Below are 115,343 nucleotides of genomic sequence, written 5' to 3'. Positions count from 1 at the left end.
CTCGACGTGCGCGGCGCAGCGGCCTTGGAGGTCGCTGAACGGATGGGTATCTTGGCTGCGATCCGTGAAAGAAGCACGAAGCTCACCGGTGTGTCGCTCGTTGACCCCACGGGCAAGGAGTTTTTCCGCAGCACTGAGCGAACTCTGACCGGCAGTCGATTCGACAGCCCAGATGTCGAGATACTTCGCGATGACCTCTGCCAAGTGCTTTACGGGGCCGTAGGTGATCCGGTGGAGTATCTCTTTGACGACTCGATCGCGTCATTGAACCAGGATGAAACCGGCGTCGATGTTACTTTTGTCGCCTCGGTGCCTCGCCGCTTCGATCTGATCATCGGCGCCGATGGTCTACGCTCTAAGGTACGGCGGCTCGTCTTCGGCCCCGACGAGCGGTTCATCCACTATCTCGGTTCCTATATCGCCGTCTTCGCAATCCCCAATTTCCTCGGTCTCGACCATTGGCAGATCTTCTGCATGAATGGCAACGTCGGGGGCGGCCTCCTGGTGATGGCGAAGGACGACCCTGCAAGGGTTTATCTTGGCTTTCAATCCGCTGAGCCGCTTGATTACGATTACCGCGATGTCTCCGCTCAGAAACAACTCTTGGCGGACCGGCTCGCCGGAGCCGGTTGGGAGTTCCCACGGCTATTGGCGTATATGCAGGAGTCGCCCGACTTCTACTTTGATTCCATCAACCAGATTCGAATGGATCACTGGTCGGACGGGCGGGTCGTGCTGCTTGGGGATGCAGGCTACAGCGTCTCGCTGGGGACCGGTCAGGGTACGTCCGTCGCGATGATCGCTGCCTATGTTTTGGCAGGGGCGCTAGCAACTCATAGAAATGACCCATTGCTGGCAATGCGAAGTTACGAGTTAGAACTGCGAGATTACGTCCTCCGCAATCAAGAGCTTGCCGGTCAAACAAACCTGCCGGGACCAGAATCGGCCGGCGATACAGGTACCGACGCGGTCATCGATCCGGACAGCGTTCCGGACTTTGGCTTGATGGCCATTCCCTTCGATCTCAAAGACTACGGGCAGGTCGCCAAGTCGTAGTCGAAAGACTCGACCGACACAACACGATGAACGCTTCTTACACAACCCGAGTTTCACGTGTGATCGAACTCCTGCAAGGGAAATGGACGATTCTGATTCTTTGTGCGATGCGCTCCCGTCCAGTACGTCTCAGCGAACTCCGACGGCTGATTCCGACCGCATCCAAGAAAGCGCTAACTGCAAGCCTTCGTTCCCTTACGGCTCAGGGATTCATCTTGCGACGAGACCTAAGCAGTTCCGTGCTCCACGTAGAGTACGAACTCGCAGATGCAATGCAACAACCGCTGGTGGAGCTGTTGGAATACCTTGAGCAGTGGGCGACGCTTTATGTTTCAGAGGAGCCAACCAAACCCTCAACTGCCCAGAAGCACACGCGAGCATCGTAACGAGTCTTCTGATGAGTCGGCTCATAGCCGCTTACGCCGGTATTGCCGAATACTAACCGTCTAACCGTCAATGACTTCATGGCATGGAGCCGTCAAGCCCATAAACAAGACATAGGAGCGGCGAATAGGCGGTCCCCAAAAGGGATCACCTTCGTTCCGTCGTGCATCACGATACCAAGTTTCAGATCATCGCCGCCGGATTCTTCTGGAAGACCTCGTGCAGGCGCGGAGTGCGATCCTTCATGTTCCGTCCGACGTGGACATGGCCGAGCAGGTAGAACATGTTTCTTGTGTCTGGAAGAAGGCTCGCATCCTCCGAGGACTGATCTCGCCGAATCCGCGCCCAAACTGTTCGGTCAAATCCACCACCGTCCGTTCCGAGATCAGCATTGATGGCTTCGGCGGAACAGATTTTGATGTGGAATCGGTTCAAGATAATGCCGCTTCAAGTTGTTGAAGTATGGTTTGGTACTTTTCTGGATTCTCGATTTGCAATCGTTCCAGATTCATGAGTTTCCATCGAATCGCCGGAAGATGACGAAGAGTCGGTGACCTGATGAGGTTCCAGTCTGGCGTGAGTGTATGAAAAGACCTAAGAAAGACCTTAGATTTTTCATCCAGGTGGGAGCGAATCTCCGCAACCAATTGCTCTCGGGTTGCGAGGAGCATCTCGAAGGAGGTTTCTCTTACCGTCATTCCGACAAATTCTGTCTCGAAGGTTCGGCGTATGTCCTTCAAGCGGGGTTGCAGGAGCTCGTGCGTAGGACGATTGTGGCTCAGGATATATGCGAGAAATGCTTGGTAGAGAGCGTCATCAATCCCTTCATTGGCAAGCAGGTGCTGGACATCGAACAGATCTCGAGGATGCTGTCGGTCCAGTGCTGCAACCAGTTTCCCTGCATAGAGGTCGGCAAACGAAACGACTTGGATTTCAGCGAAGCCGAATTGCTCCTCTACGATGGGCCGGACTGTTTTCAACTCCGTGGGATAGACAGTGCCCCGAAGGACGGGAGTGACTTCGATCTTGATTTGAGCGTTTCTTTGACGAACAAGGACGAGGGTTCCGCCCGCGTTGGCGCTGTCGGTGACGACGCCATCAGGAATCGCTTTACGAATCCTCTCGGCAATACGACTCAGCGCAGATCGTATCCCGATAAGCGATGTCTCTCGTTCCTCAATCGGCAGATAAACCAGATCGATGTCCACCGAAAGACGAGGCAGGTCTCGAACGAAAAGATTGATTGCTGTTCCGCCCTTGAGAGCAAAGCAAGTCTCGGTCGCCACATAGGGCAATACCCCGACGAGTAGGGCTACCTGTCCTTCGAAAACTTCACTGGCCATCGTTGCTACCTCCGGTATTGAATAGTTCAATTGGAAGCGTGATCTGATAGCGCGAGTCGAAATGGCCTTGAGGAACCAGTTGACGCTTTCCTTTTCCGAGATCGACGGCAGACAGATCCAGATGTTTGAACCAGGCATGTCCATGTCTGTCCGCGTACCAGAGGAAGAGCCGCTTTACCTTCACACTCTTGCATTCCCGCAGGAGCTTCCCCACCAGTTGAGGCCGGAGGTTGGCCAAACCTTCCATGACAACATCGACTTGATGAAAGCTCTCGTGATGCGGGAGTTCATCGATCATCTCCAGGATTGCTCGTTCGGGAGCTGACATGGTCAGCGACCATTCCCAGGGGCTCGTGGATTCCGCATCCTTTAGCGATACTGATGCCTTACCGGAACGCAGATCGTAACGCCTCGCTTCAACGCCGCTATTGGAGTTTGCAAACAGTCCCGAAGAGCGGGTTTCAAACTGAGCGGATATCGGCAGCTTGGCAAGCCAGGATGGGAGGCCCGACCCGTACAAGTAGACTCGCGAAGTGTCGCCAGCTTCGACGTAATGAGCATAGCCAGACAGTTCGACCGCCGTTCGTCCGCCGACGTGAAGCGGCTTGTGCATGACCTGCTGGAGCGAGAGCACAACAACATCCCATCGCAGCGAGGCCTTGGTGAGTTGGCTTGGCCGCCGGTAAACGCGTGGACCTATTCTTTCGAGCCAACCCCGGTCCACATAGTCTCGTATCGATGAACGGGAGATCCCCTGGGCTTGGAACCAGGCGCTATCCGCCAAGAACCCCTCCGGCAGGCTTAGGAGCAGGCGGTTTAGTCGAGATGATCTTTGTGCGTCCATGACGCACATATTCATGCATACATAAACTCGATGTCAAGTTCACAAAATCCCATCCTTGTGCGCCATGAACGCACACAAGCGCCATACTGCAAACTAAACCCGCAAAGCCATCCAGCCGGGAATGGCGATCTACAGCCCTAAGCCAACTGCTTCGGCAAGACGGTCCACACAATCAATCGGGCTGTCCGCCCACGGATCAGCCCGATTACCCGTAGTAGAATTTGGCAGCATTTTGGCAGCAAATGCTGCCAACTATGCCGGTTTTGCCGGTTTCTCCGACTCATAACCACTGTATCGTCAATAACTTAGCCTTCGACCCACATCATGGCATGGAAGAGGTCATCGGTTCGATCCCGATCAGGTCCACCAAATACCCCCTTACAACAAGCTTCTTTCGATCACAACTTCCGCGTTCGATCCTTCCTTGGAACGTTCTCGGTCTGCGATGGCTTCCTTCCCGTCCTTGCCTGCTCGCCGCCTGGTGTCCATGTCGGGTTGATGCTGGAACGACGCATCGATTGCTGTGCGATCTTTGTTTCAGTCGGCGCTGTCGGATCTGGGCATCGCAAGAAGATCTTCGATACGAACCGGCAGATCGCGAACACGGATTCCAGTCGCGTGATACACCGCGCTGGTGATCGCCGCCGCGATTCCCGCCAGCCCGATCTCACCGACACCACGGACTCCCAGGGCGTTCAGCTTGTAATCCGGATAGTCGAGGAAGGCGACGTCGATCTGTGGTGTATCCGCGTTGACCGCCATCACGTAGTCGGCGAGGTTGTTATTGACAGGAGCTCCGGAGCGACGGTCGTACATCGTCTCTTCGAACAGGGCCATACCGATGCCCATTACCACTGCGCCTTCAATCTGATTTCGCGCCGGTCGAGGATTCATGATGCGCCCCGCATCGATGACGGTCACCACGCGATTCACGCGGAGACGGGCGATCTCCGGTTGCCAGGTGACCTCCGCGAACTGCGCGCCGTAGGAGTGAAACGAGAACTCAGGCTTGGCCGCGCCGAGCGTCCCAGCCGATTTTCCAGTTCCCGCCACGGAATTGATCTTCGCGATGCGAAGAACCTCCGCCATCGGGACGGCGCTCTGGGCCTGTCCTTTCAATCGCACCATCCCGCCCACGAACTCCAGTTCGCCCGGTTTCCTGCCTTTGAAAGGAGAGTTCTCCGATTTGACGGCAGTCAGCAGGAGTCTCTGTCCTGCATTCCGCGCTGCTTCCAGAACGGCGGGCGTCACGGACGCGGTCACCCAGGAACCGCCGGAGATGGGGCCTGAGGGAAGGGCGGAGTCGCCCAGGACGACATCGATTTTACCGACTGGAATGCCTGTCTCGTGACTCACGATCTGCGCCAGAACGGTGTACGTTCCGCCGCCAATATCCTGTGTTCCACAAGCGACGCGCGCCGTACCGTCCTGCTTCAGTTCGACGCTGGCCTCTGTTTCGGTGCGCGCCGCGAGCCACGCACATGCAGCGACTCCCCATCCCAGGGTCAACCCATCGCGCTTCATGGAGCCCACTTCCGCGGTCCTGTTTGCCCAGCCAAACCTCTCGGCGCCGGTCGTCAGGCACTCCTTCATGTGCCGGGACGAGAAAGGGATTTTGAGGCTTTCATCGATCTCAGGTTCATTCTTCAGCCTCAGTTGGACAGGATCCATCTTGAGACTGACCGCCAGCTCATCCATCGCCGATTCGAGAGCGAACAATCCGGGCACGGCTCCCGGGCCACGCATCGCCGTCGGGTTGCCAACGTTGCGGCGTGCAAGCCCGCCCGTGACGAGCAGGTTCGGCGTGCTATAGATGAAGGGCGTAATCTCGCCGCACCCTTCGTCGTAATCGTCCAGCATCGAGGTGTGATTGACGTACTCCTGCTCGATCGCGGTCAACCGGCCATCGAGATCGGCGGCCAACTGGATGCGTTGTTCGATGGCGGGCCGGTGTCCGACGCTCTGAAACATCATCTGCCGGCTCACGACGAGCTTGACGGGACGTCTTAGATTGCGCGCGCATGCAGCGGCCAAAGCGCTCTGCGGCCAGGGCCAGAGTTTGCCGCCAAACCCCGAACCGAGAAACCGGGTGATGACCTGTACCTGTTCGGGCGGAACGCCAAGCATCTGCGCGAGCACGTCGCGATGGTTCACGACAGCCTGCGATGTCTCATAGAGGGTGAACTTCTGACCGTCATAGACGGCGACGGAAGCATGAAGCTCGATGGGATTGTGCGTTTCGGCAGGGATTGTGTAGATCGAATCGACCTTGACCTTTGCACTCCGCAACGCCGCGGCCGTGTCGCCGCGTTTGCTCTTTTCTTCGGGCTTTTCCGTCGTGAGCGGTGAACCCCGGAGCTTGCTGTCCGCGTCGGGCTTCTCCCGGTTGTAGGTGACTTTGACGCTTTCGGCGGCGGCGCGCGCTTGCTCGACGGTGTTTGCCACCACAACAGCCACATACTGACCGTAGTAGCGAATCTCGTCGTCTTCGAGCGGAGGACGTTTCTCGTCGAGGATGAGCGAAAAACCCGAGGCGGGTGGTACGCGGTACAAAGGCCCGATGTTCGTGCGATGGTAGACCGCGACCACACCCGTCATCTTTTCGGCTTCGGCCGTATCCAGGCTTGAGATGGAGCCCTTCGCAATCGTGGCGCAGACCGGCCAGGCAAAGAGCAGGCCGGGGAAGTGATGGTCGGAGGCATACATCGCCGCGCCGCTCACCTTCAACGGACCGTCTACGCGGCGAGTTGCAACCCCGATAATCTTCGACTCGCTGATCTGATCCATCCTTCTGCCTCCTATGCGATCTGGCTGACTTGTCTCATGGCGTGTGTCAGGCAGCGTTTGGCGAGCTCCACCTTGAATCCGTTTTGACTCTGCGGCCTGGCGCCGTGCAGAGCCGCATCAGCGGCCGCGCGGAAGTTCTCCGCTGTAGCCGCTTTGCCCAGCAGCATCTTTTCCGCTTCCACGGCCCGCCATGGCCTGGTTCCAACGCCACCCATGGCCACGCGCACATAGCGGATGCGTTCTCCATCCTGCTTCATCACGATCGCCGCGGAGGCGAGTGCGAACTCGTAGGACGCGCGGTCGCGCAACTTCAAATAGGCGCTCTTTGCGCCGGCAACGGGCGCGGGCAGCGTAATGTGGGTGATCAGATCCCCTGGCTGCAAGACCGTCTCGCGCTCCGGCGTGGAGCCCGGAAGAAGATAAAACTCCGAGATCGGTACGGACCGTTGTCCGTTCCTGCCTTCGATGTGGATGACCGCTTCGAGGGCCGTGAGCGCAACGTTCTGATCGGAAGGATTTGTAGCGATGCAGTGGTCGCTTGTGCCAAGAATCGCCAACATGCGGTTGTATCCGCCGATCGCGGAACAACCTGAACCCGCCTGACGTTTGTTGCACGCGGATGCTGTGTCCCGGTAGTACACGCAACGCGTCTTCTGCAGAAGATTGCCGGCGGTAGTCGCCATATTCCGCAACTGCGGCGACGCCCCCGAGAGGAGAGCCTCTGAGAGGACGGCGTACGACTCCTTTACGATCGCGTCCTGCGCCACATCGGCGTTCCGTGCAAGAGCCCCAATCCTCAGGCCGCCCTCTGCAGTTTTTTCTACTTTGTCGAGCGGAAGACCGTTGATGTCGACTAACTGACGCGGGCGTTCGACATTCAACTTCATATAGTCGACAAGATTGGTTCCACCCGCGATGAAGCGGACGTCGGCGCCATTCTGGGCGGTGGCCGATCGTGCCTGTGCCTGAATGGCGTCGGAGATCGTCTGGGCGGTGACAAGCTGAAAAAGTTCCATGGCCGATAGCCCTCCTCTAAGACATGCGCCGAACTGCCTGCACTGCCGCAACGATATTGGGATAGGCGCCGCAACGGCAGATATTCCCGCTCATCGCCTCGCGCACGTCTCCATCGGTCTTCCCCCAGGGTTCTTTGACCATCGCGACCGCGGACATGATCTGACCCGAGGTGCAGTAGCCGCACTGGAAACCGTCGTGCTCTACAAAAGCATCCTGCATGGGGTGCAGCTTTCCTGGTCCGCCAAGACCTTCGATCGTCGTAATCTCGGCGTTTTGCTGCATCGCCGCCAAGGCAAGACAGCTATTGATCCGGCGTCCGTTTACATGGACGGTGCAGGCGCCGCACTGTCCATGGTCGCAACCCTTCTTGGTTCCGGTCAGATGGATCGTCTCGCGCAGGGTGTCGAGCAGCGTGGCGCGTGGATCGATCTGTATCGCGTGCGACTCTCCATTGACCCGCAGCGTGACCGAGACCGTTCCCGGAAAGGCGGGAGTGGCGTCAGCCTTCGCAGTCTGGGCGGGCGATGGAGAGGAGGCCAGTGGAGCGACCGCCGCTGCCGCCGTCATGGCTCCGGCCTGCGATAGAAAAGACCGGCGGGACAGCCGACCCAGAGATGTCTTCGGCTTATTTTCTTTCTCGTCGAATGCCATGGTCCGCCCTCCCGGATTCTTCCGATCGATGCAACGGTATGTCACGCCGGTTTGAGAGATGAGATTGCCCGTCTTTCCACCGAACGCGTACCTTTTGCCATGTTAGCCCCAGGCGATCTGGATATCCAATCCGCCGTCTTTCGGAAAAGGAGGGGCAAGTGCTCCCTCAGCGTTCCATTTGCGTCCAAAGAGACATCGGCGGCGTAATGTAAGTAGAGCGGTCTCCGCGCGTATAAATTCGTAGGAGAGAGGAAAAACATGCTGCTGCGTACCGAGAAGCCGATTCCGTCGTCCGAGATTACCCCCCAGGAGGTGTATGAATCGTTCACGATGACACGCCGCAGGATGCTCTCCGGACTTGGGGCTGTTGGAGCTGCCGCGGCCGCCGCGGGCCTGCCGCAACTCGCGCTGGGCGAGACGCCGCTCAAATTCGCCACGAGCAACTATACCGTGAACGACCGCGCCACGACACCGGAGTCGAAAGCCAAGAGCTATAACAACTTTTATGAGTTCGGCGAGCAAAAGGACGATCCGGCTCGCAACGCGCACAAGCTGAAGACGTCGCCCTGGTCGGTACAGATCGAAGGTCTGGTGAAGACGCCGCAGACGCTCGATTTAGGGAAGTTGATGGCGCTTCGCCCGATCGAGCAGCGCGTCTACCGCTTCCGCTGCGTGGAGGCCTGGTCGATGGTCATTCCGTGGGACGGCTTTCCTCTGGCGGAGTTGATCAAGTTCGTCAACCCGCTTTCGAGCGCCAAGTTCGTGCAGTTCATCTCGCTCGCCGACCGCAAGACGGAAGATCTGCCCAGCGGCATTAGTTGGCCTTACAGCGAGGGTCTTCGCATGGATGAGGCGATGAATCCGCTCACGCTGCTCACCTTCGGCAGCTACGGGCAGACCCTTGCGAATCAACAGGGCGCGCCGGTGCGCGTCATCATTCCCTGGAAGTACGGTTTCAAGTCGGCGAAGTCGATCGTGAAGATCCGCTTCGTCGACAAGATGCCGCCTACGACCTGGAACGACCTGAACCCCGGCGAGTACGGCTTCTACTCCAACGTCAACCCGACGGTCGATCACCCGCGCTGGTCGCAGGCGCATGAGCGTCTGCTGAACTCCTCCGGCAACAGCCTGTTCGTCAAATCCGTGCCGACGCTTCCGTTCAATGGCTACGCCAACGAGGTCGCCTCGATGTATGCCGGCATGGACCTGAAGCGCAACTACTAGCGCGGAAACGAAGACGACGATGCCTACGCGCGCGATTCCATATCTGAAGGCTGTTCTGCACCTGCTTTGCCTGCTGCCGATGCTTTACCTCGCGCAGCAGTATCGCAATGGCGCGCTGGCAAACCTGGCCGACCCGACGAACTACCTCACGCACTTTACTGGCGACTGGGCTCTCTGGCTATTGCTCGTCGACCTTGCCATCACGCCAGTGAGACGCCTGAATCCGTCGTTGGCGTGGCTCATCCGCCTGCGTCGCATGCTGGGTCTGTGGGCTTTTTTTTACGCGACCCTGCACCTTGCGATCTACGTGCTTCTCTTTAGCGGATACGATCTGCCCACGGCCTGGGCGGGGCTCCAGGCGGGACATCTGGGAGAGCCGTGGAATCAACTCAAGCTCATCTGGCCGCGTATGCTGGACGACGTGGAGAAACGCCCCTTCATCCAGGTTGGGCTATTCGCCTGGGTTCTTCTGTTCGCACTTGCGGCCACATCGCCCCAGCGTGTGCTGAGGGCGATGGGCGGCAAGAACTGGCAGCGGCTGCACCGCACGATCTATCTCGCGGGGATCGCTGCCGTCGTGCATTACTGGTGGCTCGTGAAGGCAGGCGTCCGCACTCCGTGGAAGGTTACGGCCGTCCTCGCGGTATTGCTGCTGGCGCGTGTGGTGTATGCGGCGATGAAGCGGTCCCAGAAGACGCGCACAGCCGCATCGACGGCTATCTAGAGTGGATGACGCCCGACGATCGAGACTCAGCTCATGAGTAGCTTGTCGGGCGTGATGGGATATTGGCGGATTCTTTTGCCCGTGGCATTGTAGATCGCATTGGCGATCGCAGCGGCTGTTCCCGTGATGCCGATTTCGCCGATGCCGCGAGAACCGATCGGGTTGAACTTGAGATCGGGTATGCCAATCACGCTGGCGTCGAGGACGCCAACATCGGCGTTGACCGGCACATGATATTCGGCGAGATTTCCATTGACGATTCTGCCGGTTGCCGCGTCGACGATCCCGTGTTCATGGGTTGCGAAGCTGATGCCCCACGTCATGCCGCCCATGAGCTGGTTCAGGCCGGTCTTCTCGTTCAACAGCACGCCGACGTCGTAGACGCCGACAACGCGACGCACTTTGACCATCCCGGTGTAGCGGTCGACACCGACCTCGGCAAAGACCGCACCCCAGGACTGTGTGCTCATGGAATCCTTCGCCTCGCTTGGCTCCGCTTGACCCTGCGCCTCGACAGGCTGGTTCTTATTCCGGGCGATCAGCTCCACAAGTCCATCCGACTTGCCGGGCTGGGACTTCGAGATCAGACGACCGGATTTCACGTCGCAATCCGCTGCCTGCAGACCGTGTAGCGGCGATGCCGCATCGTTGATCGCCAGGTCGATCAGCTTCAGCTTGAGCTGAGTCGTGGCGTCCTGAATGGCCGGCAGCACGGAAGCCGACGACTGCGAACCGCCTGAGACCGGGGCCTTCGGCAGCGTTGAGTCTCCGAGCTTGACCTCGACCATCTTTGGATCGAGTCCCAGGCCCGCGGCTGCCTGCTGCGCCATGATCGTGTAGGTTCCTGTCCCAAGATCCTGCGTTCCGCTGGCGACGAACATACGACCGCCGGGTAGCAGTCGCACGATTGCCTGGGCCGCGCTTCGATTGGCCGGATAGGTGGCTGTCGCCATGCCATGCCCGACCAGCCATTTGCCATCGCTCCGCTGACCGGGAACGGTGTTCCGCGCGGACCACCCGAACTTCTCCGCGCCCTGGCTATAACACTCTCGCAGATGCTTGCTCGACCACGGCCTCCCCTCGTGGCTGGGGTCGGTCTCGGCGTAGTTTTTCAACCGAAGTTCGATGGGGTCCATCTTCAACTTCTCGGCGAGTTCATCGAGAGCGATCTCAAGTACGGCAGTGCCTGGCGCCTCGCCCGGAGCGCGCATGAAGGTTGAGATTCCGAGGTTGGCCTCCACGACCTTCGCCGTCACCGAGCTCGCGCCGCTCTGGTAGAGGCTCTTCGCAGGGCCTTCCGCATGTTCGACGAAGTCTTCGAGCACGGAGACGTTCATCACGTTGTCATGCTGGATGCCGAGGAGTGTTCCGTCCTGCGCGGCGGCAAGACGAATATGACTGATGGTGGACGGGCGGGCGCCGACGAGCCCAAACATCTGCTCCCGATCGAGCACCAGCTTCACGGGCCGATTTGCGACTTTAGCCGCCATCGCGCAGAGCGGAACATGCGACCACATCGAACCCTTGGAGCCAAATCCTCCGCCGACCAGAGGATCGATGACCCTCACGTTGTCGACTGGAATGTTGAGAGATTTGGCGAGCGACATCTTGACTCCGGAGATATATTGCGTCGCGTCGTAAACGGTCAGCTTGTCTCCCTGCCACCATGCGATCGTGGCGTGCGTCTCCATCGGATTGTGAAACTGGATGGGAGTGATGTAGGTGTTGTCGATCGTGACGGCGGCCTGGGCGAATGCCGCGTGGATGTCTCCGCGATGATTGCCGGCGGGTTCTTTGCCGGGGTTCTTCGGCCAGCGAGCCTCGTCGAGGCGCTTCTCCCACTTCAGCTTGGCCGGCTGTGGGGTGTAGACGATCTTCAGCATCGCCGCCGCTGCCTTCGCTTCATTCAAGCTCTTCGCGACGACGACTGCGATGGGCTGACCGTTGTAGGAGATGCTGGCATCCTGCAACAACGAAAGGTTGCGCCGAGCAGGTGGTTGAGGTGGACCCTGCGCGAGCTTCGGCGCGTTGAACGGGGTGATCACCGAGATGACTCCCGGCGCGCGGGTCGCCACGGTGGCGTCGATGGACTTCACGCTGCCGCTCGGAATCGTGGACTGCACAAGAAACGCATAGACCAGATCCGCCTTCGAGAAAGGGTCGGAGAACTCCGCGGCATAACGCGCCTTACCAGTGACCTTGGCGATCCCTTCATAGCGGTGATCGAGCTGCTTCACGGTATCCGGCTTCTGTTCCTGATCCTGGGCGAGTGACATTATGCGACCTCCGAGGTGCCGTGCGCGGCAACGGTGAGAGCGCGAACCACGCTTTGTTTCGCAAGCTCAATCTTGAAGCGATTATGTTCGTAGCCATGCGCGCCGTGGAGCAGGAGGTCCGCGGCGTGAGCGAAGTTCTCGGCAGTCGCGCTCTTGCCGGCGAGCGACTGTTCCGCCTCCGCGACGCGCCACGGCTTGTGAGCGACGCCGCCCACTGCCAGACCGGCCGAGCGAATCGTCGAACCATCCAAGTCGAGTCCAGCGGCGACCGAGATCAGGGCGAAGGCGTAGCTGTTGCGGTCGCGAGCCTTCAGGTAGAAAGCGTTCTTCGCAAAACGGGCAGGGGGAAGAGTCACCGAGGTGATCAACTCGCCTTCACGCAGCGTCGTGTCGCGGCTCGGATCGCTGCCCGGAAGCCGGTGGAACTCCGCGAAGGGAATCGTGCGCTTTCCGCCGCGCCCTTCCACTCCCACCTTTGCCTGCAGAGCCGCCATGGCAACGCACATATCGGAAGGATGAACCGCGATGCAGGTTTCACCGTTTGCCGCACCCTTGTCGGTTTGCCCCAGGATTGCGTGAATCCGGTTGTAGCCCTCGAGCGCAGCGCATCCAGAGCCCGGATTGCGCTTGTTGCAGGCGGAGAAGGAGACATCCGTGAAGTAATAACAGCGCGTACGCTGCATCAGGTTGCCGCCCGTACTGGCCATATTGCGTAACTGCGGAGAAGCGCCACTCAGCAACGCTTGAGACAGCAAGGGGTAATTCGCTCGAACGAGAGGATGATTGGCCAGGTCGCTGTTGCGCGCCATCGCGCCGATCGATAGACCACCGTCTTCGGTGCGCTTGATCTCAGCGAGGGCAAGATGGTTGATATCGACGAGCGCGGCGGGCTGCTCGACCCGATACTTCATGAGGTCGATGAGATTCGTTCCGCCAGCGAGAAAGCTGGCGCCGCGCGTCCGGACGGCCTGGAGCGCCTCGGAGTTCGAGCTGGCCCGGCTATATGCGAAGCTCTTCATGCGGAGGCTCCTTTCGATGCTGCGCGCACAGCGGCAACGATGTTGGGGTATGCGCCGCAACGACAGATGTTGCCGCTCATGCGCTCGCGAATCTCATCGTCGGTCAGTTCGGGACGGTCGCTCTGTCCATTGTGCCAACTGACGATCGATAGATCGCCCTTGCGCTGCTCGTCGATGGCAGCGGTTGCCGAGATGATCTGGCCGGGTGTGCAATAGCCGCACTGATACCCGTCATGGACGAGGAACGCGGCCTGTACGGCGCTTAGATCTTCGATCGCCTTTGGATCCGGTGTCCTGGCGAGGCCCTCGATCGTTGTGATTCGAGCACCCTCGGCTGCGAAGGCCAGCGTGAGACAACTGTTCACGCGATGCCCATCGATCAGGACGGTGCACGCGCCGCACTGACCGTGATCGCACCCTTTCTTGGCGCCGGTCAGGTCCATGTATTCGCGCAGAGCATCGAGAAGGGAGGTGCGCGTATCGAGCGAAAGCGTTTGAGGTTGGCCGTTCACCTGGAGCGTAATCGTCTGCGTATGGGGCGCCTCTTGCGCCTCAACCGGCGATGGCATTCCGAATGCGAGCGAGGCGGCGAGCGCCGAGGAAGCCTGCACGAATCGACGACGGCTCAACTCAGACAAGAGCCCGTGACGTTCGAGTTCTTTGAACTCTTCAAGTTGCTCGGCGTCCGGCTCTGTTCTTGCAGAGGCGCAGAGATGTTCTCCGCTTCGCGACGCGTGGTCATCTTGTCCCACATTGTCGGGCAACCCCTCCCGCGCGTTCTCGGAGGATGCGTTCAGCGAGGGCTTGTCGATATGCGTGCTCATGCAAATACCTCTTCTGGATGCTGTGTATGACGTACAGTCGAGCGTTCCGAAGACTTGGATGCCGATTTTGCCGCGCGTGTTGTGGACCTGTTCCCTGCGGGAGGCGAGGGGCTTTGAGCCAGGCGTTTATTCCGATAGACGCAGGGTTTGGATCAGCGCGGCGAGCGCGGCCGGTTGATTTCGCCTGCTGGGGTAGTAGAGGAAGTATCCGGGAAACGGCGGACACCAGTCCCTGAGCACCTGGACGAGACGCTTTTGGGCGATCATCTTCTTCAGGGTCTCCTCCATCGCTGTGCCGATCCCAACACCGTCCAGTACTGCCCGTATGACTAAATCCGGGTCGTCGAACGATACAGGCCCCTGGGGACTCACCGTGAGCGTCCTGCGCCCCTTTTCGAACTCCCAACGGTAGAGTTCGTTGCTAAAACGAAAGCCGATGCAGGCGTGGTCCTTCAGATTCTGTGGCTGGCGTGGGATCGGATTGGACTCGAAGTAGGCCGGCGACCCGACAACGGCGAGGCGCATCTCCCCCGTCACCGGAACCGCGATCATGTCTCTCTGAATGAACTCGCCCAGTTGGATGCCGGCGTCGTATTCACCCGCGATGAGGTCGACGGGATCGTTCGACGACGTCACCTCGAGGACGATCTCCGGGTAGTTGCGTGCGAATCTCGCGAGCTTCGGAAGAAGGACCATCTCCGTCGCCGTGCGCGGAATGATGAGGCGAATTCGACCCGCGAGCCGTTTACGCTGCTTCATGGTCTCCGCGACGGCCTCTCCGATCCGCTCCAGGGCTGGACCGAGCTCCTGAAGCAGCGCTGTGCCGGCCGCGGTGGCGGAGACGCTGCGCGTTGTGCGGGCGAGCAGTTGAACCCCAAGTCTGCCCTCCAGACCCCGCATGGAGTGGCTCAACGACGATTGAGATACGCCCAGCTTCACCGCGGCTCGCGTGAAGCTGCGTTCCTCCGCGATCGTGACAAACGCCGCAAGCTCCGCTAAATCGTTTCTCGCCATTCATGAATATTACTCATAACGCTTTGCAATAGAAATGCCTTCTTTCGATAAAAGCACGTATCTAATCGAACTGTATGGGCACGGGATGTCAGTGCAGGATCGAGCGATCGAGAAGGATCCGGAAAGAAGGTACATCATGATGATTTCGTTTGAGAATAAGGTTGCACTCGTCACGGGAGCGGCATCGGGCCTTGGGTTTGCGACCGCGAAGGCTTTTGCTGAAGCCGGCGCGGCCGTGGCGCTGGCCGATTGGCATGAAAAGGAAGTTCAGGCGTCGGCGAAGGAACTCGCGGACAAGGGATACAGGACGCTTGCGATCGCCTGCGATGTCTCCGACGATGCTCAGGTGGAAGCGATGGTGAAGAAGACGGTGGCGGAGTTCGGCCGGCTCGACTTTGCCTATAACAATGCCGGCATTCAGAATGTGCTGGCTGAGACTGCGGATGTGTCTCGCGACGACTACGATCGCGTGATGGCGGTCAACCTGCGCGGGGTGTGGAGCTGCATGAAGTTTGAGTTGCAGGTGATGCGCGAGCAAGGCAGCGGCGCCATCGTCAACTGCTCCTCGCTTGGCGGTCTGGTGGGCGGCAATCGGCGCGGCACTTATCACGCGGCGAAGCACGGCGTTATCGGGTTCACCAAGAGCGCAGCTTTGGAGTATGCGACACGTGGCATCCGTGTGAACGATGTCTGTCCCGGCCTCATCCGTACTCCGATGAGCGACAGGATGGAGGCCGAGGGACAGGGGGAAGCGTTGAAGACGATGTGCGAGCAATTTGTGCCGATGCAGCGCGAGGGCCGCCCCGAGGAGGTCGCCAACACGGTGCTCTTTCTTTGCAGCGATCTTGCAAGCTACATCACCGGCCAGTCGATCTCGGTCGATGGCGGCTTTGTGATGCGCTGAGCCGAAAGGCGCGTGCGATGAGACGTCGAGAACTGATGAAAACAAGTATGGCTCTCCTCCTTGCTTCGGCGTGGGGAGAAGGCCTTGCTCTTGCCAGGGAGATGAACGTGTCCGATTTGGAAAAGATGATTCCGCCCGCGGGTTCTATAACCTATGACGTTGTCCGTTCCGTTTCTCCGGTGCTGGAGCACTATTCACGGGAGTCGTTGCTGGGCGGTCTTTGGAAGCGTCCAGAGCTTTCTCCGCGCGATCGCAGCGTCGTCACGATTGCCGCCATCATCGCTCGGCTTCAGACGTATGAGATGCCGATGCACTTTGCCCTGGCGCTCGACAACGGCGTGAAGCCGGCGGAGCTCTCCGAGATCATCGCGCACCTTGCCTTTTACGCCGGCTGGGGCAACGCGATGGCCGCCGTCGCTGCTGCGAAGGACGTCTTCCAGCGGCGAAACATCGCAATCGATCAGCTTCCCCCGGTGAAGGATAAGCCCCTTCCACTCGACGAAGCAGCCGAGAGACAACGGGCCACACAGGTTGCCGGAAACTTTGGCGCCGTCTCGCCGGGACTTGTGCGGAACACGACGGAGCTGCTGTTCCTCGATCTTTGGCTGCGTCCCGCGCTTGCTCCACGCGACCGAAGCCTTGTTACCGTGAGCGCGTTGATCGCCAATGGACAGACCGCGCAGATGCCGTTTCACCTGAATCGCGCGATGGACAACGGTCTTACACAGGAACAGGCTGCCGAAGTTCTGACGCACATCGCATTTTATGCCGGCTGGCCGTGCGCCATGTCCGCTCTGCCGGTTGCAAAAGATGTTTTTGAAAAGCGGCAAAAGTAAGTTCTGCAATATCACGCAAGGCCAGAGAAATCGTCTTACACATAAACAGGAACGGAAAGGAAAAGTATGAAGATCACACGAGTTGGCGCTACCCCTTCCATGGCCGGACCGGCTGATTGGTTCACCGGCAACGTCCGCGTCGATTCACTTTTTCCACCGGATGGTGGTCGGCATTCGAACGGAGGCATGGTCACCTTCGAGCCGGGAGCGCGCACGCGCTGGCACACGCACCCCTCGGGGCAAACGATCGTTATCGTCCAGGGCGTAGGCCTGGTCCAGCGCGAGGGCGAACCGATTGAGGAGGTCAAGCCAGGGGATGTCGTCTTCTTTGAAGTCGGCGAGAAGCACTGGCACGGCGCCTCGGCACAGACAGGCATGTCTCACATCGCGATCACGGAGGTGCTGGATGGTAAGGCCGTGGATTGGCTTGAGCCGGTCACCGACGAAGAGTACGCAAAGCCGCGATAACAAGACAGGCCGATGATGCGAAGCCGCGTCGCGAGGAGGGATCCCAGACGTTCCTCCGAGCCTTCGCGCCGGCGTTGCCAGATGTCCGTGTCAGGATTTCATCTTGAGTGTGAGAAGGATGCAGGCGCCGGCCCCGGGGGTGCTGGTGATCTCGAGGTTGGCGCCGATCATCGCAGCTCGCTCATGCATTCCGAGGATGCCATAGTGATCGTCCCCCATGGCTGAAGCTGCATCGACGCCAAAGCCGACGCCATCGTCGCATACCCTGAAGGAGAGGTAATCCTCGCTGTGTTGTGCATCGATCCGTATGGCGCGCGGATGTCCGTGACTACCGGCATTGGTGACGGCCTCGCGAACGATCATGAGGATCTCATGGGCCGCATCTGCTGGAAGTTTGGGTAGCTTTGCGGCATGATGCACGGTGACCGGAATGCCAAACGATTCGGACGCCTGGGTGGAGATGTTCTTGAGCGCGGCGATGATAAGATCCGACTCCAACTCCGTCTGGCGCAGGTTCCATACAGCTTCGCGAGCATCCGCGACCGTCGCCTGGAGTTGCTCCCGCGCGATATCCAGGTAGCTGCTTCCGGGCAGGCCGCGGCTGCTGGCCTCTGCTTCGAGCAGCATCGCGACTCCGTTGCAACCCTGAATCAGGGTGTCATGCATCTCGCGCGCGAGCCTCGTCCGTTCTTCCAGGATCAGCTTGAAACGACCTTTGATCTGCTGAAGATGAAGCATGTACAGCAGTAAGGAAGCGGCAGCTACGCATGGCAGAATCAAGAGGTAGAACCAGATGCTGCGATACCAGACGACTGGCACGACGAAGGAGACATGGGCGTCTTTCCATGTGTCGGGTTGCGCGCGGCTATAAGCTCTCAGTTCGAAGGTGTATGTTCCCGGAGGCAGCGCCCTGTACTCGACCTGGTGGGCGCCGGCGGATGACGCCCACTTATCGTCCGCCCCGCGCAGCCGATAGGCGAGCAACATATCCTGCTCCGATCCAAGATAGGTCGCGCCAAAGGTGAAGGTCAGGAGCTTGGAGCGCGGAGGAACTCTTACGGAAGAGACGCGTTGCAGATACGCTTCGTCGGCAAGGACCGAGGTGATGACTGGAACCGGTCCATCCCATGCGTGCGTCAGCGTGGGTTGGGATGGATCGACGTAGACCGGTCCGCTGGACGTTGCGAACCAGACGATGCCGCGATCGTCGACCACAGCGTTCGGAAAGCGGCCCGCATTGAATTTCAGATTTTCGGCGCCGCGTGGAAGCGGGTGCGGACGTGCAAAGACGAGATCGGTATTCTTCGACTCACTCAGCGACTGATCGATGGAGATCGACGAAAGTCCCTCTGGGCTGGAGATCCAGAGCGTTCCATTTCTGTCTGCGACCAGACCGCAGGTGAAGTTACTCAGCAATCCATCCGAGATAGAAAAATGGTGTAACTCCGGCTCGCGATAAGCGTAGATACCGTGGTTACGCGTTCCCAGCCACATGGTTCCGTTGGCATCCTCCGTCATCGCCCATATCTCTTCGCCGCGCAGCGACTGAGTCGCTCGATTTTCTACGAAGTGTCCACCGCAGTAGACCGCGGGACCGCCATCCGTACCGACCCACATGCAGCCGTTACGATCGCGATGCAGCGTGCGGACGTTGCGATTGGGAAGGCCATTCAGCGAGTCGAACTGGTTGATGCCCGCCGCCGTAATCCGGTTCAGTCCAAAGCCGCTGGCGACCCATATGTCGCCGTTCACTCCCTCTGCGATTCCTCTGGGGAAGTTCCCGGCGATCTTGAGCCGAGCCCATGAGGCATATTGCGTCGTGTGGCCTTCGCTATCCAACCGAAACACTCCATTGCCGGCTGTTCCGACCCATACGGATCGGTCGCTGGCATAAAGTAAGTTGAGTATTTTTGGATTTCCCGGCAATGGAAGAGGCACGACCTTCGGCATCGCGGAGTCGAGCCGGTATACCTGGCTATTTACGAGTAAGACAGTTCCTCTTGGAGAGATGCTGAGCGTCTCGCGATCGACCGATGCGACCGGGGATGGAATGACGTGTACATCCGTCGGTTCAATTCTGCTGAGGCCGCTTTCGGTGCCGATCCAAAGTCTCCCATTGGCGTCGGCCGACATGGCGAGGATGGAGTGTCCGGGTTGGTCGTCGCCGATGAGAACCTGCAAGGCCTTGCCTCGCTGCAAACGCCAAAGGCCGTTCGCGATGGTGCCGGCCCAGATCGCGCCGTCCGCGGATTCGCAAAGCGCTTCGACGTCGCCATGCGGGATGGGGAGCCTGTTGAAGGTTTCGCCGGAGCGTTCAAACAATCCGCCGAGCGTTCCGAGTAAGAGGCGGCCATCCTTCGTGGAGAGCAGGCTGCGAAGGGGAAAGGGCACACGCGCTTCGGTCGAGACAGGCGTTGCACTCTCCGACTCGTCGAGATAGACGAGTTCGTTGCCGCCGACGACTAATCTCTTTTGCGCGTCTTCGGCGAGCGCATAGACCTCCTGACGTCCCAGGTCCTGGGGCAGCTCGATCTTTTGAAAGGCGGCGCCGGAGCGGCGAAAGAGCCCATCCTCCGTGCCGACCCAGAGATGTCCTCTGGAGTCTTCAAAGATGGCCCTGACATAGGGGTCTTCCAGGCCGCTTCGACGATCGAAGACCTCAACGCGGTCCGAGGTGATATGAAGGAGCCCACCTCCAACGGTGCCGACCCAGACGGACTGATCCCGCGCACGGAAGAGAGCGGTGAGATTGCTTGCGGGAAACTTGCTCATCTCGCGGTTCTGAAGAGGTTTGCAATAGGTCCCGTCGAAGAGGCAAAGGCCGCCCGATGTCCCGACGTAGAGGCCTCCTCGCGGTTCGATGGCGAGGCCCTGCACGGACATCTCGGGCAGGCCGTCGTGCGTTCCCCAGGTGCTGATGCTGAAGGACTCGCCCTGTCCCAGGCAGAGGCAGGGGAACATGAGCACGAGCGCCAGCATCAGCTGTCTGGCAGGCCCTCGTGCGACGCTGCAACCCGTCGAGTTGGAGTTGGTCCGAGCTTTCATGATTGCGAAGTAGACGCGCGCTGCTACAGGTGTACGAGGCCCCGTTTGATCGCTGCGACGGCGGCCTGTGTCCGGTCGGTTACCTGCAGGCGCGACAGAATCAGAGTCACATGCGCCTTGACGCTGACCTCTTTAATGTTGAGTAAGTCGCCAATCTCGCGATTGCTTTTTCCCGCGACGATGAGAGAGAGAACCTGCCTTTCGCGCGGTGTGAGATTCTCCGAGCTGCGATTTCTCAGGGTGCTGTTTACCGGCTGCGGCAGAAAGATGGCGCCTTCCTCAACCCTGCGCAGAGCGCGAAAGATCGTCTCGTGCGAGGCTCCCTTGACCAGGTATCCCCGCGCTCCCTCGCGCAGCGCCTGGTGGATATCTTCATCGCCCTCGTAGGTGGTAATGACCAGTATCTTTGCGCTCGGATCAAGCTGTCTGATCTTCCGGATCGCGTCGACTCCGTGCCCGTCCGGCAGCTTTAGATCGAGCAGCGTGATGTCGGGGCGAAGCCGGTCGAACAGGGCCAGAGCCTCCTGAACCGTTCCACCTTCTCCGCAGACGTGGTAGGAAGATTGTGTCTGCAGGATCGCGCCCAGGCCGGTGCGGGTGATGGGGTGATCGTCGACGATTAGAACATTGGTCATGCGTTCCCGGGCGTCTCTTCGAGAAGACGGCTTCTACGCTTGCCGACGCGAAACACAGGGCCGACGGCGTGAAGTGATTCTGCCCTCTCTCATGCGAACTCCGCAAGTGCCTATTTCCAGAGACCTATACTTTGGTCGGTTGTGAAGGGCTGTGAGCGGTCGCTAATCTTAGCCCGCAATTGACAACACCTTCTTCGTGCGCTGAAACTCCTGCCCGGCGAGTCGAGCGGATTCCGGAATGCTACGAGAGGTAATTCAGTGCAGAGGAAGTTGCAGGATTACATGACAACGTCTCCGCGGAGCGGCCAGCCAGGATGCGGACACAGGGATCCCGGACAACAGAGTTGCATGAGACCGGGCTGGGTCGCCTCAGCTTGCGAAAGATGCGCGGGCGAAGACGTTTTCAATAGGGATATCCGAGCTTATGCGGACGGTACGAACCTCTCTTCAGACGCGAATCGAAGATTGGTCCAAAGGCAACACGAGCGAGCCGGATGAGATATGCGGCGCGCAGGAATCAGGAAGATTTCGGGAGGTTGTTCGATGACACACGACAATAGACGCCACAGACAGGATGGATACAAATTGCGCTTCTTCGGGACGAAGATATCTTCCAATGTGCATGCGATGACGCGGACCACGCTGCTTCTCGCGGCGACCGTTCTTTGCGCTTCTTCTAGCGCCTTTGCCCAGAGCAGCGCCAACGTGGACGGCGTGATTCACGATCAATCGGGAGCCTTGATTCCCAAGGCGCAGATCGAGTTGAAGAACACAGCCACAGGGAAGACGTTGTCGACAACCAGCAACGGCTCCGGCGTATTTTCCTTCTCCGGCCTCGACACCGGAGACTACACGCTTGAGGTTGAGGCGCGCGGCTTCCAGGGGCAGGAGCTTGCTGGCATTCATCTGAATCCGGGCGACCAGCGCACCTTCCGCGATATCAAGATGCTGGTTGGAGAGGCGGCGTCGATCACCGTGACCGACGTGCATGGGCAGGTGAGCACGGACTCGGCCGAGACGAGCACGCTGATCTCGGCGGACGATATCGACCACCTCGCCGTTGAGGGTCGCGACGTGACCGAGCTGCTCAAGATCCTGCCCGGTATGGCGATCGTGCAGAACACGACGAACTTCGCCAATGCAGCCTACGATCCGGGGCTTGTCTCGTTTGGGGGCGCCATCGGGGCTTACTCCGGCAATGGCACGCAGACCAATTCGACCGCTCTGCTCTCCGATGGAATGGATATCACGGACCCGGGTTCTTATGGTCTCGCGATTCAAAACGTGAACTACGATCAGGTTGCTGAAGTGAAGGTGCAGACAGGCAGCTTCACCTCCGATACGGCGCACGGACCGGTCGTTGTGAATGCGATCGGTAAGTCGGGAGGAGATATCTACCACGGTTCGCTCTATACCTATGCGCGCACCTATCAACTGAACTCGCTGGACTGGCAGGCAAAGTACGTTGGGTCGCAGCCGCCGCACGATCGGCAGATCTATCCGGGCTTCACCATTGGCGGTCCCGTGCGGATTCCAGGCCTTGGGTTCAACAGCGCAAAGAAGCTGACCTTCTTCCTTGGAACGGAGGAGTACGCACAGCGCAGCGTATACGCCTATAACAGCCCATATGCCGCAACAGTCACCGCGATGGTGCCCACGGCGAACATGCACAAGGGCATTTTCAGCGACGCGGAATTGAACTCGATGCTGGGGCCAAACCGGGTGCTGAATCCCAAGTATGTTCCGGGTTCAACCTCCGCGACCACAGCCCAGTACTATTGCCCGAACGCCATCTATACGACGATCTGCGCTACTCCCATACAGGGTCCGCTTGGGGTGAACGCGGAACCGATCACGAATGGAGACATCAGCCTCTACGGCGATCCGCTTGGCAAGGCGCTGATTAATACGCTGCCGCTGCCCAATGTGGCGAGCAACGGCCAATACAACTATTTGCAGACGGACTTCGTCAACAGCAATCTTTACCAGTTGAAGAGCCGGCTTGATTACGCGCTCTCGGATAAGACCCATGCCTTCCTTTCCTATGGTCTTGAGAGCGGCAAGCAGTATCAGCCGTCCGGCGCCTATGGACGCTCCGGCGCTAACGGCATGGGCGGCGCGATGGACACGCCCGGCGGCGGCTACGTCGGCACCGCGACCTCGCACGTCGCAAGCTTCGAAGTGACGACGGTTTTCGGCGGGTCTTTGACCAATCAGTTTTATGCTGGCGGCGCTTACTTCTCGCAGACCTTCAATCTGAAGACCCCCTCCGCTCTGACCGGTGATCCCTACTCGCTTCTCTTTGCGAACGGTTCGGTGGGCATACCCAGCGACCAGACCTACGGCAGCTCGACCTATGCCGCGTTGCCGTTCATGAGTTATGAAGATCCAACCTATGGCGGCGATTTCACGAAGAAGCAACTACGCGTGGCCGGCGATAACATCACCAAGCTCCTTGGCAGACACACCTTCCGCGCGGGTATTTATTACCAGTGGGATTCCAACCCGCAGCTTGCCGCGCAGAATACCAACGGATCGCTCAGCGATTACTATCATCCCACTTCCTTCTCCGATGCCGATGGATCGACTGTGTACGGAACGGCCAATAACACCGCGGACCTTTATGAAGGAATCATCGGAAATATCAGTCAGGTGAATAAGAAGGTCGAGACGAACGTCTTCTTCTACTCCTTCAGCGGGTATGTTCAGGACCACTGGTTGGTTGGCCGTCACATGTCGGTCGACGCGGGCGTCCGGCTCGAGCACCTGACGCCGTGGAGCGATCCGCATGGCCAGGGCGTAGCCATCTTCGACCCCGTCTCCTATCGCAGTGGCGCGCCGCTGGCCTCACCAGGGGTGCTGTATCACGCGATCGACGCATCGATCCCGCTGACCGGCGTTCCGACACGTCCGGTCTTTGTAGAGCCGCGCTTCGGCTTTGTGTACGACTTCCGCGGCGACTCGAAGACCATCTTTCGCGCGGGTTACGGCATCTATCGCCAGCACGATTCTTACAACGACGGTCTACTTGCCGACCAGACCGCCGAGGGACAAAGAACGTATACCCTGCCGAACAGCGGACACACCTTCAAGAATCTCAACCTGCTGCAAAGCGGCATCACGAACGTGACCACGTCCTTCGTCAAGGATGCGAGTATCAACGTCCATATCGCGAATGACGACGAGACGTCGCGCGTGCAGACTTACAACGCCGTGATCGATCAGCGCTTCCCGAAGAACGTGTTCTTCGAGATCGCGTACGTCGGCAACTATGGCGATCACCTGATGGAATCCAACAACCTGCGTAACATCAACGCCCTGCCCATTGGGTCGTTGTATGGTCCCGAGCCAAATGCGGGGCGCGCCGACACAGCCGCCAATATCGGCAGGTTGTGGTCGATCTTCACCAATGGAAATATTCCGACTCTGGCGAACCTGCAGATATCCGATACCGACTCGTACCGGCCTTATCCCCTTTACAGCGCCATCAATGCGATTCGTCACCGCGGCTATTCGAACTACAACGCGCTGCAGACGCAGTTGCACTGGTCTCGCAAGAATGTTCGCTTGAGCGGGAACTACACATGGAGCAAGGCGCTGGGCGCGATCAACGGCAGCGACCCGACCAATCTTGCCAACGACTATCTGCCCTTGAGCATCGATCGCACGAATATTCTCAACTTCACGTATTCGTATAACCTTGGTCAACTTGTAAGCGAGCGCTATGTGGGCTGGGTGACAAATGGCTGGGAGATCTCCGGCATTGTGAATTACCAGAGCGGCACGCTGTTGCAAAGCCTCATCGGCGGCAACTTTCAGTTGACCGGCACGATTACCGTGCCGCCCGGCACCACTGGCACGATCCCAGGCACAAGCAACACCAGCACATGCACCGCAAGCGGAACTCCAGCAACATGCTCTCTGCCTATCAATAACTCCTATCTGCTGGGTACGCCGGATATTCAGATTCAGCCAATCCTGACAGGGAATCCCAGAGGCAAACATCCTCACCAGTACATCGACGGAACAGCCTTCCATCTGGCCCCGCTCGGCACGCAGGGGCAATACAACTACGGCAATCTGCGCGGACCGGCCTTCTTCAACGCGGACCTTGCCGTACGCAAGGAGTACAAGGTCGCCGATAAGCAGAGTCTGCAACTCCGAGTTGCCGCCTTCAACTTTATCAATCGCGCGAACTACACCTTCTCAAATCTCTTTCCGGGAGGCTACTCGATGAACTTTACGCAGACGCAGGGCCTTACGGATATCAACCAGGACTTGGCCGCAACGACGAACCAGAATGCTAACTTCGGATTCGCTCCTATCCGCACAGGACGCAGGGTGATGGAAGTGTCGGTGAAATATGCCTTCTAACTGGTTGCGTCAACGTATCGGCGGCGCGTCGGATCGGTTTAAGAATATTGGAGATTGTGTCATGAAAAAAGAGTTCTCGAAGCATGCATGGTCGGAGATCAAGCCACGGGTGATGCGCTGGATGAAGACAGCGACAATGGCGCTTATTGCCGTGTCAGCACGATCCTCCATGGCTCAGACCAACCCTTACTCGTTTTACATTCCCACCGCTGTGACGACCGCGACCACCACGCTTTACAGCGCCGGGTCGACGAGCATCGCGCCGGGAAGAGTTGGCGTCGATAAGTTGGGCAACGTCTTTTACGTCAACCATACCAGCGGCACGAGCAGCACGCTGTACGAGATTCCGGCGGCCAGCCCCGCGGCGACGATTACATCGCCGACGCCGCTCGTCAGTGGCCTGGGCGCGCTCAATTCAAACAGCGTATTCGTCGACGCTTCCGGTGCGTTATGGGTCTCAAACGGCAATGGCGCTGGCGCCGCGTTGGTCGAGATCCCTGCGGCGAGCGGTGTCCCTAACATCGCCGCCATCAAAGCGAACAGTGGCTATGTGGCGACAGGGCTGCCGATAGGAAGCCTTACGACGGCATGTACCGCGTCCGCGACCGCGCCATGTGTCTGGTCCGCGAGCAGTATCAATTCAAGCTTCACCAGCCTGCAGGTTGGCGATGTGTATTCCGATGGCGCCGGTAACGTGTATCTCGTCGACATCGCCGACAACGTATCGAGCGGATCGTACAACCGTATGATTCAGTTCAAGACATCCGCGGCTGGAACGGTCAGCGTGCTGGCCGATAAACTCGCGACGAACGCCTACGCCCAGGTTACGGTCGCCGGCGACGGCAATGTGTATTACTGCGATAGCGCAACAGGCAATGCCAGCGGCGGTCTTGTCTCTGTCGTGAGCAATGGAGCGCTGACCACGGTTGGCAATACGGGCGCTTCGAATCTCACTCTCTTGAACGCTATCGTGAAGGTCTCGGCCGCGACGGGAATCACCACCGACCCGTGGGGAGACCTGGTCATCTCCGGCCCAAAGCAACTCTCCGAAGTGCCGCTGGAAGTGGGCGCGCTAAACTTCCTCGATCAGTTCAATCTTCTTATCGCGGTCTCCGGATCCAACTCGCCGGTGGCGACCAATAATGTAACGTACGGAGGCACAATCGACGTGCATGGCAACTACTACTTTGCCAGCGCGACGAATGTCATGCTGGTCGAAGTAGGCGGTCATAACTTTGGGCAGGTCAACGTAGGCACGGAAATCACGACAGCGGCGCCGTATTTCGCGGTGACCTGGGATATTCCCACGCAACTCGTGGCCTCGGGTTCATTTCCCACTGCATCGCCCAGCACGCTCAGCGCCGCCAATGCGGGGTTCCTTCAGAGCTTTCCAAATGGAAATTCAAAAAACTTTTATGGCGGCACGCCTTACTCCGCATCGACGACTGGAAGCTACCTGCTGATGTACTTCCAGCCCGTGCATGCTGGTTTGCTCAGAGGCTCGGATGCCCCGCAGGGATATCCCAATGCACTGGCTGCAGCAGACCCCGGAGGCGCTACCGTTGGCGCCACCGACTATGCAGCGAACCCCGCATACACGGTGAACCTGCAGGGTGTGGGCGTTGGACCGCAGCCTATGTTCCTGCCGGGTATCGCGTCGAAGGCTGTGTCCTTGTCACAGTTGTATACAAGCCAGAGCCACACCACGAAGGCGGTTGGCTTCACCCCGCAGGCTGTTGCTGTGGACACGTATGGAGATATCTTCGTCACCGACACGACGAACAGCTCGCTTGATGTGAGTTGTCTCGCTGCAACGGCAAACACCGCTGCTGCCCTGAGTAGCTTCTGCCAGGCAAACGGCCCGGGTTACACCTATAAGGTCAACTACACTCTCAATAAGACGTTGACCCCGACAAGCTTCGTCACGCCGGTGGAGTTGGCGCTGGATGGAGCGAACTCCGCCTATGTGCTCGATGGCGGTTCCAGCACGCCCATCCTGACCAAGCTGCCCTATGCGACGATGATTCCAAGCATTGTGATTCCCAGCGGAGCGTCCGTTGGAGGGCTTGCAATCCAGAGTCCGCACGGTCTTACGATCGATGGGTATAACAACTTCTACATCGCGGATACAGGGAACAATCGCATTATTCAAGGTCGTCAAAACAACGCTCAATATTCGCAGAATACGGTCTACATCTCTTCTCTCATTACGTTCGGCGGTACGACGTTGAACGGTCCGACCGGACTAGGGCTCGATGCCGCGGGCGACCTCTTCATCGCGGACACCGGCAATCGCCGTATCGTCGAATACAGCGTCTCGGGCGTGCCCAGCATCGTCTCCACGACCGGCGTCACACTCACCAACCCAACGGGAGTCAAGGTTCTGCCTTCAGGCGCGCTGGTCGTTGCCGACTCGACACTCGGGCTCGTGCTGGTCAGTGGCGGCGCCGGCTCGGTGATGTCGACTGGATCCATCAAACTCTCAAGTACTGGCGGTCTGGCCCTGGACGTAGCCAGCAACATCTATGTCGCGGATCCCACGGGCGGGCAGGTCGTCGAACTCAATCTCAATTCTCCCGGAGCCACATCTTTTCCAGACACCTTGAAGCCCGACTCCACGGGCACGCACACCAGCAAAGAGACTTCATCGATCTACAACATCGGGAACAGCACGCTCATCCTGAGTGCGACGCCAACCGTCACGGACAGCACCGCATCTGCTACCAACGAGTTCAGCGTCGATCCCAACAATGCGTGTGTTGCCGGCACATCGCTTGCCCCGAACGCAACTTGCGGTCTTACTCTGGATTTTACGCCTTCCGCCACAGCGATCGTGTATACGCCCACAACCGGCGCGGCCACGATCGCGGATAACATGCAGGCTTACTCGCTCGTCGCGAGCCCGGCCTTTAGCTCCGAAGATATCGCCAGCTTCGGAACCGCTGGAAGCTCGCAAACTGTCAATCTGAGCGGCAACGCAATCGTCCCATTCACCGCGCAAAGCATCACCTTTACGGCGCCTGCAGCGGTCACTTACAGTGCATCCATTCCGCCGATTCAACTCGTCGCAACGGGAGGGGGAACGGGTAATCCTGTGATCTTCAGCATCGTCAGCGGTACCGGCGTGCTGAGCGGAACGAACAACAGCATCCTGACGTTGAAGGATATCGGCACGACCGTTGTTGCGGCGAATCAGGCTGGTGGTCTGGCAAACGGCGTCTACTACTCGGCTGCTCCCCAGGTCACGCAGTCCGCGGTTGTGAACCCAATCGGAGTCGTGGCTACGCCGGTCTTCTCGGTGGCCGGCGGCACCTATACGGCCGTGCAGTCGGTAACGATCAGCGACGCCACCGCCGGAGCGACAGTCTATTACACGACCAATGGAAATACCCCTACGACTAGTTCGCCTGTCTACACGGGTCAGACGATCCCCGTGACTGTCACGACCACGATCAAGGCGATAGCCGTCGGCGCTCCGGGATACGCCACGAGCGCGGTTGCGACGGCCACTTATACGCTGAATCCGGACTTTATCCTCACTCCTTATGTCTCTAACTTCACGATTCCCAACGGGCTCGGAGGTTCGGCCACATTGACGATCACGCCGGAGTTCGGGTTTACCGGCACCGTTGCTCTCAGTTGCTCCGGCCTGTCTGGCAAGGATGCCTGCACCTTCCTCGATAGCAATGGCAATCTCACGACGAACCTCGTCGTCAAGAGCACCAGCGTTGTCTATGGCAGTCTGATCATCCAGGCGAACGAGACTGCTTCCGCCAGCTACCGTGATCCGCGCGGGATGAGGATACCAGGCGCGGTTCTGGCGATGCTGTTGTTCTTCGGCGGTCTGCGCAAACGCAAACGTCTGGCGACACTCATGCTGTTGATGCTGGGGATCGCCGGAACAGCCATGATGAGCGGGTGTGGTGGCGCGTCGACGACGGGCAAGGTGCATACAAGCACATTTACCTTGACCGCGACTTCGGGCGGCGTGGTGCATACGCAGACGATCACGCTCAACGTAGACAATCTGGGCAACTAACTCCCTTTGCGTCCGTGCTCAGCTTCGAACCACCGAGGCTGAGCACGCATGCTTAATGAATGCATCCTCAAGAAGCATTCCGTCGCATGCACGAAAACATTCACTACTACCTTGGTCGGTTGTCCGGCGAGACAAACGGCCCTAAGATCGTGCAATGTCGGCCTTCTATAGTCTGGGCTCCCGACTATCGATTGAAGTGGTTATGCTTCGCAGAGGTTGTGAATGAACGAGACGGATGGAATGAACAGGCGCAAGACGAGGAGACGGACGGCTGCGCATGTTCTATCGTGGGCCGGTCGCTTATGCGCCGTGTTGTTGCTCGCGGTCACTGTAAGTGCGTGGGCGATGCCGAGACGAGGTATGGTCGCGTTTCAGGCGTCGCCGCATTCATTCTGCATCGCTGGAGAGCGCCAGCCGTCGCCGCTCTACGTCGCCTCGGAAGACTTTCCGGGGGTGGCGCGCGCGGTTCATGATCTCGCCCAGGATATTGGCCGAGTGACTGGTAAAGAGGCGGCCGTCACCCACTCGACGGATCAACTCCAACTGCCGCCTATCCTGGTTGGGACGCTCGGAAAGAGCGCGGTCATCGACGCGCTTGCAGCCAATGGGAAGCTGGACGTGTCCGCCATTCGCGGTCAGTGGGAATCCTATGTTTTGCAAACAGTCTCCGATCCGATTCCCGGAGTTAAGCAGGCGTTTATTATCGCCGGAAGCGACAAACGCGGGACCATCTACGGCGTCTACGATGTGTCGGAGAATATCGGGGTTTCGCCCTGGTACTGGTGGGCGGATGTTCCGGTCCAGCATCATGACACGATATGTATGCATGCCGATCGACTCGTCCAGGGACCACCGGCGGTGAAGTATCGGGGAATCTTCATCAACGATGAAGCCCCTGCCATGAGCGCCTGGACGAAGGAGAAGTTTGGCGGCTTCAACAGTAAGATGTACACCCACATGTTCGAGCTCCTGCTGCGTCTGCGGGCCAATTACCTATGGCCCGCGATGTGGGGAAGCGCCTTCAACGAAGACGACGCACTCAACCCCAGGCTGGCGGATGAGTATGGCATCGTGATGGGAACAAGCCACCACGAGCCCATGGATCGCGCTCAGAATGAGTTCGATCGCCGTTATAAGGGGGATCAATGGGACTACATCCATCACCCGGATGTGATGGAGAATTTCTGGCGCGAGGGCGTTCGACGGAACAAGGCGGATGAGAATATCTACACGCTGGGCATGCGCGGCCGGAACGATTCGAGCATGTTGCCGAACGCATCGGAGGCGGAAAACGCTGCGGTGCTCGACAAGATCATCGACAGGCAGCGTCGCATCCTCGCCGAAGAGGTCAACCCGGACATCACGAAAGTGCCCCAGATTCTCGCTATTTACAAAGAAGTCGAGGAATTTTACGCACACGGGATGAAGGTGCCCGACGATGTCACATTGTTGTGGTCGGATAACAACTTTGGCGACCTGCGTCGGGTGCCAACTGCCGAAGAGCGAAAGCGTCCGGGCGGAGCCGGAATGTATTATCACTTCGACTATGTTGGAGCGCCACGATCTTACAAATGGATCAATACGAATCCTCTGCCTAAGATTCAGGAGCAGATGAATCTTGCCTATCGATATGGCGCGGATCGAATCTGGATTGTGAATGTCGGCGACCTCAAACCGATGGAGTTGCCGATAGAGTTCTTCCTGACGATGGCCCTGGACCCCAAAGCCATGACGAAGGATAAGGTCGCGGACTTTACGCTCCAATGGGCTTCACGAGAGTTTGGAGCTGCAAATGCCGCAGGCATTGCCGATATCGTAGGTAAATATGCAAAGTACAACGGATGGCGTAAGCCTGAGCTTCTCTCGCCGAAGACCTATAGTCTGGTCAACTACGAAGAGGCGGAGCGTGTAGAGGCGGCATGGGTGAATCTGACCAAAGACGCCGAAGCGATCGATAAGAAGCTGTCGCCCGATCAGCGGCCCGCCTACTTCGAGTTGGTGCTTTATCCGGTAATGGCTTCCGCCAATCTTACGCGGCTCTATATCGCCGCTGGTCGCAACGCGTTGTATGCAGCGCAGGGGCGAGTAAGCGCCAATGCGCAAGCGAAAAACGCGCGCGCGTTATTCGCCGAAGACAAGGCTCTCGCCAATAGATATAACCAGCTTCTCGGCGGGAAGTGGAATCACATGATGGATCAGACACACATTGGATACATCGGTTGGAGCGATCCGAAGACCAATGTGATGCCGGAGGTCAGAGAGATCGTTCCTAAGGAAGGCGCCCGGCTTGGAGTCGCGGTTGAGGGCTCGGAGAAGGCATGGCCGGGTAGTTCGCCGACTGCCGCTTTGCCGGCGATCGATACGCTTGGAGATCAGCACCGCTGGATCGATGTATTCGGTCGCGGTGCGGGCGTGGTCAAGTTCACCGCCAGGCCCTCCGAGAGCTGGATCAGAATCGATCAGACGGATGGAGACACCGGCAGCGATCGCCGGCTGCGGGTCAGCATCGATTGGAATGCTGCCCCTGCGGGAAGGGTAAGCGGATCCATCGTCATCATTGGCGATAGTGGAGAGACGGTGTCAGTCGCGGTGCCGATTGTGCATGTGCCGACCGTATCGCAGGCGGTGCGCGGAGCCCTTGGCAACCTCACCGAGGCCTTCACCATTCCTGCCGGTGCCGCGCAGAAGAACATCGGCGCGAGCGAAGGGCAATGGCAACCAATTCCCGATTACGGCCGAGTCGCGTCGGCGATGGAGGTATTCCCGATACCTGGAGGCGCGGCGGCCACCTCCGAATCCGCTCCTCATCTCGAGTACGCCATCTATCTGCCTCGCGCCGGCGTGATTGAGATCAGCGCCCTGATCGCGCCCACGCAGAAACTTCATCCCGATCGCGGTCTGCGCCTCGCGTTATCGATCGACGATAACGAGCCGCAGATCGTCGATGGAGGAGCGGCTTCTTCAAGCGCCAAAGTGCCGAGTTACAGCAAGCTGGCGGCGGACAACATTCAGGCGCTCGACTTCAAGCAGACAATCGGCAAGCCGGGTAGACACACATTGAAGGTGTGGATGGTCGATCCGGACGTGGTGCTGGAGTACCTCATCGTAGGCGCGGCCAAGCCAAGTTACTTCGGCCCTCCTGCATCGGCGGTTGGGCCGGGCTACTGAAAAGGGGATTCGAGAGGTTCGTTCGCATCTTTAGGATTAGTTCCGGATCCTCGGGCTGGAGTGAGAACGAAGAGGTAAACATCATTGGTGCGGATCGGCAGGTCGCGTGTGAAGACGCCATCGTGTATCTGTATCTCGGCTGTACTTTCGGGTTCGCCTTTGCTCGCCGCGTGGAGTTCCGAGGTCTGCGCTCGCGTGAGTTGATCCGGTCTTCCCATATGCAGATACGCGGTATATACATCGTTCCGGCCGTAGCCGACCGCGTAGATCGCAAGGTGGTAGTTGCCATTGCGAAGATGATCGAGCCGAAGCCGCAGCGTGCCTTTGGCCGTCGGGGGCTGCTCTTCCTTGTAGAAGGTCTGGTCGGTCTGATGTGCAGGCGGGACGGTGGGCGTGTAGTCCCATACGAGCGCTTGCACCGAGCCGTCCGCGGAGCGAGTAATCCAGGACTGCGGGTCATCACTCGCAACGTCCTCTGTCCCAAGCAGATGTAGAAAGCGATACGCGAAATAAGAAGGCTTTCGTATGCCCTCAAGATTCATAAGACCGAAGCCGCCATGAAACGGCGTGAAGCGAGGACCATTTTCTTCGAAGATGTCGGTAAAGGTCCAGTAGGACATCGAGTCGACATAGGGCGATGCGCGCTTGATCTTATCGAGGATGAAGCTTGCCTGGTGATATTGATCGTGAAGGTAGTCGGTTGGCGTGTAGGAAGAACTCCACTCAGTAAAGTGCAGCTCCATGCTGGGCCGGCCGGAATGCTCGATCAGCTCGCGCGAGTGCTTCATGCGTCCGCTCACGGAATCGAGCGAGGGATCGAGGATCGTGCCGGCCTTGCCATCGGCATCGAGGAAGCCTTTTGTCACTCCGTAGGCATGCGAGGCGACAAAGTCGGCAGGAATATTCTTCGCGGTGACGTACTGTTCGAAGGCCTCTTCAAACTTCCAGGGCATGGCCGAGGCCGGACCACCTACACGGCAGGCCGGGCACTCTGCCTTGACGGCCTCCGCGGTGTTTTTGTATAGCGCAAGATAGTCGTCGACCGAGCCGGCGAAGAAGAGATTCTGCAGGTCGGGTTCGTTCCACACCTCAAAGTACCATTGGTTGATCTCGTCTTCGCCATAGCGTGCTTTCATGTGCGCGGTGAAGGCGCGGATCAGTGCAGACCACTTCGCGGGATCCTTCGGCGGAGTAATGTTTCCCTTCCACCAGAAGACCGTCTGCGGCCCGCTCGCGAGCTTCGAGGGCATGAAGGTCAGCTCCACAAACGGACGAATGTGCATCTGAAGCAAGGCGTCGTAAAGGGCGTCGACATACTGGAAGTTGAACTGCGGATTACCGTGTAAATCTTCCGTGTACACGCCCATGTCGTCGTTCAGAATGCCATGCATCCGAATGTATTGGAAGCCGATCTCTCGTTGCACGGTGGCAAGCTGCGCCTGCCAGTCCGCACGCAGACCTTCATTGGCTCGTCCCGCGCCGATGACGCGCAGAGGCACGGAGGTGTGCGGCCCGGTGACATGCGAGATATCGCCCCGTATGTTGCGCGTCTGCGCTGAGGCGGTGACAAAGGACGCCGCGAAACAGGCGGCGAGCGTCAAACGATGGACGGTGATCTTCATGTGGCGCCTGGACTCCAGAGGTGGCCGTGTCGCTGCCGAGTAACGAGTACAGCGCATTTCACGGACCAGCGAGCGCGTGTCGAATCGAGAGCCAATACTACATATCGACTTGCATGTCCGACAACCGACCAAAGTATATGGTCCACGCCGCTCTTTTGCTATATACGAAGGAAGATGATCTTTCCGTGCGAACGGCGCGCTTGAGCCTCACGGTCTTCATCGGAACACACGGGAAGACTTCGAAAGGCGGCATGGAATGGTCCACGGGCTCACCATCGGCAACTGGAGGTCGCGGGCTTTCACGATACGCGCACTGATTCTGGCTGGACTTCTCAATGCTTCAGGGCATGCACAGGGGACGCAGCCCGAGTCCCCGGTGCAGGCATTGCATGCCACTCAGGCGCCAGAGGCCGAGGGGCAGCAACCGAACTATACGTTGAGCGTGCATACGCAGTTAGTAACGCTCGATGTCGTCGTGAACGATAAGAACGGCCAACCCGTCCGAGGATTGACGCGCGACGATTTTACGATCTACGAAGATAAGGCTCCGCAACCGATCGTGTCGTTCTACGCTACAGAGTCCATGCCCGTCACGGGGCGCGAGCCGATTCAGATTCGATCCACAGCGGAGCTCGATCGTCTGGAGCCGGATGCGCCTGTAAGCATCGTCGTGCTCGATGAGTTGACGACCAGGTTTGAAGATCAGTACTTCGCCCGGTACTCGCTCGAAAAATATCTCGCTAAGCAGGGCGAGACTTTGGATCAGCCGCTGACGTTGATCGCGAGGAACTATCACGGCTCCCAGGTGCTGCGCGATTACACCACTTCGAAGAAGGACGTACTCGATGCTCTTAACCACCATCTTGTGAGCAATGACGCTAGGGCGGTCGACCCCACTTCGCCCGGCGATCAGATCGTTGCTGAGTTTACATCCTTGTTTGAAATTGCGAAGGCGACGCAGGGACATCCCGGCCACAAGAGTCTCGTGTGGATCGGCAGAGGTTTCCCAAGCGTTCAGCGAGATGGATCGGTGCTGGACAAAGATGAGTCGCTGGACGCGCTGGTTGCGCAGTGTACGAACCTGCTGCGCGACGCGCGTGTGACGCTGTACACCATCGATCCCGCAGGCGTCTCCGCGCCCGAGCAGACATTGGATCCGCAGGGCAACCTGATGTTCGACGATCCCTTCAGCACGCAGGTCGACTTTTTGAAGATGGCGGCCGCGACCGGCGGCCAATCGCTGCATGGACGCAACGACGTCGACCGGTTGATCGAGACGACCGTAAAGGACGGCCAGATCTTCTATAGCCTCGCGTACCGGCCTGCGTCTTCCGGCACGAACGCTAATCCCAGGGACTTTCGCAGCATTCGAGTGGAGGTCAAGGGCGGCGCATTGCTGGCGACCACGCGGGAAGGATACTATCGCGCGGCTCCGGCGCCCGATGCGCCTGCCGCGAGGGAAGAGGTCGGAAAACTGTCTCAGGAAGATCGCTTCAACCTCTCAGCCGCAAGTCAGGGCCTGATGGTCTTCGATGGCATTCCACTTACGGTGACCCGTGACGAAGCGAGTCCAGACCGCTTCAACATAGCTTTGCCGGCGACATCCCTCGGACTCGCGGAGGAAGACGGCAAGATGGTGGGAAAGGTCAGCTTGGTTGTTCTCAGCTTCGATAAGACGGGGAAGCTGATTGGCCGCAAGGGACAGGTTACGGTCTTACATCTTTCCCCGCTGCAGCCAGGCGAGGTGGAGTCGCGGAAGGTGCAGTTGGCGACCTCGCTCGATACGCGTGCTCCCGCTGCTCGCGTGCGATTCATTGTTCTGGGAAATTCGAATGGCAAGATCGGCGCGGATAATTTTTTTCTTGTCGATCGTAAGACGCTCAAAGACTCCGCGACGGGCATGAAGCCCTCGGGGGGATCGAAATAGTCGAATGCTTTAGAAGTTGAACTTCGCCGCTAACTGCATCAGCCGCGGATCCGCTGCGTGGCCGATCGCTCCGAAGGCTGGGTCTTCGATCTGGCCGTCGACCGAGGCTGGCCCATAGAACTGCGCGTGGTTGAAGACGTTGAATGCTTCCATGCGGAGGTCGATCGACGCGCCTTCGGTCAGGCGCAAGCCCTTCTTGAAGGTGATGTCGTAGTTGTCGATGCCGGGTCCATAAAACATGCGGCGTTTGGCGTTGCCGAGTTGTCCCCTGGTCTCATAGGCAAACTGAGCGGTGTCGAAGGCGTGGCGGCCAGTCCGGCCGTTGGTGTTGATCTTCAGCGGGCCGCCGAGGTACCGGGGCGTGTCGAGCAGATAGTTGTTTGCGCCGTTACCAAGCGTGCCCAGCAAAGAGTCATCCGAGTTGTCGTAGAGCGTCACCGGGAAGCCACTGGCGAAGCGCGCCGTGCCGGAGAGGCTCCAGTCGGCCGTCAGGCGATTGCTCCTGTGGAACAGCGTCGTCACCGGTAGCGCGACTTGATAGCTGCCGATGAAGGCATGCTTCATGTCCCATGCCGAGATCGCGCGTGTATGGCGCGCATCGAGTGGGTCGAACTGTTCGCCCAGGTTGGATCCTTGGTCGATCGACTTGGCATAGGTGTAGCTGAGCGATACCTCGGAGCCGTGGGCGTGGTAGCGCAACGTGGTTTGCATGGCGTTGTAGTTGGAGTTGGCGATGGACTTGTCGGCGGTGTTCTCGCCGTAGAGCGGCCCTTGCCCGGCCCGCGTGCCTTGATAAGTCTTGCCGGAGCCGTCGGTGTAGGGCGAGTCCTCTCCGAAAGGACCGCACCCCGGCAGGCTGAGGCAGAGCCCTTGGTTGCCGGGATTGGCCGAGGCCAGCGTGAAGATGTGATGGCCTTGATTGCCGACGTAGCTCACCGTAAGCAGCGTCTGGCTCGTAATCTGCCGCTGAATCGAAAGCATGTAGTTATCGGTATACGGCGCCCGTGCGGCATGGTCGAAGAATGGGTCTGCGGCAATCGGCGTGAAGTTATCCCAGTTCACGTTGCTATCCGGGTTCGATATCGAGATGTGGTGCGAAGGGAAGGGAAAAGGGAAGCGCTGGCCATTGTTCAGACCGGTCGCGGCGGTGATGAACGGCTGCGCCAGAAGCGGCGGCCCAGGACTGAGATAGTTATATCCGAACGGCGGCACGGCATACATGATGCCCGTCGTCAGACCCGGAATGGCGGTGTAGAAGATGCCGTAGCTGGCGCGGATGCTGCTCTGTCCGCTTGCGCCGAAGATCCTGCTCCAGAGGCCGTTCTGAAACTTCGGGGAATAAGCCAGACCGATGCGCGGCGCGAAGTTCTTATTCGTCGTTGGCGCAAGGGTGCGTGGTACGCCGGGGTCTCCCGCAACGACGAAGCCCGGCGGCGCGCCGGGATAAAGCACCGACTGCTGGCCGGCGATGTAGGTCTGCAGTTGGTTGTACTTCTCCCACCAGGGCATGATGCGGTCCCAGCGCAGGCCGATGTTGACGACCAGATCGTTGCGCGCCCGCCAGCTATCCTGCGCGTAAAGACCGACGTAGCGATTGCGTAGATAAAAGGGCTGACCGGAGGACTGCGTGAAGTTGCTGGGCGTGCCGAGCAGCAGGTCCGCATAGGGATCGCCGGTCTCGGTGCCATTGATATTGAACGTGCCGTTGAAGGTCGCGTTGGGATGCTCGTTCACCTGGTCGATATGAAACTGGCCGCCGACCTTGAAGGTATGTGAACCGATCGCACGCGACAGTCCGTCACTCACGTAGTACGTGTTGTTGATCTGAGTTTCATTGGTGATGGGCACGCCCATCACGAAGGATGGAAAGGTCACGTTCTCGACGCCTTCAAACTGCGGCGCCTGCACATAGATGCCGCCGTTCGCGCTCGGTGCGAAGCCCTGCGATGCGAGGCTGACGCCGATGCCGCCCTTCGGCTGCCCGATGATGTTGTTGTTGCGCAACAGGCCGACATGAAGCTCGTTGACGGTATTGGAGCGGATGATATTGGTGAGGCCGAGCGACAGAAGCTGCGCGCGTCCGATATACAGCGCATCGAAGCCGGGGATGCTGGCGCCGGCGACCGAGCCCGGATATGGATTGTCAAGACGATAGTCGTCCACGAAGTAATATCCATTCAACTGGCCGAGCCGGCTGTTGCCATCGAGACGCGCAGACCCTTTATCGTCGCGCACCGTCTGCGAGTTTGCGGAGCTTGAGAACTCGCCATCGCGGATGTTCGAAACAGGGATGTAACCGAGAAGCGTCTTGCCCGGCGCAGACCACGTGCTTTGTGGGATATTGCCGTGCGGGAAGACCTGCGTGTAGGCCTCTCCCGAACTGACGCCGTAGCCTAACTCCTGCGTCAGCAGGGAAGCAAGGTAAGGCCCGCTGACGAAGCCTGTGAGATCGTCGAACGTGCCTCCGCGTTGCGCATTGGTCGGCACGGAGACCTGGCCGGTCGAGATGCCTTGCGTGGTGCGCGTGCCCTGATAGTCGGTGAAGAAAAAAATCTTATCCTTGAAGACAGGACCGCCGATGGCGCCGCCGAACTGGTTCTGGTTATACGCCGAACGTGTGGGATCGAAGTAGCCGCGGGCATCGAGCGCGGTATTGCGGAAGAACTCGAACGCGCTGCCGTGCAGGTGGTTGTTTCCCGTCTTGCTGACAACCGTCACGATGCCGCCGTCATAGTTGCCGTACTCGGGATCGAAGTTGTTGGTTAACACCCGGAACTCTTCGATGGAGTCCAGATTTGGAATGATGCTGGCGCCGCCGTTCATGTGTTCCTGCACGTCGATACCATTGACCATGAAGCCGTTCGCGGACTCGCGCTGGCCATTGATGGAAAGATTGCCGGGGTTCGCATCGCCCGAAGGGTCGATGCCGCCTGTCACTCCGGCCATGATCACGGAGCTGGGCAGCAGGGTGGAGATCGGCGCAACACCCGGTTGAATGGCCAGCAAGTCCGTATAGCTGCGGCCGTTCAACGGCAACGCCGTCATCTCGGCCGCCGAGACGACCTCGCCGAGATGCGTGGACGATGTCTCGACATGGATGCTGCCCGTCTCCGCTTCAACATCGACTGTCTGCGCGTCCGAACCCATCGTAAGTTTGATGTCGAGCTGAAGGGCGGAGTCGGTATCCACAGACAGCTCGCGATTGCGCTGCGTCGAAAAGCCTGGCGCCGCCGTCGTCAGGTCGTAATGGCCCACAGGAAGATTCGGAAATGAAAAGAGTCCCTGGCCATTGGTGGCAGCATGGTAGGTAGTCTTCTGGCCGTTGTTTACCAAGGTAAGGGTCGCGCCGGTTATGCCGGCGCCGGACTGATCCACCACGGCGCCGGAGATGCTGCCGCCAGTCGCCGCCCATAGATGCACGACCATGCAAAGCACCACGCAGAGCAGAAGAGATATGCGCTGTGCTTTGCGAGCGATGGATACGACAAGACCCGTAAGAGAGAACAAATCCAGCACAAGTAACCTAACTCGCGGCACGGAGACATAGAGGCTCAGACGAACTCGAGCGAATCGTTCCCGTTTCCACGCGGTGAAGAAATAGATGAATCCTGGGAAGGCCTACTGACTTGCAGGCTAAACCGGACTGGCGCCGGCTTCCCTGTGACGCCCTCGCAGGCGCCCAGGATAGTTGCGTCAACGAGTAGACAACGCGATCTCTCCTATCACTTTGCTTCGAGCGCATCGAGTCCTGCCTTGGCGAAACGCTCGTCTTCGGATGAGGCTGAACCACCCACTCCGATGCCGCCAATCACCTTGCCATCTTTGATGATCGGAAACCCACCCTGATGGATCGTGATCTCGTGCGCGCCGGCTGCGATCAAGGTGACGTTTGCCGAGACAGGCTTGCCGGAAGCGACGATATCTTCTACCTGCTTCGTGGGCAGACCGAATAGGATGGCGGCGCGCGCCTTACCTTCGGCGCTGATGACTCCTCGTCCCGTCGAACCATCGAGACGCTCCAGCAGAACGAGATCTCCGTTCGCATCGACGACTGCGATGCCGACCTTGGCGTTGGCTGCCTTGGCTGTCTGCTCCGCGGCGGCGATCAGTCTGCGAGCCGTCGCAAGATCGATCGATGCCGGACGAGGAGTCTGCGGGTTGAGCGCGGATTGAGCGGATGCGATGCCCGTCATAAGAGCGAGCGATAGAACAGCCATGATTTTCTTCATTGGATTTCTCCGGAGTAAGAAGCTGGTTGTGAAGACATTGTGCCAGGCAGGAAAAAGCCCACCTGCCATGTACTTCTGACGGTGGGTCGCTTGATCTATCGAGTTGGAACGAAGCTAGATCCTGCGCAGCTTCATCCCTGCCTCATGCCAGAACACGCACGCACCGCCTACGCAGGCGGGACAACATGCGCTCGTCTGGACAAGAGATTTCATGGAGCAAGAGTAGCACATGCCTGCCGGCGCGCAGGGAGCAGGCAAACGTAAGTCCGCCGGAATGGCCGCACCGCAGACGAGCAACCGCAACGTGATCCGTTAGGCGTGCAGCGTCGATTCTTCATAGCACTTGACAAAGCGCGGCAGTCTCGCTAAGTTAGCTTCATGCATATCCAGCCACACACCAATTGTTGTTGCCATCTGAACGTCTCACGTTCATGGCTTCCGATGGTGTGTGCGATTGACTAGCTTCTGCTGCGATCTCTGATCCGCAACAAAAGACAGGCCCGCCACTCGATCTTGAGAAGGCGGGCCTTTTTCCAGCGCTGAGCTGAAAATCTCTCGAACTTACATCGGAACCTGAGCACTCGACTCTAAGTCGCATGCCCTTGCCTGCCTGCGTTCATCTTCGCGGAGAGGCTACGGCTTACGACTAGCTTCGTTCTCGTGCGTCCATGGAGATTGCCCGTCCAACATGTTTCAACTTAGAGAGGAATAAAAGAAATGTTTAAGAACCTTGTTATCATCGCGATGCTGTCCACCGCAGCCTTTGCACAAGATGCAGCAAAGCCAGCGAACGGGGCCAATGCCCGCAAGCCAGCACGCACGAAAACACTGACGAATGCCGAGTTTGACGCCTATCTTGCACATCCCGAGAAGGTGCTTCTGGTGGACGTGCGGCGGCCGGATGAAGTGTCAACCATCGGCGGATTTCCCGTCTATCTCAGCATTCAGATCAAGGATCTCAAGGATCATCTCAAGGAGATTCCGAAGGACCGTGGGATTATTACCGTCTCGAATCATGCGGCTCGCGCGGGCGCGGCAGGAGATGTACTCGACGACGCCGGCTTCAAGGTGCTCGGCGCGGTCGGAGCCGATACCTATCAGTTGGATGGAGGCAAACTCGCGGTGAAGATCCCCGTTCCACCTCCGCCTCCGGCCGGCGGCGGCGTGCGTGCAGCGGGTGCCGCGGCCCACTAGGACGATGAAGAATATCTATCTCACTTACATAGCTGCTACATGTGCGGTTGTGATCGCTGGTGGCGCCGCAACCTGCAAAGCTCAGACGCTGGTTACTCAGAAGTCATTGTCGACAGAAGCTGCGTTGATAGTCGCACAAGGGGCGCTCGACAAGTGCCATGCTGATGGCTACCGGGTGAGCCTGACTATTCTGGATAACAGCGGTCTGGTCAAACTTCAGGTGCGTGGGGATGGAACCGGTCCCCACACACTGGAACATAGCCGTCGCAAGGCCTATACGGCGCTCACCTTCAAGCGCGCCTCGGGCGAGACCGCGAAGGCCTGGGCTGCGGCTACAACGCCTCCTCCGGTCATTGAAGGAACGGTCGGCGCCCAAGGTGGCGTGCCGATCAAGGCCGGGAGCGAGTTCATCGGCGCCGTCGGAGTCAGTGGCGCGCCGGGCGGAGAAAAAGATGAAGCGTGTGCTGTCGCGGGTATTGCGAAGATAGCTGACTTATTGAAGTAATACGAGCTTATTGTAGCTCGCTCACTCGTATAGCGTATTCAGCGCGGTGATCGATGTGCCTACGCAGCAGGATGTTGTGCCGCTGCGTAAGCGTTGCATCGCCGCGCGAGGAGAGCCGCGCTCAATTTCATGGGGTTGATCGATGATCCGCCGCCGTTCGCAAGCAAGACCCCATCGACGATGGGTGTAGGGAGAGGTTCGATGTCTAAGAAGCATATGCTTTCCGCATCCGCGCTGGCGCTGTTTGCCGTAAGCGCATCCGCGCAGGTCGCGACGGATGCCGTGATTACCGGCACGGTGACGGACTCGACGCAACGCGCCATGGACGGAGCGACGATCACCGTTCGCGACGTCTCCACCGGCGTAACCGTAACCTCAAAGACCAATAGCCAGGGACAGTACCGCACGCCGCCTCTCAAGATCGGCGAATATACAGTTGAAATTCAAAGCGCAGGCTTTCGTCATTCGATTGAGAACGGAGTGCATCTCGACATCGGTGCTATCCGGCAGATCAACGCTGTGCTCACGCCTGGAGACGTCAGCGAGGTTGTCGAGGTAAAGGCGACGACCGAAGAGTTGCTCCAGCGGTCCGATTCCACCGTGGGCACTGTGATCACGACCCAGCAGATTGAAGAGCTTCCACTCAACGGCGGCAGCAACGGTCGCGACTATCTGCAACTCGGAACGCTCTCCGCTGGAACGACTCCGGGTAACTCCAGCGGCGGCATCAGCATCGGCGGACAGGCAAGCGCGCAGGCTGCATTTCTGCTCGACGGCATCGACAATAACAACCAGCAGATCCTTACCAGCCACGATGGACAAAAAGAGGTCATCAAGCCTTCGGTCGACGCTATCAGCGAGTTCAAGGTTGTTACAACGAGTTACTCGGCGGAGTATGGACGCTCATCCTCGGGCGTGGTCAGCGTGAATACAAAGTCCGGTACGAATGCGATTCACGGCAGCGCGTATGAGTTCATCCGCAACGATGCTGTGGACGCTCTGCCCGACTTCACCCAGGGCAAGCCCCCGTTCAAGTACAACGACTTCGGAGGCACCGTCGGAGGGCCGATCAGGAAGGACCGGACCTTCGTCTTTGGCGACGTGGAGTTCTTCCGTCTGCGCTCCGCGGTAACGACCTACGCCCTTGTGCCGACCGATGCACAGAAGAGCGGTCAATTCTCCTCCGCCATCTACGATCCTGCGGGCGGGTATACGATCTCCGGCACGACAGTCACTCGGTCGACGCAGTTTAGCGGCAACCAGATTCCCAGCGGCCGCATCGATCCCATTGCCAGCAACGTGCTTAAGTATTATCCCGAGCCGAACGGTTCCTTCGGCGCCAACAACTACTATTACAACAAGAACACCGGCACGAATAACTACCGCTGGGACGCGCGCATCGACGAGATTCTGACCGGCAAGCAGAGTATCTTCGGTCGATATAGCTCCGAGCAGAACGCAGGAGCTATCTCCGCCCTGCCCGCCTTGAACGGTCAATACTTCTCCGGCTCTGGCGCGCAGACCGTCGATGCGCAGGCATTCGTCGTCGGCTACAACGTGCAGTTTTCGCCGAATATTCTCGGCAATATTCGCGCTGGCTGGAACAGCATCAAGTGGGTGAACAATTTCCCGAACCAGAGCTTGACCGGCGTCGGTGTTCCAGGCGTAGCCGCGACGGCGCCTGGCTTCACCGAGATCACGGTCACCAACTTTCAGACCATTGGCACAAGCAATGTTCCCAATGCCGACGATAGCGAGAACCGCGAAGTCGCGGCCGCCATCCTATGGACAAAAGGCGCCCATACCCTGCAGTTCGGGTGGCAGGAGTACTGGCTCCAGACCAACTTCAATAGCTCCCAGTTGACCAGCGGCATCTTCGACTTCAATGGGCAGTACACAGCCAAGTCGCCGACCGCCACGCCCAGCAACGATCAGCACTTCGCGGACCTTCTTCTTGGGCTGACCGATAAGAAGCAGCTATCGAGCCCATCCATCATCAACTTCCGGTCGCCTTATAGCCATTTCTATGTGCAGGACGACTGGAAGGCCAGCCATAGCCTGACGCTCAACTTAGGCGTTCGTTATGAACTGAGCCCGCCGGCGGTGAGTAAGTTCAACTCGATCGCCAACTTCGATGAAGACTCCGATCCATCCAACCCGCAACTGATCTACGCGGGCGAGTATGGCAATAGCCGCGCACAGCGCGCTCTGCAGAACGTGAACTACACCAACGTCGCGCCGCGTGTGGGCTTTGCCTTCAGCCGGCCGAACAGCAAGACCGTATTGCGCGGCGGATATGGCATCTTCTATTCGAACGCCATTACGATCGGCGGCATGCAGTCGATGGAAAACAACCCACCCGTCAATCAACTGCGTCTGGCGACATCCCCGAGTTCCTATATCCCGACGCAGTTTCAATACCTCCAGAATGGCTTCGCTGCCGGCGCTCTTTCATTGACCAACGCCAATGGAGCTACGGGGGTATCGCTGGTCTCCTTCGATCGGCATGCAGCCATACCTATCGACCAATCGTGGAACCTCAACGTGCAGCGCGCTCTGCCTTATGGCATTGTGGCGGAGGTTGGATACTACGGCAATAAGTTCGACCATAACTGGTGGCAGGTCGATGGCAACCCCGCGCCGGCAACACCGACGACGCTCTTACCCGCTGCCGGCATCAACGCCAACCGCTTGTATAAGACGACCACGATCCCGAATGTCCCGGGCAACCCGACCATTGGACTCGGCACGGTCAGCCGTGTCTGGAAAGAGGGCTGGAGCCAGTACAACGCCTTGCAGGCAAAGGCGGAGAAGCGCTACGCACGCGGTGTAACCTTCATCGCCTCGTATGCCTATTCGAAGACGCTGGGCGTAGGCGACGTGGCCGACTTTCAGGACCCGACCAACATCCGGGCCGAGCGCGCTGTGATGAACACCGATATGCGCCACCACTTTGTTGGCAGCGCGGTTTATCCTCTACCCTTCGGACACGGTCAGTTAGTCGGCGATAGCTGGAACCGCTGGCTGGATGGCGCGTTCGGCGGATGGAGCATCAGCCCGATCCTCACCGCAAGCTCTGGGCAGCCACTCAACCTGACCGAGTCGAAGAATCCCTCGAACAGCGGCGGCACCGCAGATCGCCCCAATATTGTTGGCGATCCCCGCGCCAAGGTCAACGCAAGCGGAACCCCGACGGCGACTCCGAACCAGTGGTTCAACACGAGCGCCTTCGCGGTTCAGGCCTCGGGCACTTACGGCAACGCACCGCGCAACGCAATCGTCGGACCGGGAATCCTGAATCTGGACGCCGGCATTCACAAGACGCTGGCCATCCGTGAGCGGTTCCAGGCGCAGCTTCGCCTTGAGTCCTTCAATGTGACCAACAGCCCTCACTACGGCACCCCGGGTCTGAATGTCCAATCGCCGACGACGCTGGGTGTAATCACCACGGTGACCGGTAACCCGCGTCAGAACCAACTCGCCATCAAGCTCTTGTTCTAGCGGTCGGTCGACGGTCGCCGCCTGGGGCCGTCGCCGCAAACACTTTGAGGATAACTCGATGCCAGTCTTACAACATTTTTGCGAGTGGGTTTACACCACGCACCTCTCTACTTCGATACGGCAATCGCCTTATTCATTTCCACTGATCGAGACGATTCATACCGTCGGCATCGGAGGCGTCGTGGGCACGGTTGCGATCCTCGATCTAAGGCTGCTGGGTTGGATCATGAAAAAGGAGCCTGTATCTCGCATCGCGCGGCAGGTCTTGCCATGGACATGGGCTGGCTTCGCTGTCATGTTCGTCACCGGATTGCTGCTTTCGATCGCGGAATCCCAGACGAATTACTACAATCTTGCGTTTCGGATTAAATTGCTGCTCCTGCTCTTGGTTGGCATCAACCCATTGATCTTCCATCTGACGATCTATCGCAAGGTCAATACCTGGGACGTCGCCAATGTCACGCCGCTGCGTGCCCGACTTGCCGCGATCAGCTCTCTTGTTCTGTGGGCTGGCATCATCGTTGCCGGTCGCCTCATCGCCTACGTGAACACCTAGACCACTTACTCGATGCCGCGATCGCCGCGGCGAAAGGCGCCCTCTTCATGTTGTTACTTCAACTAAGTCGCTGGCTGGGCCACACTCACTTAGGCGTGTACATCCGCGACTCGTCCTATGCATTTCCGGCTATTGAGATTGTTCATCTTCTTTTTCTTGCGATCTTCGGCGGCGCTATTCTGCTGGTCGATCTGCGCTTCCTCAACCTTGGGTTCAAGACGCAGTCGACGTCGGAGGTCGCGCGCGAGCTGCTGCCCGTCACCGTCGTCGGCGTGATCGGTATGTTCCTCTCGGGTCTGTTGATGTATGCCGGTGGAACGATGCGTTACTACCACAACCCCGCATTTCAGGCGAAGATGGCGTTCTTTATCCTCGCCTTGCTGGTTCACTTCACGCTGCAGGTCGGCGCTGCTCGCAATATTGCCAACGAGGGTGGAGGCGGCCGTCTGTTGAAGATCGGCGCGGTGGCTTCCTTGCTGCTCTGGGTTTCGGTGGGCTTCGCCGGACGCGTGATCGGCTACGTATAAGAGCAGGCGCGGATATTCCAAGGCGGATAGGCGCCAAAGTTTTGTTTTATAACTCAACCTCAACCATGCAACAAGGAGACAACATATGAAGAAGCTACTTATGGGCGCGGCTCTCGCTCTGGGCATCGTCACTGTATCGGCCGTGCCGGCCTTTGCTCATCACTCGTTCGCCGCGGAGTACGATGCGAGCAAGCCCATCACCCTGCACGGCAAGCTGACCAAGCTGTCGTGGGTCAATCCGCATGGCTGGATCTATGTCGAGGTGAAGAACCCCGATAACACCTCGACGAACTGGGCTGTGGAGTTCGGCGGTCCGAACGCATTGCTGCGCCGCGGCCTGCGCGAGACCGACTTCCCCCTGGGCATCGAGCTGACCGTGAACGGCTATCTCGCGAAGAACGGCGCGAAGATCATCAACGGCACCTCTGTAAAACTGCCCGATGGCCGCAGCCTCTTCACCGGCTCGCTCGGCACCGGCGCGCCCGGCGATCCCGGCGCACAGTAACGCTTCACGGACGAATTGCGAAAGGGAAGTCATGATCTTCAGCAGGACCCACTGCCTCACTCTGCTTGCCGGCGCTTTGCTGGTTGTCTCCGCCTCGGGGCAATCGGCAAAGCCCGCGGTCTCGCCACGCGCGCCGGCGATTCCGCGACTTTCCGACGGCAAGCCCAACCTCAACGGTATCTGGCAATCGATCGGAGGCGCCGATGCGGACCTTCAGGATCACGCCGCCGACCGCTATAACCCGGGCGCGCAGAGCGTCGTCGACGAGCATACGATCCCCTATCTGCCCGACGCTCTCAAGACGCGCGACGACAACCGCGCCCAGCGCAGAACCCTCGACCCTGTAACGGCCAAGTGCAACTTGCCCGGCGTGCCACGCCTTACCTACGCGCGCAACCTGCCCTTCCAGATCTTTCAGTTGCCCAAGGGCGACAAGATCACCGTGCTCTATGAGTATGCGGAGGCGCATCGCTTCTTCTACACCAATGGAACGCCGCATCCGCCCGGCCACATCAACTGGTATCTGGGCGATTCGCGCGCGAAGTGGGAAGGCGACACGCTGGTGGTCGACTCCATCGATTTCCTCGATGGCCTTTGGCTCGATCACGCAGGGGACTATACCAGCGACCAGCTCCACGTGGTCGAACGCTACAAGCTCATCGATGCCGATCATATCGACTACAAGGTCGAGATCGACGATCCCAAGGTCTATTCCAAGCCCTGGCACATCGACATCACGCTCTACCGGCGCACGGAGAAGGACTTCCAGCTTCTGGACTACGTCTGCTATGCCTTCCCCTATGAGAAGTACTACCCGTAGCCGACGGCCTTCGAAATGCAACGCAATGCGACAGGAGAGTTCCAAGTGAATACGAGATATACGCATCAAGCCGTGGCGCTGGCGCTGGTTGCGACCTGCATGCCCGCCTTCGCGCAGTCGCCGGCCAGGCCGGCAGTGGAGGCAACCCCCTGGAAGCCCGCGCTTCTGAGCGACGGCCAACCCAACGTGCAGGGCACGTGGACCGCCGTTTACTACGGCATGGGCTGCCTGACCAATCCCACCAACGGCGACGTGAACTGCGTGCCGCCTCCCGGTCCTAGACCGGCTGCGGGAACCGCAAACGCTGGCGGTCCACCGTCGGTCGACCCTACCACGGGCAAGGCGCCCGGACAGCGTGGCAACGGCAATCCGCCCAGCATCGTGAACGCGCAGCCCGACGGCAATCGCGCAGGCGGCGGACGCCAGCGCCCCGCAACTGGAACCGCCGCTGCCTATACCGACGATGCTCCGCCGCCAGCCGCCGCGCGAGCCCCAAGGTCTCGCAACGCGCCGAGCCGCATCATCGACACGCCGAACTACGATATCCCTTACACGCCGGAGGCTCTCGCTCACCAGCAGGATCTCTTCGCTCATTACTATGAGTTCGCGCGTTATGGAGACATCGATCCGCAACAGCGTTGCTGGCCGCTCGGCGCGGTGCGTCAGTTCACCTGGCACGACGTCAAGCTGGAGCAGTATCCCGGCTATGTGGTCCTCATCTTCGCGGGCGCCGAGGTATACCGCATCATCTATCTCGACAACCGCCCGCACATCGGAAACGGCCTGAAGCTGTGGATGGGCGACTCGCGCGGCCACTGGGAAGGGACGACCCTCGTCGTCGACACCACCAGCAACAACGCCAAAGGACGTCTCAGCCGCGCGGGAGACTTCTCCAGCGACAAGGTCCACTACACCGAGCGCTTCAAGTTCACCAGCTTGAACACGCTGCGCTACGAGGCGACCTTCGACGATCCATCCGTCTACACGCGGCCCTGGACCTTCGCCGTCGACGAGAAGCGCGGCTTCTTTGGCGGCGATGGCGGTGTCCCCAACGGCGCCGTCACCCAGGAATCGCAGGCGAAGTTCGAGCTCTGGGAAGAGGCCTGCCAGGAGGGCCTGATCCCCGGTGGCAACGATGTTCCGGGCCTGCCTACCATTCCGGCCGAGTACACGAACCGGTAGCTCATCCCGGCGGCGGCTCCATCTGGGTGAGTCGCCGCTGAGACCGACGATCAAACGAAAGGAAGCAACGATGTCCAGAATCAGACTCTTTGTGCCCGCGCTGACTCTTCTGGCTGCGAGTGCGCTTCATCGCCTGCACGCGCAGCAGCTTCCACTTGCTCCCGGAGTGGAGAAGCTTTGTTCCATCGAATTCGACAAGGATGAACGCCGTCCCGCGCGTGTGGAAGACCAGGCGCTGCCGTGTCTCGAGCAGGCCGCGAAGAAGTTGCGGGACACGCCCGGCATCAAGCTGGTGCTCGTAGGCGTCGCTCACCCTCTCTACGATCACGCCGAGAAGGAGAACGGTCTGGAGCGCATGCATGAAGACCCCACCGGTCTCGACGTGCGCTTCAGCGATGTGGCCGCCTATCGCACCGTCAACACCAAGGCTTACCTCACGCAATTTCTACAGGCAGATCCAGCGAGGATCATCCCCACGACCGACGAATACACGCTTGCCCGGCGCGTCATCGTCTACACAGTGCCCGGCGACGCCGACTTCAACCATAACTACACGAAGACGACCCCGATCAACGAGTCGAAATGCACCATCAAGCCCTGCCCGATTCTCACCGAGGATGTTCTGACTCCGCAGCCGCGCGGCAAGATCGTTGCGGCTTCGCCCACGGCGAAGGCTCATTAGAGCCGATTGCCCTGGGATAATACCTTGCCGTTGCTCGCCCTGCTAAGCGCCTGAAGGCAATTCGGCCAGAAGAGCGAATTGCCTTCAGGTATGCGGCGCCCGCGCTCAAGGTCTGTCATCCTGAGCGCAGCGAAGGACCTGCTTGCGCATTTGCTCTTGCATCTGTGGCAAGAGCAGGATCGTCTTCTAACTCCCCTTCGTCAAGAAGATCGCCTTGCCCGCAACGGTCAGTAAGATCTCGGTTCCACCCGGCTGCACAGTCTTGAGATCGAGCGTGGCTCCAATGCGATCGGCCCGTTCACGAATGGACGAGAGGCCGTAGTGCCCATCCTTGCCCTCTTTGAGAACCTGCGGTTCGATGCCTTTGCCGTTGTCCATGATGCGAAGAGTCAGGTCCTGCGCATAACGCAACTGAACCGTCAGTAGAGTCGCGTCCGCATGCATGCACGCGTTGCGAATCGCCTCGTACGCGATGCGAAAGATCTCGTCGCGCACGATCGGGTGCATGTCGCGCGCGCTGCCTTCGACGGTGAAGTCGACCTGCATGCTGCTGCGCACGCACTCCGCTATCGCCATACGAATCGCCCCGGCAAGATCGTTGGTCTCGGTGTTCGAGGTATGCAACGCCTGGAGTGCGCCACGACCCTCGGCCACCGCCCGCCCCAGCCACTCGGAGAGCTGTTGCAGCGTAGTCTTCATCCCGGCCATATCGGTGGAGCGTTCGAGCGCCTGATCCGTGGCGAACTTGCTCGCCTGAATGGTCTGCAGCAGCGTGTCGTGCAGGTCGCGCGCCAGCCGCGCCCGCTCCTCCAGCCGCTCGTTGAAGCGCAGGCGCAACGCCGTCGCGAGCTGCTCCATCCGGAACCGGTACGCGCCCCAGCCGGCGATCAAGAGCAGCACACCGCAGAGCGTCCGAAACCACATGGTCTGGTAATAGGCCGGCAGCAGCGTCAGGCCGATACTCGCGCCCGCATCGCTCCACACGCCGTCGTTGTTGCACGCCGTCACGTGCATGCGGTAGTGGCCCGGCGGCAGGCCCGTGTAGAACAACTGGCGGCGAGCTCCGGCCTCCTGCCAGTCCTTGTCGTAGCCCTCCAGCCTGTATCGAAACCGCACCCGCTCCGGCACGGAGAGGCTGAGCGCTGTGTAGTCGATCTCCAGGTTCCGCGTATGTTTTGGCAGAACTGCATCCTTCCAGCCCGGAAACGTCTGCCCATTGGCTGCCACGGAGGTGATCGTCACGGGCGGCTGCAGCCGGTTCCGCCGCTCGGCCAGCGTCCGCGGGTCCAGGCTTGCCACGCCTTTGGTTGTGGCGAACCAGAGCTTTCCATCGCGCGCCTCCGCCAGCGACGGCTCCGGCAGTCTATCCCCCGAGAAGCCCGGCAGGCCGTCCAGCGTATCGAAGTGTTCCGTGGCTGGCCCCTGTACCGGATCGCGCAGCCAGTTCGCCAGCGCCGGCGCCGCAATATGCGTAATGCCCGAGAAGCCATTGATCCAGAGCTCGCCGTTCGCTGTCTCCCGAATGCCCGAGACGCGTCCCACGGGATTGGCGCCCTTCCAGCGCATCGGGTGGAACTGCCCGCCGGAGAAAAGGTCGATCCCTCCGCGTCCCGCCAGCCAGACACGATTGCCCCGCGCCGACATCGTCGCCGGAGAGATATTGTGCTGCCCGCTGGGATAGGAGAACCGCTCGAACGCGCCGCCATCCCACTTCACGAGGCTGTCGGAGAACGCAAACCAGACGTTGCCGGCCTCATCCGAGGTCATCGCTCCCAGCACCGCGATCTTCTTCTTTAACTCCCGGTTCTGGTTCACCCATGCGCCATGCACCATCCGGTAGGTCAGGCCGTTGGTGGTATAGATCCACGGGTCGTTGTTTCGGTCGACCTCCAGCGCGACGACCGGTTGCTCGTCGCCCGCAGGGCCGGGTATCTGGATGAATCCATCGCCGGACGACCGCCATACGGCCGAGCTTCCGGCTACCCCGGCCCAGATGACTCCGTTGCGGTCGCGGCGGAGGCAGGTCAACCGCGCGATCTCCGGGAAGCTCTTCGCGACGCCATCCGGCGCCACGCGGGTCAACGGCATCATGCGGCTTCCGACCCACACCGAGCCATCCGCTCCCGTCGCCACGCCAAACTCGTGCTCCTGGGCATGGGGCAGCGGCAGCTCCCGCAGCAGCGAGGCGCGCAGCTTGTCCAGCCCGGAGTTCGTCCCAACCCACACCGTCCCTTCCCGGTCGATCAGCAAGGCGGAGATGCCGTCGGAGGTGAGCCCCTGGGCCTGGGTGAAGCTCTCCACCGGCGCTGCGTCGAGCACGGACGAGGCCGCGGCGACCGCGCTTGCGGCAAACTGGCTGACGCCCTCGGCCGTCACCGTCCACAGCGAGCCGTCGTTCGCGAAGGCGAAGTTTCGTGACGACGGCGCGGCCGTTCGTGCGGACGCGCGCGTGTCTTTTTCCTGGACGCCGCGCGTCAGGAGCCTGAGGCCGCCGTCGTCCGCGATCCAGATTCTTCCCACCGCATCCTGCCGGATCGCGATGGCCGTTCCCTGGGCCTCGACTCCGCTCCCGGCGGGCCGGAAGACGGATTGATCTTTGCTCTTCGAAAGTAGAATCCCCGACTGCGACACGACCCAGATGGTGCGTTCGCGATCGATGAACATGGCCCTCGGCAGGCCGCCGGGATAGCCGTTCTTCGGCCCCATCAGCTCGCAGCTCGAACCGTGCAGATGGGCAAGACCGCTGGTCGATTCGAACCACAGCGACTCGGCGCCGTCTTCGGCGACCATCCCGCCGATCAGCCCCGCCGGTGTGCAGCGCCGGTCCGGGTAGACGGTCAGCGCGCCGTCCTTCCAGCGCAGGGTTCCCGCGCTGCGCGTGGTCAACCAGATGCCGCCCGTGGAGGGCGCGTAGGCCGACAGGATATCGCCATCCTGAACCGCGCCGAAGGTAGCCTGCTCGACCGACTCGAACCGTACGCCGTCGAAGCGCAGAACGCCACGCGAGGTGGTCAGCCAGAGAAAGCCGTCCGTGGTCTGCTGGATGTTGTAGACCGCTCCAAGGCCATCGTCCGATGTCCAGGCAGTATGGCGGAGTTGCGAAACCGGGCCGACCTGAGCCCATGCGGCGATTGGGGCGAGCATCGCCGCGAGAAGAACGACGCGCCGCCGCCACCCGGACCGGTGTTCTCTGCGCGCGATCTCCCGTAAAGCTCTCATACTCTCCCTGAATACCTGCCAACAGGCCGGTACTGACAACCGGCTCCGATCGGCTCCGGAGGCAGTTCTTCCTTTCGTCGTGTTCGCGATGGGGGGAACCTGGCCTGTGTGATCCTATTTTGCGATACTTTGCCGGTCCGGCGATATGCTTTTTGAGCATGGATGCACCAAACTGAGCCGGGGAGCCTTCGCTATGTTCTATAGATTACAGAAGGAGGAGGGCAGCGTGGCCTTCAGCTCCAGAAGCAGGGCGGACGAGGCGGGCGCCGTCTGTCCGCTCACCGCTAAAGATCGATATACCCGCGACGGACGCCGATGATAACGGCGCCGGTCCGGTCGTTCGCATCGAGTTTGGAGAGAATATTCTTGATGTGATTCTTGACTGTATGCTCGGCGATGCTCAGATCGCAGGCGATCAGCTTGTTCGGACTGCCCTTGGCGAGGCCGCGCAGCACGTCCAGCTCTCGCGGCGTCAATGCGTCGTCCCCGGCATGCTGCGCCAGTTGCAGCGCAATCTCCGGCGGAATCCGTCGTTCGCCTGCGTTGACCCGGCGGATCGTATCGATCAGCTCCGTTCGCAAGGTGTCTTTGAGGAGATACCCCACCGCGCCGGCCTTGAACGCGCTCAGCACCTTGATATCGCCCGCCCAGGTCGTCAGCACGACGATGCGCGCGCGTGGGAACTCCGACCGGATGGCGACGATCGCCTCCAGCCCGCCGACCTTCGGCATGCGAAGATCCATCAGCGTGACATCCGGCCGGTGAAGACGGAAGTATTCGATCGCCTGCTGGCCGTCGGCGGCCTGCGCCACAACCGCCATATCGCTCTGTGAACTGATCTCCGAGGTGATCCCGGCCGTCATGAGCGGATGGTCGTCTACTGTCATGACGCGGATGAATCGTCTGCCGATCATTGAACCCTCCCGGACAATCGGACCGGCGCACCGGTCTTCTTGCAACTTGATGATTACCTCTAAGTGCCTTCGATGATAGCTCGGAATCGGCAAGCGGAACCCCTCCAAAAGGGCTATCTTCGGCAGTTCCAATCGAGCATTGTTGAAACATTCCCCCGCCAGTAGCCTGACCTGACTCGCCTGAAGGCAGGGGAGCGCGTGTGCGGGGTATCGAGCCTCTCCGCTGAACTCTCTACCTGCAAGCCGCGAGGGTGATCCATGTTGAGGCGCTGTGCGACGATCGCAACGAGAATCCTGCTCGCCTTTTCTCTGCTGAGCTGGCGCTTCAAGGCGTTGCTGGCGTTGCTGTTTCTTGTGGGCCTGTGGCTGCTCTATCTGCGGCGCGTCCGGCGGGAGATCGCAAAGGTTCAGGCGCGTCTCTACGCGCGATTCGCGGAGCGGGAGCGGATGGCGCGCGATCTTCACGACAGCTTCTTCCAGGGAATTCAGGGCCTGTTGCTCAGCATTCAATCGGCCTGCCGGAGACTGCCCGAGGGCGATCCCACCCGGTCGGCTCTCGAAGGCGCGCTGGCGCAGTCCGACGGCGTGATGTTGCAGGGAAGGGCGCTGGTATCCAATCTCCGCGTACGGCCGCGCCACGCGCACGATCTGGCGGTTCAGTTGGAGGCGGCGGCGAATGAGTTCGCTCACCACCCCGCGCCGGAGTTCCGGCTTGTCGTGCGCGGTCAACCGCGAGACCTGAACCCGCACGTCTGCGAAGAGCTCTATCAACTTGGCCGCGAGGCTCTCGATAACGCGTACCGCCACGCCCACGCCCGCCTGATCGAGGCAGCGATCGACTATCGGCCCGACAACCTGCGGCTGGCCGTCAGCGACGACGGCGTAGGCATCGACAGCAAAATCCTCTCCGGCAGCGGCGTGGAGAACCACCGGGGCATGCAGAGAATGGAGGAGCGCGCCGCAAGGATTGGAGCTGCCTATCGCGTGCTGAGCAGCCCCGGCTCGGGAACGATCGTGCAGGCGTATATCGCATCCCGGCTCGCCTATCCGTCCCGCGCGCGTGCTGAATGGAGGCGCTTCCTGGACCTCTTCCGGACAAAGGATCTGGAGGACTAGCGTGGGGGATCTGGAGGATTAGAGCGGGTTATCCAGCAACCCAAAATGCTTGTCCTCCTGAGCGAAGCGAAGGATCTGCTTTAGCTTTTGCCTGTTTTGCTTGTTCTAAAGGAGCGAACTGCAACCGGCTGGCCCTATTGAGCGAGATTCTCCGAGTCCTCCAGAGTCTGTTTCGATCCGGGAAGACGTGTTTTCCTTGGAACCGGTCACAACTCCGAACCGCCGCACTCGTTCGAGTCTCAGGCTCCGGTATCGAATGCGGATCTGCTCTCACGGCCATGGATCGCTCTTTCAAACATTGAAAAGGAGAACGTATGTCTGAGCTCACGAATAAAGTCGCACTCGTCACCGGTGGTTCACGCGGTATTGGCGCAGCGATCGCAAAACGTCTTGCGGCGGATGGGGCCAGCGTCGCCATCACCTATGCCAAGGACGCAACCTCCGCCTCGGCGGTCGTCGAAGCGATCAAGCAGACCGGCGCCAAAGCCATCGCCATCAAGGCCGACGGCGGCGATACGGCAGCGGTCCGCGCCGCGGTCGAGGAGACGGTCAAGACCTTCGGCCAGCTCGACATCCTCGTCAACAACGCCGGCACCGCCATCCCGAAGCCCTTCGCCGAGACCACCGAGGAGGACATCGAGCATGTGCTCAACCTCAACATCCGTGGCGTTCTGGTCGCCACGCAGCAGGCGTTGAAGCACCTGAAGAGCGGCGGCCGTATCATCATGATCGGCTCGTGCGTCGGCGAGCGGGTGATCGCGCCGGGGCTGGTCTCCTACTCGGCCACCAAGGGCGCGGTGAAGATGTTCACCCAGGGTCTGGCCCGCGAGATCGGCGCCACCGGCATCACGGTGAACAACGTGCAGCCCGGGCCGATCGACACCGATCTGAACCCCGCCGACGGCGACTGGGCTGTATCCCAGAAGGCGGCAACCTCGCTTGGCCGTTATGGTCACGTCGATGAAGTGGCGGCTCTGGTCGCGTTCGTCGCCAGCCCCGCGGCCTCTTACATCACCGGTACGAACCTCACCGTGGACGGCGGTACAAACGCCTAGCTGTCGCCGCCTGGGTGGAGAGCCAGCGGCGAGTGGCTGGCTCTCCACGAGAATTTCAAATCGTTTTGCAACGTACGAAAAAGGGGGGAACACGATGACGCTCGAAGGTAAAACTGCGCTTGTCACGGGAGCGTCGCGGGGCATCGGCCGCGCCACCGCGCTGGCCCTGGCCCATGCCGGCGCTCATGTACTGGTTCACTACGGCCGTTCCGCCGAAGAGGCCGAGGCCGTCGTCGCCGAGATTCGCGGCAGCGGGCGACGGGCCGACGCTGTGCAGGCGGATCTTGCGGCCGCCGAGGGGCCGGGCCTGCTCGCAGGCAGCGTGCGGTCGATCGTCGGCGACCGGCTGGACATACTGGTTGCGAACGCCGGCGTCAGCAAGTCCGCGCGCCTCGCCGACTACAAGCCCGAGGACCTCGATACGCTCTACGCCACCAACGTAAAAGGCCCGTTCTTCCTCGTGCAGGAGCTGCTGCCGTTACTGGGCGAAGGCTCGAACATCGTCGCGATCACCTCTGTCGTGGCCGGCTCGGTGGTGGGCGTCCCCGCGCTTGAAAACCCATCGATTCTTGCCTACGCCTCGACCAAGGGCGCCCTCGAAACCCTGGTCAGGAACTGGGCTGCGATCCTTGGGCCCAAGGGCATTCGCGTCAACGCCGTCGCGCCCGGCGTCATCGACACCGACATGTCGAACTTCACCAAGACCGAAGCGGGAAGAAACGTCGCCCTCGGCATGCAGGCGCTGAAGCGGCTGGGCAAGCCCGAGGATGTCGCCGATGTCGTCGCCTTCCTTGCGTCCGATGGCGCACGCTGGATCACCGGCGCCAGCATCCCCGTGGACGGCGGAACGAAGCTCTAACCGGGCTTGCCTTGAGAGGGCGGGACTTTGAATCTTTCATCGCATGTGGAATGGGGTGCTGATACCATGGATTTCGCACACCAAGGGTGCACCCCGTCCGCGGAAAGGGATCATCCCACCTTTGCTCCTTCGAACGACCATAACCCACTCTCTTCTCGCCCGGCGAAGCGGATCGCGGGCTCTAAAGAAGGAGTGAGCCATGTCTTCAGAACCGTCTCTGCGGGAATTGCCCGCACGCCCCAGCCTCGAACATCTCAAGCATCAGGCCCGCACGCTGCAGCGTGAAGGCCTCGCCGCCGACGCCCTTGCGATCGCGCGCTTTGCCGCCTGCGGTATCGCGTCCCCGCTGCCGAAGCTCGCCGATGCGCTCCACGTCATCGCACGCGAGTACGGCTTTGCCACCTGGCCCGCGCTCAAGCTGCATGTCGAGGTCGCCTCGGAAGACCCCGCCGCCGCCCTCGCCGCCGCGCTCAAGGCGCTCGACGCGAAGCTCGTGCGCCAGGTCCTCGCGCGTCATCCGCAACTGCGCGCCACGCTCGATGAGCCGCTGCCCGGCCTCAGCTTCGACACGCCTGCCCTCGTCTTCGCCGCCATGCGCCAGAGCCGCGAGATCGTCGAGGCTCTGCTCGAAGCCGGCGCCAGCATCGACCAGCGCACCCGCTGGTGGGCCGGCAGCTTCGGTGCGCTCGACTTCGCCAACCCGGAGCTCTCGGCATGGCTGATCGCGCGGGGCGCCACGGTGGACATCCACGCCGCATCGCGGCTCGGCCTGATCGACCGAGTCCGCGAGCTGCTGGCCGCCGACCCGCAGCTCGTCCACGCACGCGGCGGCGACGGCCAGCTTCCGCTCCACTTCGCCGCCACGGTCGAGATTGCGGCCCTGCTCCTCGACCATGGCGCGGAGCTCGACGCGCGCGACATCGACCATGAATCCACCGCCGCGCAGTACCAGGTCTCGATCGCCGACCCCGGCGACGGCATGCCGCGCTACCGGGAGGCCGGCGGCGGCCACATGGTCGCGCGCTACCTCGTCGAGCGCGGCGCCCAGACCGACCTGCTCATGCTCTCGGCCCTCGGGGATCTCGCTCGGGTCGAAGCCATCCTCAACGAAGACCCCGAGTGCGTCCGCATGACGGTGAGCGAGCGCTTCTTCCCCAAGCGCGATCCCAAATCTGGCGGCTGCATCTACTTCTTCGGCTTCGGCTGGACGAAGTCGCCGCAGATGCTCGCCCACCAGTTCGGCCATACGGCGGTCTACGACCTGCTGATGCAGCGCAGCCCGCTCTGGCTGCGGCTCGCGCAGGCGGCCGAGGTGGGAGACGAACCACTCGTCGAACGCATCGTCCAACATCACCCCACGCTTTGTGCGAAGCTCACCCCGGCCGCGGCACGCCGTCTAGTCGGCATCGCCGTGCGGGGCAATACACGCGCTCTGGCTCAACTGCTCGCGCTTGGCTGGCCCGCGGACGCGCGGCTCGAAAACAACCAGACCGCGCTGCACTACGCCGCCTGGCACGGTAATCTTGCCATGGTCCGCGACCTGCTCGCGTACAACGCGCCGGTCAACGTCTTCGAGGCCGAGCATGGCGGCAGCCCGCTCGGCTGGACGCTGCATGGCTCGATGAACAGTTGGCTGCGCGACAAGGGCGACTATCCCGCCGTCGCCCATGCGCTGCTGGCCGCCGGAGCCCAGATCCCCAAACCCGAAGGACCGGTTGAAGCCGCCGAGGAGGTTCTCGCCGTCATCCGCCAGCACACGCCCTGATCTTCGACCCGCGTATGGGTCGCCGCCAGCGTCCCATACGCGATCAGCAGAGGCAGGGTTCGATCATTCAGGCGTCTGAAGCGGAGACGCCTTCGGGCGCCGTCCGCGCTTCACAACGGGCACAACTCTTTCCACATCCGGCCGTCCCTCGTGCAGTATCTTCACCTTGGCCGCCGCCACCGCGTCCCGCTGCGTGTCGGCCATTTCCTTCGGCGCACCCAGCACCACGCGCGCCGCGCCGTTCAGAATTCGCCGCAACGGCCAGCCGCCGTCTGGATTCGGCAGAAAGACCTCGCCCGTCCGCTGCTTCTCTGGCCGGTAGTACCATCGCCGCAGCAGCGAAAGGTGATCGCTCAGCAAAGCCACATCGACAGGCTCTGAGACATGGGCGGAGCGGAGACGATCCTCGAGCGAAGCCACCACCCCCGCCGCGCGAACCTCCGGCGACTCGCTTGCCGTCACTGGCTCTCCGGAGAGCGGCACCGCCTGCAACATCAACGGCTGCGCGAACAACGAACTCCCCACACTCGTCTGCTCTTTGACCGCGCGAACTCCCAGTGTCGAAAGCCGCGCCGGACCCGCCAGACATCCGCCCTGCAGCAGAAACATCGCCGCCTGATCCGGCTGGTCTTTCTGATCCTCGTCCTTCGCCGCCGGCTGTACGATCACCGCGCGCAGCTCCGGGATCGGCCTGACGAGCTCGTCTGCCAATGAGGCCGCCGCCTTCACCCGCGTGTACTGCGCATGCGCCGCAGCCGCTTTTTCAAACTCCATATCGGCCGAGGCCGTGTCGCGCTCCCGCGCAATCTCCACCAGCATGGACTCGCCATGCGTCTCGAAGAACGCCTGCACCGCCCGCGCCTCGGCGGCATATTCCTCCGCCGAACAGGTCTGGTTGCAGGGCGCCATGCAGCGTTTCATCTCGCCATACGCGCAGCCCGGATGCTCGGGGCTGACCTCCAACTCCTCCCAGCAGCGCCGCAGCTTGAACAGGTCCAGCACCGCGTCGCAGTACCGCTCCGCCGCCGCCCGCGAAGGGAAGGGACCATAGGTCGTCGCCAGCGTTCGTTTCGAAAGCTTGTTGGTCGAATACACTCGCGGGTGTGCATTCTCCGCCGTAAATCGCAGAAAATAAGGCGTATGCAGCCGAAGCCGGCGACGCGCCTCCGCATAGCCGAAGATCGCCGAGGCCGCGTGATAGAGGACCAGCGTCGACTCGAACTCCGACCCTGTCACGCAGTATTCAATGGTTGCAACCCGATCCCGCAGGTTCAGCCGCTTGGACTGCGACTCCGGCGGCGCCAGCAACCGCACCATCCTCCGCCGCAGATCGGCCGTGCGCGTCAGGTAAGGCTCGTCCGTCTCCCGCGCGCCACGCAGCGCGAAGACGCCGGGAACCGCAGGCACCTCGCGCAGAATCTCCGCCGCCCGGTCCGGCTCAAACGCGACCCGATGCTCGAATTGAAAGGCCGTCGCCACTGGACGATTCTACCGGCTACACGGGTGCTTTTCTTGTTGTCATTCCCGAAGGGAATCTGCTTTACGCCCTCTGCTTCTGTGGAAGGAAAGAAGATCCTCTTCGAGGATGACAACAAGAACGACAACAGCAAAGGCAAGCACCTACGCCCCCGCGATCATCATCCCATCGATCCGCAGCGTAGGCGCGGCCGCCGCGCTGCGGAAGACCAGGTCGTTCCCGATCGCCGAAATATTCTTGTACATATCCTTCAGATTCCCGGCGATCGTAATCTCCTCAACGGGATACGTCAGCTCGCCGTTCTCGATCCAGATGCCGCTCGCGCCCTGGCTGTAGTCGCCGGTGACCAGATTGACGCCAAAGCCCATCGTCTCCGTCACGTACAGACCCTGCTTCACGTCGCCGATGATCGCCTCCGGCGTCAGCGTGCCGGGTTCGAGATAGAAGTTGTGCGCGCCGATCCCCGGATTGCCCGCCAGCCCGCGCGACGCATTGCCGGTCGACTTCAACCCCAGCTTGCGCGCCGTGTAGCTGTTCAGCACGTAGCTCTTCAGAATGCCGTTTTCGACCAGCACCGTCCGGCGCGTCGGCAGGCCCTCGCCGTCGAAGGGCGTTGTGCCGAAGCCGCCGATGCCGTTGCGGACGACCGTGCCGTCATCGACTACCGTTACGTTTTCGCCCGCCACGCGCTCGCCCAGCATGCCGTCAAAGAACGTCGCATGCCGGTAGATCGCGTCGCCGTTCGCCGCCTCGAAGATGTTGCCGATGATCGACCGCGCGATCTCGGGCGACAGCACCACCGGCGCGCGCTGCGTCTTCACCTGCCTGGCGCCCATGCGGCGGAGCGTCCGGCGCGCCGCCTCACGGCCGATCTCCTCGGGATCTTCAAGCAGCCGCATGGTCCTTGAGCTCGAATACCAGTAGTTCCGCTGCATCTTGCCCGCGGCGTCCACCGCGATCGGCGCCGCCGAAAAGCCGCAGTACGATCGCCGGTACTCGCCCACGAAGCCGCGCGAGTTGACCAGCACCTTGTGCCCGGTCGCGGTGTCGAAGTCGCCGCCGCCGGAGTTCTGGATGCGCGTGTCGAAAGCCATCGCCGCCGCCTCGCAACGGCGGGCGATCTCGATGCGCTCGGCCGGCGGCTGCTCGTTTACATCCTCGAAGTAGAGCCCCAGGTCGCCCTGCAACTGGCCGAACTCATGCGTCTCCGGCAGCCCGGCAAAGGGGTCCTCGCTGGTGATCTTCGCCAGCATCACCGCGCCTTCGACCAGCTTCGCAATGCCCTCGGGCGAGAGGTCCGACGACGAGGTGCTCGCCGTGCGCTGGCCGATGAAGACCCGCAGCCCGATGGCGCGCGAGCCGGACTCCTTCAGCGTCTCCACCTGCCCCAGCCGGACGAGCGCGGAGAACTCATCCCCCTCGGAGCAGACGGCCTCCGCATCGGTGGCGCCAGCGCGCATGGCGCGTTCGAGGGCTTCGGTGGCGAGGGTCTTCAGGTCGGTCGATTGCAGTACGTCGGTCGGCATTTCTTTTCCTTCATGGAAGAATCGTTCGCAAAGCCCCGTTGAAAAAGGCTCTGCGAACGATCGTTTGAAAAGCAGATCCTCCGCTTCGCGAAGGATGACAACAAAAGGCTAACGCACCGGATTTGCCGAAGCACGCGCCGCGCGCCCGTCCGTTGCCTGCAGGAAGTACATACCCGACGGGCAGTACTCCGAGTCCACGCGCAGCTTGTGTTCGATATAGGGCGCTACGGCTCCCGCGGTCGCGCGTTTGAAGAGCTTCACCGCGCCGCCGCAGTCCTTGCAGCGGAATTCGGTGTCCGCGTCAATCAGCGCCTCGGCGACCGGCTTCACCTTCCAGAAGGGTTCATACCCGCCCTTGGCGCGTACCCTGCGGCGTTTCACTTCGCACTCGTAGAATCTCTCGCGTTCGCTTGCCATGGTCTTGATCCTCAATGCTTGCTCGTCCGGTTGGGCGGGTCTCAGGTGCAGATCGTAACGCGCGTGCAGTGCAGTCGTACCGTCTTGAAATTGAAATTTATTCGACTGGATGGGCCGAAACGCCAGGCTCGCGACCGTCGGTCGCCTTGCGAAACAGCAAGCCGTTCGCGCAAACCGCGGAGTCCTCGGGCAGCTTGTGCTCCACATAGGCCGGCGAGCCGGGCTTGTTCGTCTTGCCCAGCAGCTTGACCGCGCCGTGACAGTCCTTGCAACGAAACTCGGTATCGGCGTCGACCAGCGCATCGGCGACCGGCTTCACCTTCCAGAACGGCTCGTACCCGCCCCCGGCCTTGACTCGCCGCCGCTTCACTTCGCACTCGTAGATCTTCTCGCGTTCGGCTGCCATGTCCCTTACTGTCCTGTTCCGCCGACCGTCATGCGGTCGAGTTTAATGGTCGGCATTCCGACGCCCACGGGCACACTCTGCCCGGCTTTGCCACACGTTCCAATGCCCTCGTCCAGGGCAAGGTCATTGCCGACCATCGACACGTACTTCAGCGCCTCTGGTCCGTTGCCGATCAGCGTCGCGCCCTTCACCGGCCGCGTCACCCTGCCGTCCTCGATCAGGTACGCCTCGCTCGCCGAGAAGACGAACTTGCCGTTCGTGATGTCTACCTGCCCGCCGCCGAAGTTCACCGCATACAGCCCGCGCTTCACGCTCTTGATGATGTCCTCGGGCATGTCGTCGCCGTTCAGCATGTAGGTGTTCGTCATGCGCGGCATGGGAATGTGGTGATAGCTCTCGCGGCGTCCGCTGCCCGTGCTGGCCCCGCCCATCAGGCGCGCGTTCAGCTTGTCCGACAGAAAACCCTTCAGAATGCCGTTTTCGATCAGCACCGTCTCGCGCGTCGGCGTGCCTTCGTCGTCGACGTTCAACGACCCGCGCCGGTTGGCGATTGTGCCGTTGTCGACCACCGTGACCTTCGACGAAGCTACCTGCTGGCCGATCAGCCCGGCAAACGCAGAGGTCTTCTTGCGATTGAAGTCGGCTTCGAGACCGTGTCCAACCGCTTCGTGCAGCAGCACGCCCGGCCAGCCCGGTCCGAGGACCACCTCCATCTCGCCCGCGGGCGCCTCCACCGCTCCAAGCTGGAGGATGGCGGTACGCGCAGCCTCGCGTGCAAAGTGCTCGGGGGATTTGTGGCCCTCGAAGAAGTCCAGCGTCACCCGTCCGCCGCCGCCGCTGGTGCCGCGCGCCGTGCTTTGCGAATCCTTCGCGATGACGAAGACGTTCAACCGCGCCAGCGGCTGCGTGTCGCTCGCGTACGTTCCGTCCGACGCGGCGACCAGAATCCGCCGCAGCTCGTCGTTGATGCCCGCCCTCACCTGCACGATGCGCGGGTCGAAGTCACGCGCGGCCTTGTCGGCGCGTTGAATCAGCGCCAGCTTCGCGGCAATCTCCGCATCCGAGCCGACGCCCGCGACGGGATAGAGCGAGGGCGTATCCACATGGCTGAATCCGCTGACCCGTTCCTTGGCCGGACCGCTGGCGATCAGCGCCGCCGTGCGCGCCGCGCGGAGTAAACGTTCACTCGAAAGATCGTCCGTGAACGCAAATCCCGTCCGTTCGCCCGAGACCACCCGGATACCGCAGCCTACGCTGATACCCTGGCTCGCCGTCTTGACCAGGGACTCGTCGATGCCGAGCGAGGTGCTCGTAACCGACTCAAAATAAAGGTCCGCGTAGTCTCCACCGGCGGAGAGCGCCTCGCCGAGGCAACGCTCCATCAGCCGTTCGGACAGGCCAAGTTTCTCGATAAAATAACGTTTGTGATCGGGCCGGTCTGTAATCTGTTCCGCGGGGAAAAGCGTCATTCTTCTGATGATAGGCTATGCGGGAACCCCCGGCAAATCCTGCGCCGCGCGCAACCGCTACATATTTGGTAGATTTCGAGCGTCAGCGCCCACGGGAAGGGTCCGCCGATCCCGCCACATTGAGGTCGACGAAGATCTTCGACTCCGGCGCGGCATAGCACATCCCGTCCGGCGCATACGTTTTCACGCACGCCTTCGTCGCATCCGGTCGTCGCGGAGACTGCGCATATTGCCACGCCACCGCGCCCGGCGTTCCACTGCCGTTGAGCTTTGGAGGGGAGACGGTACAGCCGTTCGAGGGCGGGCACCCATCCTGATAGACGAAGAGCGCGATCGGGCTCAGATGTCGCTTGGCTACCTGCTGCTGAATGTCCTGCGCCGTGGTAATCATCAGCTTGTGGCCCTTGCCGTCGTCGCCATCGTCCGAGGGCACGCCGCTCACGTACGCACCCGGCTTGTAGGCCGAGTGCGCGACGGTCTCGGTCCATGCGAAGAGATACTCCGCCGCCTCGGGCAGCAGACGCCCACCCTCTTCCTGGTCAAGGAACAGAATCGTCCCAGCCGGAAAACCCTCTCGCTTCGCGGCGGCAATGGCGTCGGCGGCGTCCTTGCGCCCCAGCGCATCGGCGGCCACGCCCTTCTTCTTCTGCGCCTGCAGCTCGTCGTCGATGTGTCCGTTCGAGAGCACTAAAAAGCCGAAGCCGGCTTTGCGCATGATCTCGCGCTTGCCGATCCAGGTGTTGACGCTCGCTCCCGGTGGGTTGTTCAGCCAGTAGCCCGCAAAGGCGAACCGCTTGCGCAGCATCGGCAGCGCGTCGTCGCCGGGGTAGAGGTTGCGGTCGAAGCCTGCGTAGTCCTTCGCCATGAACGTAAGATGCGACTGTGCCGGGGACGAACCCGTCTTCTCCGCCTGACTGCAACCGACAAGCCCCGCAACCAGAAGTGCGGCGGCCAACATCATGCGCATGCGACAGACTCCTCGATAAAATCGCCCCAACTGAAGACGAGGCTACGGCCCCCGCGCAGATCCTGCAAGCACGAAGATTCCCGCACCCCGCCATGTGCTAGGTTTTACCCCATGAGCCTTGCCGCCAACTGCATCCCCGACGATGCCGATCCGCGCTACCCCATCGGCCAATTCGAAAAGCCTGCCAACATCACCGAAGACGATCGCATCGGCGCCATCTCCACCCTGGCGGATCTGCCGGAGCAACTGCGCAACGCCGTCGCCGGCCTGGGCGCGGCACAGCTCGCCACGTCCTACCGCGAGGGCGGCTGGACCGTCCGGCAGCTCGTCCACCACATCGCCGATAGCCACATGAATGCCTTCATCCGCCTGCGCCTCGGCCTGACCGAGGACTGGCCGACGGTCAAACCCTACGACGAGGGCGCCTGGGCCACGCTGCACGACTCCATCGCGCCCATCGAGTGGTCGCTTGAGTTGATCGAATCCCTGCACGCCCGCTGGGTCATGTTGCTGCAGTCCCTGACCGAAGAGCAGTGGATACGCGGCTTCAAACATCCGGTCCACGGCCCCCAGACGCTGGCGGATCAGACGTTGTACTACGGCTGGCACGCGCGCCATCACCTTGCGCACATCACCCACCTGCGGGCAAGGGAAGAGTGGTAGCGAAGTCCCAGCCTGAGCAGACCCCGGCGCAACTGGCCTCGGCACTCGAGGACTATCTCGCCGAGTACCCGCGCGCCGTCGTGCTCGAACACGGTAAGGCGCTCTTCGACCTCGGCGAGGCGAAGTACACGCTCTCGACCGAGCACGGCCGCTGCACCCTGCATCTGTGGGGCGAGACCGGCAACCTCGTCCGCCGCATCGTCGCCGTGGAGCTGCGCAACAAGGTGCTCAAGCTCAGCACCCTGCGCTTCGGCCAGACGAAGCCGCAGATTCTGGAGATCGCGGGAGACAAAGACCGCAGAACCCCGACCACCCGCGACGCCACTCGAACGCGCTATGTCAAGGTGCTGGAGCGAGCCCTGGCCCGCACCCTGCCAGAGTGGACTCCCGACGGATTTCGCACCGCCATGGACCTCGAAAAGAGCTTCGGCCCCGCGTACGCGCGCGGAATGCTGGTGCGCGGCGTGCAGAATTGGGCTGTCATCGGCGTCAACGCGGAGGAGACTCCCGCGACCATCGACGGCATCCTGACGCTCGGCATCCTGTGGCTCGAACACTGCCGCTCGAATACGAAACGCCTCGTGCAGGGGCTGAAGCTGGTCGTCCCGCCCGGCATGGGCGCGCTCACGCTGGCGCGCATGGCCTGGCTCAACGGCGACGCCGCACAGTGGGAGCTGTGGGAGCTGACGGAACGAGACGAGGAGTTGATGCCCAGGGACACGGCCGACCAGGGCAATCTTGCCAGCCGTCTCATCCACGCGCCGAACGTCGCCGCCGCCCGGGAGCGCTTCGCCGAATCCGCCGCGCAGGTCATGGCGCTGGTTCCGCCGGAAAAGCGTCATCTTGTGGAGCATAGAGTTCGCAGCGGGACCGAGATGGCCTTCCTCCTGCACGGTCTGGAGTTTGCCCGCGCCCGCCTCGGCACGAGCGCCGAGAGCTTCAACCGGATGCAGGAGCTCACCTTCGGCGCCGGCGCGAACGAGACCCCGCTGACGCCCGCAAACGAGCAGGACCTGCGCGCGATGATCGCCCGGCTCTTCGAACGCCGCTCCGCGACCGGCAACAAGAAGGATCCGCTCTACCGCATGCAGTCCGAACGCTGGCTCGAAGGCGCGCTCCGGCAGGACATCCGCCTGATCGATCCGAAGCTCGATCCTGCCCATGTGTACACCCAGGTGCCGGCGATCGCCGCGTCCGACCGCGGCATGCTGGACCTGCTCTCGGTTCACGAGGACGGCCGGCTCGCCGTGATCGAGATCAAGGCGGACGAAGACCTGCACCTCGCGCTGCAGGGGCTGGATTACTGGGTGCGCGTTCGCTGGCACCACACGCAGAACCCGGACTACCAGACCGGCCTGGGCGAGTTCCAGCGGCACGGCTACTTCGGCGGCATCCGCCTGTCGGTGGAGGCGCCGCGCCTGTATCTCGTGGCTCCCGCGCTGCGCGTCCATCCCGCGACCGAGGTCGTCCTGCGCTATCTCTCGAAGCGTGTCGACTGGACGCTGGTCGCGGTGGACGAACGCTGGCGAGCGCAGGTGAAGACGGTGTGGCGGAAGCGGAGTACGGACCTGAGGTGACTATGTACGATTGGGACGAAGCCAATATCCGGCATATTGCGGAGCACGAGATCACGCCGGAGGAGGCGGAGCAGGCGCTGGAAAATGATCCCGTGGATGCCGGCGTGCAGGATTGTGAGGGGGAACAGAGATACGTCGAAGTCGGAATGACTCACTCCGGGAGAATGCTCGTCGTGATCACAACATTGCGGGGAGAACTCACGCGGGTGCTCACTGCATATCGCGCAACACCCTTATTTCGGGCTTTTTATTTCAGGGAAAGAGGAGCAAACTATGGGCATGACTGAGTTGCAAATGCCGAAGTTCCAAAGCGAAAAAGAAGAAGCGGAGTGGTGGGATGCCAACCCAAACTTTGCCTTGCAGGTTTTGGAACGGGCGAAAGGCGAAGGAACGCTGGGGCACGGAACAGTCTCACGGCGTGCTGCGGCGCTCGATGCTGCAAAACAGGCTTCCATCGCGCTGGACCCCGTCGATATCGCCATGGCGGCGCGGCAGTCTGAACGCAAGGGGCTCGACCGGCAGACCTATCTGAAGGCGCTTCTCCATGAAGCATTGCTGCGGGAAGAGGAATCGCAGGACCAATCCTCGGCCGCTTAGGGGGATTACCTTTTGCTGGCGAGCAGCCCCAGCTGCCTCATCCTGAGCGTAGCCGAAGGACCTGCTTTTGTTCTTGCTGTTGCTTGTCTTCCGCCTCGGACCGGAGCATGAACAGGCAACGACAAAAAGCCTGAAGCAGGTCCTTCACTTCGTTCAGGATGACAAGCATTGCGGGCTGCTGCTTGAGACCTGAAGGTAGTCCGCTTAGACCCGCCGCTTGGCATCCCTGCGTCGGATGTGATTCACTTCCGGCATGGCCATTCGTCCGACACGCCGCACCTTCCTTCGCGCCGCGCCCCTCGCCGCCGCCAGCCTCACCTTTACCGACCAGCTTCTTTATGCCGCAGACGGCCAGGCGCCTGTCGCGACCGAGAAGGTTCAGCTCTTTCCCGGCACCCTGCTTGCCGAGAAGTTCAAAGCCCTGCAGGCCAAGCCCGGTAACGACAACATCTCCACGCCCGCAACCCTGCCCTTCACCATCGTCCTGACCGTCGAGGAGAAGAAGAGCGCCAAGGAGTTCGAGTGGCACGAGGGCCGCGACCACATCTTCCAGGTCGTCGAAGGCGAGACTCGTTACGAGATCGGCGGCACGCCCAAGGGCGCACACAGCTCCAAACCCGGCGAGTGGAACGCGCCGGAGTCGGTCGGCAGCACGACCATGATCCTCAAGAAGGGCGACATGCTCGTCATTCCGCGCAACACCCTGCACAAGCGCAGCACCGAGGGCAGCGTCACCTTCACCCTCATCTCGACATCCGGTAAGGTCTAGCCCCGGAAGGGATAGCTGCTGCCCACCAGCTCCGGCTCATCGAGCGGGACGCCAATCTGAGCGACGAGGTTGCGGCGCTGTTCGAAGAACGCTTCGACAGCGTCCAGCACCGCGTCGCCGTTCTTCGAGTCGAAGATCTGCCGACGCAGCGCGGCTCCGCCCGGAATCCCGTGCGTGAACCAGCTTGCGAACTGCTTCATCTTGCCGATCGTCTCGCGCAGGCTGGACTCGCGGTTGCGCTGCAGCTTGATCTGCTCGGGAGTCAGCTCTTCGCCCGGTGTGCCCAGCACGATCGGATGCTCGGCCAACTCGTGCAGCAGCATCTCGAAGTACGCGCGGATCATCCGGTAGCGATCCTGGTCGGTCGGCTTGTCGTAGGTCCCGGTGGCCGTGTACTGCGCGATCTGGCGAAAGATCCACGGATTCGCAGGCGCCGCGCGGCCGATCATCACCGCGTCGCAGCGTGTCGCATGGACCATGGCGGCGGCGTCTTCCGGCGTCAGAATGTCGCCATTGCCGATCACCGGAATCTTCACGGCGTCTTTGACGGCGGCGATGTACTCCCACCGCGCCTGGCCGGAGTAGCCGTCCTCGCGGGTGCGCGCATGCAGCGCCACGGCGTTCAGGCCGCAGTCCTCGGCCAGCTTCGCCAGCTCCACGCAGACGATGTTTTTGTCGTTCCAGCCCATGCGAAACTTGACCGTGAAGGGAATCGACACCGCCGCGCGCACGCGCTTGAAGATCACCTCGATCAGCGGGAGATCGCGCAGCAGGCCGCTGCCGCCATTGCAGGCGACGACGCGCTTGGCCGGGCAGCCCAGGTTCAGGTCGACGATGTCGAAGCCCGCGTCCTGGCAGATGCGCGCCGAATCGGCCAGCGTCTCCGGATTGCTGCCGAAGATCTGCGCCGAGATCGGGTGCTCGTCGTCGTAGTAGGTCAGGTAACGCTTGCGCTTGACCTCGCGCATGCGGCTGAGCCCATCGGCCGAGGTGAACTCGGTCATGATCAGCCCGCATCCGGATTGCTGATTGGTCTGCGTCGCCTCGACGTTCGAATCGGTGGACTCCGGCGTGAACTTGCTCGCGTTCTTGATAAACCGGCGGAAGACCGTGTCGGTGACGCCGGCCATCGGCGCCAGCACCGTCGCGGGCGCAATGTGAACGTTGCCGATGGTCAGGGTCGCAGGCACGCGCGCCTGCTCGGGCATGGTGTGGATGGCCGGGTTGTCCCAGTGTTTCTGCATAGGTTCTTCATAAAGTGTAAAGGCCTCCGCGTTGTCGGCGGAGGCCTTTACGGGTTACGGCTTCAGTTACTTGGTTTCCTTGGCGGCTGCGGCCTTGGCTGCATCCGACGCGGCGAACTTGCGGCGGAAGCGGTCCACGCGGCCGGCGGTGTCGATCAGCTTGGTCTTGCCGGTGAAGAACGGGTGGCAGGCGGCGCAGATTTCGAGCAGGATGTCGCCCTTGTGGGTGGAACGCGTCTGGAAGGTGTTGCCACAGGCGCACTTGACTGCGATTTCGCTGTAAGCGGGGTGGATTCCGGTCTTCGGCATGATCTAAATCCTTCTACTGAATCTCAAAGTTTGGCTGTCCGGCTTGCGGTTCGCTTGCAAACGGAGTGTTCACGTCACATCGAAGGGCCTGTCGCGCTGCCGGTAGGCGCTTTCCTCAGTGTACCTTTGATTCGCACAGCGGGCAATTGGATTCATCGGCGATACTGTTAGAAGCCATGACGGAAGATTGCGAATTTTGCGGTAACAGCGGCCAGCGGTTGATCGAACGCGAGGACGGCACGCGCTTCGTGCGCGACTGCGTCTGCCGTGTGCAGCGTCGCGCGGCCAGAATGCTCAACCAGGCGAAGATTCCTCGCCGCTACGAGCACTGCTCGCTCGACGAGTTCGACGTGCGCTTTCACGGCGCCACCCGCTCCATCGGGTCGGCGCATATGCGCGCGCGGAAGTTTGTCGATGGCTATCCCATTGAAACGGCAGGCACAGGCATCATCCTGACCGGATCGATCGGCGTCGGCAAGACGCATCTCGCCGTCGGAATTTTGCAGGCTCTGGTGACCGAACGCGGCGCCACGGGTCTCTTCTGCGACTACCGGGAACTGCTCAAGCAGGTGCAGAACAGCTACAACCAGCGCGTGCAGGCGACCGAACTCGAGATCCTCAAGCCCGTCTTCGAGGCCGAGGTGCTCGTCCTCGACGAGCTTGGAGCGTCCAAGCCGACCGACTGGGTCTGGGACACGGTCGCGCACATCCTCAACACCCGTTACAACGACCGCCGGACCACCATCATCACGACCAACTACGCGAACCACCCGCCGCTCGGAACCGAGCTTGCGCCCAGCGGCAACTACGCCCGTCCCGCCGTCCGCGAGGAGACCCTCGGCGACCGCATCGGCGAGCGCATGCGCAGCCGGCTGCAGGAGATGTGCGTCGTCGTCGAGATGCACGGCGAGGACTTTCGCCAGAAGGTGAAGCGCGCCAGCTTCGCCTGACGGTATAAAGACAGAAGCAGATTCCCTCCGGGAATGACAATTAACAGGAGTCACTGACTACCGATGAGCGAACCGAAGCTGTTCAGCAAGCGCGTGCCGGAGCGCGAAGAGTCGTCGAAGGCGCCCTGGCTGATCGCCGGGCTGGTCGTCCTGCTTGCCATCGGCGGGCTGCTGCTGGCGGGCCGCCACAAAGATAGCGGCCCCGTAAACGCCGTGCGTCCGCTCGACCCCTACGCCGCGAGTCTTGCCATCTCGAAGGTGGCGATGAGCGAATCGACCAATCTTTCCGGCGGCAAGCTCACCTTTATCGACGGAGTCGTAAAAAATACCGGCGCCAAGACCGTGACCGGCGCGACCGTGCAGGTGCTCTTTGCCAATGACGAGAACCTGCCGCCCGAGGTCGAGACCGTCCAGCTTCTGCTCATCCGCTCGCACGAGCCCTATATCGATACCCAGACGCTCGCCGCCACGCCGCTGAAGCCGGGCGACGAGCGCGAGTTCCGCCTCATCTTCGAAGGGATCGGCGCGAACTGGAACCAGCAGCTTCCCGAGATCCACGTCACCCACGTCGAATAGCCGCCGCCGCGGCTGCCCCATGTCTCGACTCTGAGACATGGGGCTTTTCATTTAACGCGTCGCCTACCGCGTAAAGAAGGATGACAAACAATCGCGAGGAATGACAAACGTTTTTGATGGATGCGCGCCCTTATAGGGAATTTTTTTCCCTATGCCTGGCAGGAACGGAGAGGAACACCTGGAACCTTCCCTGTGGATCAGCTTGTGGAAATTGATGCAAGTTGTTTATTTTGTGTTGTTTGTTTGGACGATCTCACTTTGGCCCCCAAGCTGCTTTATCTCTTCCCGTAAGCGCAGCCGCAGTCTGGCTACGCTGGCCCTGACTATCCAAAGCCTGGGCGGGAGGAAAATCAGAATGACGAACACACGGAACTTTCTCGGTCTTTCGGTTCTTTTGATTGGGAGTGCATTGGGAACGTCGGTTGCACAGGTCGCTCCGTCCAGTGCCCAAACCCCCGCAGCACAGAATACCGCCGACCCGGCACACGCTTCGATGAACCCGGACGACTCCGGCTCTTACGCGACCGGCAAGCCCCTCGAGATGCAGTCGAAGGAAGGCTTCTGGGGTCACATGAACCCCTTCGCGCGGAAGAAGTGGGTACATCGCCAGGTCGATCCCATCAAGGATCGCACCAATGAACTCGATCAGCTTCAGGCCAAGAACGCCAACGACATTCGCGATGTAGACTCGCGCGCCACCGCCGGCATCAACAAGGCGATGCTCGCGGCCAACACCGCCGATCAGCATGCGCAGGACGCCGGCAATCGCGCCGGCCAGGCGAACAATCTCGCCACGAACGCCAGCGATCGCACCACTTCGTTGAATGGTACCGTGCAGAATCTCGACCAGTATCAGCCGATTACGGCTGAGTCGGTCAAGTTCGTCCCTGGCCACACCACGCTCGGCACGAAGGCAAAGGCCGACCTCGACGATCTGGCGACGAAGCTCGAGGGCGAGAAGGGCTACATCGTAGAAGTACAGGGTTACAGCCGCGCTGGCGTTCCTGCCTCGCAGGCGATGGCGGACTCGGTTGTGCGGTATCTCGTGACCGCGCACCAGGTGCCGATCTACCGGATCTACAAGACCGGTCTCGGCGCAACGAAGCAGGTGGCGACCGCGGACGGCGAGAAGCCGTTGATCAACGGAGTCCGCGTAACGCTGCTGCATAACAGCCTGGCGACGATGGACACGCCGGCTGCTCCTCCCACGGCCAGCAACGTGGCCCCAACCACCGGTACGAGCGTACCGGCCACGAACTAGCACGGCGCAGGTGCGGTAAATCAGGGCGGCGACGCCCGGAGCGAAGCAGGCTCCCACCTCGCCGCCCGCAAGTTTGCGAGACGCTGCCCTCGGTAACGAGCAGCTCCGCTCCAAAGCTCTCCTAACCAGAGAGAACCAAGGCAGATTGGCCCCCTCACGCGAGGGGGCCGTTTTTTTTCTTTTCCCGAAGGGATTCTGCCGCTGCTCTCATCGCGGCGAAACGGCCGCATGCACTGCCAGCAACTGCTCCAGCACGCCCTTCAAATTGTCCAGATGCAGCGCATTCGCGCCGTCGGACTTCGCCTGCGCGGGATTGTCGTGGACCTCCAGAAAGACGCCATCCACCCCGGCTGCGACCGCCGCCCGGGCGAGCACGGGAATGAACTGCGGCTGACCGCCGGAGACGCCATCGCCGGCGGAGGGAGTCTGCACCGAGTGCGTGCCGTCGAAGACCACCGGCGCGTACTCCCGCATGATCGGCAGCGAACGCATGTCGACGACCAGATTGTTGTAGCCAAAGCTGGCTCCGCGTTCGCACAGGCTGACGCGCTGATTGCCGGAGTCGCGAACCTTCTGCACGGCGTGCTTCATGTCCGAAGGCGCGACGAACTGGCCTTTCTTGATGTTGATCGCGCGTCCGGTCTCGGCGGCGGCGATCAGCAGATCGGTCTGGCGGCAGAGAAAGGCGGGAATCTGCAGAAACAACTCCGCCTCTCCCAGCGCATCGGAGACGCGCGGGCAGTCCTCCGGCGTATGCACGTCAGTCAGGACCGGCAAGCCAGTGTCCTTCGCGATAGCGGCGAGAATGCGGCAGCCCTCGACCAGCCCCGGCCCGCGATAGCTCCGGATGCTGGTGCGGTTGGCCTTGTCGTAGCTGGCCTTGAAGATGTAGGGAACGCCGAGATCGGAGGTGATCCGGTGAATCGCGGCGGCCATCGTACGCGCATGGGTCTCGGACTCTAGCACGCAGGGTCCGCCGATCAGAAAGAGCTTGCCCCGGCCAACGGCGACCGGGCCGACTTCGAAAGATTGGGTCATCCTGATTATTTGAACACGGCGCGCATCCAGCGGCTATGTCACAATATCCGTGGGTGATGCCAATGGGAACTGTGCGGGCACATATCGTCATGCCGGAAGAACTTGCGGAGCAGATTGATTCTCTGGTCGGCAAGCGTGGGCGTAGCGCGTTCCTGGTAGAGACGGCGCGCGCGGAGGTGCGCCGTAGACGTCTTCTTGAATTTTTGCAAAGCGATGTGCCGGTGATGCGCGATGAAGATCATCCCGAGCTTGCAGCTCTCGGAACGGATGAATGGGTGCGGAAGATGCGCGCCGGTTGGGAGCCGCGTCGCCAGAGTGTGCTTGAGGCCCTGGAGTCGGACGAGTGAGATTGCTCCTTGACAGCACCGTTCTGATCGACCTTTTGCGAAATCGACGAGGTCGTAGGCAGTTGCTAAGCAAGCTTGTTCTTGAGCGTAATGAGTTGATGACGAGCGTCATCAACGTTGCGGAAGTATATGGTGGGCTCTGGCCAGCGGAGGAAACCATGGCAGAGACGCTCTTCGCGGATCTGAACGTATCCGACCTGACTCCTGGTATAGCAGTGCGCGCGGGCCGGCTGCAGTACGCATGGGCACGCAAGGGGCGAACGCTGGGTCTCCCCGACATGATCGTAGCCGCCACGGCCCTTGAATACGACCTGACTCTCATGACCGACAATCGCAAGGACTTTCCCATGCCGGAGTTGAAGTTTTTCGACCTGCCCTGAGGGTCAGGCCTTCAGCGCCTTACCGATGTGCCCCAGCACGAGCGTCATGAACGACATCGCCCGCCGGCTGTCCTCGCTGGTAGCGCGTTTCGCGATCTGCCACAGGCTGGGTGGCTTTTGCTCCGCCTTATGCTCCGCGGCGGCGCTTTCGACCGCGCGGGTGAGGTGTTCGAGCGTCTCCGGATCGAGCTGGGTCAGCAGCTTGACCGCGTTCAGCAGATTGCGGATCGCGGCTATGCCCTCCGGCTGCTTCGCATAGAAGGCGATCTTCTCGGCGATGAAGTCTTTTTTGCCGACCATGCCGTTTACGAGGTCGAGCAGGCCCTGGTCATGCGCCGACTGCAGCAGGTCGTATGCGACCAGCAATGCCTCGGCGTGCTCCGTGGGCGCGGCGTTCAGGCGGCGGTTCAGCTCGTGCTTCGGGTCGACCGGCGCGGGTTTGAAGGGAATCGGATTCGCCATGAAAACTCCTAAATCGTAATCGACTTGATCTGAACCAGCTTATCCGCCGGCTTGGTTCCCGGCAGATGGTACTCCGGCTTCGCCCACTTGCGTTCGATCTCCAGCCCCATCTGCGGCGTGCGCGTGCCGTGGCGGAAGTTCTTGCGCAGAATCGGGTTATCGCCCTTCTCCGGCAGCAGCGTCATGGAGACAGCCGTCTCTTTGAAAGCCGGCGTATGGGTCGACCGGTCGGTGTGCGAGCTGGTCAGCTTGTTCACCGGCTCTTCCACCGAGTTCAGCGTCATGTAGAGCTGCTTGCCCTGCACCCGGTCCGAGACCACCACCTGCACCTTCACCCGCCCGAAGGGGCTGGTCAGTTGCACAAAGCGGCCGCTCTGGATGTTGCGCTCGGCGGCCAGCTCCGGCGAGACCTCGACGAAGCTGTTGGGCGTGATCTCCCGGATGCCCGGCGTCCGGGAGGTCATGCTGCCCTGTTCGAAGTGTTCGAGCAGGCGCCCGTTGTTCAGGTGCAGATCGTAGACGCCGTTGCCCGTCTCCTCGGACGGCGGCATGTATTCGATCACGCTGAACTTCGCCTTGCCGTCGGGGAAGGGGAACTTCTCCGTAAAGAGCAGCGGCGAGTCCGTACCGTCTGCATGGACGGGCCACTGCAGCGACTTGTAACCCTCCAGCCGCTCGTAGTTCACGCCGGCGAAGAGGGGAGTGAGCCGAGCGACCTCGTCCATCACGTCGCTCGGATGCTTGTACTTCCAGTTGCCGCCCATGCGGTTGGCGATCAACTGGATGATCTCCCAGTCGGGCTTCGACTCGCCCAGCGGCTCCATTGCTTTGTTGATGCGCTGGATGCGGCGCTCCGTGCTGGTGAAGGTTCCGTCCTTTTCGAGTGACGCCGCCGCCGGCAGAACGAGATCGGCGTATGCGCAGGTCTCGGAGAAGTTAATGTCCTGCACGATCAGGAACTCGAGCTGGCTCAGCGCGCTGCCGACGAAGTTCGCGTTCGAGTCCGACGTGATCGTGTCCTCGCCTTTGATGTACAAAGACTTCAGCGAGCCTTCGAGGATCGCGTCGATCATCTGGTGGTTGTCCTTGCCGGTCGTGGTCGGCAGCGCGACGCCCCAGTCGGCTTCGAACTTTGCGCGGATCGTCTCGTCGTCCACCTTCTGGTAGCCGCTGTAGACGTTCGGCATGGAGCCGAAGTCGCTGCAGCCCTGCACGTTGTTGTGCCCGCGCAGCGGATAGGCGCCCGCGCCGGGACGCATGTAGTTGCCCGTCACCAGCAGCAGGTTGGACAAAGCCGTAGCCGTCTCCGAGCCGCCGCAGTGCTGTGTCACGCCCATCGCAAACAGGATGCAGACGCCATCGGCGGCGGCGATCTCATTCGCCAGGGTGATGAGCGTCGCGGCCGGAATGCCGGTGACCTGCTCGGCGTACTCCAGCGTGTAGGGCTTCAGCGATGCATGGAAGGTCTCGAAGTTGTTCACCCACTTTTCGATGAACGCCATATTGGCCAGATTGTGGTCGAGGATGTACTTCGCCAGCGCCGTCAGGTAGACCGCGTCGGTCGAAGGGTTGGGCCGGATGAACATATCCGCCCGCTCGGCCATCTCATGCTTGCGGATGTCGGCGACGATCAGCCGCTGCCCGCGGAACTTGTGGCTGCGCTTGATGCGCGTGCAGAGCACCGGGTGGTTCTCGGCCGGGTTCGCGCCGATGATGAAGACCAGTCCCGCCGTCTCGATGTCCGCGATCGAACCCGAGTCGCCGCCATAGCCCACCGTACGCTGCAGCCCAGCCGTCGCCGGATTCTGGCAGTAGCGCGCGCAGTTGTCGACGTTGTTGGTGCCGATCACCGCCCGCGCCAGCTTCTGCATCAGGTAGCTCTCCTCGTTCGTCGTCTTCGAGGAAGAGATGAAGGCCAGCGCATCCGGCCCGTGCTTGGCCTTGATCGAGGTGAACTTCTCCTGAATCACATCGAGCGCCTTCTCCCACGAGACGGGAACAAAGGTGTCGCCCTGACGCAGCAGCGGCGTGGTCAGGCGGTCGTCCGCGTTGATGTGTCCCCACGCAAACTTGCCCTTGATGCAGGTGGAGATGCCGTTCGCCGGGCCGTGTCCCGGTTCGATCTTCAGAATGTGCCGGTCGCGCGTCCACACGTCGAAGCTGCAGCCGACCGCGCAGTAGGTGCAGACGGTCTTCGTCCGCTTCACGCGCTCGTTGCGCATCTCGGCCTCCATCTCGGAGAGCGAGAGGATCGGCCCATAGCCGATCGGCGGCTCGATGCCCTTGACCACCTCGATCATGTCGTCGAGCACCTTGCCGGGCAGGTTCGTCAGGTAGCCCGCATGGCCCAGCATGGTCTTCTCCATCAGTGCGTTGCACGGGCAGACGGTGACGCAGTGGCCGCAGCTCACGCAGCTCGAACCTTCGATCTTTTCGCCGCCATCCCACAGCACGCGCGGGTGCGCGGAGTCCCAGTCGATGGTCAGGGTCTCGTTCACCTGCACGTTCTGGCACGCCTCCACGCAGCGCCCGCACAGGATGCACTGCTGCGGGTCGTAGCGGTAGAAAGGGTTCGACATGTCCTTTTCGTACGGCTTCGGCGTGTACTCGCGCGCCTGGTGCTTGATGTCCAGATCGGCGACCGCATTGTGGATCGTACAGTTCTGGTTGTTGTTATCGCAGACCGTGCAGTAGAGCATGTGATTCTGCAGGATGCGGTCGAAGGCCTCGCGCTGCGCGACATCCACCTGCTCGCCCTCGGTCTCGACCGCCATGCCCGCGCTCACCGGCGTCGCGCAGGAGCGAACGAGTTTGCCGTCGACCTTCACCATGCAGGTGTCGCACGATTGGATCGGCCCCATGGCCGGCAGAAAGCAGACCTGCGGTACGTGCCTGGCCTTCATCGCGTCGGCGTGCCGGTTCAACGCGGCGACGAGATATTCGCCCAGGTGAGCGTGGACTGCGTGGCCGTTCACGGTGATCGTCGTGTTCGGCGTGGTGTCGAGCGGCGTGTTCAGCAGAGATTTTGTGACAACCATATCGCGTCAGATGCTCCCGGACCTATCTTGAGGTGTACACCCGCAGCGGCGCCCGCGTCTACGCGTTGCAACTCGTATTTGCAGAACATTCAGCCGTGGATCAAAAAAGTCGAAGGTTTTGAAAACGAGGCGCCGCGATTGCCTGCTCCGCCGCCCGCAGACCGGATCGCAGCGCGGCGTGGACGGTCCCCCAGTGCGCCGTGGTGTCGGTGTGCTCGCCCGCGAAGAAGAGCGTGCCTTCGACCGGCTGAGCCAGCGTCTCGGGCGCCGAGGGCGCATCGAGCGCCCCGACCGGCAGCCAGGTATAGGCGCCCAGCGCGTACGGGTCCGCCTGCCAGTCGTGCCGGTGGACGCCGAGCAGTTCCGCACGCAGCAACGCCATGGGCAGCGACCAGGCCTCGGCCAGAATCGTGCAGGCCCGGGCGCCCAACTCGTCGTCGGCCAGCTCCAGCAGCGGCAGCGCACGCGGACCGCCGACCCAGCCGGTGATGGTCGCGCTCTCGCCCGGATGCGCCGTCCACCAGACGCCGGGCCTGGACTCCGGTGTCAGCAGAAAGCTCAGGTGCTCGAACTCCGGTTTGCTCCGCCAGAAGGCGGTGCGGAAGACCAGCGTGAACCGGCAGACCGGTCCTTCGCGCAGCCTGCCCAGCGCGGTTGAGAGCCCCGCAGGCTGCGGCTGGAAGGCGACGCCGCCCGCCTGCAACACCGCCAGCGGTAGCGCAACGATGCACTGCGCCGCGCGGAAATGCCCGGCGGAGGTCCGGACCTCGACCCTGCCCGGCTGCCAGTCGATCGACGCCGCAGCGGTGTTCAGACGAATCTCGCCGCCAGAGGCCCGTATCCGTTCGGCCAGAAACGCCGGCAGCAGGTCGTAGCCGCCTTCGATATGCCACAGCCGGTCGCCTTCGATCTCGTCCTCGGCCCGCTGCTGCGCGCCCAACGCGACCGACGAGGCCTGGGTCGCATCCGCCGCATTGAAGCCCTCGACGTAGCCCAGCGCCGCGCCCCGCAGCTCCGGCGCCACGCCCGACGACTCCAGGTAATCGGCGAACGAGAGATCCGGCCCGGCATAGTCCTTCAGCGCCTCGACCGGCGCGAACATCGGGTCGTCCTCCTGCTCTTCTTCGGCCCCGTCTTCATCGACACAGACCTCACCGCCGGAGAACACCACCCGGTCGCCGGTGCGCTCGACCGTCGTCAGCCCAGCCTCGGCGACCAGCGCCCATAGCTCCGCCGGCCGGCCGTGGATGAACTCCGCGCCCAACTCGACCGTCTCGCTGCCCGCGCGCCGCGTGAAGATGCGGCCCCCGACGCGGTCGCGTGCCTCGACCACCAGAACCCGCCGGCCGGTCTCAGCCAAAGACCGCGCGGCGGACAGCCCCGCCATTCCCGCACCCAGAACCACCACGTCGTAGAGCATCGCCTCAGCCATAAGTCTCAGGATAGATGCGGCGCAGCCGCCCGCGTCCAGCTAAGATCGTGTCAGGAGTCTCCGTGCTGGCAGCCGTCTTTCTGATGATTGTGTTCGCGATCGTCTTCGCATCTGCGGAGGCGGCCTATCAGGTTGTGCGTCTGGCGCGGAGGCCGCCGCGCTGGCGTGCGCTGGTCGTACTCGCCGGGGCAACGCTCTGCCTCTCGGGCGTCATCCACTTTCTGCACAGCCTGCTGTAGCCGGGGCGCCTACCGGGCTCGATACCGCTCGATCGCCTCTTTCGGCCCGGCGCTGTACCACGCATAGCCGTTTCTGCGTTCGAGCGACAGCTCATCCACCGTGTCGTGGATGGTCTTGTCGCGGTCGCCGAAGACCGGTTGTTGCGTCTCCAGACTGTAGTACCGCGCCCAGAGCGGCCCCGCGCCGGGCGATGCGACGAGTCGCCGTCCGTCGGGCGTATCGCGTCCGCCGGTCCAGCTCATATTCCGGATGGCATGCGCTTCGAGCCACGCGACGCCCGCACGGATGGCTGCCTCTGTCGCCGGCGTCTTCACGGGCTGCGCCATCAGGTAGAGCAGCAGGTCGGCGCTTTCGCCGGTCGCCAGCGCCGCCGGTTCGTAGTTCCGCGCGGTCGTGGGCGCCAGCGTCAGGGCGTCGGCCTGCTGGGGCCAGATCGTGAGCTTGCCGCCAAGCACGATCTGCGCCTTCAGGATGCAGTCGAGCGCGCGCCCGGCGGCTGTCGCGGCCCGTTGGCGCACCTGAGCAGGGACGAAGGCGTAGTCGCCCTTGCCTGCCGCCGCCGCGCTCAGCAGCTCGGCGGACTCAGTCACGGCATTGTCGTTGAAGGTGATCGCGTCGTGATACCCGCCCTCCAGCGGCCACACCTGCGGCCAGCCGCCGTTCGGAAACTGCGCCTGCAGCAGATAGTCCACGCCCTTCAGGAACGCCGTGCGATACGCCGCGCCGACCGGTCCGGGATTGGCGCCGGCGACCCGCGCCAGATAGCGCAGCTCGGTGTTGGTCGCGTCGTTGTCGAGCGTGCCCATGTAGTTCCACTGCGGATCGCGCGGCGTGTCGAAGTCGTCCGGGCTGGGATGGCGGTTCAGATTGTCCGGCGCCCAGCTCTGGCCGCGCAGACGCGACGGGCCGGCCATGTTCAGATTCTTCGACCAGCCGCCGTTCGGAATCTGGAAGCTGACGATGGTGTCGGCGATCCGCCGCGCCTCCGCGCTCTGGTAGAAGCCCGCATCGCGCCCCAGCGGTATGCTGTGCGCCGAGCCGGACTCCTGTGGGAGCGGCGGAATCTCCTGCAGCCCCACGCGCTCAGCGGCCAGCGCGGCCCGGTCGGTCTGCTCCTGCCGGCGAGAGCGTTCGAGGTAAACCGCCCAGGCTGGCTGCTGCGCGGCAGGCAGTTGCGCGATGCGCGCGGCGGTGATCGACTCCGCGGGTTTGCTCATGCCGATCACGGCGGCGTGGAGCGGGGCGGTCAGGACGAGGAGCAGGGCCAGAACTTGCATGGCGGCACTGTACCTGATTGGTAGGACCAGCGGGAAGTGCTGACTGCAAGTGTCTTGGCTTCAATCCCTGGAAAGGTAGGTATCTTCCCGTATCGGCGCGGTACTCGTCGACGGCGCCCAGGCTAAGTTGGTGGTCCAAACCTTTCAAGCACCAGCGTCAGCGCCTCCGCCGTCGTGTGGATCGTCCCTTCGAGCTGCGCATCCTCCGCCTGTTCGAGCATGGCCTTGAACCGCGGCCCAGGCCGGTAGCCCGCCGCGATCAGCTCGCGTCCGGTCAGCAGCAGCGCGGGACGCACCTGCTCCGGCTCCATCCGTTCATAGTGCTGCTTTGCGAAGTAGTACTTGCTCAGATCACCGTGGGCGCTGCTGGCGTCCGCGCGGTGCAGCGCCAGGTGCTCCTCGAAGCGGGGCAGGCGCAGGAAGCGCTTCAGCGTCGAGAGCTTCATCCGCTGCACATCGCCGAAGCGCATATGGTGCTCCACCAGCGCGAGAATCTGCGTGGCGTCTTCGTTCGAGAAGCGCAGCCGGTTCAGCAGGTGCGCGGCGATGCGGACGCCCACCTCCGGGTGCCCGTTGAAGCGGATGCGGTCGCCGGGCAGATGCTGAAACGTCGCCGGCTTGCCGATGTCGTGCAGCAGCATCCCCCAGGCAAGCGTGGGCGAGGCGCCCGCCGGCAGGTGGTCGAGCAGCATCAGCGTGTGCGTCCAGACATCGCCCTCGGGATGGTACTCGGGCGGCTGCTCGACGCCGAGCATCTTCTCGACCTCCGGCAGGACTTCGTGCAGCAGGCCGGTCTCGCGCAGCAGACGCATGGCGCGCGCGGCGTGACCCTGCGTCAGCATGCGGGTCAGCTCGTCGCGGACGCGTTCGTTCGAGACCTGCGCGATCTCGGGAGCGTACGACCGCATCGCGGAGGCGGTCTTTTCTTCGAGCGAGAACTCCAGCCGCGCGGCGAAGCGGATGGCGCGCAGCATGCGCAGCTTGTCCTCGGCGAAGCGCAGCGCCGGGTCGCCGATGGCGCGAATAGTCTTCGCGGCGAGGTCGGCCCGGCCGCCGACGTAATCCAGCACCTCGCCCGAGAACGGGTCGAGCAACATGCCGTTGATGGTGAAGTCGCGGCGGAGCACGTCTTCGCGCGGATCGGTCGAAAAGCGCACGGCGTCCGGCCGTCGGCCGTCGGAGTAGGCGCCATCGTGCCGGAAGGTCGCGACCTCGGTTGTGATGTCGTCGTGAAGTACGAGTATGACGCCGAAGTGGGCGCCGACCTGCTGCGTGCGGGGGAAGAGTTGGACGATGCGATCCGGCGTGGCGGAGGTGGCGACGTCGTAATCCTTTGGCGAGCCGCTGTTCTTGAGATCGTTGCCAAGCAGCAGGTCGCGGACGCATCCGCCGGCAAGATAGGCCTGGCAGCCGTCGTCGCGCAGGGTGCGGACGATGTGGAGCGCGGCATGAGCGGCTGGAGAGGGAGGCAGCATACCTCCCGATTCTAGCCGTAAGCCGCCGGGCAGCTAGAAGACGAAGACCGCGAGCGCCGCCAGCGCGAGCGGGGCCAGCACGGCTGCAACGGCCAGGCCGGTCTGGCGAAGCCGCACGCCGGGAACCACCGTTTCGGGCGCTGGCGGCGCCTGCTTGTGAAACTCCACGGTGCGGATGAACAACTGGACCTGAACGGAGCCGGTTGATCGTTTGAGCGGCAAGGCATGTTGTCCGGATGGCAAGGTAATATCCTCTTCCAAGGTGATTTGTTTCAGATGTGCAGTGAGCCGTATTTCCTGACACATCCAAGGTATGGTTACCCGGCGCATCGTAGTAATAACCCAAAGGTGTCATGCGGGTGAACTTTCCTGTTTCGGAACCGCGCTGAACCCCTTTCTTTAGAATGGGATTTGTGAAAAATAACGGTTTGATCCTGGGCATCGAAAGCAGTTGCGACGAGACTGCCGCGGCGGTGGTGCGCGCGGGCGGCGAAGCCCTTTCGAACGTCGTCGCCTCGCAGATCGTGCTGCACCAGGACTACGGCGGCGTGGTGCCGGAGTTGGCGGCGCGCGAGCATCTGCGCAATGTCGTGCCGGTGGTGCGCGCGGCGATGGAGCAGTCCGGCGTCCGGTTTTCGGATCTGGACGCGGTGGCGGTGACGGAAGGACCAGGTCTGGCGGGCGCGCTGCAGGTCGGCATCCTGTACGCGAAGGCGCTGGCCTTCGGGCTGGGCAAGCCGCTGATCGCGGTCAATCATCTGGAGGGGCACATTCATGCGGTGGTGATGGAGGCTCGGCAGCGTGGAGATTCTGCCATGGAGCTACCGCTGCTGGCGCTGGTGGTCTCGGGCGGCCATACGCATCTTTATCTGGCTTCGGAGTCTGGACAGACGACATGGCAGTACAGAAATGTGGGGCGTACGGTGGACGACGCCGCGGGCGAGGCCTACGACAAGGTCGCGAAGCTGCTCGGACTTGGGTATCCCGGCGGGCCGTGGCTCGACGGGCTCGCGCCGTTTGGCGATCCGAAGGCGGTGCCGTTTCAGTTCCACGCTATCCAGCGTCGAGAAGACGATCGCAGGGATGCCGATGCTGGGGCGCGCTTCGACTTCTCTTTCAGCGGCATCAAGTCCGCCGTGCTGCGCTACGTGAAGTCCGAGGGGATGCAGGAGGCGGCGGTCGCCCGCGCCAACGCGATCGCCGCCCATCCCGGCTTGAAACCCGCCGATGCCGCGTCCTTCTGCGATCCGAAGGCGCTTGGGCTGATCGCGTCGTTTCAGTCGGCGGTTGTTGGGGTGTTGATGAAACAGACCTTCGCGGCGGCCGAGGCCTTCGGCGCGCGGGGCGTGCTGGTCTCGGGCGGCGTGGCGGCCAACCGCGAGCTGCGTCGGCGCTTCCTGGCCGAGGGCGCGCGGCGCGGTCTGCCGGTGGCGTTCCCGTCCATGGCGCTGTCGACCGACAATGCAGCGATGATCGCGGCGGCGGCATGGCCGAAGTTCCTGGCCGGGGAGTTCGCGAGCGAGGGGATGAGCGCCGCGCCGCAGTTGCGGCTGGGGTGATCTGGAAGTTTGAGGTACGGATTCGAAAGAGGCAGCATGTCGGACAACTACATCATTTTTGTTCCCGAAGACCCGCGATTCGTGCCCTCGGCCGATCGGATCGCCGATGGGCTTTCTGTTGCTGCAAGATTGTTCCCAAAGGCAGATGCGATAAAGGCCGACTTGCCGGGGGGAATCGAATGCTTCGACGCGGGTGGGAACTTCGAATCGACCACTTGCCCGGGGTGTGGGAAGAAGCTGCCAGATGCGTGGTGGGCGACGGCAGCCGACGCGGATCAAGAGGAATCCGGGTTTCGGCTCGGCGTCTTTCGGACTCCCTGCTGCGCCAGTGATGTCACCCTCAATGACCTCCGGTACGAGTGGCCACAGCGGTTTGGCATGTTCGGGCTGGAGATACAGAATCCAAACGTGGGGCTGCTGGCAGCCGGCGATGTCGTTGCGCTGGAGTCTGCGGTCGGAACGTTTCTGCGAGTCGTTTACCGGCATTTGTGAGGAAAGGAGGTTTTCAGATGGAGATGACGGCCGATCAGTTCGAGACGGAGCTGTTGAAGCTCCTGCCGGAAGCCACGTATACGATCCAGCGGAAGGAGACTCCCCGTGGGCAGATGCTGTGCGTCACGCCCGCCCATCCGCGAGCGGCGGAGATCACTCTTTGGAGCGATGACGGCTATCCGATGGACATCATCTTTGGGGACTGCTTCCAGATCGAACTCGATCGCGGGTGTCCCGACGATCTGTTGCAGCTCGCAGAGGCCGTGATTGCCGGTCAGATGGTCGACTATATCTGGACATTCTTGTGGGACCGGCTTTATTCAAAGTCCGTCATCAAGGATCGTTGGACGATGAGGAACGGCCTGCCGCTGCCTTATCCCTTCTGGCTCAAGAGCACGCACCACTATGAGCCTTATGCGGCTGTCACGCCTGACCGCTAACGCCCGAAGCTATAGGTGAGTTTGACGATCTGGCTATCGATGCCGGGATTATTCTGGCCCCGGTAGGCGTTCGACAGGTGGTGGATCCGGTAGTCGACGGCCCAGGAGCGGTGATGGTTCTCGAAGAATTCAAAGCCCGCGCCGAACTCGAAGGTGAAGTTGAAGCTCTCTGAGTTGTACGAGGGAATATCGCGGGTGGCGGCCATGAAGCCCGCGTTGCCAAGGATGAATGGCTGTAGCCGGTGGCGCGGTGCGAAGTTCAGCCGCTGGCCGAGCGGGCTGACGCCGCCAGCGTAGGTCCAGCGGGTTTCGCAGACCGTGGTCACGGTGTAGGCGGGGTTGCCGGAGATTGGGCCGATGGGCGGCACGGCGGCGACACTGACCGTGCTGGAGGTGCAGGCGTGCTCGATGGGACCGTCATAGTCCGATGGCCCGTAGAAGGTGACAGACGGCGCGGCAACGACGGTGATGCGGGCGGTAGGCTCTTCCAACAGGGTGAGCGGGCGGACATCCAGGTCGTAGTGCCAGTCCACATAGCGACTGTGCAGCAGGCGGCGGGAGTATGTTCCGCCCAGCGCGATCAGCCTGCGATTGCCGCTCACGCCGAGGATGATGTGGCTGGAGGTGTTGGAGTATTCGGCGAAGCTGGAGAGCGAGTCGCGGAAGGAGTAACTCTCGGTATCCGGCATCTTTGAACTCTGTGCGTGCAGCGTGCTGGCGGCGAGCAGGGCGGCCAGCAGGGGGGCTGCGGAAGGCTTTGTCATGGTCATTCCACAATACGACAAGCGCCGGCAACCCGGCCAGACGAGTTGTTCGGCTAGAATCGTACAGACATCTTCAACCGGGCAGCAGGCTGGACCCTTAAGGCGGACGTGGCGATCGAACTTTTCAATACTCTGGGTGGGCAGGTGGAGACACTTGTCCCGAGCGATGGCGCTGTGCTGCGTATGTACGCCTGCGGACCGACCGTTTACGACTACGGCCACATCGGCAACTTCCGCACGTTCATCCATGTCGACGTGCTGCGCCGCGCGCTGAAGCAGCAGGGAGTCGCGGTGAAGCATGTCATGAACGTGACCGACGTGGACGACAAGATCATCCAGCGTGCAGCGGCGGCGGGCGTGGGCATCGGCGTGTTCTCGGCGCGCTTCGAGAACGCCTTCTTCGAGGACATGGAAGCGCTCGGCGTCGAGCGGCCGGAGTTTCTGCCGCGCGCGACCGAGAATATTCCCGAGATGGTCTCGCTGATCGAGCGGCTGGCGGCCAGGCAAGCCGCCTACCAGGCCGAGGATGGAAGCTGGTACTTCCGCATCGCGAGCGATCCCGGCTACGGAAAGCTGTCGCAGAAGGACTTCGACGGCATCGAGGACGGCGCGCGCGTCGATGTGGACGAGTACGAGAAGGACGCGGCGCGGGACTTCGCGCTATGGAAGGCCGTGAAGACCGGCGCCGACGGCGTCCGCGAGCACGCCTGGGAGACGGCGCTGGGCGCTGGACGGCCGGGCTGGCATATCGAGTGTTCGGCCATGGCGACCAAGTACCTGGGCGACAACTTCGACCTGCACGCCGGCGGCGAAGACCTGATGTTTCCGCACCACGAGAACGAGATTGCACAGTCCGAGGGCGCAAGCGGCAAACCCTTCGCCCGCCACTGGATGCATGTGCGTTTCCTGCTGGTCGAAGGTAAGAAGATGTCGAAGTCCGAGGGCAACTTCTACACGCTGCGCGACCTGCTGCTGAAGGGGCATCGCGCGTCGGCGATTCGCTTCCTGCTGATGAGCGTGCCGTATCGGCACCAGTTGAACTTCACCTTCGACGGACTGACGGAGTCGACCAACGCGGTCGATAGACTGCGGACCTTCCACCGCCGGTTGAAGGAAGGGCAGTGGCCGGAAGGGCTCTCGAACGGGATGACGGGCAGTGATGCCGACGTGGCCGCCGCGATTGCGACGGCGCGGCAGAAGTACGACGCGGCGCTGAGCAACGACCTGAACACGGCCGAGGCGCGCGCGGCGATCTTCGACATGGTGCGCGCGGTGAACGTAGCTGCGGACCAGGGAACGCTCGTCAAACGCGATGTCCAGGCGGCCCTGGCGGTGATGGAGCGCTTCGACGGCGTCTTTGCCGTGCTGGTCGATAACGATGCCGAGATTACACGCCAGGCGCTCGAGTGGGCCGAGCGCGAAGGGCGCATGGGCGAGGCTTCGCCGGAGCTGGTGGCGACCCTCTCGTTGACCGACGAGGCGATTGAGGCGCTGATCGCCGAGCGCACGCAGGCCAAGAAGACCCGCAACTTCGCCCGCGCCGACGCAGTGCGCAACGAGCTGCTGGCGAAGGGAATCCTGCTCGAAGACTCGAAGGACGGGGTGCGCTGGAAGCGAAAATAACGTTGCATTTTGGCCTCTGCGGGGCGCCACGTTATAATTGCCGAGTACATTCCGCAACACGCTGGAGAGTTGGCCGAGTGGCTGAAGGCGCCGGTTTGCTAAACCGTTATAGGACGAAAGTTCTATCGGGGGTTCGAATCCCCCACTCTCCGCCAGCTACTTTTCTATCGGAATAGACCTTACACATCGCAAAATCCCCGCTCGATCAGCGGGGATTTTCATTTTCATCGGATAGCAGGTCATTCTGGCTGTCTATCGCGATTCGACGGACACCTCGGCCCCCTGCTCTGTCTGAAGGTGCTCGCGGCGCTTCCGCGTGGCGGCGGCCAGTTCGCGCAGCAGCGTGATCGTCTCGGGCCAGTCGATGCAGGCGTCGGTGATGCTTTGTCCGTAGACGAGCGGTTTGCCGGGGACCAGCGACTGCGCGCCGGCGACCAGGTTGCTTTCGATCATCACGCCCATGATGCGGCGGTCTCCGCCGGCGATCTGTTCGGAGACGTTGTGGCTGACGACGGCTTGTTTGCGGTAGTCCTTGCCGCTGTTGGCGTGGCTGAAGTCGATCATGACGCGCGGTTCGAGACCGGCTTTTTCCAGTTGTTGCGCGGTCGAATCGACCGAGGCGGCGTCGAAGTTCGTGATCTGCCGCCCGCCGCGCAGGATGACATGGCAGTCCGGATTGCCCGAGGTCAGCAGGATCGCCGACTGGCCGGTCTCGGTCGTGCCGAGGAACGTGTGCGGGTGGCTGGCCGACAGGATGGCCTCGATTGCGATCTGGACGTTGCCGGAGGTCCCGTTCTTGAAGCCGACCGAGCACGACAGGCCGCTGGCGAGCTGGCGATGCACCTGGCTCTCGGTCGTGCGCGCGCCGATGGCGCCCCAACTCACGAGGTCCGAGACATACTGCGGCGAGATCATGTCGAGGTATTCGGTGCCGGCTGGCACGCCCATCTCCGCGAGGTCGAGCAGCAGCCGCCGCGCGATGCGCAGGCCGTCCGTGATCCGGAAGGACTCGTCGAAGTAGGGATCGTTGATCAGACCCTTCCAGCCAAGCGTGGTCCGGGGCTTTTCGAAGTAGACCCGCATGACGATCATCAGGTCGCCCGAAAGCTCGGCGATGGCCTCCTTGAGCAGACCGGCGTACTCGCGCGCGGCGGCTGGATCGTGGATCGAGCAGGGGCCGACGACGACGATCAGGCGATCGTCCGCGCCGTTGAGAATATCGACGATCTGGCGGCGCGCCTCGAAGACGGTGCGCGAGGCGTTGTCGGTGAGCGGCATCTCTTCTTCGAGGAAGATGGGTGGGATGACGACTCTGCTCGATCTGATCCGGAGGTTGTTTGTGGGGTAATTCATGACCGTTCGATCAGGATACTCGGTATGGCGGGTGGTTTCCAATCTTCCGGGGTCAGCCAGCCCCGCGAATGAGCGCGATCTCCTGCGTGGCGGCCCACTGGTGCAGGTCCTGCCCGGTCAGGGCGGCGGCCATCAGGGGCGGAAACTGATCGGGCGTGCAGGCGAAGACGGGGCAGTTCATGGCGGCGACCTGCTCGGCGTGGCCGGTGTCGTAGCTGGGGTGGCCGGAGTCCGAGAGCGCGAGCAGGACGATGACGTTGACGCCGCTCTGCTTCAGCGCGCCGACGCGGGCGAGCATGGCCGGCGCGTCGCCGCCCTCGTAGAGATCGCTGATGAGGATGAGGTGGGTCTTGGCGGGGTGCTCGATGCGCTGCTCGCAGTAGGCGAGCGCGGCGTTGATGTCCGTACCGCCGCCGAGCTGGATGCCGAAGAGCACCTCGACCGGGTCGGCGAGCTGCTCGGTCAGGTCGACGATGGCGGTGTCGAAGCAGACGAGCTGCGTCGACAGGCCGGGCAGCGAGGCCATCACCGCCGCGAAGATCGACGCGTAAACGACCGAGGTCGCCATGGAGCCGGACTGGTCCACGCAGAGGACGACGTGGTCGAGGTTGGCGCGAGTCTTCGAGCGGCGGCTGTGTCCGATGAGCGTCTCCGGGACGACAGACCGGTGTTCGGGCTGGTAGTGGCGCAGGTTGGCGCCGATGGTGCGGGGCCAGTCGATATCCGCGTGGCGCGGGCGGCGGGTGCGTTGCGAACGATGGAGCGCGCCGCGCAGCGTCTCCTGCGTGGTGTGGGCGAGGCGTTCGAGCAGGTCGTCGACGACCTTGCGGACGACCGCCCGGGCCGTATCCAGGGTCTTTTCCGGGATCGCCGCGCGCAGGGCGATGAGGTCGGCGACGAGGTGGATGTCGGCCTCGAGTGTGGCGAGGAACTCGGGTTCAAGCATCAGCGATTTCAGGTTGAGCCGCTCGAAGGCGTCGCGCTGCACGACCTGCACCAGCGGCGTGGGGAAGAACTCGCGGATGTCGCCGAGCCAGCGCGCCACGCGCGGCGACGACGCGCCAAGGCTGCCGCGTCCTTTTTTCGCATCGGCGCCGTAGAGCGCGGTGAGCGCCTGGCCGAGACGGCGGTCGCGGTCCGAGAGCGCGTCCTCGCCCGCGTCTTCTTCGCCGCCAAGGGCGAGCTGCCAGCGGCGCTGGCGTTCGTTGTTGGCGATCATGCCGGGCCTCCGGTTTCCATGCCAAGTATGCGATAGAGCAGTGGAAGTGCAGCCGCGAAGGCTGGGTTCTCGTCCTGCGGTTCGGTGTTTGTCGAGGTATGTTCGCGCTGGCCGCGCTTGACTGTGTCGAGCAGGCGGCGGCGGGAGATCTGGTCGAATCCGGTGAGGCTGCGCCGCAGCAGCGGTAGCGCGGCGATGAAGTCGTCTTCCGCGAGCGAGCAGAGCCACGCATCGATCAGGTGCAGCAATGGCTCGTCATGCAGGATGATCTCCGCGCCGCCGCGCAGGAATCCTTCGAGGAACGCGCCGGCGTGCTGCGGCTCGCGGTCGCCGGTGTGGCGCGCGAAGGCGGCGGCGACGGCTTCGAGCGGCCACACGCGCTGGTCGTGCAGGCGGCGCAGGCTTAGGCCGGCCACGGGCGCGGCGGCCAGCTCGTCGTCGACGATCTTCGCCAGTTCCTGCCGCCAGGACTCGGTCAACGACGCCTCGTCGAAGAGCGTGAGCGCCTCGCCGTACTCCTCCATCGCCTTCACGCGCGCGTTTGCGGCGTCCGCGTCGAGGCTGTGCGAGCCGATCCGCACGCCGGCGTTGATCTCGATGCTGAGCGAACCGACGAGCGCGCGGAGAGCATCCTCCGGCAGCTTGCGCGCCGTGCCGTAGCGCAGCACGCGGACCAGCGGAGCGACGGCCTGCATGAGGTCGGTGATGTCGCTGGCGTTGACGGCCGCGGCTTGTAACTGCGCGATACAGTCGGTCGCGGCATCCGGCAGGTCGGCGGTCAGGGCCGCGCGGACGAGGCCGGCGAGTGCGGTGACGGAGCTGCTGGCGCGTGCTCGTTCGAGCGTGATGCCGGCGGCGGCCTGCTCGATGGTGATGCCGTAAACGAGCGCCTCGGCGAGCGCGACCGAGAACTCCGGCGCCCAGCGCAGCATCCACACCTCGCGAAAGGTGCCGCGTCCGGCCTGCGCATCGAGCAGCTTGCCCCACGGCACGTCGATGAGGTTGAGCCGGTGCAGCAGCGTGGACTTCAGCAACCCGGCCTCGGATCGCAGGTCGAGCCGCATCTCCAGCTCCAGGTCCTCGGGCTTCATGCGGGTCTTGCGCTGCCACAGAGTGAGGTCGCGGGCGAGCGGCATCTGCGGCACGCGGTCGTCGATCTCGCCCACGCGCTGACCGATGTAGAGCTTGCGCTCGATCAGGGCGAGCGGAACGGGATTGCCGTGGCAGAAGGTCGCGAGCGCCGCCTCCCGCATCTCCGACAGGCCCGGGAGCGGCAGCCCTCGCAAGGCGGCGAGTCCGAGCGCCAGGCGCGCGGCCTCGATGGCGTTGGCCGTCGGCGCGCCATAGCCTTCGCCGCGCAGCGTCTGCGCCGTGCGGGCCTGCCACAGGCTGGCGAACTGCTCGGCAGTCGGCGGCTCGGGCTGGGCGTACAGCGACCAGAGATGGCGGTACCAGCCCGGCGAGAGCACGCCCGCGCCGTAGCCGGAGTGCGCGCTCAGGCGGCTGTCGGTCCAGGGCGCCCAGGTCGCCTCGACCTTGATGCGCGGCAGGTCTTTGATCAGGGCCCGGTCGTCCGCCGCCTTCGCCGGAGCGCGCAGCGCGCTGAGATGCCAGGCGCCGCAGACGACGGCGACGGCGCCATCGTGCTCCTTGAGCGCGGCGCGGATATGGGTTCGCATGAAGGCCTCGCGGCGGAGGTCGCGCGACTGGTCGCGACTGGCAATTTGTTCGTGCGCGCGGGCCTCGGTCATCGCGGTCTCGATGGCGGCGAAGACGGTCAGCGCCTGGTTGGCGCCGTCCGCATGCTGCGCGCCATACTGCTCGACGAGCCCGTTCCAGAAGGCCTCGCCGTCGTCGTATCCGGCGGCCTCGGCGAGCAGGTCGAGCGCATCGGGCTGCTGTGCCGCTCCTTCTACAGCCTCAGCCTCCTGCTGCTGACGCAGCGCGAGCGAGACCGCCGCGGGCCAGTCGATGAAGCGCACAGGGCGCTGGCGTTCGAGCGCCCAGAGCATCGCCTGCCACTCCGGCGAAAACTCCGCGAAGGGCATGAAGCTGGCCGACGGGCCATCCCCGGCAGACTCTTTTTCAGACGCGTACACCAGCATGGCGAGCGGAGGCTGCATGCCCGGCTCCGCCGCCCAGCGGATGAGCGCGTCGCCCTCGGGTGGCCCTTCGATCAGCACGCATGCGGGATCGAGCGCGTCGAGCGCCCGGCGCAGCAGCGCCGCCGACCCCGGGCCGTGGTGGCGGATGCCGAACAGGTGCAGGCGTTCTTCCGGCTGTGTCGCCATCGGCGTCAGATAACCTCGCGGATGGCGTTGTAGAGATCGGACCAGCCGTCGCGTGTGCGGACGACGGATTCGAGATACTCCTGCAGCGCGACCGTGTCCTGCACGGGGTCCTTGACGACGGCGCCGACGAGGTTCGGCGCGAGGCTGTCCGCGTCCAGCACGCCGCCGCCGAAGTGCGCCGCGGAGGCCCACGCGCTGACCCCGACCGAGATCGCCTCGGCGGTCGACAGCGAGCCGCTGGAGGTTTTGAGTTTTGTCTTTCCGTTTAACGTCCGGCCCTCGCGCAGCTCGCGGAAGAGCGTGACGATGCGCGTCATCTCCTCGTCGGCGGGCTTGATCGGTGGCAGGCTGAGGTTCGTCCCAATCTCGCGCACGCGCTTGACGACGATCCCAACCTCCTCTTCCAGGGTTGCGGGAGAGGGCAGCACGACGACGTTGAAGCGACGCTTCAGCGCGGACGAGAGATCGTTCACGCCCTTGTCGCGGTTGTTCGCCGTGGCGATGACGTTGAAGCCGCGCCGCGCGTCGATGGCCATGTCGAGCTCCGGCACGGGCAGCGTCTTCTCGCTCAGCACGGTGATCAGCGTGTCCTGCACGTCCGATCCCATGCGGGTCAGCTCCTCAAGCCGTACGATGCTGCCGTCCTCCATCGCGCGGGTCAGCGGCGTCTTCACGAGCGCCTCGTACGACGGGCCTTTCGCGAGCAGCAGCGCGTAGTTCCAGCTATAGCGGATCTGGTTTTCGTCCGTGCCGGCGGTGCACTGGATCATGCGCTGCGACGAGCCGGAGATGGCCGCCGCCAGGTGCTCCGACACCCACGACTTCGCGGTCCCCGGCAGGCCGAGCAGCAACAGCGCGCGGTCCGTGGCAAGCGTGGCGACAGCGGTCTCGATCAGGCGGCGGTTGCCGACATATTTGGCGGAGATGGGCGTGCCATCGGCCGCCTTGCCGCCCAGAATGTAGGTGACGACGGCGGGCGGAGAGAGCCGCCAATTCTCGGGGCGCGGACGGCTGTCGCCAGCGGCAAGCGCGGTCAGTTCGGCGGTGTAGATCTCTTCGGCGCTCAGGCGCAGGCGTTGATGTGCGGCTTCGGGCATGGTTCAGGCACTCTCCAGTGCGTCCAGCAGATCGAGCAGGGGCAGGGCGTTGACGGTCAGGTTCGGTTCGAAGACTTCGAGCTTCCTGCGAAGCACGCGTCGTTGAGAGGCAGGACAGAGCGATGCGGCGATCTCCATCCAGTACGCGGTATGTTTGGCCACGGTCGAGGGCTCCTCGAACCAGCCCGAGTGGAAGGCGATCTCAAAGAGCATGGCCGGTGCGGGGCCATCGAGCAGCTCGTGCAGCCAAAGCCACGCGGGATAGTTCCACGGCAGCTTGCTGTAGGGGCGGAGGAGGGTCTCAGCCCAGCGCAGCCGCTCCGGGCGGGACATGGCGCCGAGGTCGTTCAGGCCGCTGTCGTGCAGCATCTCCCATGCGTTCGGCAGGTGCGCGACGATGGCGGCGAGCAGGTCGAGCCGATTGTCCGTGGTCGCCATGACGGCCAGCGCGAGCAGCAGGTTCGCGTCCCTGGCCGCCGCCTCGACGATCTCCGTTTCGGTCAGCGAGAGCGCCTTTGCCAGCTCTTCGAAGGACACATCGAGGACGGTCTGGCGAATCCAGCGCGACGCGGCGAAGGCCTGCGTGTTGGCCGGCAGTTGCAGCGACAGCGCAGGTCGCTTGCGCAGCAGGCCGGTCTGTCCGCGCTGGATGCGTTCGAGGCACGCGGCCAGCGCGGGGTTCTCCTCGCCCGCGCCCAGCCGCGCGAGCAGGCGCTGCGCCAGCGTTCGCACACGCGGCGCGCGGTCCTTCTTCAGACCTTCGAGGAACGGGCGGTCGGCGTCGCTCAGCTCGATCTGCAGCGCCTGCAGCAGGCGTGTGCGAGCGTCGGGGTTCTCGTTCGGCCATGCGGATTCGAGCAGCGTGCGGGCGGCGGCGGGGGCTTTGCGGCGCAGCTCTTCGAAGTAAGCCGCCCGGCGGCCGAGCGTGCTCTCGGTCCAGTTGGTCTCGTCGAGGTCGTCGCGGTCGAAGTAGCCCCTGGACTCGCTGGCCTCATGCGGTTTGCGCGCCCAGTGCTGCGCGGTCGCGCCCAGCAACTCGGCGTGGCGGCGGACGAAGGCGTCGATCTTCGGCAAGTCGAAGGGATGGGGCCGCAGCCGCCGAAGCTCGAAGACGCGGGCGATGGCCAGGCCCGGCGCCTCGGATGCCAGCTTCCCGTTGAGGATGCGCAGCAACGGGCGGCGCAGCGCGTCGGGCAGCATGCGGCGGAGATCGTCGAAGGTCTCTTCGACCGCGAACTGCGGCGGGATCGCGGGCCGCTCGAAACGTAGGGCCTGCCCGGTGAGGCTGAGCGCCTGAAGGTTGGCGTCTGGACCGGCTGGAAGCAAGCCCGCCGGCAAGGGCAGGCGTCCGGCGCCGGCGAGCAGCGAGGGCAGCAGCTTCGTCTTGAAGGCGGTCGAACTCATGCGGCCACCCAGCGTCCGAGCGGCGTCTCGGCCCAGCACAGAGTGAGGTAGTAGCCGTTCCACAGCGCCAGTCCGTCGAGCGCGCCGAGGCCTGCGAGCGGCAGCGCGAGGCTCGCCTGCGCCGTCTGGAGCGGCAGCGCGAGCGTGACGCCGGCATCGACAAGGTAGAGCGCATCGCCGGTGCGGAGCAGGCGCGCGTCGCGGAAGGCGAGCGGCCATGTCCCGACCCAGGGAAGCTGCGCGAGCGTCGACTCCCATGTGGCGAAGGCCTGGGTCAGGCCCGCTTCCGGCAGCACAAGGCTTGCGGCCGTGGCTTCAGCGCCGCCCTGGACACGGACGATCTGGGCGCGCAGCGGCGCGGCGGAGGGGTAGAAGGCCAGCTCCGCCGCGATGCGGTCGCCGACCAGGTAGCCGCCGCTCGCTCCACCCGTGGCGACGGGGACAAAGTCGATCAGTACGGCGCATGCCGGCTTGTCCGGGGCCTCGGACTCGCGCCAGAGCCAGGTCTCGACACGGCGCAGACGGTCGGGTTGCACCTCGCTCAGCGTTGCGACGACGCGCCATGCGCCGTCGACGCGGAGCGCTGCCTCGTCCGCCAGCAGCGCCTCGCGGGTGAAGCTCCAACCCGCGGCCTGGCGGGCGTCGGCGGCGAGCGCCGGGGGCAGCTCGGCCTGGCGCCGGTAGGCCTGCGCGATCAGGTAGACGAGTCCAAGCTCCTCGACCGCCGCGACGGGCCGCACCGCCTCGGGCAGCGTAAAGAGGCGTGTCGGCAGGGCGTCGAGACGCGTCGCGAGACCGGGCGCCTTGGCGTCCACCAGCCGCTGCGCGATCAGCCGGCAGGCCTGCGTACACTGCGCGACGAAGGCCGCCGCGCCCCGGTCGACCTGATCGGCCAGCCAGATGTCGAGGTCGTCCAGCCCGCGCAGGATGGCGGCTTCGCGCTCCTGCCGGTTACGTTCGCGCGCGGCGGCAGCGCGGGCCTCGGCCTTCGGGTCCGCCTCGACTTCGGTCTCGGCGACGGCGGCAAGCTGGATGGACCGGATAGGCTTCGGCGCGCTCTCGTCCTGCGATGCGGCGGCGGACGGGCCGCGGCGGCGTCCCAGCCAGTCCTTCACCCACTCGGGCGTGGGCGCGGCGGCGAAGACGATCTTGCCCTCGGCGCGCATCCACATCAGCGCAAGCGAGTGTTTGCAGGGGAATTTTCGGCTCGGGCAGGTGCATTTGTAGCCCGCATCCGCCTCGTGGACGACCACGCGGTAAGGCGTCGCGCCGGATCCCTGACACTCGCCCCAGACCAGGTCGCCGTCGACCGCCAGCGTCGGCCACGCGGCGGGTTTCAGCAGCTTGCGCGCGGCGGCCAGCGAGGGCTGGTCCGGCGCCAGGGCCTCGATCTTCTCGAGTGTGAAAGCCATGCACCGATGGTACCGGAGTCGTTGTTCTTCCCGATTGCCTACCTCGATACCTGCCGCACGTCGGCCAACTCGCCTTCGAGCGCATGAATGAGCTTCGCTGGCGTCTCCTTCTTGCGGGCGCGCGGCAGGAACCACCGCTCCACGCCATACCAACTGCCGACGGCGGCGATCAGGGTCAGGGGCGTCGCACAGAAGAACAGCACATGCGGCTGCACGGCGTGGCCGATGGCCTGCATGACGAGCTGCTGAATCGGAAAGGCATAGAGATACGTGCCATAGGAGAAGTCTCCGAAGCGGCCGAAGCGCGCCAGCGAACCAGCCGGCGTGTAAGCCAGCCAGAACACAAGATACGTGCCCACGAACGGGAAGAGCAGCGTCCAGCCATAAGGAACGACGCAGGCCGCAGCGAGCAGTACGGCGGAAACCGCAGCCATCCAGCCGCGCTTCGGAATGCGGTCGCGATAGAGATAGAACACGACGCCGGCAAGATAAAGAGGCAGCAACCTCGCCCACATCACCGGATAACCCACGATCGCGCCCAGCAGCTTGCCGCCGACGATCCAGCCTTCGACCTTGAACAGCACGCTGACCGCGACCGCCGCGACGAAGAGCGCGAGCAGCGCCCCACGGCGCTTCAGCAGCCCGGCGACGGTCAGTCCGGCGACGCCGATGTAGCACCAGAATTCAAAGGGGATCGACCACACCGAGCCGTTCAGGTCGCCGCTGAGCGGATTGCCCGCAAAGGCGCCGGTGTAGCTGAACTGCAGCAGCCGCGCCGTTTGCGTGAGCAGATCCCAGGCTCGCGTGCCGAAGCCGTCACCCAGCATGCGTCCACCCGCAAGCGGCAGAACGACAAACGCGCACAGCAGCGTCACCGCGATGAAGGCCGGGTAGATGCGCAGGACGCGCTTCTTCAGGTAGCTGGCGATCGAAGGCGAGCGCTCGGCGCTGGCCGTGATCATGAAGCCGCTCATGATGAAGAACAGGTTCACGGCGATGGACCCGCCGGTGACCTGACCGTGTGTCAGACGTGCGATCGGCTCCCGGGCCTCCGACCCAAGGCCCAGCGCATAGCTGTGCGAGTAGATCACCAGCACGGCGAGCCCCAGCCGGATGAAGTCGAAGTTGTTCTCCCGCCCGTCCCAGATCGTCTTCATGGCCATCCGCGCGCCCGTGGTACAGGCGTCACTTCCAGCTTACGCCGTGGGCGGGGCGGGGGAATCACACGTTCGGTGCAGAGGTCGGCCTAGGCCTCGTCCTCTTCGTCATCCTCTTCTTCGTCGTCTTCATCCTCGTCGTCGTAATCTTCATCGTCTTCGAGATCGTCGTCCTCGTCGAGATCGTCCTCGTCGATATCTTCGTCCGCCTCGGGGATGTCGTCATCGACCTCGCGAGCGAAGAGAGTCTGACCGTTGTATCCGATGCTGCGTAGGTCGTGCGCGAATTCGATCTGCTCTGCATGGTTCATGGTGGTCTCCTCGGGTGTTGCACCTGCTCCGTTGGATGCAGACTATCGGCTTCGAGCGCGTGGATGATCAACGCCGACGAAGTTTCATGAGCATTTCACCTTTGCGCAGGCTCCCCGCAACAGGCTAAACTTCACATCAGGGAAGAGTGGCCGAGTGGTTGATGGCTCCAGTCTTGAAAACTGGCGTACCTGAAAGGGTATCGGGGGTTCGAATCCCTCCTCTTCCGCCATTTCATCTTGCCGTTTTGGACATTTGCCGCTGCGACCCGGAGAATCGACGGGTTTGCGGGCAAATTACTGTATTCGGCCCCTCGATTTGCTCACTGGGTGATCGTCTTCTGATGGATGAGGTCAGATTCGTGTTATTCATTGGCGATGGTGCATTACGCACACTCGAGACTTGATCCTGATAAGTCCTTTTGGCAGGAGCTTTCTACTCACCTGGACGGGCCGAGCCGCGAAGGCTTCCGCCGACTGCAACGCTTTACCGTGTCGCTGCGTCCGCAGGAGTTGGACCGGCTTTATGCGCTGGGGTTCCTGGAGCCTGTGTTCCGCAGTGCGCATGTGGCTTCGCGCGACGAGCGCCGCACCGTGCTCTGGAGCACGGTCGATATCCCAAGTGTGCCGCCTGCGCGCAGCTTCGCCGAGTACGAGCAGGCTGGCCTCAAGGCTCCCGAGGATGGCTCTCAATCACTGCCCGGCGTGATCTGCTGGCGCTATGTCGACTAGCATGCCGGGCGAAGACGAGATGCTGCCCCTGAGCGGGTTGCAGCATCTTGCCTTCTGTCCCCGGCAGTGGGCGCTCATTCACCTGGAACAGGTTTGGGTGGAGAATCGCCTCACCGCCGAGGGCCGTCTGCTGCATGAGCGTGTCGACCTGCCTGGACAGAGCCGGCGCGACAGCGTGCGCACCGTCCGCGGCATGTGGCTGGAGTGCCGGCGTCTGCATCTGACCGGCCGTGCCGGTGTGGTCGAGTTCCGTCCGCAGCCCTATCCGCTGGAGTACAAACGCGGCAAGCGCAAGCCGACCGATTGCGACACCTTGCGGCGAACGCCGATGGTTGCTCCCCACGCGGGAGCGTGGATTGAAACTGGCAGGCGAGTCGAGTCTTCGCGGGCCGCGTTTCGTACTATCTGCGCCGATGTTCAACGCCATTTCCTTTGCGTGCTTCTGGCGTCTCTCCTGCCCATCGGCTTCAGCCGGAGGGTCATACACCTTGTCTGGCGTTTGCGCGCTTGGGCTTTTTTTCGAGATTCAGCGCTACGGCCGCGCGTATCAGTTCCTTCAGCGCCTCCGTTTCGATCTCTTCGCCTTCGTGGATATCGATGGCTCGCCGGACGTTGCCTTCGAGGCTGGAGTTGAAGAGACCCGCTGGGTCCGCGAGTGCGGCGCCCCGGGCGAAGGTCAGTTTCACCACGCTCTTGTAGGTCTCGCCCGTGCTGACGATGCCGCCGTGCGACCATACGGGCACGCCGCGCCACTTCCACTCCTCGACGATTTCGGGGTCTGCCTCGTGCATGATCGCGCGCACTCTTGCAAGCGTTTCGCCGCGCCAGTCGCCCAGTTGCCGTATCCTTTCGTCGATTCGTGTGGAGGCAGATTCCATCGTGAACGCCCTTTCTGTATGCCGCTGAGACTTTCGTCGAGCCCAGCATACTCCGTGCGCGGGGGGAGGAAGCGAATTTGGTGCATAACGGAATGTTCAAATGTTGAAAAGGGCCGTAAGATAGGGCAGTGACTAAGGCGATTGCTCGAAATCACGCCGTACGCTTGCCTCAGGTTGAGAAAGACATGTACGCTCGGCGCATCGGAGATCGCGTATCCGTCGCCGCCGGAGCGGTCACTCCACGGTCGCCGCTCCGAAGAAGGTTTTGAAAGCTCCACCGGAAGGCTGCGAAGAGGTCTCCAGCAAACGTCCCTAACCCCAACATCTCAAGGAGAGAAACACGATGGCAACGAAGAAAGCAGCAGCACCTGCAAAGAAGGCCGTTGTTCCCGCAGCGAAGAAGACCGCCGCTCCGGCAGCCGCGAAGAAGGCAGTCGCGGTGAAGAAGTTGACCAAGTCCGAGCTGGTGCGGCTCGTCGCGGAGAAGCTGGAGATCACGTCGAAGCAGTCGGCTGCGTTCTTCGATCTGCTCACCGAGACCGCGATTGCAGAGACCAAGAAGAGCGGCGAGTTCACCATTCCCGGCCTCGGCAAGCTCGTCAAGGCGCAGCGCGCCGCGCGCGTCGGACGCAACCCGCAGACCGGCGAGGCGATCAAGATCAAGGCCAAGACGGCCGTCAAGTTCCGCGTGGCCAAGGCCGCGAAGGACGCCATCGCACCGGTAAAGTAACTCCCTTGGGGCAATCGCATCCCGGCCGATGCAACGGAGCGGGGATGCGATTGCCCAACCGGATACGGCGTATATCAGTGACTGAATCGATGCTGCAACAGGGCGCGCCCGACCTTCCAGAGCCAGACTCTTCGGAGCCGGCGGAGCCTCGAACGTATCCAGACTGGCACGTCCTTCCCGAGAGCTTCCGCATCCTCGCCGCCGCGACTCCCAACGCGGTGCTGCTCGAGACCGCGAAGCAGGACGGCAGTGGCGATAAAAGCCTGCTCTTTCTCCATCCCAACGTTGAACTGATCGCCTGGACCGCGCAGGATCTGGACGCCATCCTGCGCCGGATCGACGGGTATGTGGCCGGCGGCGCCTATGTCGCGGGCTATTTTCAGTATGAATGCGGTGAGCACTTCGTTGGACTCTCGCCGAGAACACGCGGCCCGGAGCCGCTGGCGTGGCTCGGCGTCTATCCGGCGCCGGTCGAGTTCGACCATGCGAGCGGCACGATCCAGGGAGAGCTGCCGCAGATCCCGCCTGCTTCAAGCTCCGCGGACGCCGCCATCCACATCGGCGGGCTGCGGATCCCGCGGGCCGATTACGACGCCGCGCTCGCCCGCATCCACGAGTATCTGCACGCGGGCGACACCTACCAGGTCAACTTCACCGATAAGGTCGTGGGATCGACCGAAGCTGAGCCGCTTGCGGTCTACCGCACGCTCCTGCGCCAGCAGCCCGTGCCCTTTGCCGCGTTTCTGAACTGCGCCGCCGGGCCGATCCTCTCGTTCTCGCCGGAGCTCTTCTACCGCACGCATGCGGGCCGCATCACGGTCCGCCCAATGAAGGGCACCTGGAAGCGCGGCGTCGATGAGGCCGGGGATCGGGCAGCCGCATCGCTGCTGAGGAACGACGAGAAGAATCGCAGCGAGCATGTCATGATCGTCGACCTGCTGCGCAACGACCTCGGCCGCATCTGCCGGTACGGCTCGGTCGCGGTCGACCCGCTCTTTCACGTCGAGCGCTACGCGACGCTGCTGCAGATGACCTCGACCTGCACCGGCACGCTCGCGGACGGGCTGTCTCCCACGCAGGTCTTCGCCGCGCTGTTTCCCTCGGGCTCCATCACCGGCGCGCCCAAGCGCAGGACGATGCAGATCATTCAGGAGCTGGAGCCGTCCCCGCGCGGCGTCTACACCGGCTGCATCGGCTACTTCGGCCCACGCGGCGAGGCCTGCTTCAACGTCGCCATCCGCACCCTGCAACTGCAGCGCGGATGCGTCGTCATGGGAGTCGGCGGCGGCATCACGGCTGGCTCCCAGTCCGGCGAGGAGTACGAAGAGTGCCGGCTGAAGGCCAGCTTTCTCACCCGCCGGCGCCCGCCCTTCTCGCTGATCGAGACCATGCGCTGCGAAGGCGGCATCGCCCTGCTGCCGCTCCACATGCGGCGGCTCGCGGCCTCCGCCCGGTACTTCGGCATCCGGTATGACGGGCCGGCGCTGATGCAGGAGCTGGCAATGTCCGCCGCGAGCTGCGGAGAGGCGCTGAGCCGCGTGCGCCTCGAACTCAGCGAGGCTGGCGTCTGGCAAATCGCCGCGACCGCGCTGGAGCCGGTAGCCTGGGGCGGACGCCTGCTCCTGGCCGCCGAACGCACCCACTCGCAGGACGTCTTCTTCCATCACAAGACGACGCATCGCGAGCTCTACAACCGCAATCTCAGGCTGGCGTACAACCTCGGGTTCGACGAAGCTCTGTTCGAGAACGAGCGCGCGCAGCTCACCGAGTGCGCCATCGGCAACCTCTTCGTCCGGATCGGAAGCCGGTGGTTCACGCCGCCGCTTGCCGCGGGCGTGCTGCCTGGCGTCGAGCGCGCCCGCATGCTCGCGGAGTCGCCGGAGATTGCGGAGCGCGAGCTGCGTCTCGAAGACCTTGCCGCCGCCGATAGCATCGTGGTCTCGAACGCCCTGCGTGGCGCGCGTCCGGTCTCGTCGATCGCGAGGCCGGACGGAAGCGTGCTTTGGCAGGCAGGCGCGCCCGGCACGCCGAGGTCTATACTTTCGCCACGAGGCTAAAGCGCGAACGTATGCATCTCTTCCGTCTTCGCTCCATCGCTGTTCTGTTGTTCGGTTGCAGTCTGATCCATGCACAGACACCCCGCCCCACGCCGCCCACGCGCGACCCCGCCAGCCCGGGATACGTCGCGGCGAAGGAGCTGCCCGATGGCGCTCTGCCGCCCGCGGACAAGGATGGCGACTACATCCTCGGCCCAACGCATGCTCCGGCGCCCGAGAGCGAACCGAAGGCCGGCGTGCCGCGCGGCGAGGTCACGGAGTTCGTCCTCAGCTCCACGGACAGCAAGCTCTACCCTGGCATCGCGCGTGACCCCGGTACATTTGGTCAGCCCGATCCCGCCGATCCTGCGAAGCTGAACGTCCCGACCAGCCATCCCGCGCCCTACACGCGGCGCGTAACGGTCTACGTTCCGAAGCAGTACGCCGCCGGCACAGCCGCGCCCTTCATCGTCGGCGCCGACGGACCGGACAAGCTGCTCTTCGCCACGCTCGATTCGCTCATCGCGGACCGCCGCGTGCCCGCCATGATCGCCATCTCCATCTCGAACGGCGGCGGCGACGCGCAGGGCAGCGAGCGCGGCCTGGAGTACGACACCATGTCCGGCCGCTATGCCGAGTTCGTCGAGCACGAGGTGCTGCCCGAGGTCGAGGCGCGCCTCCACGTCAAGCTCACCCACGATCCCGAGGGCCGCGCGACCATGGGCGGCAGCTCCGGCGGCTCCTGCGCGCTGATCATGGCATGGTACCACCCGGAGCTTTACCACCGCGTCCTCACCTACTCCGGCACCTACGTCAACCAGCAGTGGCCCAGCAATCCGAAGACCCCGCATGGCGCATGGGAGTTCCACGAACATCTCATCCCGCAATCCGCGCGCAAGCCGCTGCGGCTGTGGCTGGAGGTTGGCGACCGCGACCTGCTGAACCCCAACGCGATGCGCGACGGCATGCACGACTGGGTGCTCGCCAACGAAAACATGGCGCGCGTGCTGAAGTCGAAGGGCTACCACTACCAGTTCGTCTTCGCCCGCAACGCCGGCCACACCGACCGCGCGGTGAAACAGCAGACCCTGGCGGAGGCGCTGGAATATGTCTGGCAGGGGTATCCGATAGCGGCTGCGAAGCCTTGAGGGCCTAGTTCAAAGTTTGCCCCAGTCAAAAAGTTTGTCATCCTGAGCGCAGCGAAGGATCTGCTTCTGGGGCGCCGCAGATGCCATGGGCCACTCCGCAAAAGCAGATCCTTCGCTACGCTCAGGATGACAACTCCTGGGTGCAGGAAAGTTAGCTGAACGAATCCGACTTCGCCTCCAGCGCCTCCAGCAGATTCGTACGCAGCGACTGCTCCAGCGCCGCCAGCCGCACCAGCTTGTCGGTCGCCAGCTTCAGCTTCACCTGGTTGTTCACGCGCGCCAGCACTGCCCACGGGTGGATCGGCTTGGTGATGTAGTCGACCGCGCCCAGCTCCAGCCCCATCGTCTCCGCCACCACATCGCCCAGGCAGGTGATGAACATCACCGGCAGGTCGCGGGTCTTCGATTCGGATTTCAACTGACGGCAGACGTCGTAGCCGCTCATCCCCGGCATCATCACATCCAGCAGGATCAGGTCGGGCATCTTCTCCCCGGCCAGCTCCAGCGCGGACTTGCCGTCCGCCGCGGTCAACACCTCGAAGTCCTCGCCGAAGGTATCGGCGAGCAGGTCCACGTTGATCGGCTCGTCGTCGACCACCAGCACGCACGGCTGCGTCCGCGTGGGAATCACCGCCTCGACGATCGGCTCGCGCGTGTCGCCGGCGAGCGAGTGCATCATCTCCTGCTCGGCCGTCTCGGCGACCATCGTCTGTCCGAGCGCCTGCTCGACGGCGGAGATCAGCGAGATCAGCCCCTCCACCCGGCCCGCGCGAAAGCCGTGGCTGAAGGCGCTGCTGGTTGTGTTCAGCGCCCCCTCCGCGCCGGTGTTGGCGAGCAGGGCGGCCTCTTCAAGCGTCTGTTGGAGGTCGGCGTGGCTCAGTGTCTCGATCATCTCTTGATTCATGCGTCCATCCTCGTTTCAAAACAGGCTGCGGCGGCAATCGCCGGTTCCAGAGTTCTCCCCACGGTCTCAATCAGCGGACCGATCCCATCCATCCGGCCAAACCGGAAGGCAAACTCTACCGCCGAGGCGGCGTCGGTCAGCTCCTTCGCTTCGAGCGTCGCGGCGGTGCTCTTCAACGTGTGCGCCAACCGGTGCGCCTCCTCCATGCGGCCCGCCGCAATGTGCGCGGAGAGGTCGTCCGCCGCATGCGCGTAGCGATCGCGGAAGCCCAGCATCATGCGCCGCAGCAGGGCAGTCTTGTTGTTTGCCCGGGCGAGCGCGGCCTGCAGGTTGAAGGGCACGGCCTGCTCCGGCTCCGGCAGCTCCACGGCAACGACAGGCTCGGGCGCGCGCGCCGGCGCCGCCGGCATCCAGCGCGTCAGCGTCTCCTGCAGCCGCGACACGCTGATCGGCTTGGTCAGGTGGTCGTTCATGCCGGCCTCCAGGCTGCGTTCGCGGTCGCCGCTCATGGCATGCGCGGTCATGGCGATGATCGGCAGCGCGGCCAGCCGCTCGTGGCGCCGGATCAGCCGCGTCGCCTGCAGGCCGTCCATCTCCGGCATCTGGATATCCATCAGCACCACGTCGAAGCTCTCGGCCAGCGCGCGCTCCACGCCCTCGCGTCCGTTCGTCGCGACCGTCACCGCGATGCCGTAGTCGCCCAGCAGCTCGGTCGCCAGGTCGATGTTGATGTCGTTGTCTTCGATCAGCAGCACATGGCGCCCGACGAAGCTCAACCCCGCGCCGGTGGCCGGGACGATCGGCGCCGCCGCAACGGTCTTTGCCGCTTGTTGCGCCTGTTGCGTCTGGTCCAGGGTCCGGGTCACCGCGTCGATCAGCGTGCGCGCGCTCACCGGCTTCAGCAGATAGCCGTCCAGCGTCTGTCCGTCGACGCCTTCGAGCACCTCGTCGCGATCGAAGGCCGAGATCATCACGATCGCCGGCACATGCAGCAGCGACAGCCGTTCCCTGATCCTGCGCGTCGTCTCGATGCCGTCCATCCGGGGCAGCCGCCAGTCCATCAGCACCAGGTCGTACGGCCTTGCGGCCTGCGAGCCGGCGTCGAGCGCAGGCAGCGCCTCTTCGCCCGACGAGACGCCATCGGCAGCGAAGCCGTGAGTGTCGAGCACGCCGATCAGTTGCTCCCTCGTCATTTCACTATCATCGACAATAAGAATCTTCTTCTTCAGCCGGTCCTTTTGTAACGTGACCGGGGTCATCGCCGCGTCCTCCGCCGCCATGCCGAAGACGGCCGTGAACTGGAAGCTGCTGCCCTTGCCGGGCTCGCTCTCGACCGTCAGCGTGCCGCCCATCAGCTCGCACAGCTGCTTGCTGATGGCGAGGCCAAGCCCCGTGCCGCCGTAGCGCCGGGTGATCGAGTTATCCGCCTGGCTGAAGCTCTGGAAGAGCTTCGCCACCTGCTCCCGGCTCATGCCGATGCCGGTGTCGCGCACGGTGAAGGTCAGCGCCGTCTGGTAAGGCGTCAGGCCGCTCACCCGCAGGCTCACCGAGATCTCTCCCTTCTCCGTGAACTTGATCGCATTGTTCAGCAGGTTGATGAGCACCTGCCCGAGCCGCAGCGGATCGCCCACCAGATGTCGCGGCGCCTCGGGCGCGATCGAGAAGCGGATGGCCAGGTTCTTCTGCCCGGCCTTCTCGCCGACGATATCCATCAGGTTGTCGAGCACCGTCTCCAGCGAAAACGACACTCGCTCCAGCCCCATCTTGCCCGCCTCGATCTTCGAGAAGTCGAGGATGTCGTTCATGATGCTCAGCAGCGTCTCGGCCGCCTTGCTGATCTTGGTGAGGTAGCCGTGCTGACGGGCGGCGTGCTCGGCCCTGAGCGCCAGGTGCGTCATGCCGATGATGGCGTTCATCGGCGTGCGGATCTCGTGGCTCATGTTGGCGAGGAAGTCGGATTTGGCGCGATTGGCGACCTCCGCAGCCGAGCGCGAGCGTACGGCCGCATCCTCGGCCTGGCGCCGGTCGGTGACGTCCATGGCGGTGCCGACCATGCGCGTAGTGCGCGCGGCCAGATTGCAGGTCACGCCGCCGGTCGTCTTGATGTAGCGCATGGCGCCGTCCTGCAGCAGGATGCGGTACTCCATGTCGAACGGCTGTACGCCGGAGACGGCCCGATCCAGCCGCTCCTCGGTCAGGGCAAGATCCTCGGGAACGAGGAACCGCCGCCAGCGCTCATAACTGATCTGGCCGTTGGCCTCGGGCTGCAGACCGAAGAGCCGGTACATCCACGCATCCCAGATCAGCTCCCCGGTCTGGACATCCCACTCCCAGATGCCGATGCCGCCGCTGTCGGTCGCGAGCGCGGCGCGGGTGCTGGCGTTCTGCAGAGCCTCTCGCTCGGCCACGCGCGCGGTGATGTCCTGGAAGGCGCCGCGCAGGCAGGCCGGTTTGCCGTTGTGAAACATCACCGACCCGACCGTCCTGGTCCAGATGCGGCGGCCGTCGCGTGCGACCAGCGGCAGCTCCATATCCCAGCCCTCGCCGCCGCCGGCCGCCTGTGCGATCGCCGCGTGCATGGTCGCGCGCGACTCCGGCGCGAAGAGGTCGATCGTGTCGGCGAGCGTCGGCTCGTACTCCGGCTCGGCGCCGAGGATGCGCCGTGTCTCCGCCGCCCAGGTCACCTGGTCGTTGGCGAAGTCGACCTCCCAGCCGCCCACCCCGGCCAGCCGCCCGGTCTGCTCCAGAAAGTCCTCGCTCTTGCGCAGCGCCTGCTCCTGCGTCTTCAGATCCTGCTGGATGCGTATCCGTTCGGACACATCGGTCGCGCATTTGATGATCTTCGTCGGCACGCCATTCAAGCCCTCGATCGGGGTGTAGCTGCCTTCGATCCAGACGTGCCTCCCATCGCGCGCCACGCGCCGAAAGAGCCCGGTCTGAATCTCGCCCCCGCGCAGCCGCTCCCAGAACAGCGCATACTCCGGGGAGGAGCGCTCCTCCTCGGTCAGCAGGTCGCGGTGGTGCTTGCCTACCAGCTCGGCCGCCGCGAAGCCGAGCGTGCGAAGGTAGAGGTCGTTTACATGAACGATTTGCCCATCCGTGGTGAACTCGATCATGAGCTGCGACCGGCTGATGGCCTCGATCTGCTCCTGGTAGTCAACCTCCGCGTCCAGAATGGCCTGTTCGGCGTTGCGCAGCTCGTGCGTCATGCCGCGCATCTGCGTGGCGATGCGCGGACTCTCGCGCGCGAAGAAGATCGCCGTCGGGATCGAAACCGCCGCGCAGGCGACCTTGAAGACCGCCGACAGCGCGAAGATCGGGCTCCAGACCGTCAGCGCCTCCATGGCGCGGCTGAGCGAGCAGGCCGCGATCAGCGCCGCGAACGAGACGAAGATCCACAGGTTCGGCCGCATGATCTGGGACCGGCGCAGTCCGTTGAACATCCAGAACAGGCTGCCGAAGAGCACGCCGAAGGAGACGGCGATCATGCCGTCGGCCAGCGCGTTGGTTCGCACCAGCCAGACATGCGTGTGATACGCAGGATGGTGAATGCCGTAGTCGGCGACGAACAGCCACCGCCGGAAGAGGTAGACAGCCGCGGCAATCAGAAGGCCGGCGGCAGCGGCAAGCTTTTTCAAGGGAAGCGCTCCAGGCAGACCGAGGTACGAGACGCACCCGTCGCCCCTGCAACCAACCCGCCAAACTGATCCGCATACACTTAGAGGCCGCTAATGCGGGTGCCCCATGATCACCGAGGCGTAGCCGAGGTTATCGTGGGGTGTGTCCCTTGTGTCCCAGGAAAAATTGAAAAACCCCACGATAGGCGCGATAAAACAGCGCCGATCATGGGGTGCCCGATGGGGTCTGAGATGGTGCGCCCGGCAGGAGTCGAACCTGCGACCTACAGCTTCGGAGGCTGCCGCTCTATCCAGCTGAGCTACAGGCGCGTTCCTTTATCGTAGCATCACACGCTCCGATTGACAGCTCTTTGTGCGCGGTCCAGCATCGAAACAGAAAGTAAACCGTCTACCAGTCAAACCAGTAAGAAAGCGAGCCTTCATGCATCTCCGCACCCTCTCGTCCGCAGCCTGTTGTACCTTCCTCCTCGCCACCGCCTCGCTTGCGCAGTCCGGCGGCATGGACATGCCCGCCAAGCCCGGCCCGCCGCTCAGCGAGCCCGCCGTCGCCAACGTCTCGCTTGCCGGCGGAGGAATTCACATCGCCTACAGCACGCCCCATATCCGCAATCGCAAGATCATGGGCGGCCTGGTGCCCTATAACGAGATCTGGCGCACCGGCGCCAACGACGCCACGACCTTCGAGACGACGATTCCCGTCCACATTGGCACGACGCTCGTCCCAGCCGGAAAGTACACCCTCTACACCCTGCCCGCGCCCGGCAAGTGGATGCTGATCGTCAACAAGCAGACCAAACAGTGGGGGACCGAGTACCACCAGGAGCAGGATCTCGCGCGCATCCCCATGAAGGAGAAGGAGTTGAAGGCGCCGCAGGAGATCATGTCCATTGGCTTCGAAGACACCAAAGCCGCCTCGACCGAGCTGCATGTGAAGTGGGAGTCGACGGATGTTTCAGTGAAGATCACAACGCCCTAAGAACAGGGCAGAGCAGGGAACAGGGCCGAGGGAAGTAGGGAATAGAGGGTTGGGATCTATTCCCTCACTCCCTATTCCCTGTCTTTTAGAACTCGTACAGTCCATCCTCCGGGTCGCCGCTCGGCGCATACTGCCCGGCCTCTGGGCTATCCAGGTCTTCCTCGCGCAGCGACGCGCGCAGAATGACGCCGCTTTCGAACTGAATCTCAAGCGCCACGCCCTCTTCGAGCGTCGCCTCGGTCACGCTCTCGCCGATCAGCGCGCAGAGCCAGTTGCGGAACTCCGGCTCGCCATAGGCATAGGAGCCCTCCTCGCGGAAGACGTCCGGCCAGGTGAAAAGCGTGAGCAACGGGCCTTCGAAGCGGAGTTGCAGGAAGTCCTGCACGAACTCCACAGCGCTTAGCTCCTGCCCTTCTATCTCGGTGATATCCAAATCATTACCCTCTGTGAAGAGCCGCCCGTAAGGCAGGCCATCCTGAGCCACAAAACGCCTGTCATCCTGAGCGAAGAGAAGGACCCGCGTTTTCGCCTCGCGACGATATCGCCACGAAAAGACACAGATCCTTCGCTCCGACCCAGGACGACAGACGGCGGTGGAAACCGATTAGTGGCCGGTCTCTTCGCTGATGAACGCCTCATAGTCCGCGGCCGAAAGCAGCGCGTTCACCGCCGACGGATCGGTCAGCTCCAGCTTCATGATCCAGGTCGTGTTCGCATCCGCGTTGATCGTCTCCGGCGCGCCGTCGAGCGTCTCGTTGACCGCGGTGACCGAACCCGAAACCGGCGAGTACAGGTCCGAGACCGACTTCACCGACTCGATCGAGCCGAAGATCTTGCCCGCTTCGAGCGCGTCGCCCACCTTCGGCAGTTCGACGAAGACGATGTCGCCGAGCGAGCTCTGCGCATAGTCCGTGATGCCGACCGAACCCACGGTTCCGTCGACGCTGATCCACTCATGTTCCTTGGTGTACTTGTACTCCGCAGGGTAGCCCATGGCTCAAATCTCCAATTCTCGGTTGAAAGCTTCTGGTGGAAGCGCAGGGCTTCAGCCCTGCGAAAAAGTGTGCGAGAGGGAAGGGCTTCAGCCCTGGGGGGCTGCGACGACCTTCTTCGGCTTCTTGTAAAACGGCAGCGGTACGACCTTCGCCTTCACCAGTTGGCCGCGAATCTCCACCGCGACCACCTCGTCCACGCCGGCGTATTGCACCGGGACATACGCCATGGCGATGTTCTTCTTGATGAATGGCCCCGGCGACCCGCTGGTCACCTCGCCGATGCGCTCGCCCCCGACCGTGAAGACCGGGTAGCCGTCGCGTCCGATGCCGCGCTCCAGCATCTCCAGGCCCACCAGCTTGCGCTTCGCGCCGCCCGCCTCCTGCACCGCGACCAGTGCGTCGCGGCCGACGAAGTCGCCCTTGTCCGGATTCGCGACCGGGTCGATCTTGGCGTAGCGGCCGAGGCCAGCCTCGAGGACGTTGATCGTCTCCGAGATCTCATGGCCGTAGAGCGCCATTGCCGACTCCAGCCGCAGCGTGTTGCGCGAGCCCAGCCCGCAGGGGATGATGCCAAACTCCGCTCCCGCCGCCAGCACCTCGCCCCACACGCGGCTGCTTGTCGGCTCGTCCGAAGGAATGTAGATCTCGAAGCCGTCCTCGCCCGTGTAGCCCGTGCGCGCGATCATCACATTGTGGATGCCGCACACCTGACCCCAGGTGAACCAGTAGTTCTTGATCGTGCTCAGGTCGGTCGTGGTCAGCTTGGCCAGCGTCTCGGCCGCCTTCGGCCCCTGGATCGCAAGCTGCGTGTAGTAATCCGAAAAATCGTTGATGTGCACGCCCGGCATATGGCCGATCTGCTTGCGCACCCACTGCACATCCTTCTCGCGGGTGCCGGCGTTGATCACGATCAGGTAGTCGTTCTCCGACAACTTGTGCAGCACCACATCGTCGACGAACGTGCCATTCTCGTACAGCATGGCGGAGTAGTGCGCCTGGCCGATCTGCAGCTTGCTGGCGTCGTTCATCAGCAGCTTCTGCACGGCGGCGAGCGACCCGGGCCCACGCAGTTGAATGTCTCCCATATGCGACACGTCGAAGACGCCGACGCCCGTCCGCACGGCCATGTGCTCCGCGATCAGGCCGCTATATTCGACCGGCATATCCCATCCGCCGAAGTCGACCATCTTCGCTTTATGACTGCGATGTGTCTGATTCAGCGCGGTTTTGCGCAACTCTGCTGTCTCTGCCATTCATGTCCCCGTCTCTGTTCCAAAGCTGAAAATCGGTACAAGTGCTCACAATGTCTTCAGGCGCGTCGACGGGGACGATCATGCCACGGACCGGCGAGCGATCCATACCGTTAAACGATAGCATCTGTGGGCGGCGGAGTCTTCAGGACATTGAGGTTCGGGTGACAGTTGTTGCATTCCCCCGAAGGTTTGACACTTGCATTTCCGCAATGTTCGTCATCTGCCTTCCCCCAATGTTGTCATCTTGAGCGAAGCGCAGCGGAGTCGAAAGACCTGCTTCTCGCCTGCGGGGCCACGGCGCTCCAGGCGACAGCAGATCCTTCGCTGCGCTCAGGATGACAGGTTGTTGGGGGAGGTTGGGACAACAGGCCGTTGCCGGGTGTCTGTTACCGTCTGCTGCGCAGATTCGCCCGCACAAAATTGCTCAGACTGAAGAACCCAAACAGCGAAGCCACGCCCGCCGCCACCAGAAAGCGCAGATGCAGCGCGTGGTTCGGTCCCAGGTCGTGCAGGTTGGCGCGCAACCGCCAGGCTTCGGTCCCCATGGCCAGCGCGACCAGCGCGAAGAAGACGCCCGTCACCTCCAGCCAGATCGTGCCGCCAGCTTTTGCGACCGGTCCCCAGGCCGCCTCGCCGAAGCGCCGGCTGCCCTCGCGTACGCCCCTCGTTGTCTGCCGGGCATTCTGCTGAACCTGCGCCACGCGTTCGCGCACGGCATTCGCGGAGGGCTTGGGGTCTGGTGCGGCCGCGGCGTCGGCGGCCGAGAGCAGCGCCTTCGCCGCCTCGCGGGCGCCCGTGCCCAACGCTCGTCCAAAACGCTCCCTGTCCATGCCTCCAGTGTAGACGACCCTGGCGGCGAAGCCTGCATCCAAACTCGAATCGCCGGTCGTTACGGCACAGCCTGGGAGGGCCACCCAACATGAAGAATCTCGTCTGGATGTTCAGTGCAGTCAGCGCCGTAGCCGCCTATGTCATCGCCCGCCAGCAGGCCAGAAATGTCGCCGCTCAGCCCGTCGCCGAGTTGGCGCATAAGCTGGAAGTCGCCTGGGCCGATCATCACACCATCGCCTGAACGGTAGTTTGGTCCAGCATTTCCTCCGGCTCCGTTTGCCCCCGATTCGACTCCGGCGTATTCTGCAATCAATAGGACGCACCGCACTGCCGTTTCCTTCCAGGGCGTGAACGGAAGGAAATACCCGATGCGCGTCACTCCGCACGATTGATCGACGAACGGCAGCCCGGAGGTGTCATTGAATCAGACCATCAAGAATCTCATTCAAAAGCTAGGTGAGGCGATCCACGAGTCCGTCTCCGAATCCGAACACATCGCCGGTGTGGTCAAGAACATCCGTGAGCAGGGCTTCGACGTGCTGCTGATGCTCGAAGCCACGATCGGCCTGAACGAGGTTGAGGCCGATACGGTCGAAGAGTCCGGCCAGCAACTTCTGACCTCGGGCGAAGAGGACGCCGGTCCCTTCACCCATCACGACCTTAACTTCCTCAAATCCCTGCGTATCAGCCTGACCGAAGACAGCGACGAAGACCCGGCGTAGAGTCGGGTCTTTGTCTTCTCGTGGGCCATTTGGGGGTTGTCATTCCGGAAGGGAATCTGCTTCTGCTTTTGCCTTTCGCCCCGCCACCTGTCCGATATTCAACCGCAATTCCAGCTTGAGCGTACCGAATTTCACAGACTCGTGTTACGCTCGATTTTCTCAGTTCGCCACTGCGTTTTTACGCATCCGAACTCTATGCGTTGGTTCGGCACAGTCGCACCCAGGACTGTTCCGAGGAAGCTGGAAACATGAGAGATACGCTTGGTGTTTTGCTCGCCGGTGGCGCCGGCGAACGCCTTTTCCCACTCACCCGTGACCGTGCGAAGCCGGCCGTGCCCTTTGCCGGCCAGTACCGCATCATCGACATCACCCTTTCGAACTGCATCAACTCCGACCTGCGCCACGTCTACATCCTGACGCAGTACAAGGCGTTGTCTCTCAACCGGCACATCCGCGAAGGCTGGGGGCCGGTCGTCGCCAACGAGCTGGGCGAGTTCATCGAGATCCTGCCGCCGATGCAGCGCGTCTCGAAGTCCTGGTACCAGGGCACGGCCGACGCCGTCTACCAGAACATCTACTCCATCGGTTCGGAGGAGCCGAAGTACGTGCTCATCCTCTCGGGCGACCACATCTACAAGATGAACTACGCCCGTATGCTGCAGCAGCATAAGGACTCCGGCGCCGATGTGACGCTCGCGACCCTGCCCATCCGGCCTGAGGAGGTCTCGCAGTTCGGCGTCGTCGATGTCGCCAAGAACGGCGAGGTCGTCGGCTTCGAGGAGAAGCCGAAGGAGACCAAGGTCCGGTCGCCCTTCATGCCGGATATGGTCGACGCCTCGATGGGCATCTACCTCTTCAACACCGACATCCTGCTGCCCGAACTCATCAAGGACGCCGAAGACCCGAACTCCAAACACGACTTCGGCCACAACATCCTGCCCAAGCTGCTGGGCCGCTGCAAGATGCACGCGTTCAATTTCGTCGACGAGAACAAGCAGAACGCCCTCTATTGGCGCGACGTGGGCACGCTCGAGGCCTACTACGAGGCCAACATGGACGTAGCCGGCGTCAGCCCCATCTTCAACCTCTACGACAAGAGCTGGCCGATGCGGACGCGCGCCTACCAGTATCCGCCGGCGAAGTTCGTCTTCGGCGAGCCGGGTCGCACCGGCATGGCGATCAACTCGATCGTCGCCGCCGGCTCCATCGTTTCGGGAGCGGTTGTGCGCAACTCGGTCGTCTCGCAGGATGTGCGCGTGAACTCCTACGCGGATATCGATTCGAGCATTCTCTTCGCCCACGTCAACGTAGGCCGCCATTGCCGCATCCGCCACGCCATCATCGACCGCGACGTCCACATTCCGGACGGCACGGTGATCGGCTACGACCCCGCCGAGGACAAGAAGAACTACTTCGTCACGCCCAGCGGCATCACGGTCGTCACACGCGACTACTCGGTCTACGAGAACCCCGTCTCGCCGGAGTTCATGCAGACCGGCGCCCAGTGGTAGTCAGCCGCTGAAACACAAAGGCCCGGCTCATCCGAGCCGGGCCTTTGCTTGCCGTTTCTTACCGCTTGCCGATCCGGTATACCAAACCGCCCGAGATCGCAAAGAACTCCCGCGTATCCGTGCCGAAGTGCTCGATCAGCAGGTCCGGCTGAATCCGGATCGCCAGCCGCTTCGACCGGTTGAAGTCCAGGCTTGCGCCCAGCGCGAAGGTCGGCTTGGTGCGGTTGGAGTACAGCCCCATCAGCGCTGCGACCTGCGTGTCGGCCGTCGCGTCGAAGGTTCCGTGCGTCACGCCGCCGTACGCGTGGTAGTTCAGCGCCGCGTGTTGGTTCTTCGGTCCGCGATACTGCGCCCCCACCATGCCGGTCAGCAGGTAGACGACCGGGTGGCCCTTGTACAGCTCGGCCGGTACGGGCATCGTCGGCGTCGTACCCGCGTCGCCGCGGAAGTCCGCGCCCAGGCCGATCTTATCGGTCAGCCAGTAGGTTCCCAGCACCTCGCCGCCGCCCATGTTCATGCGCTCGGTCACGTTCTGCCCGGCCTGGAAGTTGCGGAAGTTGATGCCGCCGTAGACCTCGTACCGGTTGTCGTAGGTGACCGGCGCCGCGGCTGCCAGTTTGCCCTGTCCCTGGGCCTGGGCCGTGCCAGGCGTCAACAGCAGCAGTGTCATCATCGTGGTTGCGCCGGTCAGCGCGTACGCTACGGCCTTGCTCAGTCTCTGCATCGCTCTCCGCTTCATGCTGCGTGGTTCGAATCCCGAAAGATCGTCTTTGAAAATTACCCTGTACTAACAAGATATAACGTCCGGCGCCCGTCCAACCGTTGTTCGGCATCGTAAGCTAAGTACAGGCGCTGCCGTGCGACAATAGCGGGTGGCAGTTAGACGTTCTGAATTCGAGAACGCAAGGGAGACAGCAACATGGAAATCTTTCAACCGTGGCACCTCATCGTCGTTGCAATCGTGGCTGTGGTCTTCTTCGGCGGCAAGCGCCTGCCGGAGCTTGGCAAAGGCCTCGGCGAAGGCTTCAAGGGATTCAAGGATGGCCTGAAGGGCGTTCAGGATGAGGTGAACAAGCCCGGCGAGACCGCGCACACCGTCACCCCCAAGGCCGACGACACCGTCACCAAGTCGTAGCATCACCGGGCCAGGAAGAGAGACGCAG

96 protein-coding genes and 3 tRNA genes (1 of these 99 cut by a window edge) are annotated in these 115,343 nt (G+C 62.3%); 50 read left to right on the top strand and 49 right to left on the bottom strand.

Annotation, left to right across the window (positions count from 1 at the left end; genetic code table 11):
• Positions 1 to 1,056 carry the 3' portion of an FAD-dependent monooxygenase gene (locus CHB87_RS12855; RefSeq protein WP_217897046.1) on the top strand. 141 nt of this gene lie to the left of the window's left edge, so only the last 1,056 of its 1,197 coding nucleotides appear in the window; its start codon lies beyond the left edge, outside the window; it ends in the stop codon at positions 1,054 to 1,056.
• Positions 1,057 to 1,082: 26 nt separating this feature from the next.
• Positions 1,083 to 1,442 (top strand): winged helix-turn-helix transcriptional regulator, encoded by a 360-nt coding sequence (locus CHB87_RS22890; RefSeq protein WP_089408854.1) that lies wholly within the window; start codon positions 1,083 to 1,085, stop codon positions 1,440 to 1,442.
• Between the two features lie 429 nt (positions 1,443 to 1,871).
• Here the strand turns inward: CHB87_RS22890 and CHB87_RS12845 are convergent, their stop codons facing one another.
• From CHB87_RS12845 to CHB87_RS12825, 5 genes are all read right to left on the bottom strand, one after another.
• Positions 1,872 to 2,783, bottom strand: coding sequence for a nucleotidyl transferase AbiEii/AbiGii toxin family protein (locus CHB87_RS12845; protein ID WP_089408853.1), 912 nt, complete (start codon positions 2,781 to 2,783; stop codon positions 1,872 to 1,874).
• The gene (locus CHB87_RS12840) at positions 2,773 to 3,627 is read right to left on the bottom strand and encodes a type IV toxin-antitoxin system AbiEi family antitoxin (protein WP_089408852.1); all 855 of its coding nucleotides are present in this window, start codon (positions 3,625 to 3,627) and stop codon (positions 2,773 to 2,775) included. Before CHB87_RS12840 ends, CHB87_RS12845 begins: the two co-directional genes overlap by 11 nt.
• Positions 3,628 to 4,164: 537 nt before the next feature.
• Positions 4,165 to 6,414, bottom strand: a complete 2,250-nt coding sequence (locus CHB87_RS12835; RefSeq protein WP_089408851.1) for a xanthine dehydrogenase family protein molybdopterin-binding subunit — start codon at positions 6,412 to 6,414, stop codon at positions 4,165 to 4,167.
• 11 nt (positions 6,415 to 6,425) lie between these two features.
• The gene (locus tag CHB87_RS12830) at positions 6,426 to 7,430 is read right to left on the bottom strand and encodes an FAD binding domain-containing protein (RefSeq protein ID WP_089408850.1); all 1,005 of its coding nucleotides are present in this window, start codon (positions 7,428 to 7,430) and stop codon (positions 6,426 to 6,428) included.
• A gap of 16 nt (positions 7,431 to 7,446) precedes the next feature.
• The gene (locus CHB87_RS12825) at positions 7,447 to 8,082 is read right to left on the bottom strand and encodes a (2Fe-2S)-binding protein (RefSeq protein ID WP_089408849.1); all 636 of its coding nucleotides are present in this window, start codon (positions 8,080 to 8,082) and stop codon (positions 7,447 to 7,449) included.
• Positions 8,083 to 8,340: 258 nt separating this feature from the next.
• Between CHB87_RS12825 and msrP the strand changes: the two genes are divergently transcribed.
• Both msrP and CHB87_RS12815 read left to right on the top strand, forming a co-directional pair.
• The gene (gene msrP, locus CHB87_RS12820; protein ID WP_089408848.1) at positions 8,341 to 9,306 is read left to right on the top strand and encodes a protein-methionine-sulfoxide reductase catalytic subunit MsrP; all 966 of its coding nucleotides are present in this window, start codon (positions 8,341 to 8,343) and stop codon (positions 9,304 to 9,306) included.
• A 19-nt stretch (positions 9,307 to 9,325) separates the two neighbouring features.
• Positions 9,326 to 10,030 carry a protein-methionine-sulfoxide reductase heme-binding subunit MsrQ gene (locus CHB87_RS12815; protein ID WP_089408847.1) on the top strand — a complete coding sequence of 235 codons (705 nt, stop codon included), beginning with the start codon at positions 9,326 to 9,328 and terminating at the stop codon, positions 10,028 to 10,030.
• 26 nt (positions 10,031 to 10,056) lie between these two features.
• On the opposite strand, the gene CHB87_RS12810 is transcribed toward CHB87_RS12815, so the two are convergent.
• The 4 genes from CHB87_RS12810 to CHB87_RS12795 all read right to left on the bottom strand — a co-directional run bounded on the left by CHB87_RS12810 (position 10,057) and on the right by CHB87_RS12795 (position 15,163).
• On the bottom strand, positions 10,057 to 12,306 hold the full coding sequence (locus tag CHB87_RS12810) for a xanthine dehydrogenase family protein molybdopterin-binding subunit (protein WP_089408846.1): 2,250 nt from the start codon (positions 12,304 to 12,306) through the stop codon (positions 10,057 to 10,059).
• A complete protein-coding gene (locus CHB87_RS12805; protein WP_089408845.1) occupies positions 12,306 to 13,325 on the bottom strand; it encodes an FAD binding domain-containing protein in 1,020 nt (339 codons plus the stop codon). Before CHB87_RS12805 ends, CHB87_RS12810 begins: the two co-directional genes overlap by 1 nt.
• The gene (locus CHB87_RS22755) at positions 13,322 to 14,149 is read right to left on the bottom strand and encodes a (2Fe-2S)-binding protein (RefSeq protein WP_089408844.1); all 828 of its coding nucleotides are present in this window, start codon (positions 14,147 to 14,149) and stop codon (positions 13,322 to 13,324) included. Before CHB87_RS22755 ends, CHB87_RS12805 begins: the two co-directional genes overlap by 4 nt.
• Before the next feature lie 126 nt (positions 14,150 to 14,275).
• Complete coding sequence (locus tag CHB87_RS12795) at positions 14,276 to 15,163, bottom strand: LysR family transcriptional regulator (RefSeq protein WP_089408843.1); 888 nt, start codon at positions 15,161 to 15,163, stop codon at positions 14,276 to 14,278.
• A gap of 136 nt (positions 15,164 to 15,299) precedes the next feature.
• Between CHB87_RS12795 and CHB87_RS12790 the strand changes: the two genes are divergently transcribed.
• The 3 genes from CHB87_RS12790 to CHB87_RS12780 all read left to right on the top strand — a co-directional run bounded on the left by CHB87_RS12790 (position 15,300) and on the right by CHB87_RS12780 (position 17,371).
• Positions 15,300 to 16,067, top strand: coding sequence for an SDR family oxidoreductase (locus CHB87_RS12790; protein ID WP_089408842.1), 768 nt, complete (start codon positions 15,300 to 15,302; stop codon positions 16,065 to 16,067).
• Entirely contained in the window at positions 15,998 to 16,903 is a 906-nt protein-coding gene (locus CHB87_RS12785; RefSeq protein ID WP_245817971.1) for a carboxymuconolactone decarboxylase family protein, read from the top strand. The genes CHB87_RS12790 and CHB87_RS12785 overlap by 70 nt, the downstream gene beginning before the upstream one ends.
• Before the next feature lie 66 nt (positions 16,904 to 16,969).
• Positions 16,970 to 17,371: a (R)-mandelonitrile lyase gene (locus CHB87_RS12780; RefSeq protein ID WP_089408840.1), complete on the top strand. Its 402-nt coding sequence runs from the start codon at positions 16,970 to 16,972 to the stop codon at positions 17,369 to 17,371.
• 90 nt (positions 17,372 to 17,461) lie between these two features.
• Here CHB87_RS12780 and CHB87_RS12775 read toward each other — a convergent pair whose 3' ends face one another.
• Together CHB87_RS12775 and CHB87_RS12770 are read right to left on the bottom strand one after the other, a co-directional pair.
• Complete coding sequence (locus tag CHB87_RS12775) at positions 17,462 to 20,350, bottom strand: sensor histidine kinase (protein WP_176441733.1); 2,889 nt, start codon at positions 20,348 to 20,350, stop codon at positions 17,462 to 17,464.
• A gap of 89 nt (positions 20,351 to 20,439) precedes the next feature.
• A complete protein-coding gene (locus CHB87_RS12770; protein WP_089408838.1) occupies positions 20,440 to 21,051 on the bottom strand; it encodes a response regulator in 612 nt (203 codons plus the stop codon).
• A gap of 627 nt (positions 21,052 to 21,678) precedes the next feature.
• Between CHB87_RS12770 and CHB87_RS12765 the strand changes: the two genes are divergently transcribed.
• The 3 genes from CHB87_RS12765 (at position 21,679) to CHB87_RS12755 (ending at position 32,632) form a co-directional block, all read left to right on the top strand.
• Positions 21,679 to 25,425, top strand: a complete 3,747-nt coding sequence (locus CHB87_RS12765) for an outer membrane beta-barrel protein (protein WP_176441732.1) — start codon at positions 21,679 to 21,681, stop codon at positions 25,423 to 25,425.
• A 61-nt stretch (positions 25,426 to 25,486) separates the two neighbouring features.
• Positions 25,487 to 29,464: a chitobiase/beta-hexosaminidase C-terminal domain-containing protein gene (locus tag CHB87_RS12760; RefSeq protein WP_176441731.1), complete on the top strand. Its 3,978-nt coding sequence runs from the start codon at positions 25,487 to 25,489 to the stop codon at positions 29,462 to 29,464.
• Positions 29,465 to 29,824: 360 nt separating this feature from the next.
• Positions 29,825 to 32,632 carry a glycosyl hydrolase 115 family protein gene (locus tag CHB87_RS12755; RefSeq protein WP_217897045.1) on the top strand — a complete coding sequence of 936 codons (2,808 nt, stop codon included), beginning with the start codon at positions 29,825 to 29,827 and terminating at the stop codon, positions 32,630 to 32,632.
• Here CHB87_RS12755 and CHB87_RS12750 read toward each other — a convergent pair.
• The gene (locus CHB87_RS12750; protein ID WP_217897044.1) at positions 32,626 to 34,254 is read right to left on the bottom strand and encodes a GH39 family glycosyl hydrolase; all 1,629 of its coding nucleotides are present in this window, start codon (positions 34,252 to 34,254) and stop codon (positions 32,626 to 32,628) included. The two genes, CHB87_RS12755 and CHB87_RS12750, sit on opposite strands and share 7 nt — an antisense overlap.
• Before the next feature lie 376 nt (positions 34,255 to 34,630).
• On the opposite strand from CHB87_RS12750, the gene CHB87_RS12745 reads away from it, so the two are divergent.
• Positions 34,631 to 36,181, top strand: coding sequence for a VWA domain-containing protein (locus tag CHB87_RS12745; RefSeq protein WP_176441730.1), 1,551 nt, complete (start codon positions 34,631 to 34,633; stop codon positions 36,179 to 36,181).
• Positions 36,182 to 36,190: 9 nt separating this feature from the next.
• Here CHB87_RS12745 and CHB87_RS12740 read toward each other — a convergent pair whose 3' ends face one another.
• Together CHB87_RS12740 and CHB87_RS12735 are read right to left on the bottom strand one after the other, a co-directional pair.
• Positions 36,191 to 39,607 carry a TonB-dependent receptor gene (locus CHB87_RS12740; RefSeq protein ID WP_089408834.1) on the bottom strand — a complete coding sequence of 1,139 codons (3,417 nt, stop codon included), beginning with the start codon at positions 39,605 to 39,607 and terminating at the stop codon, positions 36,191 to 36,193.
• A 296-nt stretch (positions 39,608 to 39,903) separates the two neighbouring features.
• The gene (locus tag CHB87_RS12735; RefSeq protein WP_176441729.1) at positions 39,904 to 40,410 is read right to left on the bottom strand and encodes a GlcG/HbpS family heme-binding protein; all 507 of its coding nucleotides are present in this window, start codon (positions 40,408 to 40,410) and stop codon (positions 39,904 to 39,906) included.
• 717 nt (positions 40,411 to 41,127) lie between these two features.
• Between CHB87_RS12735 and CHB87_RS12730 the strand changes: the two genes are divergently transcribed.
• The 9 genes from CHB87_RS12730 to CHB87_RS12690 all read left to right on the top strand — a co-directional run bounded on the left by CHB87_RS12730 (position 41,128) and on the right by CHB87_RS12690 (position 49,882).
• Positions 41,128 to 41,604, top strand: coding sequence for a rhodanese-like domain-containing protein (locus CHB87_RS12730; RefSeq protein WP_089408832.1), 477 nt, complete (start codon positions 41,128 to 41,130; stop codon positions 41,602 to 41,604).
• A 4-nt stretch (positions 41,605 to 41,608) separates the two neighbouring features.
• Positions 41,609 to 42,109 carry a GlcG/HbpS family heme-binding protein gene (locus tag CHB87_RS12725; RefSeq protein WP_089408831.1) on the top strand — a complete coding sequence of 167 codons (501 nt, stop codon included), beginning with the start codon at positions 41,609 to 41,611 and terminating at the stop codon, positions 42,107 to 42,109.
• Between the two features lie 201 nt (positions 42,110 to 42,310).
• Positions 42,311 to 45,610 (top strand): TonB-dependent receptor, encoded by a 3,300-nt coding sequence (locus CHB87_RS12720; RefSeq protein WP_176441728.1) that lies wholly within the window; start codon positions 42,311 to 42,313, stop codon positions 45,608 to 45,610.
• Positions 45,611 to 45,668: 58 nt separating this feature from the next.
• Entirely contained in the window at positions 45,669 to 46,166 is a 498-nt protein-coding gene (locus CHB87_RS12715) for a DUF6644 family protein (protein ID WP_142988335.1), read from the top strand.
• Positions 46,167 to 46,213: 47 nt separating this feature from the next.
• Complete coding sequence (locus CHB87_RS12710) at positions 46,214 to 46,693, top strand: DUF6644 family protein (RefSeq protein WP_142988334.1); 480 nt, start codon at positions 46,214 to 46,216, stop codon at positions 46,691 to 46,693.
• 85 nt (positions 46,694 to 46,778) lie between these two features.
• On the top strand, positions 46,779 to 47,198 hold the full coding sequence (locus CHB87_RS12705) for a DUF6152 family protein (RefSeq protein WP_142988333.1): 420 nt from the start codon (positions 46,779 to 46,781) through the stop codon (positions 47,196 to 47,198).
• A gap of 31 nt (positions 47,199 to 47,229) precedes the next feature.
• Complete coding sequence (locus tag CHB87_RS12700) at positions 47,230 to 48,018, top strand: hypothetical protein (RefSeq protein WP_217897043.1); 789 nt, start codon at positions 47,230 to 47,232, stop codon at positions 48,016 to 48,018.
• Positions 48,019 to 48,063: 45 nt separating this feature from the next.
• Complete coding sequence (locus tag CHB87_RS12695) at positions 48,064 to 49,200, top strand: hypothetical protein (RefSeq protein ID WP_142988332.1); 1,137 nt, start codon at positions 48,064 to 48,066, stop codon at positions 49,198 to 49,200.
• Positions 49,201 to 49,270: 70 nt separating this feature from the next.
• Positions 49,271 to 49,882, top strand: coding sequence for a hypothetical protein (locus tag CHB87_RS12690; RefSeq protein ID WP_089408825.1), 612 nt, complete (start codon positions 49,271 to 49,273; stop codon positions 49,880 to 49,882).
• Positions 49,883 to 50,068: 186 nt separating this feature from the next.
• Here the strand turns inward: CHB87_RS12690 and CHB87_RS12685 are convergent, their stop codons facing one another.
• Together CHB87_RS12685 and CHB87_RS12680 are read right to left on the bottom strand one after the other, a co-directional pair.
• Positions 50,069 to 53,101 (bottom strand): sensor histidine kinase, encoded by a 3,033-nt coding sequence (locus CHB87_RS12685; RefSeq protein ID WP_089408824.1) that lies wholly within the window; start codon positions 53,099 to 53,101, stop codon positions 50,069 to 50,071.
• Positions 53,102 to 53,385: 284 nt separating this feature from the next.
• Positions 53,386 to 54,015, bottom strand: coding sequence for a response regulator (locus tag CHB87_RS12680; RefSeq protein WP_089408823.1), 630 nt, complete (start codon positions 54,013 to 54,015; stop codon positions 53,386 to 53,388).
• A 258-nt stretch (positions 54,016 to 54,273) separates the two neighbouring features.
• Here CHB87_RS12680 and CHB87_RS12675 point away from each other — a divergent pair, with 258 nt between their 5' ends.
• The 4 genes from CHB87_RS12675 (at position 54,274) to CHB87_RS12660 (ending at position 58,810) form a co-directional block, all read left to right on the top strand.
• Positions 54,274 to 55,131 (top strand): sensor histidine kinase, encoded by an 858-nt coding sequence (locus CHB87_RS12675; protein ID WP_089408822.1) that lies wholly within the window; start codon positions 54,274 to 54,276, stop codon positions 55,129 to 55,131.
• A 314-nt stretch (positions 55,132 to 55,445) separates the two neighbouring features.
• A complete protein-coding gene (locus CHB87_RS12670) occupies positions 55,446 to 56,186 on the top strand; it encodes an SDR family NAD(P)-dependent oxidoreductase (protein WP_089408821.1) in 741 nt (246 codons plus the stop codon).
• Between the two features lie 94 nt (positions 56,187 to 56,280).
• Positions 56,281 to 57,045: an SDR family NAD(P)-dependent oxidoreductase gene (locus CHB87_RS12665; protein ID WP_089408820.1), complete on the top strand. Its 765-nt coding sequence runs from the start codon at positions 56,281 to 56,283 to the stop codon at positions 57,043 to 57,045.
• A 199-nt stretch (positions 57,046 to 57,244) separates the two neighbouring features.
• Positions 57,245 to 58,810 carry an ankyrin repeat domain-containing protein gene (locus CHB87_RS12660; RefSeq protein ID WP_089408819.1) on the top strand — a complete coding sequence of 522 codons (1,566 nt, stop codon included), beginning with the start codon at positions 57,245 to 57,247 and terminating at the stop codon, positions 58,808 to 58,810.
• 63 nt (positions 58,811 to 58,873) lie between these two features.
• Here the strand turns inward: CHB87_RS12660 and CHB87_RS12655 are convergent, their stop codons facing one another.
• The 6 genes from CHB87_RS12655 to CHB87_RS12630 all read right to left on the bottom strand — a co-directional run bounded on the left by CHB87_RS12655 (position 58,874) and on the right by CHB87_RS12630 (position 65,072).
• The gene (locus CHB87_RS12655; RefSeq protein WP_089408818.1) at positions 58,874 to 60,289 is read right to left on the bottom strand and encodes an excinuclease ABC subunit C; all 1,416 of its coding nucleotides are present in this window, start codon (positions 60,287 to 60,289) and stop codon (positions 58,874 to 58,876) included.
• A gap of 141 nt (positions 60,290 to 60,430) precedes the next feature.
• Positions 60,431 to 61,813 carry a TldD/PmbA family protein gene (locus CHB87_RS12650; RefSeq protein ID WP_089408817.1) on the bottom strand — a complete coding sequence of 461 codons (1,383 nt, stop codon included), beginning with the start codon at positions 61,811 to 61,813 and terminating at the stop codon, positions 60,431 to 60,433.
• Between the two features lie 108 nt (positions 61,814 to 61,921).
• Positions 61,922 to 62,230, bottom strand: coding sequence for a hypothetical protein (locus tag CHB87_RS12645; protein WP_089408816.1), 309 nt, complete (start codon positions 62,228 to 62,230; stop codon positions 61,922 to 61,924).
• A 97-nt stretch (positions 62,231 to 62,327) separates the two neighbouring features.
• Positions 62,328 to 62,636, bottom strand: a complete 309-nt coding sequence (locus CHB87_RS12640; protein ID WP_089408815.1) for a hypothetical protein — start codon at positions 62,634 to 62,636, stop codon at positions 62,328 to 62,330.
• 5 nt (positions 62,637 to 62,641) lie between these two features.
• Entirely contained in the window at positions 62,642 to 64,105 is a 1,464-nt protein-coding gene (tldD, locus tag CHB87_RS12635; protein WP_089408814.1) for a metalloprotease TldD, read from the bottom strand.
• 82 nt (positions 64,106 to 64,187) lie between these two features.
• Positions 64,188 to 65,072: a glycoside hydrolase domain-containing protein gene (locus CHB87_RS12630; protein ID WP_089408813.1), complete on the bottom strand. Its 885-nt coding sequence runs from the start codon at positions 65,070 to 65,072 to the stop codon at positions 64,188 to 64,190.
• A gap of 111 nt (positions 65,073 to 65,183) precedes the next feature.
• On the opposite strand from CHB87_RS12630, the gene CHB87_RS12625 reads away from it, so the two are divergent.
• From CHB87_RS12625 to CHB87_RS12605, 5 genes are all read left to right on the top strand, one after another.
• Positions 65,184 to 65,735 (top strand): YfiT family bacillithiol transferase, encoded by a 552-nt coding sequence (locus tag CHB87_RS12625; RefSeq protein ID WP_089408812.1) that lies wholly within the window; start codon positions 65,184 to 65,186, stop codon positions 65,733 to 65,735.
• Positions 65,729 to 67,312 carry a hypothetical protein gene (locus CHB87_RS12620; RefSeq protein WP_089408811.1) on the top strand — a complete coding sequence of 528 codons (1,584 nt, stop codon included), beginning with the start codon at positions 65,729 to 65,731 and terminating at the stop codon, positions 67,310 to 67,312. The genes CHB87_RS12625 and CHB87_RS12620 overlap by 7 nt, the downstream gene beginning before the upstream one ends.
• Positions 67,313 to 67,314: 2 nt before the next feature.
• Complete coding sequence (locus CHB87_RS12615; RefSeq protein ID WP_089408810.1) at positions 67,315 to 67,599, top strand: BrnT family toxin; 285 nt, start codon at positions 67,315 to 67,317, stop codon at positions 67,597 to 67,599.
• The gene (locus CHB87_RS12610) at positions 67,592 to 67,909 is read left to right on the top strand and encodes a hypothetical protein (protein WP_142988331.1); all 318 of its coding nucleotides are present in this window, start codon (positions 67,592 to 67,594) and stop codon (positions 67,907 to 67,909) included. Before CHB87_RS12615 ends, CHB87_RS12610 begins: the two co-directional genes overlap by 8 nt.
• A 253-nt stretch (positions 67,910 to 68,162) precedes the next feature.
• Positions 68,163 to 68,678 (top strand): cupin domain-containing protein, encoded by a 516-nt coding sequence (locus CHB87_RS12605; protein ID WP_089408808.1) that lies wholly within the window; start codon positions 68,163 to 68,165, stop codon positions 68,676 to 68,678.
• Here the strand turns inward: CHB87_RS12605 and dusB are convergent.
• On the bottom strand, positions 68,675 to 69,922 hold the full coding sequence (dusB, locus tag CHB87_RS12600; RefSeq protein ID WP_089408807.1) for a tRNA dihydrouridine synthase DusB: 1,248 nt from the start codon (positions 69,920 to 69,922) through the stop codon (positions 68,675 to 68,677). The genes CHB87_RS12605 and dusB overlap by 4 nt on opposite strands.
• 66 nt (positions 69,923 to 69,988) lie before the next feature.
• A complete protein-coding gene (rpmE, locus tag CHB87_RS12595; RefSeq protein WP_089408806.1) occupies positions 69,989 to 70,231 on the bottom strand; it encodes a 50S ribosomal protein L31 in 243 nt (80 codons plus the stop codon).
• A 176-nt stretch (positions 70,232 to 70,407) separates the two neighbouring features.
• Here rpmE and CHB87_RS12590 point away from each other — a divergent pair, with 176 nt between their 5' ends.
• The 3 genes from CHB87_RS12590 to CHB87_RS12580 all read left to right on the top strand — a co-directional run bounded on the left by CHB87_RS12590 (position 70,408) and on the right by CHB87_RS12580 (position 73,018).
• Positions 70,408 to 71,181, top strand: a complete 774-nt coding sequence (locus tag CHB87_RS12590) for an ATP-binding protein (protein ID WP_089408805.1) — start codon at positions 70,408 to 70,410, stop codon at positions 71,179 to 71,181.
• A gap of 63 nt (positions 71,182 to 71,244) precedes the next feature.
• A complete protein-coding gene (locus tag CHB87_RS12585; protein WP_089408804.1) occupies positions 71,245 to 71,757 on the top strand; it encodes a DUF2393 family protein in 513 nt (170 codons plus the stop codon).
• Between the two features lie 355 nt (positions 71,758 to 72,112).
• Positions 72,113 to 73,018 carry an OmpA family protein gene (locus CHB87_RS12580; protein ID WP_089408803.1) on the top strand — a complete coding sequence of 302 codons (906 nt, stop codon included), beginning with the start codon at positions 72,113 to 72,115 and terminating at the stop codon, positions 73,016 to 73,018.
• A gap of 207 nt (positions 73,019 to 73,225) precedes the next feature.
• On the opposite strand, the gene kdsA is transcribed toward CHB87_RS12580, so the two are convergent.
• Positions 73,226 to 74,056, bottom strand: coding sequence for a 3-deoxy-8-phosphooctulonate synthase (gene kdsA, locus CHB87_RS12575; protein ID WP_089408802.1), 831 nt, complete (start codon positions 74,054 to 74,056; stop codon positions 73,226 to 73,228).
• 62 nt (positions 74,057 to 74,118) lie between these two features.
• On the opposite strand from kdsA, the gene CHB87_RS12570 reads away from it, so the two are divergent.
• Complete coding sequence (locus CHB87_RS12570) at positions 74,119 to 74,403, top strand: hypothetical protein (protein ID WP_089409079.1); 285 nt, start codon at positions 74,119 to 74,121, stop codon at positions 74,401 to 74,403.
• Complete coding sequence (locus tag CHB87_RS12565; RefSeq protein ID WP_089408801.1) at positions 74,400 to 74,783, top strand: type II toxin-antitoxin system VapC family toxin; 384 nt, start codon at positions 74,400 to 74,402, stop codon at positions 74,781 to 74,783. The genes CHB87_RS12570 and CHB87_RS12565 overlap by 4 nt, the downstream gene beginning before the upstream one ends.
• 3 nt (positions 74,784 to 74,786) lie before the next feature.
• Here the strand turns inward: CHB87_RS12565 and CHB87_RS12560 are convergent, their stop codons facing one another.
• From CHB87_RS12560 to CHB87_RS12550, 3 genes are all read right to left on the bottom strand, one after another.
• Entirely contained in the window at positions 74,787 to 75,245 is a 459-nt protein-coding gene (locus CHB87_RS12560; RefSeq protein WP_089408800.1) for a helical membrane plugin domain-containing protein, read from the bottom strand.
• Between the two features lie 8 nt (positions 75,246 to 75,253).
• Positions 75,254 to 78,283 (bottom strand): formate dehydrogenase subunit alpha, encoded by a 3,030-nt coding sequence (gene fdhF / locus CHB87_RS12555; RefSeq protein ID WP_089408799.1) that lies wholly within the window; start codon positions 78,281 to 78,283, stop codon positions 75,254 to 75,256.
• A 100-nt stretch (positions 78,284 to 78,383) separates the two neighbouring features.
• On the bottom strand, positions 78,384 to 79,715 hold the full coding sequence (locus CHB87_RS12550; protein ID WP_089408798.1) for a flavin monoamine oxidase family protein: 1,332 nt from the start codon (positions 79,713 to 79,715) through the stop codon (positions 78,384 to 78,386).
• A 62-nt stretch (positions 79,716 to 79,777) separates the two neighbouring features.
• Here CHB87_RS12550 and CHB87_RS22290 point away from each other — a divergent pair, with 62 nt between their 5' ends.
• Positions 79,778 to 79,954, top strand: coding sequence for a hypothetical protein (locus CHB87_RS22290; RefSeq protein WP_176441727.1), 177 nt, complete (start codon positions 79,778 to 79,780; stop codon positions 79,952 to 79,954).
• Positions 79,955 to 79,963: 9 nt separating this feature from the next.
• On the opposite strand, the gene pelA is transcribed toward CHB87_RS22290, so the two are convergent.
• The 3 genes from pelA to CHB87_RS12535 all read right to left on the bottom strand — a co-directional run bounded on the left by pelA (position 79,964) and on the right by CHB87_RS12535 (position 82,950).
• Complete coding sequence (gene pelA, locus CHB87_RS12545; RefSeq protein WP_089408797.1) at positions 79,964 to 81,232, bottom strand: pectate lyase; 1,269 nt, start codon at positions 81,230 to 81,232, stop codon at positions 79,964 to 79,966.
• A 122-nt stretch (positions 81,233 to 81,354) separates the two neighbouring features.
• Positions 81,355 to 82,707 (bottom strand): CCA tRNA nucleotidyltransferase, encoded by a 1,353-nt coding sequence (locus tag CHB87_RS12540; RefSeq protein WP_089408796.1) that lies wholly within the window; start codon positions 82,705 to 82,707, stop codon positions 81,355 to 81,357.
• Between the two features lie 33 nt (positions 82,708 to 82,740).
• Positions 82,741 to 82,950: a hypothetical protein gene (locus tag CHB87_RS12535; protein WP_142988330.1), complete on the bottom strand. Its 210-nt coding sequence runs from the start codon at positions 82,948 to 82,950 to the stop codon at positions 82,741 to 82,743.
• A gap of 170 nt (positions 82,951 to 83,120) precedes the next feature.
• Here CHB87_RS12535 and tsaD point away from each other — a divergent pair, with 170 nt between their 5' ends.
• Genes tsaD through CHB87_RS12520 form a run of 3 tightly spaced genes read left to right on the top strand, consistent with a single transcriptional unit; the run spans position 83,121 to position 85,198 of the window.
• Positions 83,121 to 84,266 carry a tRNA (adenosine(37)-N6)-threonylcarbamoyltransferase complex transferase subunit TsaD gene (gene tsaD / locus CHB87_RS12530; protein ID WP_245817970.1) on the top strand — a complete coding sequence of 382 codons (1,146 nt, stop codon included), beginning with the start codon at positions 83,121 to 83,123 and terminating at the stop codon, positions 84,264 to 84,266.
• A gap of 36 nt (positions 84,267 to 84,302) precedes the next feature.
• Positions 84,303 to 84,758 carry a hypothetical protein gene (locus CHB87_RS12525; protein ID WP_089408793.1) on the top strand — a complete coding sequence of 152 codons (456 nt, stop codon included), beginning with the start codon at positions 84,303 to 84,305 and terminating at the stop codon, positions 84,756 to 84,758.
• Positions 84,759 to 84,775: 17 nt separating this feature from the next.
• A complete protein-coding gene (locus tag CHB87_RS12520; protein WP_089408792.1) occupies positions 84,776 to 85,198 on the top strand; it encodes a hypothetical protein in 423 nt (140 codons plus the stop codon).
• Here CHB87_RS12520 and CHB87_RS12515 read toward each other — a convergent pair.
• Positions 85,195 to 85,962 carry an acyloxyacyl hydrolase gene (locus CHB87_RS12515; RefSeq protein ID WP_176441726.1) on the bottom strand — a complete coding sequence of 256 codons (768 nt, stop codon included), beginning with the start codon at positions 85,960 to 85,962 and terminating at the stop codon, positions 85,195 to 85,197. The two genes, CHB87_RS12520 and CHB87_RS12515, sit on opposite strands and share 4 nt — an antisense overlap.
• Before the next feature lie 108 nt (positions 85,963 to 86,070).
• Here CHB87_RS12515 and cysS point away from each other — a divergent pair, with 108 nt between their 5' ends.
• Together cysS and CHB87_RS12505 are read left to right on the top strand one after the other, a co-directional pair.
• The gene (gene cysS, locus CHB87_RS12510; protein ID WP_089408790.1) at positions 86,071 to 87,585 is read left to right on the top strand and encodes a cysteine--tRNA ligase; all 1,515 of its coding nucleotides are present in this window, start codon (positions 86,071 to 86,073) and stop codon (positions 87,583 to 87,585) included.
• Between the two features lie 63 nt (positions 87,586 to 87,648).
• Positions 87,649 to 87,740, top strand: a tRNA-Ser gene (locus CHB87_RS12505).
• Between the two features lie 97 nt (positions 87,741 to 87,837).
• Here CHB87_RS12505 and CHB87_RS12500 read toward each other — a convergent pair.
• The 8 genes from CHB87_RS12500 to CHB87_RS22285 form a co-directional block, all read right to left on the bottom strand.
• Complete coding sequence (locus CHB87_RS12500; RefSeq protein ID WP_089408789.1) at positions 87,838 to 88,938, bottom strand: 3-deoxy-7-phosphoheptulonate synthase; 1,101 nt, start codon at positions 88,936 to 88,938, stop codon at positions 87,838 to 87,840.
• Positions 88,939 to 88,990: 52 nt separating this feature from the next.
• Complete coding sequence (locus CHB87_RS12495; RefSeq protein ID WP_089408788.1) at positions 88,991 to 90,157, bottom strand: VWA domain-containing protein; 1,167 nt, start codon at positions 90,155 to 90,157, stop codon at positions 88,991 to 88,993.
• The gene (locus CHB87_RS12490; RefSeq protein ID WP_089408787.1) at positions 90,154 to 92,448 is read right to left on the bottom strand and encodes a DUF5682 family protein; all 2,295 of its coding nucleotides are present in this window, start codon (positions 92,446 to 92,448) and stop codon (positions 90,154 to 90,156) included. The genes CHB87_RS12495 and CHB87_RS12490 overlap by 4 nt, the downstream gene beginning before the upstream one ends.
• A 5-nt stretch (positions 92,449 to 92,453) precedes the next feature.
• Positions 92,454 to 93,545: an ATP-binding protein gene (locus tag CHB87_RS12485; RefSeq protein ID WP_089408786.1), complete on the bottom strand. Its 1,092-nt coding sequence runs from the start codon at positions 93,543 to 93,545 to the stop codon at positions 92,454 to 92,456.
• Positions 93,546 to 93,548: 3 nt separating this feature from the next.
• On the bottom strand, positions 93,549 to 94,949 hold the full coding sequence (locus CHB87_RS12480) for a DUF5691 domain-containing protein (protein WP_142988329.1): 1,401 nt from the start codon (positions 94,947 to 94,949) through the stop codon (positions 93,549 to 93,551).
• Entirely contained in the window at positions 94,946 to 96,361 is a 1,416-nt protein-coding gene (locus CHB87_RS12475) for an SWIM zinc finger family protein (protein ID WP_089408784.1), read from the bottom strand. Before CHB87_RS12475 ends, CHB87_RS12480 begins: the two co-directional genes overlap by 4 nt.
• 38 nt (positions 96,362 to 96,399) lie before the next feature.
• Entirely contained in the window at positions 96,400 to 97,518 is a 1,119-nt protein-coding gene (locus CHB87_RS12470; RefSeq protein WP_176441725.1) for an acyltransferase family protein, read from the bottom strand.
• Positions 97,519 to 97,607: 89 nt separating this feature from the next.
• Positions 97,608 to 97,829: a hypothetical protein gene (locus CHB87_RS22285; RefSeq protein WP_089408782.1), complete on the bottom strand. Its 222-nt coding sequence runs from the start codon at positions 97,827 to 97,829 to the stop codon at positions 97,608 to 97,610.
• A gap of 140 nt (positions 97,830 to 97,969) precedes the next feature.
• Here CHB87_RS22285 and CHB87_RS12460 point away from each other — a divergent pair.
• Positions 97,970 to 98,059, top strand: a tRNA-Ser gene (locus tag CHB87_RS12460).
• A gap of 139 nt (positions 98,060 to 98,198) precedes the next feature.
• Complete coding sequence (locus CHB87_RS12455; RefSeq protein WP_142988328.1) at positions 98,199 to 98,558, top strand: hypothetical protein; 360 nt, start codon at positions 98,199 to 98,201, stop codon at positions 98,556 to 98,558.
• 479 nt (positions 98,559 to 99,037) lie between these two features.
• Here CHB87_RS12455 and CHB87_RS12445 read toward each other — a convergent pair whose 3' ends face one another.
• Positions 99,038 to 99,436 carry a DUF1801 domain-containing protein gene (locus tag CHB87_RS12445; RefSeq protein ID WP_089408780.1) on the bottom strand — a complete coding sequence of 133 codons (399 nt, stop codon included), beginning with the start codon at positions 99,434 to 99,436 and terminating at the stop codon, positions 99,038 to 99,040.
• 343 nt (positions 99,437 to 99,779) lie between these two features.
• On the opposite strand from CHB87_RS12445, the gene CHB87_RS12440 reads away from it, so the two are divergent.
• The 3 genes from CHB87_RS12440 to CHB87_RS12430 all read left to right on the top strand — a co-directional run bounded on the left by CHB87_RS12440 (position 99,780) and on the right by CHB87_RS12430 (position 103,350).
• The gene (locus CHB87_RS12440; protein ID WP_089408779.1) at positions 99,780 to 100,166 is read left to right on the top strand and encodes an HU family DNA-binding protein; all 387 of its coding nucleotides are present in this window, start codon (positions 99,780 to 99,782) and stop codon (positions 100,164 to 100,166) included.
• Positions 100,167 to 100,243: 77 nt separating this feature from the next.
• Entirely contained in the window at positions 100,244 to 102,223 is a 1,980-nt protein-coding gene (gene pabB / locus CHB87_RS12435; protein ID WP_142988327.1) for an aminodeoxychorismate synthase component I, read from the top strand.
• Between the two features lie 11 nt (positions 102,224 to 102,234).
• Positions 102,235 to 103,350 carry an alpha/beta hydrolase gene (locus CHB87_RS12430; protein WP_089408777.1) on the top strand — a complete coding sequence of 372 codons (1,116 nt, stop codon included), beginning with the start codon at positions 102,235 to 102,237 and terminating at the stop codon, positions 103,348 to 103,350.
• A 151-nt stretch (positions 103,351 to 103,501) separates the two neighbouring features.
• Here CHB87_RS12430 and CHB87_RS12425 read toward each other — a convergent pair whose 3' ends face one another.
• The 3 genes from CHB87_RS12425 to CHB87_RS12415 form a co-directional block, all read right to left on the bottom strand.
• Positions 103,502 to 104,254, bottom strand: a complete 753-nt coding sequence (locus CHB87_RS12425; RefSeq protein ID WP_089408776.1) for a response regulator — start codon at positions 104,252 to 104,254, stop codon at positions 103,502 to 103,504.
• A complete protein-coding gene (locus CHB87_RS12420; protein ID WP_089408775.1) occupies positions 104,251 to 107,892 on the bottom strand; it encodes a hybrid sensor histidine kinase/response regulator in 3,642 nt (1,213 codons plus the stop codon). Before CHB87_RS12420 ends, CHB87_RS12425 begins: the two co-directional genes overlap by 4 nt.
• A 232-nt stretch (positions 107,893 to 108,124) precedes the next feature.
• Positions 108,125 to 108,201 (bottom strand) — tRNA-Arg (locus CHB87_RS12415).
• A gap of 112 nt (positions 108,202 to 108,313) precedes the next feature.
• On the opposite strand from CHB87_RS12415, the gene CHB87_RS12410 reads away from it, so the two are divergent.
• Complete coding sequence (locus CHB87_RS12410; protein WP_089408774.1) at positions 108,314 to 108,868, top strand: DUF2911 domain-containing protein; 555 nt, start codon at positions 108,314 to 108,316, stop codon at positions 108,866 to 108,868.
• Positions 108,869 to 108,953: 85 nt separating this feature from the next.
• Here CHB87_RS12410 and CHB87_RS12405 read toward each other — a convergent pair whose 3' ends face one another.
• The 4 genes from CHB87_RS12405 to CHB87_RS12390 all read right to left on the bottom strand — a co-directional run bounded on the left by CHB87_RS12405 (position 108,954) and on the right by CHB87_RS12390 (position 111,946).
• On the bottom strand, positions 108,954 to 109,301 hold the full coding sequence (locus tag CHB87_RS12405; protein ID WP_089408773.1) for a hypothetical protein: 348 nt from the start codon (positions 109,299 to 109,301) through the stop codon (positions 108,954 to 108,956).
• A 171-nt stretch (positions 109,302 to 109,472) separates the two neighbouring features.
• A complete protein-coding gene (gcvH, locus tag CHB87_RS12400) occupies positions 109,473 to 109,862 on the bottom strand; it encodes a glycine cleavage system protein GcvH (RefSeq protein WP_089408772.1) in 390 nt (129 codons plus the stop codon).
• A gap of 87 nt (positions 109,863 to 109,949) precedes the next feature.
• Positions 109,950 to 111,116: a glycine cleavage system aminomethyltransferase GcvT gene (gene gcvT, locus CHB87_RS12395; RefSeq protein WP_089408771.1), complete on the bottom strand. Its 1,167-nt coding sequence runs from the start codon at positions 111,114 to 111,116 to the stop codon at positions 109,950 to 109,952.
• A 386-nt stretch (positions 111,117 to 111,502) separates the two neighbouring features.
• Complete coding sequence (locus CHB87_RS12390; protein WP_142988326.1) at positions 111,503 to 111,946, bottom strand: hypothetical protein; 444 nt, start codon at positions 111,944 to 111,946, stop codon at positions 111,503 to 111,505.
• Positions 111,947 to 112,035: 89 nt separating this feature from the next.
• Here CHB87_RS12390 and CHB87_RS22280 point away from each other — a divergent pair, with 89 nt between their 5' ends.
• The 3 genes from CHB87_RS22280 (at position 112,036) to glgC (ending at position 114,180) form a co-directional block, all read left to right on the top strand.
• Positions 112,036 to 112,188, top strand: coding sequence for a hypothetical protein (locus tag CHB87_RS22280; protein ID WP_176441724.1), 153 nt, complete (start codon positions 112,036 to 112,038; stop codon positions 112,186 to 112,188).
• A 172-nt stretch (positions 112,189 to 112,360) separates the two neighbouring features.
• Positions 112,361 to 112,669 (top strand): hypothetical protein, encoded by a 309-nt coding sequence (locus CHB87_RS12385; protein WP_425432477.1) that lies wholly within the window; start codon positions 112,361 to 112,363, stop codon positions 112,667 to 112,669.
• A 200-nt stretch (positions 112,670 to 112,869) separates the two neighbouring features.
• A complete protein-coding gene (gene glgC, locus CHB87_RS12380) occupies positions 112,870 to 114,180 on the top strand; it encodes a glucose-1-phosphate adenylyltransferase (protein WP_281252336.1) in 1,311 nt (436 codons plus the stop codon).
• 58 nt (positions 114,181 to 114,238) lie between these two features.
• On the opposite strand, the gene CHB87_RS12375 is transcribed toward glgC, so the two are convergent.
• A complete protein-coding gene (locus CHB87_RS12375; RefSeq protein WP_089408767.1) occupies positions 114,239 to 114,904 on the bottom strand; it encodes a hypothetical protein in 666 nt (221 codons plus the stop codon).
• A gap of 195 nt (positions 114,905 to 115,099) precedes the next feature.
• Here CHB87_RS12375 and CHB87_RS12370 point away from each other — a divergent pair, with 195 nt between their 5' ends.
• Complete coding sequence (locus tag CHB87_RS12370; protein ID WP_089408766.1) at positions 115,100 to 115,315, top strand: Sec-independent protein translocase subunit TatA/TatB; 216 nt, start codon at positions 115,100 to 115,102, stop codon at positions 115,313 to 115,315.
• The last annotated feature ends 28 nt before the right edge of the window (positions 115,316 to 115,343 follow it).

The organism is Granulicella rosea (assembly GCF_900188085.1).
Lineage (GTDB): Bacteria > Acidobacteriota > Terriglobia > Terriglobales > Acidobacteriaceae > Edaphobacter > Edaphobacter rosea.
The sequence above is the reverse complement of the archived record's forward strand: the minus strand, read 5'-3'. Positions and strand labels throughout refer to the sequence as shown.

Bases quoted from the DNA above. Each gene is read 5' to 3' on its own strand.
- CHB87_RS12520 (WP_089408792.1), top strand. From the start codon at position 84,776: ATGGAGATGACGGCCGATCAGTTCGAGACGGAGCTGTTGAAGCTCCTG.
- CHB87_RS12735 (WP_176441729.1), bottom strand. From the start codon at position 40,410: ATGAAGAAAATCATGGCTGTTCTATCGCTCGCTCTTATGACGGGCATC.
- CHB87_RS12590 (WP_089408805.1), top strand. From the start codon at position 70,408: ATGACGGAAGATTGCGAATTTTGCGGTAACAGCGGCCAGCGGTTGATC.
- CHB87_RS12660 (WP_089408819.1), top strand. From the start codon at position 57,245: ATGTCTTCAGAACCGTCTCTGCGGGAATTGCCCGCACGCCCCAGCCTC.
- CHB87_RS12560 (WP_089408800.1), bottom strand. From the start codon at position 75,245: ATGGCGAATCCGATTCCCTTCAAACCCGCGCCGGTCGACCCGAAGCAC.
- CHB87_RS22755 (WP_089408844.1), bottom strand. From the start codon at position 14,149: ATGAGCACGCATATCGACAAGCCCTCGCTGAACGCATCCTCCGAGAAC.
- CHB87_RS12430 (WP_089408777.1), top strand. From the start codon at position 102,235: ATGCATCTCTTCCGTCTTCGCTCCATCGCTGTTCTGTTGTTCGGTTGC.
- CHB87_RS12485 (WP_089408786.1), bottom strand. From the start codon at position 93,545: ATGCCCGAAGCCGCACATCAACGCCTGCGCCTGAGCGCCGAAGAGATC.
- CHB87_RS12515 (WP_176441726.1), bottom strand. From the start codon at position 85,962: ATGACAAAGCCTTCCGCAGCCCCCCTGCTGGCCGCCCTGCTCGCCGCC.
- CHB87_RS12525 (WP_089408793.1), top strand. From the start codon at position 84,303: ATGTCGGACAACTACATCATTTTTGTTCCCGAAGACCCGCGATTCGTG.
- CHB87_RS12700 (WP_217897043.1), top strand. From the start codon at position 47,230: ATGATCTTCAGCAGGACCCACTGCCTCACTCTGCTTGCCGGCGCTTTG.
- CHB87_RS12585 (WP_089408804.1), top strand. From the start codon at position 71,245: ATGAGCGAACCGAAGCTGTTCAGCAAGCGCGTGCCGGAGCGCGAAGAG.
- CHB87_RS12750 (WP_217897044.1), bottom strand. From the start codon at position 34,254: ATGAAGATCACCGTCCATCGTTTGACGCTCGCCGCCTGTTTCGCGGCG.
- CHB87_RS12840 (WP_089408852.1), bottom strand. From the start codon at position 3,627: ATGGACGCACAAAGATCATCTCGACTAAACCGCCTGCTCCTAAGCCTG.
- CHB87_RS12815 (WP_089408847.1), top strand. From the start codon at position 9,326: ATGCCTACGCGCGCGATTCCATATCTGAAGGCTGTTCTGCACCTGCTT.
- CHB87_RS22890 (WP_089408854.1), top strand. From the start codon at position 1,083: ATGAACGCTTCTTACACAACCCGAGTTTCACGTGTGATCGAACTCCTG.
- CHB87_RS12640 (WP_089408815.1), bottom strand. From the start codon at position 62,636: ATGGCAGCCGAACGCGAGAAGATCTACGAGTGCGAAGTGAAGCGGCGG.
- CHB87_RS12540 (WP_089408796.1), bottom strand. From the start codon at position 82,707: ATGCTGCCTCCCTCTCCAGCCGCTCATGCCGCGCTCCACATCGTCCGC.
- CHB87_RS12705 (WP_142988333.1), top strand. From the start codon at position 46,779: ATGAAGAAGCTACTTATGGGCGCGGCTCTCGCTCTGGGCATCGTCACT.
- pelA (WP_089408797.1), bottom strand. From the start codon at position 81,232: ATGCAAGTTCTGGCCCTGCTCCTCGTCCTGACCGCCCCGCTCCACGCC.
- rpmE (WP_089408806.1), bottom strand. From the start codon at position 70,231: ATGCCGAAGACCGGAATCCACCCCGCTTACAGCGAAATCGCAGTCAAG.
- msrP (WP_089408848.1), top strand. From the start codon at position 8,341: ATGCTGCTGCGTACCGAGAAGCCGATTCCGTCGTCCGAGATTACCCCC.
- dusB (WP_089408807.1), bottom strand. From the start codon at position 69,922: ATGCAGAAACACTGGGACAACCCGGCCATCCACACCATGCCCGAGCAG.
- tldD (WP_089408814.1), bottom strand. From the start codon at position 64,105: ATGACGCTTTTCCCCGCGGAACAGATTACAGACCGGCCCGATCACAAA.
- CHB87_RS12825 (WP_089408849.1), bottom strand. From the start codon at position 8,082: ATGGCATTCGACGAGAAAGAAAATAAGCCGAAGACATCTCTGGGTCGG.
- CHB87_RS12790 (WP_089408842.1), top strand. From the start codon at position 15,300: ATGATGATTTCGTTTGAGAATAAGGTTGCACTCGTCACGGGAGCGGCA.
- CHB87_RS12710 (WP_142988334.1), top strand. From the start codon at position 46,214: ATGTTGTTACTTCAACTAAGTCGCTGGCTGGGCCACACTCACTTAGGC.
- fdhF (WP_089408799.1), bottom strand. From the start codon at position 78,283: ATGGTTGTCACAAAATCTCTGCTGAACACGCCGCTCGACACCACGCCG.
- CHB87_RS12835 (WP_089408851.1), bottom strand. From the start codon at position 6,414: ATGGATCAGATCAGCGAGTCGAAGATTATCGGGGTTGCAACTCGCCGC.
- CHB87_RS12775 (WP_176441733.1), bottom strand. From the start codon at position 20,350: ATGCTGGCGCTCGTGCTCATGTTCCCCTGCCTCTGCCTGGGACAGGGC.
- CHB87_RS12715 (WP_142988335.1), top strand. From the start codon at position 45,669: ATGCCAGTCTTACAACATTTTTGCGAGTGGGTTTACACCACGCACCTC.
- CHB87_RS12650 (WP_089408817.1), bottom strand. From the start codon at position 61,813: ATGCCGACCGACGTACTGCAATCGACCGACCTGAAGACCCTCGCCACC.
- CHB87_RS12685 (WP_089408824.1), bottom strand. From the start codon at position 53,101: ATGAGAGCTTTACGGGAGATCGCGCGCAGAGAACACCGGTCCGGGTGG.
- kdsA (WP_089408802.1), bottom strand. From the start codon at position 74,056: ATGACCCAATCTTTCGAAGTCGGCCCGGTCGCCGTTGGCCGGGGCAAG.
- CHB87_RS12580 (WP_089408803.1), top strand. From the start codon at position 72,113: ATGACGAACACACGGAACTTTCTCGGTCTTTCGGTTCTTTTGATTGGG.
- CHB87_RS22280 (WP_176441724.1), top strand. From the start codon at position 112,036: ATGAAGAATCTCGTCTGGATGTTCAGTGCAGTCAGCGCCGTAGCCGCC.
- CHB87_RS12810 (WP_089408846.1), bottom strand. From the start codon at position 12,306: ATGTCACTCGCCCAGGATCAGGAACAGAAGCCGGATACCGTGAAGCAG.
- CHB87_RS12675 (WP_089408822.1), top strand. From the start codon at position 54,274: ATGTTGAGGCGCTGTGCGACGATCGCAACGAGAATCCTGCTCGCCTTT.
- CHB87_RS12375 (WP_089408767.1), bottom strand. From the start codon at position 114,904: ATGCAGAGACTGAGCAAGGCCGTAGCGTACGCGCTGACCGGCGCAACC.
- CHB87_RS12755 (WP_217897045.1), top strand. From the start codon at position 29,825: ATGGTCGCGTTTCAGGCGTCGCCGCATTCATTCTGCATCGCTGGAGAG.
- CHB87_RS12645 (WP_089408816.1), bottom strand. From the start codon at position 62,230: ATGGCAAGCGAACGCGAGAGATTCTACGAGTGCGAAGTGAAACGCCGC.
- CHB87_RS12740 (WP_089408834.1), bottom strand. From the start codon at position 39,607: ATGGTCGTGCATCTATGGGCGGCGACTGGCGGCAGCATCTCCGGCGCC.
- CHB87_RS12615 (WP_089408810.1), top strand. From the start codon at position 67,315: ATGTACGATTGGGACGAAGCCAATATCCGGCATATTGCGGAGCACGAG.
- CHB87_RS12475 (WP_089408784.1), bottom strand. From the start codon at position 96,361: ATGGCTTTCACACTCGAGAAGATCGAGGCCCTGGCGCCGGACCAGCCC.
- CHB87_RS12690 (WP_089408825.1), top strand. From the start codon at position 49,271: ATGTCCAGAATCAGACTCTTTGTGCCCGCGCTGACTCTTCTGGCTGCG.
- CHB87_RS12730 (WP_089408832.1), top strand. From the start codon at position 41,128: ATGTTTAAGAACCTTGTTATCATCGCGATGCTGTCCACCGCAGCCTTT.
- gcvH (WP_089408772.1), bottom strand. From the start codon at position 109,862: ATGGGCTACCCTGCGGAGTACAAGTACACCAAGGAACATGAGTGGATC.
- CHB87_RS12445 (WP_089408780.1), bottom strand. From the start codon at position 99,436: ATGGAATCTGCCTCCACACGAATCGACGAAAGGATACGGCAACTGGGC.
- CHB87_RS12680 (WP_089408823.1), bottom strand. From the start codon at position 54,015: ATGATCGGCAGACGATTCATCCGCGTCATGACAGTAGACGACCATCCG.
- CHB87_RS12610 (WP_142988331.1), top strand. From the start codon at position 67,592: ATGACTGAGTTGCAAATGCCGAAGTTCCAAAGCGAAAAAGAAGAAGCG.
- CHB87_RS12480 (WP_142988329.1), bottom strand. From the start codon at position 94,949: ATGAGTTCGACCGCCTTCAAGACGAAGCTGCTGCCCTCGCTGCTCGCC.
- CHB87_RS12470 (WP_176441725.1), bottom strand. From the start codon at position 97,518: ATGAAGACGATCTGGGACGGGCGGGAGAACAACTTCGACTTCATCCGG.
- CHB87_RS12770 (WP_089408838.1), bottom strand. From the start codon at position 21,051: ATGACCAATGTTCTAATCGTCGACGATCACCCCATCACCCGCACCGGC.
- CHB87_RS12805 (WP_089408845.1), bottom strand. From the start codon at position 13,325: ATGAAGAGCTTCGCATATAGCCGGGCCAGCTCGAACTCCGAGGCGCTC.
- CHB87_RS12625 (WP_089408812.1), top strand. From the start codon at position 65,184: ATGAGCCTTGCCGCCAACTGCATCCCCGACGATGCCGATCCGCGCTAC.
- CHB87_RS12440 (WP_089408779.1), top strand. From the start codon at position 99,780: ATGGCAACGAAGAAAGCAGCAGCACCTGCAAAGAAGGCCGTTGTTCCC.
- CHB87_RS12725 (WP_089408831.1), top strand. From the start codon at position 41,609: ATGAAGAATATCTATCTCACTTACATAGCTGCTACATGTGCGGTTGTG.
- CHB87_RS22285 (WP_089408782.1), bottom strand. From the start codon at position 97,829: ATGAACCATGCAGAGCAGATCGAATTCGCGCACGACCTACGCAGCATC.
- CHB87_RS12495 (WP_089408788.1), bottom strand. From the start codon at position 90,157: ATGATCGCCAACAACGAACGCCAGCGCCGCTGGCAGCTCGCCCTTGGC.
- CHB87_RS12490 (WP_089408787.1), bottom strand. From the start codon at position 92,448: ATGGCGACACAGCCGGAAGAACGCCTGCACCTGTTCGGCATCCGCCAC.
- CHB87_RS12795 (WP_089408843.1), bottom strand. From the start codon at position 15,163: ATGGCGAGAAACGATTTAGCGGAGCTTGCGGCGTTTGTCACGATCGCG.
- CHB87_RS12830 (WP_089408850.1), bottom strand. From the start codon at position 7,430: ATGGAACTTTTTCAGCTTGTCACCGCCCAGACGATCTCCGACGCCATT.
- CHB87_RS12780 (WP_089408840.1), top strand. From the start codon at position 16,970: ATGAAGATCACACGAGTTGGCGCTACCCCTTCCATGGCCGGACCGGCT.
- CHB87_RS12630 (WP_089408813.1), bottom strand. From the start codon at position 65,072: ATGCGCATGATGTTGGCCGCCGCACTTCTGGTTGCGGGGCTTGTCGGT.
- CHB87_RS12550 (WP_089408798.1), bottom strand. From the start codon at position 79,715: ATGGCTGAGGCGATGCTCTACGACGTGGTGGTTCTGGGTGCGGGAATG.
- CHB87_RS12760 (WP_176441731.1), top strand. From the start codon at position 25,487: ATGAAAAAAGAGTTCTCGAAGCATGCATGGTCGGAGATCAAGCCACGG.
- CHB87_RS12665 (WP_089408820.1), top strand. From the start codon at position 56,281: ATGACGCTCGAAGGTAAAACTGCGCTTGTCACGGGAGCGTCGCGGGGC.
- CHB87_RS12605 (WP_089408808.1), top strand. From the start codon at position 68,163: ATGGCCATTCGTCCGACACGCCGCACCTTCCTTCGCGCCGCGCCCCTC.
- CHB87_RS12425 (WP_089408776.1), bottom strand. From the start codon at position 104,254: ATGAATCAAGAGATGATCGAGACACTGAGCCACGCCGACCTCCAACAG.
- CHB87_RS12390 (WP_142988326.1), bottom strand. From the start codon at position 111,946: ATGGACAGGGAGCGTTTTGGACGAGCGTTGGGCACGGGCGCCCGCGAG.
- CHB87_RS12570 (WP_089409079.1), top strand. From the start codon at position 74,119: ATGGGAACTGTGCGGGCACATATCGTCATGCCGGAAGAACTTGCGGAG.
- CHB87_RS12845 (WP_089408853.1), bottom strand. From the start codon at position 2,783: ATGGCCAGTGAAGTTTTCGAAGGACAGGTAGCCCTACTCGTCGGGGTA.
- CHB87_RS12670 (WP_089408821.1), top strand. From the start codon at position 55,446: ATGTCTGAGCTCACGAATAAAGTCGCACTCGTCACCGGTGGTTCACGC.
- CHB87_RS12410 (WP_089408774.1), top strand. From the start codon at position 108,314: ATGCATCTCCGCACCCTCTCGTCCGCAGCCTGTTGTACCTTCCTCCTC.
- CHB87_RS12500 (WP_089408789.1), bottom strand. From the start codon at position 88,938: ATGAATTACCCCACAAACAACCTCCGGATCAGATCGAGCAGAGTCGTC.
- gcvT (WP_089408771.1), bottom strand. From the start codon at position 111,116: ATGGCAGAGACAGCAGAGTTGCGCAAAACCGCGCTGAATCAGACACAT.
- CHB87_RS12765 (WP_176441732.1), top strand. From the start codon at position 21,679: ATGACGCGGACCACGCTGCTTCTCGCGGCGACCGTTCTTTGCGCTTCT.
- CHB87_RS12370 (WP_089408766.1), top strand. From the start codon at position 115,100: ATGGAAATCTTTCAACCGTGGCACCTCATCGTCGTTGCAATCGTGGCT.
- CHB87_RS12720 (WP_176441728.1), top strand. From the start codon at position 42,311: ATGTCTAAGAAGCATATGCTTTCCGCATCCGCGCTGGCGCTGTTTGCC.